At 69.5% G+C, this 100578-nt stretch carries 88 protein-coding genes, 2 tRNA genes and 2 pseudogenes; 51 read left to right on the plus strand and 41 right to left on the minus strand.

The genetic code is table 11. From position 1 onward, the window contains the following. Nucleotides 1–31: 31 nt before the first annotated feature. Nucleotides 32–463 (minus strand): DUF5318 family protein, encoded by a 432-nt coding sequence (locus ACWEN6_RS20030; protein WP_354852098.1) that lies wholly within the window; start codon nucleotides 461–463, stop codon nucleotides 32–34. 146 nt (nucleotides 464–609) lie between these two features. On the opposite strand from ACWEN6_RS20030, the gene ACWEN6_RS20035 reads away from it, so the two are divergent. Beyond that, nucleotides 610–1266, plus strand: coding sequence for a PadR family transcriptional regulator (locus ACWEN6_RS20035; RefSeq protein ID WP_354852100.1), 657 nt, complete (start codon nucleotides 610–612; stop codon nucleotides 1264–1266). A gap of 13 nt (nucleotides 1267–1279) precedes the next feature. After that, complete coding sequence (locus ACWEN6_RS20040; RefSeq protein ID WP_354927622.1) at nucleotides 1280–2359, plus strand: inositol-3-phosphate synthase; 1080 nt, start codon at nucleotides 1280–1282, stop codon at nucleotides 2357–2359. Between the two features lie 144 nt (nucleotides 2360–2503). Here the strand turns inward: ACWEN6_RS20040 and idi are convergent, their stop codons facing one another. Continuing rightward, on the minus strand, nucleotides 2504–3103 hold the full coding sequence (gene idi, locus ACWEN6_RS20045; protein ID WP_452571695.1) for an isopentenyl-diphosphate Delta-isomerase: 600 nt from the start codon (nucleotides 3101–3103) through the stop codon (nucleotides 2504–2506). 327 nt (nucleotides 3104–3430) lie between these two features. Between idi and ACWEN6_RS20050 the strand changes: the two genes are divergently transcribed. Beyond that, nucleotides 3431–4732, plus strand: a complete 1302-nt coding sequence (locus tag ACWEN6_RS20050) for an MFS transporter (protein WP_452571697.1) — start codon at nucleotides 3431–3433, stop codon at nucleotides 4730–4732. A gap of 58 nt (nucleotides 4733–4790) precedes the next feature. On the opposite strand, the gene ACWEN6_RS20055 is transcribed toward ACWEN6_RS20050, so the two are convergent. Then, on the minus strand, nucleotides 4791–6146 hold the full coding sequence (locus tag ACWEN6_RS20055; RefSeq protein ID WP_452571699.1) for an aminotransferase class III-fold pyridoxal phosphate-dependent enzyme: 1356 nt from the start codon (nucleotides 6144–6146) through the stop codon (nucleotides 4791–4793). Between the two features lie 83 nt (nucleotides 6147–6229). After that, on the minus strand, nucleotides 6230–7675 hold the full coding sequence (locus ACWEN6_RS20060) for a CCA tRNA nucleotidyltransferase (protein ID WP_452571701.1): 1446 nt from the start codon (nucleotides 7673–7675) through the stop codon (nucleotides 6230–6232). Between the two features lie 144 nt (nucleotides 7676–7819). Here ACWEN6_RS20060 and ACWEN6_RS20065 point away from each other — a divergent pair, with 144 nt between their 5' ends. From ACWEN6_RS20065 to trxA, 8 genes are all read left to right on the plus strand, one after another. Beyond that, nucleotides 7820–8398, plus strand: a complete 579-nt coding sequence (locus ACWEN6_RS20065) for an aminoacyl-tRNA deacylase (protein ID WP_452571703.1) — start codon at nucleotides 7820–7822, stop codon at nucleotides 8396–8398. A gap of 46 nt (nucleotides 8399–8444) precedes the next feature. Next, nucleotides 8445–10676: a DUF6049 family protein gene (locus ACWEN6_RS20070; protein ID WP_452571705.1), complete on the plus strand. Its 2232-nt coding sequence runs from the start codon at nucleotides 8445–8447 to the stop codon at nucleotides 10674–10676. Continuing rightward, nucleotides 10673–12286 (plus strand): murein biosynthesis integral membrane protein MurJ, encoded by a 1614-nt coding sequence (murJ, locus tag ACWEN6_RS20075; RefSeq protein WP_452571707.1) that lies wholly within the window; start codon nucleotides 10673–10675, stop codon nucleotides 12284–12286. Before ACWEN6_RS20070 ends, murJ begins: the two co-directional genes overlap by 4 nt. A 181-nt stretch (nucleotides 12287–12467) precedes the next feature. Beyond that, nucleotides 12468–13970: a protein kinase family protein gene (locus ACWEN6_RS20080; RefSeq protein ID WP_452571709.1), complete on the plus strand. Its 1503-nt coding sequence runs from the start codon at nucleotides 12468–12470 to the stop codon at nucleotides 13968–13970. 13 nt (nucleotides 13971–13983) lie between these two features. Further along, the gene (gene sigM, locus ACWEN6_RS20085; RefSeq protein ID WP_452571711.1) at nucleotides 13984–14631 is read left to right on the plus strand and encodes an RNA polymerase sigma factor SigM; all 648 of its coding nucleotides are present in this window, start codon (nucleotides 13984–13986) and stop codon (nucleotides 14629–14631) included. Between the two features lie 13 nt (nucleotides 14632–14644). Continuing rightward, the gene (locus tag ACWEN6_RS20090; RefSeq protein WP_452571713.1) at nucleotides 14645–15688 is read left to right on the plus strand and encodes a zf-HC2 domain-containing protein; all 1044 of its coding nucleotides are present in this window, start codon (nucleotides 14645–14647) and stop codon (nucleotides 15686–15688) included. 235 nt (nucleotides 15689–15923) lie between these two features. After that, on the plus strand, nucleotides 15924–16871 hold the full coding sequence (gene trxB, locus ACWEN6_RS20095; protein ID WP_452571715.1) for a thioredoxin-disulfide reductase: 948 nt from the start codon (nucleotides 15924–15926) through the stop codon (nucleotides 16869–16871). 12 nt (nucleotides 16872–16883) lie between these two features. After that, nucleotides 16884–17207, plus strand: a complete 324-nt coding sequence (gene trxA, locus ACWEN6_RS20100; protein WP_354852124.1) for a thioredoxin — start codon at nucleotides 16884–16886, stop codon at nucleotides 17205–17207. A 320-nt stretch (nucleotides 17208–17527) separates the two neighbouring features. Here the strand turns inward: trxA and ACWEN6_RS20105 are convergent, their stop codons facing one another. Beyond that, nucleotides 17528–18130 carry a GNAT family N-acetyltransferase gene (locus tag ACWEN6_RS20105; RefSeq protein ID WP_452571717.1) on the minus strand — a complete coding sequence of 201 codons (603 nt, stop codon included), beginning with the start codon at nucleotides 18128–18130 and terminating at the stop codon, nucleotides 17528–17530. 402 nt (nucleotides 18131–18532) lie between these two features. On the opposite strand from ACWEN6_RS20105, the gene ACWEN6_RS20110 reads away from it, so the two are divergent. From ACWEN6_RS20110 to ACWEN6_RS20120, 3 genes are all read left to right on the plus strand, one after another. Beyond that, the gene (locus ACWEN6_RS20110; RefSeq protein WP_452571719.1) at nucleotides 18533–19894 is read left to right on the plus strand and encodes an aminotransferase-like domain-containing protein; all 1362 of its coding nucleotides are present in this window, start codon (nucleotides 18533–18535) and stop codon (nucleotides 19892–19894) included. Between the two features lie 76 nt (nucleotides 19895–19970). After that, entirely contained in the window at nucleotides 19971–20924 is a 954-nt protein-coding gene (locus tag ACWEN6_RS20115; protein WP_380831083.1) for a D-alanine--D-alanine ligase family protein, read from the plus strand. A gap of 123 nt (nucleotides 20925–21047) precedes the next feature. After that, nucleotides 21048–22103: a threonine aldolase family protein gene (locus ACWEN6_RS20120; RefSeq protein WP_452571721.1), complete on the plus strand. Its 1056-nt coding sequence runs from the start codon at nucleotides 21048–21050 to the stop codon at nucleotides 22101–22103. A 1835-nt stretch (nucleotides 22104–23938) separates the two neighbouring features. Here ACWEN6_RS20120 and ACWEN6_RS20125 read toward each other — a convergent pair. The 8 genes from ACWEN6_RS20125 to rpmH form a co-directional block, all read right to left on the minus strand. Further along, nucleotides 23939–24904, minus strand: coding sequence for a ParB/RepB/Spo0J family partition protein (locus ACWEN6_RS20125; RefSeq protein WP_452571723.1), 966 nt, complete (start codon nucleotides 24902–24904; stop codon nucleotides 23939–23941). Between the two features lie 145 nt (nucleotides 24905–25049). Further along, nucleotides 25050–26015, minus strand: coding sequence for a ParA family protein (locus ACWEN6_RS20130; protein ID WP_380831079.1), 966 nt, complete (start codon nucleotides 26013–26015; stop codon nucleotides 25050–25052). 107 nt (nucleotides 26016–26122) lie between these two features. Continuing rightward, on the minus strand, nucleotides 26123–26812 hold the full coding sequence (gene rsmG / locus ACWEN6_RS20135) for a 16S rRNA (guanine(527)-N(7))-methyltransferase RsmG (protein ID WP_354927650.1): 690 nt from the start codon (nucleotides 26810–26812) through the stop codon (nucleotides 26123–26125). Nucleotides 26813–27198: 386 nt separating this feature from the next. After that, nucleotides 27199–27699 (minus strand): Jag family protein, encoded by a 501-nt coding sequence (locus ACWEN6_RS20140; RefSeq protein WP_354852138.1) that lies wholly within the window; start codon nucleotides 27697–27699, stop codon nucleotides 27199–27201. A 27-nt stretch (nucleotides 27700–27726) separates the two neighbouring features. Next, nucleotides 27727–28689, minus strand: coding sequence for a membrane protein insertase YidC (gene yidC, locus ACWEN6_RS20145; RefSeq protein WP_452571725.1), 963 nt, complete (start codon nucleotides 28687–28689; stop codon nucleotides 27727–27729). A 4-nt stretch (nucleotides 28690–28693) separates the two neighbouring features. Further along, entirely contained in the window at nucleotides 28694–28975 is a 282-nt protein-coding gene (gene yidD, locus ACWEN6_RS20150) for a membrane protein insertion efficiency factor YidD (RefSeq protein ID WP_452571824.1), read from the minus strand. Nucleotides 28976–29043: 68 nt separating this feature from the next. Beyond that, nucleotides 29044–29415: a ribonuclease P protein component gene (rnpA, locus tag ACWEN6_RS20155; RefSeq protein ID WP_380831075.1), complete on the minus strand. Its 372-nt coding sequence runs from the start codon at nucleotides 29413–29415 to the stop codon at nucleotides 29044–29046. A 121-nt stretch (nucleotides 29416–29536) separates the two neighbouring features. After that, nucleotides 29537–29674: a 50S ribosomal protein L34 gene (rpmH, locus tag ACWEN6_RS20160; protein ID WP_010849920.1), complete on the minus strand. Its 138-nt coding sequence runs from the start codon at nucleotides 29672–29674 to the stop codon at nucleotides 29537–29539. A gap of 615 nt (nucleotides 29675–30289) precedes the next feature. On the opposite strand from rpmH, the gene dnaA reads away from it, so the two are divergent. From dnaA to ACWEN6_RS20205, 9 genes are all read left to right on the plus strand, one after another. Then, the gene (gene dnaA / locus ACWEN6_RS20165) at nucleotides 30290–32368 is read left to right on the plus strand and encodes a chromosomal replication initiator protein DnaA (RefSeq protein ID WP_452571727.1); all 2079 of its coding nucleotides are present in this window, start codon (nucleotides 30290–30292) and stop codon (nucleotides 32366–32368) included. Between the two features lie 587 nt (nucleotides 32369–32955). Next, on the plus strand, nucleotides 32956–34092 hold the full coding sequence (dnaN, locus tag ACWEN6_RS20170; RefSeq protein WP_354927657.1) for a DNA polymerase III subunit beta: 1137 nt from the start codon (nucleotides 32956–32958) through the stop codon (nucleotides 34090–34092). Between the two features lie 87 nt (nucleotides 34093–34179). After that, complete coding sequence (gene gnd / locus ACWEN6_RS20175; RefSeq protein WP_380831071.1) at nucleotides 34180–35130, plus strand: phosphogluconate dehydrogenase (NAD(+)-dependent, decarboxylating); 951 nt, start codon at nucleotides 34180–34182, stop codon at nucleotides 35128–35130. A 134-nt stretch (nucleotides 35131–35264) separates the two neighbouring features. Next, nucleotides 35265–36551 (plus strand): DNA replication/repair protein RecF, encoded by a 1287-nt coding sequence (gene recF, locus ACWEN6_RS20180; protein ID WP_452571729.1) that lies wholly within the window; start codon nucleotides 35265–35267, stop codon nucleotides 36549–36551. Further along, nucleotides 36541–37059, plus strand: a complete 519-nt coding sequence (locus ACWEN6_RS20185) for a DUF721 domain-containing protein (RefSeq protein ID WP_354927663.1) — start codon at nucleotides 36541–36543, stop codon at nucleotides 37057–37059. The genes recF and ACWEN6_RS20185 overlap by 11 nt, the downstream gene beginning before the upstream one ends. 346 nt (nucleotides 37060–37405) lie before the next feature. Continuing rightward, nucleotides 37406–39349 carry a DNA topoisomerase (ATP-hydrolyzing) subunit B gene (gene gyrB, locus ACWEN6_RS20190; protein WP_452571731.1) on the plus strand — a complete coding sequence of 648 codons (1944 nt, stop codon included), beginning with the start codon at nucleotides 37406–37408 and terminating at the stop codon, nucleotides 39347–39349. Between the two features lie 42 nt (nucleotides 39350–39391). Further along, nucleotides 39392–41893 (plus strand): DNA gyrase subunit A, encoded by a 2502-nt coding sequence (gene gyrA / locus ACWEN6_RS20195; RefSeq protein WP_452571733.1) that lies wholly within the window; start codon nucleotides 39392–39394, stop codon nucleotides 41891–41893. A 209-nt stretch (nucleotides 41894–42102) separates the two neighbouring features. Further along, complete coding sequence (locus tag ACWEN6_RS20200; RefSeq protein WP_452571735.1) at nucleotides 42103–43005, plus strand: DUF3566 domain-containing protein; 903 nt, start codon at nucleotides 42103–42105, stop codon at nucleotides 43003–43005. Between the two features lie 185 nt (nucleotides 43006–43190). Next, nucleotides 43191–43264: transfer RNA gene (locus tag ACWEN6_RS20205), tRNA-Ile, on the plus strand. Between the two features lie 75 nt (nucleotides 43265–43339). Here the strand turns inward: ACWEN6_RS20205 and ACWEN6_RS20210 are convergent. Beyond that, nucleotides 43340–45277, minus strand: a complete 1938-nt coding sequence (locus ACWEN6_RS20210; RefSeq protein WP_452571737.1) for a primary-amine oxidase — start codon at nucleotides 45275–45277, stop codon at nucleotides 43340–43342. Nucleotides 45278–46685: 1408 nt separating this feature from the next. Between ACWEN6_RS20210 and ACWEN6_RS20215 the strand changes: the two genes are divergently transcribed. The 7 genes from ACWEN6_RS20215 to ACWEN6_RS20245 all read left to right on the plus strand — a co-directional run bounded on the left by ACWEN6_RS20215 (nucleotide 46686) and on the right by ACWEN6_RS20245 (nucleotide 52979). Then, entirely contained in the window at nucleotides 46686–48137 is a 1452-nt protein-coding gene (locus ACWEN6_RS20215) for a pyridoxal phosphate-dependent decarboxylase family protein (protein ID WP_452571739.1), read from the plus strand. Then, the gene (locus ACWEN6_RS20220) at nucleotides 48134–49675 is read left to right on the plus strand and encodes a hypothetical protein (RefSeq protein ID WP_452571741.1); all 1542 of its coding nucleotides are present in this window, start codon (nucleotides 48134–48136) and stop codon (nucleotides 49673–49675) included. Before ACWEN6_RS20215 ends, ACWEN6_RS20220 begins: the two co-directional genes overlap by 4 nt. A 45-nt stretch (nucleotides 49676–49720) precedes the next feature. Further along, entirely contained in the window at nucleotides 49721–50197 is a 477-nt protein-coding gene (locus ACWEN6_RS20225) for a hypothetical protein (RefSeq protein ID WP_452571743.1), read from the plus strand. A 25-nt stretch (nucleotides 50198–50222) separates the two neighbouring features. After that, the gene (locus ACWEN6_RS20230; RefSeq protein ID WP_452571745.1) at nucleotides 50223–51005 is read left to right on the plus strand and encodes a hypothetical protein; all 783 of its coding nucleotides are present in this window, start codon (nucleotides 50223–50225) and stop codon (nucleotides 51003–51005) included. Nucleotides 51006–51137: 132 nt separating this feature from the next. Then, complete coding sequence (locus ACWEN6_RS20235) at nucleotides 51138–51536, plus strand: hypothetical protein (protein WP_452571747.1); 399 nt, start codon at nucleotides 51138–51140, stop codon at nucleotides 51534–51536. Next, nucleotides 51533–52081 carry a hypothetical protein gene (locus tag ACWEN6_RS20240; RefSeq protein ID WP_354927683.1) on the plus strand — a complete coding sequence of 183 codons (549 nt, stop codon included), beginning with the start codon at nucleotides 51533–51535 and terminating at the stop codon, nucleotides 52079–52081. Before ACWEN6_RS20235 ends, ACWEN6_RS20240 begins: the two co-directional genes overlap by 4 nt. A 145-nt stretch (nucleotides 52082–52226) precedes the next feature. Continuing rightward, a complete protein-coding gene (locus ACWEN6_RS20245) occupies nucleotides 52227–52979 on the plus strand; it encodes an MBL fold metallo-hydrolase (RefSeq protein ID WP_452571749.1) in 753 nt (250 codons plus the stop codon). A 126-nt stretch (nucleotides 52980–53105) separates the two neighbouring features. On the opposite strand, the gene ACWEN6_RS20250 is transcribed toward ACWEN6_RS20245, so the two are convergent. Further along, nucleotides 53106–53333 (minus strand): hypothetical protein, encoded by a 228-nt coding sequence (locus ACWEN6_RS20250; protein WP_452571751.1) that lies wholly within the window; start codon nucleotides 53331–53333, stop codon nucleotides 53106–53108. Nucleotides 53334–53735: 402 nt separating this feature from the next. Between ACWEN6_RS20250 and ACWEN6_RS20255 the strand changes: the two genes are divergently transcribed. Then, entirely contained in the window at nucleotides 53736–54530 is a 795-nt protein-coding gene (locus tag ACWEN6_RS20255; RefSeq protein ID WP_452571753.1) for a nucleotidyltransferase domain-containing protein, read from the plus strand. Nucleotides 54531–54782: 252 nt separating this feature from the next. Next, a complete protein-coding gene (locus tag ACWEN6_RS20260; RefSeq protein WP_452571755.1) occupies nucleotides 54783–57137 on the plus strand; it encodes a prolyl oligopeptidase family serine peptidase in 2355 nt (784 codons plus the stop codon). A gap of 74 nt (nucleotides 57138–57211) precedes the next feature. Here the strand turns inward: ACWEN6_RS20260 and ACWEN6_RS20265 are convergent, their stop codons facing one another. The 6 genes from ACWEN6_RS20265 to ACWEN6_RS20290 all read right to left on the minus strand — a co-directional run bounded on the left by ACWEN6_RS20265 (nucleotide 57212) and on the right by ACWEN6_RS20290 (nucleotide 65087). Next, nucleotides 57212–57835 carry a GAF domain-containing protein gene (locus ACWEN6_RS20265; RefSeq protein ID WP_452571757.1) on the minus strand — a complete coding sequence of 208 codons (624 nt, stop codon included), beginning with the start codon at nucleotides 57833–57835 and terminating at the stop codon, nucleotides 57212–57214. Next, entirely contained in the window at nucleotides 57822–58694 is an 873-nt protein-coding gene (locus ACWEN6_RS20270; RefSeq protein WP_452571759.1) for a S8 family serine peptidase, read from the minus strand. Before ACWEN6_RS20270 ends, ACWEN6_RS20265 begins: the two co-directional genes overlap by 14 nt. Next, the gene (locus ACWEN6_RS20275) at nucleotides 58691–61756 is read right to left on the minus strand and encodes an AAA family ATPase (protein WP_452571761.1); all 3066 of its coding nucleotides are present in this window, start codon (nucleotides 61754–61756) and stop codon (nucleotides 58691–58693) included. The genes ACWEN6_RS20270 and ACWEN6_RS20275 overlap by 4 nt, the downstream gene beginning before the upstream one ends. Beyond that, the gene (locus ACWEN6_RS20280) at nucleotides 61753–61965 is read right to left on the minus strand and encodes an aroma-sacti cluster domain-containing protein (RefSeq protein ID WP_354852175.1); all 213 of its coding nucleotides are present in this window, start codon (nucleotides 61963–61965) and stop codon (nucleotides 61753–61755) included. Before ACWEN6_RS20280 ends, ACWEN6_RS20275 begins: the two co-directional genes overlap by 4 nt. A 175-nt stretch (nucleotides 61966–62140) precedes the next feature. After that, complete coding sequence (locus tag ACWEN6_RS20285) at nucleotides 62141–63949, minus strand: BTAD domain-containing putative transcriptional regulator (RefSeq protein ID WP_452571763.1); 1809 nt, start codon at nucleotides 63947–63949, stop codon at nucleotides 62141–62143. A gap of 34 nt (nucleotides 63950–63983) precedes the next feature. Further along, nucleotides 63984–65087: an ATP-grasp domain-containing protein gene (locus ACWEN6_RS20290; protein WP_452571765.1), complete on the minus strand. Its 1104-nt coding sequence runs from the start codon at nucleotides 65085–65087 to the stop codon at nucleotides 63984–63986. 852 nt (nucleotides 65088–65939) lie between these two features. Here ACWEN6_RS20290 and ACWEN6_RS20295 point away from each other — a divergent pair. After that, nucleotides 65940–66995, plus strand: a complete 1056-nt coding sequence (locus tag ACWEN6_RS20295; RefSeq protein WP_452571767.1) for an endo-1,4-beta-xylanase — start codon at nucleotides 65940–65942, stop codon at nucleotides 66993–66995. Between the two features lie 63 nt (nucleotides 66996–67058). On the opposite strand, the gene ACWEN6_RS20300 is transcribed toward ACWEN6_RS20295, so the two are convergent. The 3 genes from ACWEN6_RS20300 to pobA are packed head-to-tail and all read right to left on the minus strand — an operon-like array spanning nucleotide 67059 to nucleotide 70091. Continuing rightward, the gene (locus ACWEN6_RS20300; protein ID WP_452571769.1) at nucleotides 67059–68003 is read right to left on the minus strand and encodes a DUF72 domain-containing protein; all 945 of its coding nucleotides are present in this window, start codon (nucleotides 68001–68003) and stop codon (nucleotides 67059–67061) included. Between the two features lie 4 nt (nucleotides 68004–68007). Beyond that, on the minus strand, nucleotides 68008–68856 hold the full coding sequence (locus tag ACWEN6_RS20305; RefSeq protein WP_354852185.1) for an MBL fold metallo-hydrolase: 849 nt from the start codon (nucleotides 68854–68856) through the stop codon (nucleotides 68008–68010). A gap of 29 nt (nucleotides 68857–68885) precedes the next feature. Further along, complete coding sequence (pobA, locus tag ACWEN6_RS20310; RefSeq protein ID WP_452571770.1) at nucleotides 68886–70091, minus strand: 4-hydroxybenzoate 3-monooxygenase; 1206 nt, start codon at nucleotides 70089–70091, stop codon at nucleotides 68886–68888. Between the two features lie 105 nt (nucleotides 70092–70196). Between pobA and ACWEN6_RS20315 the strand changes: the two genes are divergently transcribed. Beyond that, nucleotides 70197–70991 carry an IclR family transcriptional regulator gene (locus ACWEN6_RS20315; RefSeq protein WP_452571771.1) on the plus strand — a complete coding sequence of 265 codons (795 nt, stop codon included), beginning with the start codon at nucleotides 70197–70199 and terminating at the stop codon, nucleotides 70989–70991. 55 nt (nucleotides 70992–71046) lie between these two features. Here the strand turns inward: ACWEN6_RS20315 and ACWEN6_RS20320 are convergent, their stop codons facing one another. Further along, entirely contained in the window at nucleotides 71047–72024 is a 978-nt protein-coding gene (locus ACWEN6_RS20320; RefSeq protein WP_380831032.1) for an acetylxylan esterase, read from the minus strand. A 227-nt stretch (nucleotides 72025–72251) separates the two neighbouring features. Between ACWEN6_RS20320 and ACWEN6_RS20325 the strand changes: the two genes are divergently transcribed. The 4 genes from ACWEN6_RS20325 to ACWEN6_RS20340 all read left to right on the plus strand — a co-directional run bounded on the left by ACWEN6_RS20325 (nucleotide 72252) and on the right by ACWEN6_RS20340 (nucleotide 73911). After that, nucleotides 72252–72644, plus strand: a complete 393-nt coding sequence (locus ACWEN6_RS20325; protein ID WP_452571772.1) for a DUF3224 domain-containing protein — start codon at nucleotides 72252–72254, stop codon at nucleotides 72642–72644. 276 nt (nucleotides 72645–72920) lie between these two features. Further along, complete coding sequence (locus ACWEN6_RS20330; RefSeq protein WP_211264163.1) at nucleotides 72921–73040, plus strand: DLW-39 family protein; 120 nt, start codon at nucleotides 72921–72923, stop codon at nucleotides 73038–73040. 57 nt (nucleotides 73041–73097) lie between these two features. Beyond that, the gene (locus tag ACWEN6_RS20335; RefSeq protein WP_380831030.1) at nucleotides 73098–73823 is read left to right on the plus strand and encodes an HAD-IA family hydrolase; all 726 of its coding nucleotides are present in this window, start codon (nucleotides 73098–73100) and stop codon (nucleotides 73821–73823) included. Between the two features lie 15 nt (nucleotides 73824–73838). Further along, nucleotides 73839–73911, plus strand: a tRNA-Ala gene (locus ACWEN6_RS20340). On the opposite strand, the gene ACWEN6_RS20345 is transcribed toward ACWEN6_RS20340, so the two are convergent. The 4 genes from ACWEN6_RS20345 to ACWEN6_RS20360 form a co-directional block, all read right to left on the minus strand. Continuing rightward, on the minus strand, nucleotides 73885–74478 hold the full coding sequence (locus ACWEN6_RS20345) for an AbiV family abortive infection protein (RefSeq protein WP_452571773.1): 594 nt from the start codon (nucleotides 74476–74478) through the stop codon (nucleotides 73885–73887). The genes ACWEN6_RS20340 and ACWEN6_RS20345 overlap by 27 nt on opposite strands. 496 nt (nucleotides 74479–74974) lie before the next feature. Continuing rightward, nucleotides 74975–76360 carry a hypothetical protein gene (locus ACWEN6_RS20350; RefSeq protein ID WP_452571774.1) on the minus strand — a complete coding sequence of 462 codons (1386 nt, stop codon included), beginning with the start codon at nucleotides 76358–76360 and terminating at the stop codon, nucleotides 74975–74977. 36 nt (nucleotides 76361–76396) lie between these two features. After that, the gene (locus ACWEN6_RS20355; protein ID WP_452571775.1) at nucleotides 76397–77320 is read right to left on the minus strand and encodes a hypothetical protein; all 924 of its coding nucleotides are present in this window, start codon (nucleotides 77318–77320) and stop codon (nucleotides 76397–76399) included. Continuing rightward, a complete protein-coding gene (locus ACWEN6_RS20360) occupies nucleotides 77317–77856 on the minus strand; it encodes a hypothetical protein (protein WP_452571777.1) in 540 nt (179 codons plus the stop codon). Before ACWEN6_RS20360 ends, ACWEN6_RS20355 begins: the two co-directional genes overlap by 4 nt. A 189-nt stretch (nucleotides 77857–78045) precedes the next feature. On the opposite strand from ACWEN6_RS20360, the gene ACWEN6_RS20365 reads away from it, so the two are divergent. Together ACWEN6_RS20365 and ACWEN6_RS20370 are read left to right on the plus strand one after the other, a co-directional pair. After that, nucleotides 78046–78201, plus strand: a complete 156-nt coding sequence (locus ACWEN6_RS20365) for a hypothetical protein (protein WP_452571826.1) — start codon at nucleotides 78046–78048, stop codon at nucleotides 78199–78201. Nucleotides 78202–78409: 208 nt separating this feature from the next. After that, nucleotides 78410–78943, plus strand: coding sequence for an RICIN domain-containing protein (locus tag ACWEN6_RS20370; RefSeq protein WP_452571779.1), 534 nt, complete (start codon nucleotides 78410–78412; stop codon nucleotides 78941–78943). A 311-nt stretch (nucleotides 78944–79254) separates the two neighbouring features. On the opposite strand, the pseudogene ACWEN6_RS20375 reads toward ACWEN6_RS20370, so the two are convergent. The 3 genes and pseudogenes from ACWEN6_RS20375 to ACWEN6_RS20385 all read right to left on the minus strand — a co-directional run. Next, a pseudogene (locus ACWEN6_RS20375) lies at nucleotides 79255–79770 on the minus strand (site-specific integrase); the annotation flags it as partial. A 165-nt stretch (nucleotides 79771–79935) separates the two neighbouring features. Further along, complete coding sequence (locus ACWEN6_RS20380; RefSeq protein ID WP_452571781.1) at nucleotides 79936–80253, minus strand: tyrosine-type recombinase/integrase; 318 nt, start codon at nucleotides 80251–80253, stop codon at nucleotides 79936–79938. Nucleotides 80254–80302: 49 nt separating this feature from the next. After that, a pseudogene (locus tag ACWEN6_RS20385) lies at nucleotides 80303–80862 on the minus strand (IS5 family transposase); the annotation flags it as partial. Nucleotides 80863–81411: 549 nt separating this feature from the next. Here ACWEN6_RS20385 and ACWEN6_RS20390 point away from each other — a divergent pair. Beyond that, entirely contained in the window at nucleotides 81412–81597 is a 186-nt protein-coding gene (locus ACWEN6_RS20390) for a hypothetical protein (protein ID WP_452571783.1), read from the plus strand. 782 nt (nucleotides 81598–82379) lie between these two features. On the opposite strand, the gene ACWEN6_RS20395 is transcribed toward ACWEN6_RS20390, so the two are convergent. From ACWEN6_RS20395 to ACWEN6_RS20405, 3 genes are all read right to left on the minus strand, one after another. Next, nucleotides 82380–82598 carry a hypothetical protein gene (locus ACWEN6_RS20395; protein WP_452571784.1) on the minus strand — a complete coding sequence of 73 codons (219 nt, stop codon included), beginning with the start codon at nucleotides 82596–82598 and terminating at the stop codon, nucleotides 82380–82382. A gap of 57 nt (nucleotides 82599–82655) precedes the next feature. Then, on the minus strand, nucleotides 82656–83177 hold the full coding sequence (locus ACWEN6_RS20400; protein ID WP_452571786.1) for a hypothetical protein: 522 nt from the start codon (nucleotides 83175–83177) through the stop codon (nucleotides 82656–82658). Nucleotides 83178–83654: 477 nt separating this feature from the next. Beyond that, the gene (locus tag ACWEN6_RS20405) at nucleotides 83655–84872 is read right to left on the minus strand and encodes a hypothetical protein (RefSeq protein WP_452571788.1); all 1218 of its coding nucleotides are present in this window, start codon (nucleotides 84870–84872) and stop codon (nucleotides 83655–83657) included. 219 nt (nucleotides 84873–85091) lie between these two features. Between ACWEN6_RS20405 and ACWEN6_RS20410 the strand changes: the two genes are divergently transcribed. Further along, nucleotides 85092–85427: an IS3 family transposase gene (locus ACWEN6_RS20410; protein WP_452571790.1), complete on the plus strand. Its 336-nt coding sequence runs from the start codon at nucleotides 85092–85094 to the stop codon at nucleotides 85425–85427. Nucleotides 85428–85720: 293 nt separating this feature from the next. Here the strand turns inward: ACWEN6_RS20410 and ACWEN6_RS20415 are convergent, their stop codons facing one another. After that, entirely contained in the window at nucleotides 85721–86401 is a 681-nt protein-coding gene (locus ACWEN6_RS20415) for a FadR/GntR family transcriptional regulator (protein ID WP_452571792.1), read from the minus strand. Nucleotides 86402–86444: 43 nt separating this feature from the next. Here ACWEN6_RS20415 and ACWEN6_RS20420 point away from each other — a divergent pair, with 43 nt between their 5' ends. Beyond that, nucleotides 86445–87698, plus strand: a complete 1254-nt coding sequence (locus ACWEN6_RS20420; RefSeq protein WP_452571794.1) for an MFS transporter — start codon at nucleotides 86445–86447, stop codon at nucleotides 87696–87698. Between the two features lie 179 nt (nucleotides 87699–87877). Continuing rightward, nucleotides 87878–88540, plus strand: coding sequence for a tetratricopeptide repeat protein (locus ACWEN6_RS20425; RefSeq protein ID WP_452571796.1), 663 nt, complete (start codon nucleotides 87878–87880; stop codon nucleotides 88538–88540). Between the two features lie 240 nt (nucleotides 88541–88780). On the opposite strand, the gene ACWEN6_RS20430 is transcribed toward ACWEN6_RS20425, so the two are convergent. Then, nucleotides 88781–89251, minus strand: coding sequence for a lamin tail domain-containing protein (locus ACWEN6_RS20430; RefSeq protein ID WP_452571798.1), 471 nt, complete (start codon nucleotides 89249–89251; stop codon nucleotides 88781–88783). A gap of 483 nt (nucleotides 89252–89734) precedes the next feature. On the opposite strand from ACWEN6_RS20430, the gene ACWEN6_RS20435 reads away from it, so the two are divergent. Continuing rightward, nucleotides 89735–90676: a hypothetical protein gene (locus tag ACWEN6_RS20435; RefSeq protein ID WP_452571800.1), complete on the plus strand. Its 942-nt coding sequence runs from the start codon at nucleotides 89735–89737 to the stop codon at nucleotides 90674–90676. A 134-nt stretch (nucleotides 90677–90810) separates the two neighbouring features. On the opposite strand, the gene ACWEN6_RS20440 is transcribed toward ACWEN6_RS20435, so the two are convergent. Then, nucleotides 90811–91344: an RICIN domain-containing protein gene (locus ACWEN6_RS20440; protein WP_452571802.1), complete on the minus strand. Its 534-nt coding sequence runs from the start codon at nucleotides 91342–91344 to the stop codon at nucleotides 90811–90813. Nucleotides 91345–91552: 208 nt separating this feature from the next. Between ACWEN6_RS20440 and sigJ the strand changes: the two genes are divergently transcribed. After that, complete coding sequence (gene sigJ, locus ACWEN6_RS20445) at nucleotides 91553–92497, plus strand: RNA polymerase sigma factor SigJ (RefSeq protein ID WP_452571804.1); 945 nt, start codon at nucleotides 91553–91555, stop codon at nucleotides 92495–92497. Between the two features lie 93 nt (nucleotides 92498–92590). Then, a complete protein-coding gene (locus tag ACWEN6_RS20450) occupies nucleotides 92591–93796 on the plus strand; it encodes an NAD(P)/FAD-dependent oxidoreductase (protein WP_452571806.1) in 1206 nt (401 codons plus the stop codon). A gap of 249 nt (nucleotides 93797–94045) precedes the next feature. Here ACWEN6_RS20450 and ACWEN6_RS20455 read toward each other — a convergent pair whose 3' ends face one another. After that, complete coding sequence (locus tag ACWEN6_RS20455; protein ID WP_354852226.1) at nucleotides 94046–94639, minus strand: PadR family transcriptional regulator; 594 nt, start codon at nucleotides 94637–94639, stop codon at nucleotides 94046–94048. Nucleotides 94640–94735: 96 nt separating this feature from the next. On the opposite strand from ACWEN6_RS20455, the gene ACWEN6_RS20460 reads away from it, so the two are divergent. Together ACWEN6_RS20460 and ACWEN6_RS20465 are read left to right on the plus strand one after the other, a co-directional pair. Continuing rightward, nucleotides 94736–95632 carry an alpha/beta fold hydrolase gene (locus tag ACWEN6_RS20460; protein ID WP_452571808.1) on the plus strand — a complete coding sequence of 299 codons (897 nt, stop codon included), beginning with the start codon at nucleotides 94736–94738 and terminating at the stop codon, nucleotides 95630–95632. 148 nt (nucleotides 95633–95780) lie between these two features. After that, on the plus strand, nucleotides 95781–96197 hold the full coding sequence (locus tag ACWEN6_RS20465) for a nuclear transport factor 2 family protein (RefSeq protein ID WP_452571810.1): 417 nt from the start codon (nucleotides 95781–95783) through the stop codon (nucleotides 96195–96197). A gap of 62 nt (nucleotides 96198–96259) precedes the next feature. Here the strand turns inward: ACWEN6_RS20465 and ACWEN6_RS20470 are convergent, their stop codons facing one another. Beyond that, on the minus strand, nucleotides 96260–96967 hold the full coding sequence (locus tag ACWEN6_RS20470) for a TetR/AcrR family transcriptional regulator (RefSeq protein WP_452571812.1): 708 nt from the start codon (nucleotides 96965–96967) through the stop codon (nucleotides 96260–96262). Between the two features lie 53 nt (nucleotides 96968–97020). Here ACWEN6_RS20470 and ACWEN6_RS20475 point away from each other — a divergent pair, with 53 nt between their 5' ends. Further along, nucleotides 97021–97467: a VOC family protein gene (locus ACWEN6_RS20475; RefSeq protein WP_452571814.1), complete on the plus strand. Its 447-nt coding sequence runs from the start codon at nucleotides 97021–97023 to the stop codon at nucleotides 97465–97467. After that, nucleotides 97464–98492, plus strand: a complete 1029-nt coding sequence (locus tag ACWEN6_RS20480) for an aldo/keto reductase (RefSeq protein ID WP_452571816.1) — start codon at nucleotides 97464–97466, stop codon at nucleotides 98490–98492. Before ACWEN6_RS20475 ends, ACWEN6_RS20480 begins: the two co-directional genes overlap by 4 nt. 155 nt (nucleotides 98493–98647) lie before the next feature. Here ACWEN6_RS20480 and ACWEN6_RS20485 read toward each other — a convergent pair whose 3' ends face one another. Next, nucleotides 98648–100120 (minus strand): Ig-like domain-containing protein, encoded by a 1473-nt coding sequence (locus ACWEN6_RS20485; protein ID WP_452571818.1) that lies wholly within the window; start codon nucleotides 100118–100120, stop codon nucleotides 98648–98650. Nucleotides 100121–100578: the final 458 nt, after the last annotated feature.

Genomic DNA, 100578 nt, shown 5'->3' on the forward strand with positions numbered 1-100578 from the left:
TGCCTCCCGGGGGGAACTCGACTGCGCATGGCTACGTCTCCGCGGGGTCCCCGCCTGAGTCGGAGTCGATCTGTCGCATGGTGTCCGAGCTGCCCGGTGGCCCGCCATTGCCCAGGACGAAGGAAACCGTCAGGTGATTCCATGAGCAACCTTGGCAGACCTCGACAACGTAGACCCGGAATTCCTCGTATTCGCGGGCCATCTGAACAAGGTCTGACGTGGCCTTTACGCGCCCTGCGCTGCGACCCAGCGCGTCACCGTACACGTATGTGACATGGGTCACGTTCCGGTGCTCACAGATGGGGCAGACGCGCTCCGTCGGCTCACCGTGGTACCGAGCGGCACGCAAGAGGTAGGGATGCGCATCGCACACATCACGCCTGGCCGTGCGGCCGGAGCGAAGCGACAGGATCGTCGCTCGCTTCGCGAGGCCGTAGTCCACGACCCCTCGCTGTGACCACATGAGCGTCAGACTACGACTTTTTTATCTATTCCGCCCAACCGCTTGACGGATTTCTTGATTGCGCAGTATGCCGACGCGACGTATCCTCAGGATGTATCGGCTCGATACATCGACGGGACACATCGTTGCGAGAGGGGGCGGTTCCAGTGGCGGTCGGCAAAGGCGGAGTGCTGGAACTGGCCGTGCTCGGCTCGCTCCACGAGACGCCCTTGCACGGCTACGAGCTGCGCAAACGGCTCAACGCCCTGCTCGGCATGTTCCGTGCGTTCTCCTACGGTTCGCTCTATCCCTGCCTGCGGCAGCTGCTCGCGAACGGGCTGATCGCCGAGGAGACGCCGGAGGAGACCGCCGCCGGCACCGGGTCGCAGACCGCGCTCGACAGCGGCCTGCCGCTCACCGGGCGCCGGTCGAAGATCGTGTACAAGCTGACGGCCGAAGGCAAGGAGCGGCTCCACGAGCTGCTCACCCAGGCGGGCCCGTCCTCCTGGGAGGACGAGAGCTTCGGCGTCCACTTCGCCTTCTTCCGCCACACCGAGGCCGAGGTCCGGCTGCGCATCCTCGAAGGCCGCAGAAGCCGCCTTGAAGAGCGGCTCGACGGAGTGCGCACCGCTCTCGCCCGCACGCGAGAGCGGCTCGACAGTTACACCCTGGAATTACAGCGCCACGGCTTGGAATCGGTCGAGCGCGAGGTGCGCTGGCTGAACGAGTTGATCGATACCGAACGAGCGCAAGCCGTCCGGGCAAGAGCGGACAGGGCACAGGCGCAGGACGCCGAGCCCGTTCCTGATGAGACGAACGAGTAAAGGAGCGAGTGCCATGGGTTCCGTGCGCGTAGCCATCGTCGGTGTCGGCAACTGTGCCGCAGCGCTGGTCCAGGGCGTGCATTACTACCGGGACGCCGATCCCGGCGTCCGGGTGCCCGGTCTGATGCATGTCCAGTTCGGTGACTACCACGTCGGTGACGTCCAGTTCGTGGCCGCCTTCGACGTCGACGCCAAGAAGGTCGGGCGCGACCTGTCCGAGGCGATCGTCGCCTCGGAGAACAACACCATCAAGATCTGCGACGTGCCGCCGACCGGCGTCACCGTGCAGCGTGGCCCCACATATGACGGTCTTGGGGAGTACTACCTCGAGATGATCGAGGAGTCGGACGAGCAGCCGGTCGACGTGGTCGCCGCGCTCAAGGCCGCCAAGGCGGACGTCCTGGTCTCCTATCTCCCCGTGGGCTCGGAGGACGCCGACCGCTACTACGCGCAGTGCGCCATCGACGCGGGCGTCGCCTTCGTCAACGCGCTGCCGGTCTTCATCGCCTCCGACCCGGTCTGGGCGCAGAAGTTCACCGACGCCGGCCTCCCCATCGTCGGCGACGACATCAAGTCCCAGGTCGGCGCCACCATCACCCACCGCGTCATGGCCAAGCTCTTCGAAGACCGCGGGGTCGAGCTGCTGCGCACCTACCAGCTCAACTTCGGCGGCAACATGGACTTCATGAACATGCTGGAGCGCAAGCGCCTCCAGTCCAAGAAGATCTCCAAGACGCAGTCGGTCACCTCGCAGATCCCGCACGAGATGGCGAAGGCCGACGTCCACATCGGCCCCTCCGACCACGTGCCGTGGCTGGACGACCGCAAGTGGGCCTACGTCCGCCTGGAGGGCCGCTCCTTCGGCGACACCCCGCTGAACCTGGAGTACAAGCTCGAGGTGTGGGACTCCCCGAACTCCGCCGGCGTCATCATCGACGCCGTCCGTGCCGCCAAGATCGCCATGGACCGCGGCATCGGCGGCCCCATTCTGTCGGCGTCGTCCTACTTCATGAAGTCGCCGCCGGAGCAGTACTCCGACGACGACGCGCGCGACGCCGTTGAAAAGTTCATCCGCGGCGAAGTCGAGCGCTGACGGCGAAGGCGCCGCTTCCGCCGGACGGACGCGCGCCGGCTCTTCCGGGCCTGGCCCGGCTTCGCCGAAACGGAAGGCGCCCATGGTTCCACGTGAAACCATGGGCGCCTTCCACGTCTTACACGCCTTGGGTGAGCAGGTGCGTCAGGTCCCTGAGGACAGGACGCGGGCGGCGGGCGGCAGTTCGGCGGGGTCGGCCGTGGGCCAGGTATAAGGGTCGGAGCCGAGGGCCGCCAGCAGCGGCACCTGTTCCCCGCACCACGGTGAGATCGCCAGCAGGCCGCACATGACGTCGTCGGTGAACTCCTTCCACGGCATCCAGCGGGCGTCGCCGACCTCCTCGGGGTTCGGAGACGGCTCGGCGGACACCACCGCCCGGTAGACCGGGCACATCTCGTTCTCCACCGTTCCGTCCCGCATCACCGCGCGGTAGGCGAAACCGGGGAGCATCAGCTCGACGTCGTCGGCCTTCAGGCCGAGCTCGTGGGACAGCCTGCGCCCGACCGCCTCGGCCAGCGGCTCCCCGGGCAGCGGGTGTCCGCAACAGCTGTTGGTCCACACTCCGGGCCAGGTGCGCTTGTGCGAAGCGCGCCGGGTGAGCAGGACCCGTCCCTCGCCGTCGAACACATAGCACGAGAACGCCAGATGCAGCGGGGTGTCGGCCCCGTGCACGACCGTCTTGGCGGCGGTGCCGACCGCTTCACCTCGCGCGTTCACAAGCACGACATGTTCGTCATGGGTCACCTGACCGAGGGTACGTGATCATGTCGGGTAGACGGACTGCGCTGAAGTGCTCTCACGGCGGCCGGGCCGGAAAACGGTCACACCCAGGTGATGATTCGTCATTCCCGGTGGGCCAAGCATCTACCTGACGCCAAGCGGATCCGCCTGAAAACCCGCCCTCCACCTCGCACGTGGTACCGGAACCGCGGCCACGGTGGGCCGTCGGCCGAGGAGGCGACGGCACCGGCTCCTGCGGCCGGATCGACCGGGATGGTTCATCACCTGTTGGGGGCGAATCAGGGTTGTTCCCGATGTGTTCCACGACACGTGCCCAGTAGGCTGGCCCGCGTGTCATTCGTCTCCGACCTCCGTGCCGTCCTTCGAGGCCGGGACTTCAGACGTCTCTACGCCACCCGCCTGGTCTCGCAGTTCTCGGACGGCGTCTTCCAGTTCGCCGTGGCCGGCTATGCCTTCTTCACCCCGGAGAAGCAGACGAGCGCCGCCGAGGCCGCCATCGCGTTCGCGGTGCTGCTGCTGCCCTACTCCGTGCTCGGGCCCTTCGCCGGGGTCTTCATCGACCGCTGGTCGCGGCGGCAGATCCTGGTCATCGCCCCGATCGTCCGCGGCGTGCTGCTCCTGGGGGCCGCGCTGCTCGTGGCGTTGGGCACCCCCGACTGGTGCTTCTACGCGGCGGCCCTCGCGGTGCTCGGCGTCAACCGCTTCTTCCTGTCCGCGCTGAGCGCGTCGCTTCCGCACGTGGTCGAGGCGGAGCGCCTGCTGCTGGCCAACGCCGTCACTCCGACGTCGGGCACGGTCGCCACGTTCGTCGGCGCGGGCGCGGGCTATCTGCTCCGGCTGGCCTTCGGCCCCGAGCACAGCGGCACCGCCGGCCTGCTGATCGTCTCGGGGGTGGTGTTCGGAATGAGCGCCCTCATCGCCTCCACCATGCACAGGGAACTGCTCGGCCCCTCGTTCGACCCGAACCTGCCGCAGGCCCGCCAGGCGGTGCGTCACGTCATGAGCGGCCTGATCGACGGTGCGCGCCACGTGGTGCATCTGCGGGCTCCGGCGGCCGCGCTGGGCAGCATGGCCGCCCACCGGTTCCTGTACGGCCTGACGATCGTCATGACCGTGATGCTCTACCGGTACTACTTCACCTCCGACGTCGAGGCAGGCCTGAACGAGGTCACCGGCGTGCTGGCGAGCTCCGGCGCCGGCTTCTTCATGGCCGCGCTCATCACGCCGTGGGCCACCGAGCGCTTCCGCCCCGAGGCATGGATTCCGATCATGCTGGCCACCGGAGGAGTGCTGATGCTGGCGCTCTGCCTGCCGTTCAAGGAGATCGGCTTCGTGGCCATGGGCTTCGTCCTCGGCGTGACGGGGCAGAGCGTGAAGATCTGCACCGACACGATCGTGCAGCGCGACGTCGAGGACGCCTATCTCGGGCGGGTCTTCTCCATCTACGACATGCTCTTCAACGGCATGCTGGTCGCCGCCGCCGCGGCCGCCGCGCTCTTCCTGCCGGCCAACGGCAAGTCGTACACGGTCCTGCTGATCGCCTCCGTCGGGTACGTCGCCAGCGCCGTGGTCTACCGGCTGGTCGTCGGCGTCACCACCCGCCCCGCCCAGCCGCAGCAAGCCGCCCGCTGAACCTCCGTCGCACGCCGGTGCGCTCCGACCCCGATCTTCACGGGCGGCCGAGCGTGGATCAGGGACTCAGCGTGGCCACGGCGGCCGTCATCGCCCCTGTGATCGCGGCGAGGTCGCCGGGGCCGGTGCAGTAGGGCGGCATGGTGTAGAGGAGGCGGCCGAAGGGGCGCAGCCAGACGCCGTGCGCCATCACGACATTCTGCATCTTCTCCACCTCCACCGGCTCGGCCGTCTCGACCACGCCGATCGCCCCCAGGACGCGGACGTCCCGGACGCCGGGAGCGCCCACGGCGGGGGCCAGGCCCTCGGCGAGCGCGGCCTCGATGCGCTTGACCTCCTCCTGCCAGGGCCGTTCGCCCAGCAGGGTGAGGGAGGCGTCGGCGACCGCCGCGGCCAGGGGGTTGGCCATGAAGGTCGGACCGTGCATGAGCACCCCGATGCGCTCGGCCACCTCCTCGGTGCACAGGGCGGCGGCCATGGTCAGGTAGCCGCCGGTCAGGGCCTTGCCCACGCACATGATGTCCGGCCGGACGCCCGCGTGGTCGCAGCCGAACATCTCGCCCGTGCGCCCGAAGGCGGTCGCGATCTCGTCGGCGATGAGCAGGATGCCGTGCTCGTCGGCCAGTTCCCGCAGCCTGCGCAGGTAGGCGGGATGGTAGAACCGCATGCCGCCCGCGCCCTGCACCACCGGCTCGACGATGATCGCCGCCAGCTCACCGGCGTGCCGTGCGACCATCACGTCGAGATGGCGAAGATATGCCTCGTCGGGGATAACCGGTTCAGCCGAGCCGCCGGGGGGTGCCGGCTCCGACGATCCGCCGGAGACCGCCGGCCCGGCCGGCGGGCGGCGAGGCGCCGAGGTCGAGGGGGCTCCGGGGCGCAGGCCGTAGTCGGCGGGGGGACGATCGGCGAAGACGTGGGCGGGAAGGACGCCGCCGAACAAGTGGTGCATGCCGTTCACCGGATCGCAGACCGACATCGCCCCGAAGGTGTCGCCGTGGTACCCGCCCCTCACGGTGAGCAGGCGGCCCTTACCGGTGGCCTGCACGGCCATCTTGATCGCGACCTCGACGGCCACCGACCCGGAGTCGGCGAGGAAGACCTTGGGGAGGCCGGTCATCTCGGCCAGGCGCCGCGCCAGGCGGACGGCCGGCTCGTGGGTGAGGCCGCCGAACATCACATGCGCCATATCGCCGAGCTGGTCGCGTACCGCCGCGTCCAGCCGAGGGTGCCCGTACCCGTGGATCGCCGACCACCAGGAGGACATCCCGTCGATGAGCTCACGGCCGTCGGCGAGCGTCAGCCGGACGCCCTCGGCCCTGGTCACCGGGTGCGCCGCCACCGCCGCGGCCGCGGCGGTGTACGGGTGCCACAGGTGCCTGCGGTCGAGCTCGCGCAGCTTCTCGGCGTCCATCCCGCCACCCTAGTCCGGGCCCGCCTCCGCCCCTCAACCGTCCACCGGGGCCGGCGGGCAACGGCCAGGCCCTCCCAGGGCGGTCAGGCGGAGCCGGGGAGGAGGTCCTGGTCGCGGGCCCAGGCCAGGAGGGCTTCGCGGGCGGCGTCCTTGCCGACGATCCCCTGGTCGAGGCGCATGTCCAGCAGGAACTTGTACGCCTTGCCGACCACAGGGCCCGGGCCGACGCCGAGGACCTGCTGGATCTCGTTGCCGTCCAGCTCGGGCCGCATCTTGGCCAGCTCCTCCTCGTCGGCGAGGCGGGCTATGCGCACTTCCAGGTCGTCGTAGGTGCGCGACAGGGCTTGCGCCTTGCGCTTGTTGCGGGTGGTGCAGTCGGCGCGGGTGAGCTTGTGCAGCCGCTCCAGCAGGTGTCCGGCGTCGCGGACGTACCGGCGCACGGCGGAGTCGGTCCACTCGCCGGTGCCGTAGCCGTGGAAGCGCAGGTGCAGTTCGACCAGTTGGGCGACGTCGGCGACGACGTCCTTGGGGAAGCGCAGCTCGCCGAGGCGCTTCTTGGCCATCTGCGCGCCGACGACCTCGTGGTGGTGGAAGGAGACCCGCCCGGCCTCCTCGTACCGCCGCGTCTTGGGCTTGCCGATGTCGTGCAGCAGGGCCGCCCACCGCAGGACGCGGTCGGGCCCGGCGGTCTCCAGGGCGATGGCCTGCTCGAGGACGATGAGGGTGTGCTCGTAGACGTCCTTGTGGCGGTGGTGCTCGTCGATCTCGAGCCGCAGCTTGGGCAGCTCGGGCAGGACGTGGGCGGCCAGGCCGGTGTCGACCAGGAGCCCGAGGCCGGATCGCGGGTCGTCGCCGCAGAGCAGCTTGTCGAGCTCGTCGCGGATGCGCTCGGCGGACACGATCTCGATGCGGTCGGCCATCGAGGTCATGGCGGCGACCACGGCGGGGTCGACGGTGAAGCCGAGCTGGGAGGCGAAGCGGGCGGCCCTGAGCATCCTCAGCGGATCGTCGTCGAAGGACTGCTCGGGCGTGCCCGGGGTGCGCATCACCTTGGCGGACAGGTCGGACAGGCCGCCGTACGGGTCGACGAACTCGTGCCCGGGGAGCCGCACGGCCATGGCGTTGACCGCGAAGTCACGGCGCTCGAGGTCGGCTTCGAGGGTGTCGCCGTAGACGACCTCGGGCTTGCGCGACTTGGGGTCGTAGGACTCGCTGCGGTAGGTCGTGATCTCCAGGACCCAGGCGCCCTTGCGGACGCCGACCGTGCCGAAGTCGATGCCGATGGTCCAGATGGAGTCGGCCCAGTCTTTGACGATTTCCAGCACCCGCTCTGGGCGCGCGTCGGTGGTCAGGTCGAGGTCGTTGCCGATGCGGCCGAGGAAGACGTCGCGAACCGAGCCGCCGACGACGGCGAGCTCGTGCCGGTGCGCGGCGAACAGGTCGCCGAGCTCATCGGCGATCGGGGCGATCCGCCGAAACAGGTCGATCACGGCCCTCTGCTGACTAACGCTCAGATTTGAGACGGACAAGCTGGGTAGGTCCTTCGGTTACGGAAGCAGATCTCCGAGCTAGCCCTGGTGTAACCCACCCGGGGATACACCCCGAGCGATCACCAGGTTACGGTCGGTCGTAGGTCTGTCGGGGGCACCCGGACAAGACAAGGAGCACGAGAGATGAAAGACGCCCTCGCGATCCACCGCCGGCTCCTGTCCCACCAGATCCACCATGAGATCGTACGGCTTCCCCGCGCCTTGACATGCGCCGACGACCTCCCCGCCATTCTCCACGTCGAGCCCGCTTCGTGCATTCGGGTAACGGTCTACGAGGTCACCACCCGTAACCAGCGCGAGCCCGTGGCCGTGGTCACCACGGTCGCCTCGCCTCCGCGGCCGGGAGCCGTCGGGGCCCTGCTCGGCGCCCGCCGGGTGCGTCCCGCGCCCGCCTTCCTGGTGAACTCCGCCACCGACTACGCCGCCACAAGCGTGTCACCCCTGCTGCTTCCGGACGACCTCACCGTGCTGATCGACGAGCGCCTGGCCGAGCACGGCGACCCCGACGCCCTGGTCTACACCCCGACCGGCGAACGGCGCACGGCACTGCGTCTGAGGGTTCTTGACCTGCTGTCTCTCACCCGCGGCAAGCACGTCGACCTGGAGTCCCCCCGGCACAGGACGGTGCGCATGCCGGGCACGCGCGAGGTGCGGCCGGTGAGGGGCGCCCCTCGCTGCGAATCGCCGCCCGCTCTGCTTTAGGCCATACCATTCTGGGCGTGCGCCCAACTCCACCCCTGGCCGGCACGTGACCCGCGGAGCCGCCCTGATCGTCGCGCTGACCGCCGCGTTCCTCACGCCGGCGGCCGTCGCCGGTGCCTCGGCCGGTCCGGCCGGGGCGGGAGCCGCACAGGTCGCCGCCGCGCAGGCACGCCCCGCCCACGCCGGAACCGCGCCCCGGGGCCTTGCGGCCGACGCGCAGACCACGGCCCGGGTCCGCCAGGCTCACGCCTCGACGTCGGGCCGGCAGGAGACCCAGATCGTGGTCAACTCGATCACGCCCCAGGCGCCCCGCGATTCCACCACCGAACTGAAGATCTCCGGGGCCGTCGCCAACACCGGCGGCACCACCCTCAACTCCCTCACGCTCCAACTGCGCTTCTCCCGCCAGCCGTTCGCCACCCGCGCCGAGATGCAGGCATTCGCCGACGGCGGCCCCATGCTGGACTCCACCCGCGAGTCCCTGGTGGTCGGCCAGCTGGTGGCCTCACAGAAGGTCCCCTTCGAGTTCGCCACCACCCCGGCGAAGCTCGGCATATTCCGCTTCGGCGTCTATCCCCTCACCATCCAGATCATCGACGCGGCCGGGCGGCCGCTCGCCGCGCAGCGCACGTTCCTGCCCTACGCCCCCGCCGGCCAGCAGGTCGCCCGCACGAAGATCTCCTGGGCGCTCCCCCTCGCCGACCAGCCGCACCGCGGCGACGACGCCACCTTCGTGGACGACGCCCTGCACGACGCCGTGGCCGACGACGGCCGCCTGGGCAAGCTCCTCAAGCTGGCCGAGACCTCCGCCAAGGGCGTGACCTGGTTCGTCGACCCGGCGGTGCTCGACGACGCCCAGGCCATGGCCAAGGGGTACACCCTCAAGTCCGGCGACAAGGCCGAGAGCCGGCCGGGCGACCAGACCACATCGCAATGGCTCCAGCGGCTGCGCACCGCCTTGCAGGACGTCCCCGTGTCCGCCCTTCCCTACGCCGATCCGGACATCACCGCGGTCAACCACCACGGAATGGACACCGTCACCGGCACCGCGCTCAAGCAGGGCGCCGCCGTCGCCACCGAGGCGCTCGGCAAGGACGTCACCACCGCCGTGAACTGGCCGGCGGCCGGGGTGATCGACCGCGACGCGCTGGACGTCCTGGCCGTCGGCGACGTGCGCACGGTGCTGCTGAACGCCTCGGCGCTCCCCCCGAGCACCCCCGTCATCTACACCCCCAACTCCGCCGCCACGGTGGACACCGTCAAGCGGCCGGTGCGCGTGCTGCTGGCCGACCCCGTGCTGAGCGAGCTGGTCGCGACGACCGGCACCTCCGGGCCGGGCGTGACGGCCCTCACCACCCAGCGCTTCCTCGCCGAGACCGCGATGATCAGCGCCGAGCGCTCCACCGAGTCGCGCGCGGTCGTCGCGGCGCCGCCGCGCCGGTGGAACCCCGACCCGGCTTTCGTCACGGCGCTGCTCAAGACGGCGTCCTCGGCGCCCTGGCTCAAGCCCGTCTCCCTGGGCTCGGTGAAGCCCTCGGCCGACACCGCGATCCCCCGCACCGACCTCGTCTACACCGACAAGGACCGCCAGGCCGAGCTGAGCCTGGCCTACATCAGCGCGGTCAGGAAGATCAGCAGGCGGGCCGAGCTGACCGCCACGGTAAGCGCCGACCACCGCAGGGTCTTCGACACCGCCGTGCTCCGCGCCGCCTCGACGGCCTGGCGCGGCCGCGCCGGCGCGGCCGCGCCGTTGCTCAAGCAACTCGACGCGGCCGTGACCACCCGCACCGACGCCGTCTCGATCACCGGCCGGGAAGGGCGCACGCTCGCCGGTAAGAACGGCACCGTGCCGATCAGCATCCGCAACGACCTCGGCGACCAGGAGGTCACCGTCGGCGTGCGGATCACCTCCGGTGACCGCAAGCTGCTCACCATCGGCGCCTACGAGTCGCCGGTGACGATCAGTCCCGGCAAGACGCGGCCGATCGACATCCCGATGACCGTCAACGGCAACGGCGGCGACACGACGGTGAAGGTGCAGCTCACCACCGCCGACGGCATCCGCTACGGCGCTCCGGTCGAGGTCTCGGTGCGCACCACGGGGTACGCCGCCATCGCGCTGGTGATCGTGGGCGCGGCCGTGGCCGTGATGCTCGCCGCAGTGCTGCTGCGCGTCCTGCGGCGCCGCTCACGCAAGGCGGCCAGGACGCGGGGCGCCATACGCGGCCGGCCCCAATCCGTACCCGAACCGGCACAGCAGCGAGAGGGGCCTTCATGAGCCGGATGTTGCGCGCCAGCGCGATCATGGCCGCGGGCACCATGGTGTCCCGCCTGACCGGCTTCGTGCGCACGGCGGTGCTCGCCTCGGCCATCGGCGTCGCCGCCCTGGGCGACGCCTACAACATCGCGTACACGATCCCGTTCATCCTGTTCGACCTGCTCATCGGCGGCGTGCTCAGCAGCGTCATCGTCCCTATGATCGTCAAGGCGCAGAAGCACGACGCCGACGGCGGGCGCGCCTACGAGCAGCGGCTGATGACCGTGGCCACGCTCGCCCTGGTCGTGATCGCGGTGGTGGGCGTGCTGTGCGCGCCGCTGCTGATCGAGCTGCTGACCACCGACCTGCCGCCGCTCGACGCCGAGGTCGCCACCACGCTGGCGCGCTACATCCTGCCGCAGATCGCCTTCTTCGGCATCGGCGCGATCGCCGGCGCCATCCTGAACACCCGCGACCGGTTCGCGGCGCCCATGTGGGCGCCCGTGCTGAACAACGTCGTGGTCATCGGGGTCGGCCTGCTCTACCACTTCGTGAGCCGCGCGGGCGGGAACCTCCACGCGGTGACCGGCTCCGACCTGGCCCTTCTCGGGCTCGGCACCACGGCGGGCATCGTCATCCAGTCGATCGTCCTGGTGATCTCGGTGCACCGCGCCGGGTTCAGGTTCGTGCCCCGGTTCGACCTGCGCAACGCCAGGCTGGGCGAGATGGGCCGGGCCGGCGTGTGGACGCTCGCGTTCGTCCTGCTCAACCAGGTCTCCTACATCGTCACGACCAACCTGGCCACCGGCGCCACGGCCAAGGCAGGGAAAGAGCACGTCGCCGGCATCGCCTCCTACAGCTACGCCTTCCAGCTCTTCCAGCTGCCCTACGGCATCATCGCGGTCTCGGTGATCACCGCGATGCTCCCGCGTATGAGCCGGTACGTGCACGAGGGCGAGTACGGCGCCATCCGCGAGGAGTTCGCCTCCGGCGTGCGCCTGGTGTCGTGCGTGATCGTGCCGTGCGGGCTGCTGCTGATGGTCCTCGGCCCGGCGGTGACGGTGCTGATCTTCGGGCACGGCAGCACCTCGGTCGACGACGCGGTGAACATGGGCAACGTTCTGCAGGTCTTCGGGCTCGCGCTGGTGCCGTTCTCGATCTACCAGCTGCTGCTGCGGGTGTTCTACAGCTTCGGCGACACCCGCACCCCGGCGCTCGTCGCCGCCGGCAACCTGGCGGTCAACGCGACGGTGAGCTACATCCTGTACCTCACGCTGCCGCCGCGGCTGATCGTCATGGGGCTCGCCGCCTCCTTCACCGCGGCGTACGTGGTCGGCGGGACGGTCGCCTGGACGCTCGCGAGCCGGAAGGTCGGCGGCGGGCTGGGCGGGCGCCTCGTCGCCTCCGGGCTCTCGCGGATGTACACCGCCGCCATCCCCGCGGCGGTCGTCGCGCTGGCCGCGTTGTGGGCGATCACGGAGTTCGCCGGCGTCACGCCGCTCAGCTCGGCCATCATGCTGGTGGCGGGGGGTGGGCTCGGCGGGGCGCTCTACCTGGTGACGTCGCATCGCATGCGCATCGCCGAGATCAGCTCGATCATTGGACTTGTGGCGGGGCGGGTAGGCCGCTAGTCATAGGTAACCCGGAAGTCCGGTTCGCCCGTGTTCAAAGGGCAACACGGACGAGACCCGCGCCGGACTACGATGGTGCCCGGCGCACCGTGACGATCGTGCGCCGCCGGCTGACGAGGAGCAGGAGGGGCGTGGGGGCATTCGCACGGACATCGCCCGCGACCAGGGAGAGGATCACCTCATGAGCGCCCCGGCCGTGGAGCCCGGCGGCCGACTGGCCGACCGGTTCCGCCTGGAAGACCGCGTCAGCGAGTCGGGTGGCGCCACGTTGTGGAAGGCCATCGACGAGGTGCTCGCGCGGCCCGTCTGCGTCCTCACGCTGGACCCCGACTTCGACCGCGTGTCCGAGGTCGTCACCGCGGCCCGCAGGGCCAGCCGCCTGACCGACCCCCGGCTGACGCAGGTCTTCGACGCCGCCGAGGAGAACGGCCAGGCGTACGTGGTGAGCGAGTGGGTCACCGGCGAGTCCCTGACCGACATGGTGTCCTCCGGGCCCATGGCGCCCGAGCGGGCCGCCGCGCTGGTGGCCGAGGCCGCCGAGGCGGTCGCGCACGCCCACGAGTCGGGCCTGGCCCACCTGTGCCTGACCCCCGACCGCCTCATCTGGACGGCCGGCAGCACGGTCAAGCTGCTCGGACTGGCCGTCGACGCCTCCCTCAGCGACATCGAGAGCGACAGCGCCGCCCGCGAGGACGCCCAGGGGCTCGGCCGCCTGCTGTACACCGCGCTGACGGGAACCTGGCCGGGTGACGGCGACGTCGACCTGCCGCCCGCGCCGATGGACGACGGCAAGGTCTGCACGCCGCGCCAGGTCACGGCCGGCGTCCCCGGCTTCCTCGACGCGATCACCTGCCGCGCCCTGATGCAGGAGCCGCGGCGGGGGCTGCCCGCGCTGGCGACCCCGGCCCAGGTGGCCGAGGCGCTCGCCGAGGTGCCGCGGCCCGCGCCCGTGCCGGTCTCGTCGACGCCTCCCGCGGTGACCCTGCGCTCGGAGGCCCCGCCCGACACCGAGCCGCCCCGCCAGTCGCACACCACCGCCCACCAGCGCCCGCCCATGGCACCCATGCCCCGCCGCTCCGGCGGGGTCGCGGGGCGCGTCGTGATCACGGTCGTGGTCCTGCTGGTCATCGTGGCCGTCGGCGTCGGCGCGTGGACCTTGGGGCAGAGCCTCGGCAAGCGCCCTCTGGCGCCCTCCGCGTCCGCCTCTCCCTCGCAGGCGTCCCAGCCTAAGATCACAACGGTGCGGCCGGCGAGCGCGAACGGGTTCGACCCGCTGGGCAGCGACCGTTCCGAGCATCCCGAGTGGGCCCCTCTGGCCATCGACGGCAAACCGTCGACCGAGTGGCACACCGACAAGTACAACAGCGCCGACCTCGGCGGGCTGAAGAAGGGCGTCGGCCTCCTCGTCGAGCTGGGCAAGCCGACGCCGATCGCCGATGTGGTCGTCTCACTGGGCGACACGCCCGGGTCCAGCATCGAGCTGCGGGTGGGCGACTCGGCCGACCTCGGGGCGTTGAAAACAGCCGCCAAGCAGGAGAACGTCTCCGGCACGGTGACCCTCACACCGGAGAAGGCGGCCACCGGCCGGTACGTTTTGATCTGGTTTACGCGCCTTCCGGCCTTTGAGGGGAAGTTTCGTGGCACCATCTATGACGTAGTGGTGCACTCTCCCGGATCGGCATAACAGGACACGCGTTGTGAACCCTCCTCCCGATAGCCCGCCGGCGGCTACTCAGCACGCCGCACGGTCCGCGTTGTCCGACGCCGACCTGCTGACGAGCCATATCGGCGGCGATCCACACGCCTTCAGCGAGATCGTCCGGCGCCATCGCGACCGCATGTGGGCGGTCGCCCTGCGTACGCTCGGTGACCCCGACGAGGCCGCCGACGCCGTGCAGGACGCCTTCGTCTCCGCCTACCGCAAGGCCGACAGCTTCCGCGGCGAAGCGGCCGTGACCACCTGGCTCCACCGCATCGTCGTGAACGCCTGCCTCGACCGCATGCGCCGCAAGTCCATCCGGCCGGTCGCCGACGACGAGCTCGTCGAGGCGGCCGAGCGGGACACTCCGATGCCCGACCAGACAGGTGATCGCGACGTCTCCATGGAGGTCACGGCCGCGCTCAAGCTCCTGCCGGCCGACCAGCGCGCGGCGCTGGTGCTGGTCGACATGATGGGGTACTCGGTCGATGACGCCGCCCAGGTGCTGGGCGTGCCGACCGGCACCGTCAAGAGCCGCTGCGCGCGGGGCCGTGCCAAACTTGCCCCGATTCTTTCCCATCTGCGGAACCGATCGGACCTAACCCGCGTCTCATCCGCGAAGGGAGCAGAACTTCGTGACGGGTGATACGCACTACGATATGGAGATCCTCGCAGAGCTTGCAGAGGGTCTTCTCGACGGCGCCACGGCCGCGCGGGTCCGCGAGCATCTCGCGGTATGCGATCCCTGTGGGGAGAGCCTCGCCGACCTGGCGGCGGTCCGCGAAATGCTCGCGGGAGTGCCGGTGCCCGCGATGCCCATGGGCGTCGCGCTCCGCATCGACAAGGCACTAGGCGCCGAAGCCGAGACCAGGCGGTCCGGTGGCGGGCTCAAGCTCGACGAGGCGCCCGACTGGGATCGCATCATGGCCGACTCCCCCTGGGAGGCCATGCCGGATTCCCCATGGGAGACCGCGCCGGAGCCGCCCTTGACGGTCGGCGAACCGCCGTTGCGGGCCGTGCCCGCGGTGGCCGCCGTGGAGGAGCCGCCAAGGCCCTCGGCGCCGGAGGTTCCAGAGCCGCAGGAGGTCGTGCGCCTCGGCGTCGTGGCCGACGACGGCACGGTAGTCCCCGCCAGGCGCCGCAAGGCGTCCCGGCGGCGTTCCTGGCAACTGCCCGCGGTGGCGAGCGCGGCGGCCGCGGTCGTCATCGGCGTCGCCGGGGTGTCGGCGGGCCTGCTGTCGGCCACGGGCACCGAGGGAGGGGCCGGGAAGGACTCCTACGCCCTGCCGGTTCCCACGACCACCGCACCGGGCGCGGAGCCGTCGAAGGACGTCCCGACCACGGGCCCGGCCCATCCCGGCCGGAAGTACGTGATCGCCAGCAGCGACTTCAACTACTCCGACACGGTGCTCAGGGGGCCGCTGAACACCTACGTCGGCGCCTACGGCCCCGGCTCGACCGGCGACGAGTCGAGCGATCCTGCGGTGATGCGGTGCATCACCCGCATCTCCGAGCAGGTGGGCGACCAGCTCGGCCTGCGCAAGAATCCCAACCCGATCGGCGTCGACCAGGCCTTCTATGAGGGCAGCGAAGCCACGGTGATGGCCTTCTGGAAGAACCGCCTGCACAACGCCGTCTGGGTGTACGTCGTGGACGACAACTGCCGCAACATGCGGCCACCGTCAGTGAGCCGCTGGCAGTAGGGCCGCTCGCGAGCGGGCGCCCGCCTGCTCGTGATCCGGAGTCGTAAGAAGTCCTCCGCGGGTTCCGCGGAGGACTTCTTCTTGTGGAAGGCGCGGCTTTCCTGGGACGGGAATCCCGGACGCCTAGGATCTGTTGACGCCACTGCATCCACCAACGGGTAACCAGAGCCGGGCAGCGTGCGGCGACGCACACCGGCGACGCGCCGGGACCACCATGCGCAGAAAGGCGAGAGGCGTGAGCGACGTCCGTAACGTCATCATCATCGGGTCGGGCCCGGCCGGCTACACGGCCGCGGTCTACGCGGCACGCGCGGATCTCAACCCCCTCGTGTTCGAGGGCTCGGTCACCGCTGGTGGCGCGCTCATGAACACCACCGAGGTGGAGAACTTCCCGGGCTTCCCGGACGGCATCCTCGGCCCGGACCTGATGGACAACTTCCGCAAGCAGGCCGAGCGCTTCGGCGCCGAGCTGGTCGCGGACGACGTCGTCGAGGTCGATCTGACCCAGACGCCCAAGGTGGTCAAGACGCCCACCGAGACCTACCTGGCCAAGACCGTCATCGTCGCCACCGGTTCGGGCTACCGCGAGCTGGGCCTGCCCAACGAGAAGCGGCTGTCCGGGCGCGGCGTCTCCTGGTGTGCCACCTGTGACGGCTTCTTCTTCCGCGACCAGGACATCGTGGTCGTGGGCGGCGGCGACACCGCCATGGAGGAGGCCACCTTCCTCAGCCGGTTCGCCCGGACGGTCACGGTGATCCACCGCCGTTCCGAGCTGCGCGCCAGCAAGATCATGCAGGACCGCGCCTTCGCGAACGAGAAGATCCGCTTCCTCTGGGACAGCCAGGTCGTCGACATCATCGGCGAGAACCGGGTCAGCGGCGTCGTCGTCCGCAACGTGAACACCGGCGAGCAGACCGAGCTGGCCGTCGGCGGCCTGTTCGTCGCCATCGGGCACGACCCGCGCAGCGCCCTGTTCAAGGACCAGCTCAAACTGGACGACGAGGGCTACATCAAGGTCGAGGGGCAGAGCACCAGGACCAACCTGGACGGCGTCTTCGCCTGCGGCGACGTCGTCGACCACACCTACCGCCAGGCCATCACCGCCGCGGGCACCGGCTGTTCGGCGGCGATCGACGCCGAACGCTGGCTCGCGGACAACGCAACCGCCACCGCCACCAGTTAAGGGGAGAACACCGTGGGCGACATCAAGTCCGTAACCGACGCCACCTTCGAGGCCGAGGTGCTCAAGAGCGACAAGCCGGTGCTCGTGGACTTCTGGGCCGAATGGTGTGCCCCGTGCCGCCAGGTCGCGCCCGTCCTCCAGGAGATCGCCGCCGAGCACGCCGACAAGCTGACCATCGTCAAGATCAACATTGACGAGAACCCGGCGACTCCGCGCGACTACGGCGTACTCCAGATCCCGACGCTGAACGTCTACAAGGGTGGAGAGGTCGTGAAGCAGATCATCGGCGCCAAGCCGAAGGCCATGCTGCTCCGCGAGCTCGACGGCGTCATCTAGGCGCCCCTGCGGCTCGTGCCGTCCGCAACCGTGCGAGCCGTACCACCCCGCCGCTTCCTTCCGGGCGGCACCCCACCCAGCAGAGCCCTCCTCGCCCATCGGCGCGGGGGGCTCTGTTCGTGCCGCAAGCTCCGTACGGCCGTGGGGTCCGTCTATGCCGGTGACTCTTGTTGTGCGCAGGGCCCGGGGGTGCGGTCGGGCCGGTGGTGCGCAGGGAGCGGTGGTGCGCAGGGAGCCGGGGTGCGTGGGAGCCGGGGTGCGTGGGAGCCGGGGTGCGTGGGAGCCGTGGTTGCGTGGGGCGGCGCGGGGCTCAGATCGCCTCAGACGGGGCGTAGCGCCCGTTCAGGAGTCATGGACCCCAGGAGACGCTCCAGTGCCACCTCGACGTCCTCACGCCACGACGCCGCGGTCTTGAGCTCCAGTCGCAGCCGCGGGAAGCGCAGATGCGGCCGGACGGTCTTGAACCCGACCGCGAGCAGGTAATCGGCGGGCATGACGCAGCCGGGCTGTTCCCATTTGAGGTCGCCGAAGGCCTCGATCGCCCGGACGCCGCGCCGCGTCAGGTCCTTGGCCACGCCCTGGATCAGCATGCGGCCGAGCCCACCCCCGGAGAACTCGGGGATGATGTGCGCGGTCATCAGCAGGACGGCGTCCGCGCTGACCGGCGAGGTGGGGAAGGCCACCGAGCGAGGGACGTAGAGCGGGGGCGCGTAGAGCACGAAACCGGCCGGCACGCCGTCGACGTAGCAGATCTTGCCGCAGCTGCCCCACTCGAGCAGGGTCGCGGAGATCCACGCCTCCTTCTCCAGCCCCGGATCGCCGGCCAGCTGGGCCCGCTCGCCGCTGACCGGGTCGAGCTCCCAGAAGACACACCGTCGGCAGCGGCGCGGCAGATCATCAAGGTTGTCCAGCGTGACGTTCACCAGCCGACGCGACACCTCGAGGCCCCCAATCGTTGCGAGACGACGCGAGTGTGGGCGGAAATGCGCACGAATTTACGGCGTCTCCAAAGTGGCATGGTAGCCGAGTGAAAGCGGGATACGCCGGTCCTGCGAGCCGGGCCCGCGCGGCCTGTCGCCGCCGCGGGACGCCGAGCAGGGCGGACGCCGTCCCCGGGCGCCGCGAAAGCTCCGCGGACCGCCGCGCGCGTTTCCTCCGGCCCCTCGGCGGAGGGCGCCAGGGGTGCGCGGGACGACGACACGGCGACCTACTCCGCGGCCTCAATGTCCACCCCAGAAATCGGAGGAGAAATGTCCGTAGTGCCGGTGAAGTGAAGAAATACGGAAGGGTTTCGAGGATGCCTGCCGTAGGCTGGTCACTCCGCAATGAACCTAGCTCGGCTATGCCCTAGGAGGTGGACCGTGACGGAAGAGCAGGATCACGGTCGGAGGACCGCGGCCCACGGGTCGCGCATCGACGCCTACATCGATCGGTACGCCGCACGGGCTACCGGCATGGTGGCCTCCGAGATCCGAGCTCTTTTCGCCGTCGCATCGAGGCCCGAGGTGGTCTCGCTGGCCGGCGGCATGCCGTACGTCACGGCCCTCCCCCTCGACACCGTCGGCGAGATCGTCGCCGACCTGGTGGCCCACCGCGGCACCGTGGCCCTGCAGTACGGCTCCGGCCAGGGAGACCCGCACCTGCGCGAGCAGATCTGCGAGGTCATGCGCCTTGAGGGCATCGAGGCCGGCCCGGACGACGTCGTCGTCACCGTCGGCTCCCAGCAGGCCCTTGACCTGATCACCAGGATCTTCATCGACCCGGGCGACGTGGTCCTCGCCGAAGGGCCCTCCTACGTGGGAGCGCTCGGCACGTTCGCCGCCTACCAGGCCTCCGTGGTGCACATCGCCATGGACGACCAGGGGCTCATCCCCGAGGCGCTCGCCGCGGCCATCGACACGCTGGGCCGCGAGGGCCGCCGGATCAAGTTCCTCTACACCGTGCCGAACTTCCAGAACCCGGCCGGCGTCACGCTCAGCGCGTCCCGTCGCCGCCAGGTCATGGAGATCTGCCGGCGCGCCGACGTGCTCGTCGTGGAGGACAACCCCTACGGCCTGCTCGGCTTCGACGGCGACCCGATGCGGGCGTTGCGGGCCGACGACCCGGACGGCGTGGTCTACCTCGGCTCCTTCTCCAAGACCCTGGCCCCCGGCTTCCGCGTCGGCTGGGCCCTCGCCCCGCACGCCGTCCGCGACAAGCTGGTGCTGGCCATGGAGTCCGCCGTCCTGTCCCACTCGAGCTTCTCCCAGCTCGCCGTGGGGCAGTACCTGGCGACCCAGCCGTGGCGCGAGCAGATCAAGGCGTTCCGCGAGCTGTACCGCGAGCGGCGCGACGCCCTGCTCGGCGCGATGGACGCCCTGATGCCCCCCGGCTGCGTGTGGACGCGGCCCGCCGGCGGGTTCTTCGTCTGGATGACCCTCCCCGAAGGGCTCGACTCCAAGGCCATCCTGCCCCGCGCCGTCGCCGAGCGGGTGGCGTTCGTGCCCGGCACGGGGTTCTACTCCGACGGCTCCGGCTCGCGGAACATGCGCCTGTCGTACTGCTACCCCGAGCCCGACCGCATCCGCGAGGGCGTCCGCAGGCTCGCAGGCGTGATCCAGCAGGAACTGCTCATGCGCGACACGTTCGGCACCGGCTCCGCTCCCGTCCACGGTGGGGTCGACACCCCCGGGCCCGACCTAGCCTGAAGATGACGTGCGGCAGGCGCCGGCTCCCCCGGCGGCGCCTGCCCCTGGAAAGAGCAAGCGGTAAGAAAGGTCCTTGATGAGCGATCTCGGCCATGTGCTGGTGCTGGCAGGCGGGCTGTCCTACGAGCGCGAGGTCTCGCTGCGCTCGGGCCGCCGCGTGAGCGAGGTGCTTCGTGCGACCGGGGTCGACGTCGAGACACGGGACACCGACGCGAGCCTGGTGCCCTCCGTCCTGGCCGATCCGCCCGACGTGGTCTTCGTGACGCTCCACGGCGGGAGCGGGGAGGACGGCGCCATCCGGTCGGTGCTCGAACTGCTCGACCTGCCCTACGTCGGCGCCGGGCCGCAGGCCTGCCGCATCGCCTTCGACAAGCCCACGGCCAAGACGATGGTCCGCTCGGTCGGCGTCCGCACGCCCGACGCGGTCGTGCTCCCCAAGGAGACCTTCCACGACCTGGGCGCCTCGGCCGTGCTCGGGCGCATCATCGAACGGCTCGGGCTGCCGCTGTTCGTCAAGCCGTCGCACGGCGGGTCGGCGCTGGGCGGCTCCATCGTCCGCAAGGCCGACGAGCTGCCCGCGGCCATGGTGGGCTGCTTCGCCTACGGCGACACCGCGCTCATCGAGCAGTACATCGAGGGGGTCGAGGTCGCGGTCTCGGTGGTCGACCTCGGCGACGGGCCCACCGCCCTGCCGCCGGTGGAGATCGTCGCCGACGAGGGCGTGTACGACTATTCAGCGCGTTACACGGCCGGGCGCACCGAGTTCTTCGCCCCCGCGCGGCTCCGGCCGGAGGTCGCCGAGGCGTGCGCCCAACTGGCCGTCACCGCGCACACCGCCCTCGGGCTGCGCGACCTGTCCCGCACCGACCTCATCGTCGACGCGACCGGGCAGCCGCACTTCCTCGAGGTCAACGTCGCCCCCGGGATGACGGAGACCTCCCTGCTGCCGATGGCCGTGGAAGCCGCCGGCCAGGACCTCAGCGCCATCTGCCACGGTCTCCTCCAGGCAGCCATCCGACGAGCCCGCTGAGCGGGTTCAGACGGGCACTACCGGTTTGCAGGCGAGCGGAGCGGTGGCGCACAGGCGGCCACGCCCCCCTCTGGTGGCGTACCGGTCCGCAGGTCAGCGGGGCGCGGGCGTAGCCTTGCGGGCGTGATCGAACAGCTTCACTCCAAGAGCTTCGCGAGCGACAACCACGCCGGGGCGCACCCGGCCGTCCTCGCGGCCGTGGCCGCCGCCAACGCCGGCGACGCCCCCGCGTACGGCGACGACGACTGGACCGCCTCCCTGGCCGGGCAGGTGCGCTCCGAATTCGGCGAGCAGGCCACCAGCCTCGTCGTGCTGAACGGCACCGGGGCCAACATGCTGTCGCTGAGCATGATGCTGGGACGCCGGTACGAGGCGATCGTCTGCCCCGAGACCGCGCACATCGCCACCCACGAGACGGGGGCGAGCGAGCGGGTGCTCGGGGTGAAGCTCGTCACCGTCCCGACACGCGACGGGAAGCTGACTCCGGGAGACATCACCGCCCGACTCGGCGGCCGGGGCAACATCAGCGAGGTCCAGCCGAGCGTGGTGTCCATCTCCCAGGTGACCGAGCTCGGCACCTGCTACACCATCGACGAAGTCGCGGCGATCGCCGCGACGGCCCACGACAACGGCATGCTGCTCCACATGGACGGCGCCCGCCTGGCCAACGCCGCCGCCCACCTCGGCTGTTCACTGCGGGCGCTCACCACCGACGCCGGGGTAGACGTCGTCAGCTTCGGCGCCAGCAAGAACGGCGCCCTCGTGGGCGAAGCCGTGATCGTCCTGCGTCCCGACCTCGCGGAGGCAGGGCCGTACCTGCGGCGGCAGACGCTCCAGCTCGCCTCCAAGATGCGCTTCGTCTCCGCCCAGGTCTCCGCGCTGCTGACCGAGGAGCTGTGGCGGCGCAATGCCGAGCACGCCAACGCGATGGCGCGCCGGTTGGCCGATGGTGTCGCCGGCCTCCCCGGCTTGGACATCACGTGGCCGGTCGAGTCCAACGCCGTCTTCGCCGCCCTGCCGACCGAGGCCATCGCCGAACTCCAGGCGCGATACCTGTTCCACGTGTGGGACGCCTCGCTCGGAATCGTGCGCTGGATGACGGCCTTCGACACCTCCGCCGAAGATGTCGACACCTTCGTGGCCGACATCCGGCTGACCCTCAAGTCCATGACGTCCTGATCCCTGTCCTTCCGATCCACTTCCCTGCCGCCGCCCGCGCCGTTTCACGTGAAACATGGCTCAGCGAAGCGTGTGACGAGCCGACCCGCCACCACAAGTTCCGGCTCCTGCCGCTGCCGCGTGTCGGTGACTGACGGCCGGTGACTGACGGCCGGTGACTGACGGCCGGTGACTGACGGCCGGTGACTGACGGCCGGTGACTGACGGATCGGGCGGCCAGGCGTGCTGGACGCCTGCCCGCTTCCCCTGAGGACTCCGTTATGGCCAGGTGCCGTGAGAGGACGGGCGTAGTGGGGACCGCGCGAAGATCCGCACCGAGACGTACGTCGCCACCGCACTGGGCCGTTGACACCGAAGGGCCGACGGAGACGAAGCCACCGCAAACCGGCTGAGCCGTCAACAGAGCATTTGGTGGGTCCACCTCGCCAGCCGGTGGGCGAGCCGGACAAACCTGCCCACCCTGTCGTATGTCACCGGCACCAGGTGATGGTGGGCGATCGTGCGGAGGTCCGTGGCGTGGTCCATCTCGGCATACATGCGCGTTGGTGGACCGGCACGGCTGCCCACCAGGTCGATCCACCGACAGTGGAGTGACGACTGGGCGTGTGAAGCGCGGGCCGGCCAACCACCACCGACATGGGGTGGCGACGGGCAAGTGGCGCCGGAGTCCGCGCCCGGGATGAGTGCTGCAACGACGGCCGCGAGGCAGCGAAGCCCGAACGGCACGAACACAACACGGCGATCACTCAATTCGGCTGACCCCGTCACCTGAGGACCCGCCAGACCCACACCGCAGACCGGCAGGTGGACCGACAGCTACACGCCGTTTTCCGTTGCCGCGTCGCCGGCGCATGCCCGGTCGCTGCTCCCGGGCTTTGCTCGATCGTCATTCCGTGTCGGCGCTGGATGATGTGGGTGGGCAGGCATGCCGGTCCACCCACCTGCATGCCGGGGTGGGCTCATCCGTACTGCCGGTCGCGGCTGGGCCCATGAGGTTGTACGCCGTCCGGTGCCGGGCTCGTCCGCTGCTGCAGGGTCCGGCGGGATCACGGGACATGCCCGGCCGCCTTCTCCCCTACCGGCAGCCGTCTCGCGGCTGACGACCGGGGTGGACAGCCATGTCCGCCCGATCAGCTGCATGCGGGGGCGGGCCTATCCGGCGCCGATGACAGCTGCACTCGATCACCTGTCGCGCCGTCCATCTCGGGCTAACCCACCGCTTCCCAAGCCGGCCGGATCACCGGTGCAACGGCCGGCCACCGCTCCGTACCTATCCCCTACCGCTAGATGGTGATGAGAGATCGGATGGGCGCCATACCGGTCCACCTACCCGCTTGCCGGGTGAGTGGGTCCGCTCGCTCCTGCGGTCGCGGAGCGGTTCCTGGCTTGATAAGCCCTCAGCAGGAACACGTGGGATGGAAGCAGGGGACGTCGGCTAGGTAGAGGTCCTGGTCGGCCGCAGGGCGGGCACCATCGGCGCCGAGCCAACCAGAGTCGCACACATCGGCGCCGACAGGCGAGTTGACGGGGCCATATCACCCGAACGCTCCGCGTCAGAGGTGTCCGGCACCCATCGTCCCCACGGCCGACGAGGATGGGAATCCCGCCCGGACGATACACGGTTTCACGTGAAACACCAGTTGGCCACGGATAGGCACTGAACGAGGAACACGCGAGCCTGGCGAAGAGATCCCGCCGTTTCACGTGAAACCACGCCCACCGAAATAGACTGCGCCTCCTGGCGGCATCCAGGAGGGCAGGCAGGATCATCGAGCCGGTTCGGGACGCACGGTCATGGTGGGAGCCAGGCGTGAGACGGGTTACTCCTCGCAGGGTCAGTCTTCGGCGGCGTGGATGGCGGTGGCGGCTTCCGGGACCATGGCGCCGATGATGCGTTCGAGGTCGTCCATGGTGGCGAACTCGACGACGATGCGCCCCTTGTGCCGGCCGAGGTCGACCTTGACGCGGGTCTCGAAGTGATCGGAGAGCCGGTGGGCGAGGTTGGTGAGGACGGGCTCGGGGGCGTCCTTGACCCGGCGGGCACGGGGAGCCGGAGCAGCGGTCGCCTCCCCCATCGAGACGATCTCCTCCACGGTCCGCACGGAGAGCCCTTCGGCGACGATGCGGCCGGCCAGGTGCTCCTGCGCCGCCGGATCGCTGAGGGTGAGCAGCGCCCGCGCGTGCCCCGCGCTGATCGTCCCGGCGGCCACCCGCTTCTGCACGTTGGCGGGCAGGTTCATCAGGCGCAGGGTGTTGGTGATGTGCGATCGAGAGCGCCCGACCCGCTGTGCGAGCTGCTCGTGGGTGGCGCCGAAGTCGTCCAGCAACTGGCGGTACGCGGCGGCCTCCTCCAGCGCGTTGAGCTGCTCCCGCTGGAGGTTCTCGATGAGCGCCTCGCGGAGCATCTCGTCGTCCTGGGTGCTTCGGACGATCGCCGGGATCTCCGTCATCCCCAGCAGCTTGGAGGCGCGCCACCGTCGCTCGCCCATGATGAGCTCGTAGCGATCGTCATCCGCCGCGCGCACCACGATGGGCTGGAGCAGCCCGACCTCGCCGATGGAGTCGGCCAGCTCGCGCAGAGCCTCGTCGTCGAAGATGTCCCTGGGCTGCCGGGCGTTCGGGATGATCGACTTGACCGGGATCTCCAGGAAGTACGCGCCCGCGACCGGCTTCGGCCCGTCATCGGCCGGACGGGGCTCCGCGGGCGCGGCCGTCGGTTGGCTCGGCGCCTCGACGATCGGCCCGGTGGGGATCAGGGCCCCGAGTCCCTTCCCCAGTCCACCACGCTTCTGCTGAGCCACGAATCCTCCTCGCCCAACGCCACGCCCGCGCGGAGACGGTCACCACCGGCACCGCCTCTGTCGCCGCGTATTCCACTCGATCTCGGCCGAACCACCGGAACCCGGCGCAGGACACTCCACAGGAGGGTACCGCTGCCGGACGGGGTCAGCTTCCCGCCAACGCCGCGGCGCGGAAGGCGATCTCCCGCGCCGCTTCCATATACGCCATGGCACCGCTGGAGCCGGCGTCGTAGGTGAGCACGGACTGGCCGTAGCTGGGCGCCTCGGACACCCGGACGCTCCGGGGGATGACCGTGTTGAGCACCGTGTCCCCGAAATGGGACCGCACCTCGTCGGCCACCTGGGACGCCAGCCGCGTACGGCCGTCGTACATCGTGAGCAGGATGGTGGAGACCTTGAGCTTCTGGTTCAGGTGCACCCGGACGAGTTCGACGTTCTGCAGCAGCTGGCTGACGCCTTCCAGCGCGTAGTACTCACACTGGATGGGGATCATGACCTCCTCGGCGGCCACCATGGCGTTCACGGTGAGCAGGCCGAGGGACGGCGGGCAGTCGATGAAGATGTAGTCCAGGTCGACGGCGTCGAACGCCTCCAGCGCGCGCTTGAGCCGCGCCTCCCGGGCGACCAGCGAGACCAGCTCGATCTCGGCGCCGGCCAGGCCGATGGTGGCCGGCGCGCAGTACAGGTTGGGCATGTCGGGCACCGGGCTGACGATCTCGGCCAGCGGCAGATCCTCGACCAGCACCTGGTAGACCGACGGAATGTCGCCGCGGTGCTCGACGGACAGCGCGGTGGAGGCGTTGCCCTGGGGGTCGAGGTCGACGACGAGCACGCGCTGGCCGTGCATCGACAGCCCGGCCGCCAGGTTGACGGCGGTCGTGGTCTTACCGACGCCGCCCTTCTGGTTGGCGATGGTGATGATCCGCGGCTTCGGGGGTCGGGGCCAGTCGCCCTCCTGCAAGGAGGACGAGTAGCCGATCGAAGCGGCGGCCACGGGAGCGGATGGTGCTGTTTCACGTGAAACCACTGAGCTGAGCGCCTCTCGGACCAGCGGCGAATCGCCGGGGTTAAGGGGGGGCTGAGACACGGTCGTCGTCCTTTCAACCGGCATGGCGGCATCAGGGGAAGTCGGCCAGCCGAGCCCCGTGGGCCTTCCGCCCGTGGCGGAGACATGACCAGCGGGCCATCCAAGGCCGCCTGCCGTATCCGGCATAACCGTCACCTCTTCCGTCGGCGCCGCGCACCCTGTGCACTTCGTGCTGGCGAGCGTCCGGCGACCACCCGGACAAGAGTCGCGGGCGGATCGACCTTACCGCGCCCGACTGTGACAAGCTCGGCGGAATGCACGCCATAGGCCTGCAATTGCTGTGCCGCGGCGTCGAGTTCCTCGGCGGCCCGTTCCCCCTTCATCGCCAGGAGCTGTCCGCCCTCGCGCAGCAGGGGCAGCGACCAGGCGAGCAGGCGGTCGAGCGGCGCGACGGCGCGGGCGGAGGCCACGTCGAAGTCCCGCTTGCCCGCGAGTTCCTCGGCACGCCCGCGCACTACTTCCACATTGTCCAGCTTCAGCCCCTCCACGCACTCCTCCAGGAACGTCGTCCTGCGCAGGAGCGGTTCCAGGAGCGTCACCGTCACGTCGGGACGCACGATCGCCAGCACGATGCCGGGCAGCCCGGCGCCGGAGCCGATGTCGACCAGGCGGGCGTCCTCGGGCACGGCCTCGGCCACCACGGCGCAGTTGAGCAGGTGCCGGTCCCAGATGCGCGGGACCTCTCTGGGGCCGAGCAGCCCTCGCACGACGCCGGGGCCGGCCAGCATCTCCGCGAACGCCCGGGCCCGGGGCCACGCTTCACCGGTGAAGACCGCGCGCGCAGCATCGGGCGCGTCGGGCAGTTCTTCGCTTTCCGCCATCACTCACTCAACTAGAACGGTCACCATATCTTCGCGTAAGGGTAGCCCTCCCCGCCGTCCCCGACGGCTCGACGCGTCCGATCGGTGGGTTCGCGGGCCCGATCGGCGGGCTCGACGTGTCCGATCGGCGGAGCCGGACAGGACGGGGAAAAGCTCCGGGCGGCCGCGGTACAAGTTCGCGTATGGATTCGGCAGGCGGGCCGGGCGGGGGAGCGGCGCGACCGCCGCCGGCGATACAACTTGAGCGACGCATCGGGTTGCCCGGCTCCCGCGGGCAAGCGGGGTCCGGACAGCCCAAGGGCCGCCGATCCGCAAGATCGGCGGCCCTCTTCCGGGATGCCCCGGTCGGTCCGCTGCGCCCGCTCAGGCGCGGGCGCCCTCCGCCGTCAGGCGGGCAGGACGACGACGTAGCGCTCGGGCTCCTCGCCCTCGGACTCGCTCCGCAGGCCGGCCGCGGCGACGGCGTCGTGCACGATCTTGCGCTCGAAGGGCGTCATCGGCTGCAGGGACTTGGCCTCGCCGGAGCGCTTGACGTCCTCGGCGGCCTTGGCGCCCAGCTTGGTCAGCTCGGCGCGCTTGCCCTGCCGATAGCCGGCGACGTCGAGCATCAGGCGCGAGCGCTCGCCCGTGCGGCGGTGCACCGCGAGACGGGTGAGCTCCTGCAGCGCTTCCAGCACCTCGCCGTTGGCGCCGACGAGGTCGTTGCCCTTGATGTCAACGATCGACACGAGGGCACGGTCGCCTTCGACGTCCATGTCGATGTCGCCGTCGAGGTCGGCGATGTCCAGCAGACCTTCGAGGTAGTCGGCCGCGATCTCGCCCTCCTGCTCGAGGGCGGCGATGTCGGGCGCGGCCTTCGGGGCCTGCTCCTCGTTGACTTCGGTCACGTCCGGACTCTCCTTCAACACAACCGGCTACGGCTTCTTGCTACCTGTGCGCTTGCTGCGCGGCTGCCGCGTGGGCTGCTGGCGAATGACCTTCTGTTCGGGAGCGGGCGGCGGCGCGTCGGCGGGCTCCTTGGCGTCGGCCTTCCCCGGAAGGATCTTACTCAGCAGGCCCGGCTTGGGCTCGGGTGTCACCATGTTGCCCTTGGCGTCCACCACCGGCATCGGGTGCCGGCTGTAGAACCAGTGTTGCTGACCGAGCGTCCACAGGTTGGTGGTGACCCAGTAAAGGATAAGGCCGAGAGCGAAGTTGAGGCTGAAGATCGCGAACAGCGGCGAGATGTACATCAGGATCTTCTGCTGCTGCGCCATGGGGTTGTCGGGCATCTGCGCCATGGACCGCGTGACGCTCTGCCGCACCGTGAGGAAGGTCGTGGTGGAGCTGATCGCGACGAAAATGCCCAAAATAATCTTCGTGATGATCGGGTCGGCGCCCAGGGCGTGGATCTCCGCGCCGCTGGTGAAGAAGGTCGCCGGGATGGGCGCGCCGAAGATGTGGGCCGATCGGGCGGAGTCGACCATCTGCTGCGACATGCCGTGGGCGGCCTTGTCCTCCGCGATCGACCGCAGCACGGTGAACACCGAGATGAAGATCGGGAACTGGGCCACCACGGGCAGGCAGCCGCCCAGCGGGTTGGCGCCGGCCTCCTGGTAGACCTTCATGACCTCCTGGTTCATGCGCTGCTTGTCGTTCTTGTACCGCTTGCGCAGCTCTTGCACCTTGGGGGCGAGTTCCTGCATCTTCTTCGACGAGCGCATCTGCTTGAGGAAGAGCGGGAAGATCAGCAGACGCATCAGCACGGTGAGCGTGATGATGGTCAGTGCCCAGTTCAGCCCGTTGTCGGGGGGAATGATGACGCTGTACGCCGCGTGAATCCACGCGATCACCGTCGCTACGGCGGTGTACAGCGGTTCCAGGAATGTCAGCTCCACCGAGCTAGCTCCCTTGCGTTTCGTCGTGGGACCGGACCGGGCGCGGGGGCACCGGGTCGTAACCTCCCGGGTGGAAGGGGTGGCAACGCCCGATTCGCCTGGCGGTCAGCCACAGCCCGCGCAACGCGCCGTGTACGGCGATCGCCTCGAGGCCATAGGCACTGCAGGACGGTTCGAAGCGGCATCGCGGCCCAAGGAGGGGGCTTATGAAGGCTCGATAGAACCGGATCGGGGCGATGAGGACACGGGCGCCCGCCGAGATCGCGGGAGGACGCCCCGCGTCCACGGTCGCGGTCTGCGCGGGGATCGCCTGCACGCCCGCGTCCCGCTCTCTCGCCTCTGGATCTCCGTTGGTCATGCCTGTCCATCCGTCGCGGCCGGGCGATCGGACCGTCGCCCCGACGCCCGCCGTCCGATCAACCGGTCCAGCGCGACGTCGAGCTCGGCGGCGAGGTGCTCGCTTCGCGCGGACGCCGCCTGTGGATTGGCGCGTACAACAAGCAGGCTACCTCGCGGCAGCGTGTGCAGGCGGTCGCGCATCAGGTGCCTCAGCCGGCGCTTGACCTGGTTGCGGACCACCGCGCCACCGACGGCCTTGCTGACCACGAAGCCGACCAGGGGAGGATCGCGGGGATCGCCCCGGTCGCTGAAGTGGGCGACCAGGGTGGGGCGCCCGGCGCGCCTGCCCTTCCGGATGGCGCTCGCGAACTCCTCGCCCCGGCGCATTCGAAAAGCGGACGGCAACACGGATGGACCTGCTCTCAGACCGACAGGTGCCCGGGCACGGCTATCGCCCGCCGGTCAGTTCCGACGGGCGAGACGAGCACGCACCGGGCGCTCCGCGCTGTCAGGCGGACAGCTCCGCGCGGCCCTTGCGGCGGCGGGCGGCGAGGATGGCGCGACCGGCCCGCGTGCGCATGCGCAGCCGGAAGCCGTGGGTCTTCGCGCGGCGACGGTTGTTCGGCTGGAAAGTACGCTTGCTCACGAGTGGGCTCCAGGCTTGAGTTCACCCGCACACGGTGCGAGCGATTGACACACAGGGCTTGGGCCTGCCGAATGCGTGGGCACGCCAAAGTGCCGTCGCGCGACAAGCCGACCGTCGTACGTTACGGGCCCGGGAGCCCGGAGGTCAAACCGGAACGGCGCGCGCGTGTCTCACGAAGCGGACGGCCGACCCGGCCGGAGGACCCCGCGCCGGAGGACCCGTCCCAGGTTATCCACTATTCCACAGGGCGGATTTCCACCGCCGCCGCGTCATCCACAGTATGTGCACCATCTCGCCCCCAGCCTGCCACTAGGCTGTGGACAACGTCTTGAACAGGGATGTGCACAACGCTACTGTCGGCCCTCCGGACCTTCCCTCCAACTCACCGATGTGCGCGGAAGCGCACCTGGAAGGTTGTGGACCACGAGTGACCCCTGTGGACACTCTGTGGACTGCATGTGGACCCGTTGTGGACCACCGGAGGCAGCCTGCGGATAAAGCTGTGGGGACAGCCGCGAGGCCCGGCGCCGACGGAGCGTGCTCCGGCAGGCGTCCATGTGGAAAACAGATCGCGGCGAGCGTGCGGGGGCCGCGTTAGGGAGGAGGGGCCGGACAATGGATGGCGTCGACCTCGGCCCATTGTGGGCCCGGGCGCTGGAGAGCTTCGCCGAGGGCAGCGTTCCGCCCCAGCAGCGCGCGTGGCTGAACATGACCCGGCCGTTCGGGCTCGTGAACGACACGATCATCCTCGCCGCCCCCAACGACTTCGCCAAGGACGTCCTTGAGACCAAGCTGCGGCCGCTGATCGCGCAGGCGCTCTCACAGGAGTTCGGCCGGCCGATGCGGGTGGCCGTCATGGTCGACCCCGTGGCCGTCGCCGGCGACCCGCAGGGCCCCGGGCCCGAGGGATATCCCCAGGCTCCCTCGCCGGGTTATCCCCATGGTGGACAACCTCAGCAGGGGTACGGACAGCCTGGCAGGCCGGGTTCCATGGGCCAGCAGTCCTTCCCCGACCAGGGCTCGTCCACCGACTATCCACAGGGCAGGCCACAGGCGCAGCCGTACTCCTATCCCTATGGGGGAAACTCCGACGAGCCTTATGGAGGCGGCCCGGTGGGGTCGTCCCAGGCTTACCGCCAGGACAGCTACCAGGGTGCGGCCGAGGGCTTCCCCGGCCGGCCGGCCCAACCCGGCCAGCCGGGCCAGGAGAAGGGGCATCCCTCCCAGCAGGATGCCCCCGCCTCCCAGCCGTATCCTCGCGGCGACGGGGCGCAGCCCTTCCAGCACGGCGAGCCCGGGCAGTCCTACTCCGGCGCCGACGGCCAGCAGGCGTTCCCACGCGGAGAGTCGTCCCAGCCCTACACCTCGCGCAACGACGGCCAGCAGCCTTACACGCAGGGCGAGGCCGCACAGCCCTACCCGCGCGGCGACGGCGCGCAGCCGTACTCCCGCGGCGAGTCGCCGCAGGCGTATCCCCAGCAGGGCGACGCGTCGCGTCCTTATCCTCCGCATTCTCCACAGGCGGGCGGCTACGGTGGACAACCTCCGTTCGCGGGCGGCTCCGACAGCCGGCCGCCCCGCCCGCGCCAGGAGCCCGAGGCCTATGACCGTCCCGTGCAGAACCGCTGGGACGGCCGGGGCGGCAAGCCGGGGGAGCCGGGCCGCCTGAACCCGAAGTACACCTTCGAGACCTTCGTCATCGGCGCGTCCAACCGCTTCGCGCACGCGGCCGCCGTCGCGGTCGCCGAGGCTCCGGCCAAGGCGTACAACCCGCTGTTCATCTACGGCGACTCCGGCCTCGGCAAGACCCACCTGCTGCACGCCATCGGCCACTACGCGCAGCGGCTGTACGACGGCGCCCGGGTGCGGTACGTGAGCTCGGAGGAGTTCACCAACGACTTCATCAACTCCATCCGCGACCACAAGGCCGACGGGTTCCGGGCGCGTTACCGGGCTGTTGACATCCTGCTCGTGGACGACATCCAGTTCCTGGAGGGCAAGGAACAGACGCAGGAGGAGTTCTTCCACACCTTCAACACCCTGCACAACGCCAACAAGCAGATCGTCATCTCCAGCGACCGGGCGCCCAAGCAGCTGGTGACGCTGGAGGACCGGCTCCGCAACCGCTTCGAGTGGGGCCTGATCACCGACGTCCAGCCTCCGGAGCTGGAGACGCGCATCGCCATCCTCCGCAAGAAGGCGATACAGGAGGGGCTGGCGGCCCCCGGCGACGTGCTCGAGTACATCGCCAGCAAGATCTCCACCAACATCCGCGAGCTGGAAGGCGCGCTCATCCGGGTGACGGCGTTCGCCAGCCTCAACCGGCAGTCCGTCGACCTGCAGCTCGCCGAGGTCGTGCTCAAGGACCTCATCACCGAGGACTCCAGCACCGAGATCACCATCGCGACGATCATGGCGCAGACGGCGGCCTACTTCGGGCTGTCGATCGACGACCTGTGCGGCAGCTCGCGCTCACGCGTGCTGGTGACCGCCCGGCAGATCGCCATGTACCTCGCACGCGAGCTCACCGACCTGTCGCTGCCCAAGATCGGCCAGCAGTTCGGCGGCCGTGACCACACGACGGTCATGCACGCCGAACGCAAGATCCGGTCGCTGATGGCCGAGCGGCGGTCGATGTACAACCAGGTCACAGAGCTCACGAACCGCATCAAGCAGAATTCACGCAACGCGTGATGATCCACAGCCTGTGGATATCTCTGTGGATCAGCGCAAGGTGTCATTGAATGGCCGGAATGCCCGCTCTCGACGGCGAACAAGCAAGCGTCCGGTCGGGAAACTCGAATTCAGAGCCTGGGGACAACTCTGGGGACAACCTGGGGAAGACCTGGGGACTACTCGTGGACGAGCTGGGGACGCCCTGTGGGCGGAGCTCGAAGGCAGGTCCGAGAAGGTCCCTTACCCCGTGGATAACCGGTGGAAACCTCGTGGATGACCGGTGGATGAAGACCCCGGAAACTGGGGACGGCCTGTGTGCAACCTGCGGTCATCCCCAGGCCGGGCGTGACAATGCACCGCCCACCCACAGGCGCGGTGGACAAAAAAGCGGCCCTGAGCTGGGAGGACACCCATCTTCCACAGTATCCACGGCCCCTAAGGTGATTACCTGTATCTCTCTCTACTAAGAACTCAAGACCCATAGAAGGGTTCTCGCGGTCCTCCCGTGCGGGAGGGTGAACACTTGCATCAACGGCGCGGAGCGCTCGAGCCGGGATCAAGACCGCGATCAAGACACAGCCGAGAACGACAGGAGGCGGTTCGACGTGATGTTCCGTGTCGACCGAGACGTACTCGCAGAGGCGGTCGCGTGGACCGCCCGAAGCCTTCCCGCCCGGCCCTCGGTGCCGGTGCTGGCGGGCATGAGGCTGGAGGTCACCGAGGAGCAGCAGCTCAAGCTCTCCGGCTTCGATTACGAAGTCTCCGCCGAGGTGACCCTCGAGCTGCAGACCGGCGACCCCGGCCTGGTGCTCGTCTCCGGCCGCCTGCTCGCCGAGATCACCCGCGCGCTTCCCTCACAGCCTGTGGACTTCGTGGTGGAGGGCGCCAAGGCGGTCGTCACCTGTGGAAGCGCCCGCTTCACCCTGCTGACGATGCCCGCCGAGGACTACCCCTCGCTCCCGGCGATGCCGCCGGCGGCCGGGCGGGTCGGCAGCGACATCTTCTCCTCGGCCGTCGCCCAGGTCGCCGTGGCGGCCGGCAAGGACGACACGCTGCCCATGCTCACCGGCGTGCGCATGGAGATCGAGGGCGACACCGTGACCCTCGCGGCGACCGACCGCTACCGCCTGGCCGTCCGCGAGCTGAAGTGGCAGCCCGACCAGCCCGACTTCTCGGCCATCGCGATGATCCCGGGCAGGACGCTCGCCGACACCGCCAAGTCGCTGACCACGGGCGCCGAGGTCGAGATCGCCCTCAGCTCCTCCGGCGGCACCGGCGAGGGCATGATCGGCTTCTCCAGCGCCGGCCGGCGCACCACGACCCGGCTCCTGGACCCGGAGTTCCCGAAGTACCGCTCCCTGCTGCCGACGGAGTTCTCCGCCCACGCCGACCTCGCCACCTCCGCGTTCGTCGAGGCGGTCAAGCGCGTCGCGCTGGTCGCCGAGCGCAACACCCCGGTGCGCCTGGCCTTCCACGGCGGCGAGGTCGTGCTGGAGGCCGGCAGCGGCGACGAGGCCCAGGCGGTCGAGGTGCTCCCGGTCGACTTCGACGGCGACGAGATCAACATCGCGTTCAACCACCAGTTCCTGCTCGAGGGCCTGGGCGCGATCGACTCCGACGTGGCGCGGCTGCAGTTCACCACCTCCACCAAGCCCGCCATCCTCACTGGTGGCAAGCCTGTGGACGACGGTGCCACCCCCGACTACAGGTACCTCATCATGCCCATCAGACTGTCCAGTTAGGATCCCCCTGGTCCACATCGAATGGACGGGGCGGGGCAGGGTACGGCGCGTGGGACACGTCGTCGATGACGGAGATCTTGGCAAGGGGTGGCTGCGATGCAGATCGGCATGATCGGGCTGGGCAAGATGGGCGGCAACATGGCCGAGCGGCTGCGCCGTGCCGGGCATGACGTGGTCGGCTACGATCGCAACCCCGAGTCCAGCGACGTCTCCAGCCTCGACGAGCTCGTCCAGCGGCTGCAGGCGCCCCGCGTGGTGTGGGTCATGGTCCCGGCCGGCGCGCCGACCAGGGCCACGATCGACCAACTCTGCGAGGCGCTGTCGCCGGGCGACATCGTGGTGGACGGGGGCAACTCCCACTACCTCGACGACAAGAAGCACGCCGACCAGCTCGGCGCCCGCGACATCGGCTTCGTCGACGTGGGCGTCAGCGGCGGGGTGTGGGGCCTGCAGAACGGCTACGCCCTGATGGTCGGCGGCGACGCCGACGCCGTCGGCCGCCTCATGCCGATCTTCGAGTCGCTCAAGCCCGAGGGCGAGGACGGCTTCGTCCACGCCGGCACGGTGGGCGCCGGCCACTTCGCCAAGATGGTCCACAACGGCATCGAGTACGGCATCATGCAGGCGTTCGCCGAGGGCTGGGAGCTGCTGGAGGCCACCGACATCGTCACCGACGTGCCGGGCGCCTTCAAGAGCTGGCGCACCGGCACGGTGATCCGCTCCTGGCTGCTCGACCTGCTGGTGCGCGCCCTGGACCAGGATCCCGACCTGTCGGAGCTCAAGGGCTACGCCGAGGACTCCGGGGAGGGCCGCTGGACGGTCCAGGCCGCCGTCGACCACGCCGTGCCGCTCCCGGCCATCACGGCGGCCCTGTACGCGCGCTTCTCCTCGCGCCAGGAGGACTCCCCGGCCATGAAGATGGTCGCGGCCCTGCGCAACCAGTTCGGCGGCCACGCGGTGGCCTCCGTCGAGGGCCAGCACACCAAAGGCGCCGACGCCCCCGGCGCGGACGTCACCCCCCCGATCGACGGACACTGAGCACCTCGGCCTCGCTCCGCTCGGCGGCTCGGGGCGCCCTTGAGGGGGCGTGCGGTGCCGTCGTGGTGGTGGCGGTGTGAACGGTGTCGGAAGTTGTACTGATGTTGTCGTAGGGGCCCAGTAACCTTCGTGGGGTGCATGTCGCCCACCTGTCGCTGACCGACTTCCGGTCCTACTCCTCCGTGGAGCTGGCCCTGGAGCCGGGGGTGACGGCGTTCGTGGGCCCGAACGGCCAGGGCAAGACCAACCTCGTCGAGGCCCTGGGGTACGTCGCGACACTCGGCAGCTTCCGGGTGGCGACCGACGCGCCGCTGGTCCGTCAGGGCGCCACCCGGGCGATCGTCCGTGCCGTGGTGGTCCGTGACGACCGCCGCGCCCTGGTCGAGCTGGAGATCAACCCAGGCCGGGCCAACCGCGCCCGCCTCAACCGCGCCCCGGTCGCGCGGCCGCGCGAGATCCTCGGCCTGCTGCGCACGGTCCTGTTCGCCCCCGAAGACCTCGCGCTGGTGAAGGGCGACCCGTCCGACCGGCGCAGGTTCCTGGACGACCTGCTGGTCTCCCGGGCGCCCCGCTTCGCCGGGGTGCGGGCCGACTACGAGCGGGTGCTGAAGCAGCGGGGCGCCCTGCTCCGCAGCGCCATGCAGGCGCGTCCTGGCCGCAGGCAGAGCTCGCGCCGGCAGGAGGCCGAGGCGGGGTTCGCCGCGGCCGGCGCCGGGGACGCGCTCAGCACGCTGGAGGTCTGGGACGCCCACCTCGCCCGCCACGGCGCCGAGCTGCTCGCCGCCCGCCTCCAGCTCGTGGCGGCGCTGCGCCCGCTGGTGGCCAAGGCCTACGCGCTGCTCGCCCCGTCGTCCGCCCCCGCCGGCATGGAGTACCGCCACACGTTGTCCACAGCGGTGGACGGCCTGCCGCCGTCTCCGCCCGGCGAAGGCCACACGGCCGCAGGGCCGTCCACAACGCCCGAAGCGGCACTCCCAGGCACCTCGGGCACCCTGGGCCTGGAGGAGGCCCTGCCGGACCGTTCCGCCTTGGAAGAGGCGCTGCGGGCGAGCCTGCTCGCGGTCAGGCAGGCCGAACTCGAACGCGGCGTCACCCTCGTCGGGCCGCACCGCGACGACCTGCTGCTGCGGCTGGGCGACCTGCCCGCGCGCGGCTACGCCAGCCACGGCGAGTCCTGGTCGTTCGCGCTGGCGCTGCGCCTGGCCGCCTACGACCTGCTCAGGGCCGAGGGCGGCGACCCTGTGCTGATCCTCGATGACGTCTTCGCCGAGCTCGACGCGCGCAGGCGGCGCAGCCTGGCCGAGATCGTCGCCTCCGCCGAGCAGGTCCTGATCACCGCGGCGGTGCCCGAGGACGTCCCCGCGCAGCTGTCCGGTGCCCGGTTCGACGTCGCGGAAGGGAGCGTCGCCCGTGTCAGGTGAGACCTCTGGAGTCCAGTCCCCCGACATCGTCGCGGCGCGCGGCGCGGCGCTCGCGCGCGAGAAGCTCGCCCAGGCCAAGGCCGACGCCGCCAAGCGCGGGCAGCTTCCCCGGCGCGAGCCCCGCCGCCGCTCGGCCGCCCGCCGGGACGCCGGCGATCCGCAGCTCTTCGGCCGTGCCATCCGCGATCTGCTGGCCGACCGGGGGTGGGAGGAGCCGCTCGCGGTCGGCGGGGTGTTCGGGCGCTGGCACGAGATCGTCGGGCCCGATCTCGCCGCGCACACCAAGCCGGAGACCTTCTCCGAGGGCGAGGTGCTGGTCGTCGCCGACTCCACCGCCTGGGCCACGCAGGTGCGGCTGCTCGCTTCCACCCTGGTCAGACGGCTGAACGAGGAGCTCGGTGACGGCACGGTCCAGCGGGTGAAGGTCCGCGGGCCGCAGAACGGCCCGAGGCCCTCGGGCGGGCTGCGCGTTACCGGCAGCAGGGGCCCCCGTGACACGTATGGTTGACAAAGGGCTCACAGCGTCGCCCGGCCGGCGACGGAGGGGGCTCTTCCCCGGGGAAACCGATCAGAATCACGGTGGCGGCGGTGACCCCCCTCCCCCGTGGGGGGATGCTCAGTAAGGCATCCAACGCCCGACAGGCCACCACAGCGGCCGTCAATGCCACCTGATGCGCTTCTGACCGGTAGAATGAACTCGGATTCCGGACACGTCCGCATGCGAGTCACCCCCGGCCGCGCGCCGATCTCCCACGGGTGGTCGCATCGAGGCACTCACGACGGTGACGGGCACGGCAGGAGCAGCCGCATCACGGCCTCTCCTGTCGCGTGTCCGCGGCAGGAGGATTTGGCACTTGTCCTACGACGCTAGCTCAATCACCGTTCTCGAAGGGCTTGAGGCGGTTCGTAAGCGCCCTGGCATGTACATCGGCTCGACCGGAGAGCGTGGTCTCCACCACCTGGTCCAGGAGGTTGTGGACAACTCCGTCGACGAGGCACTCGCCGGCTACGCCGACCACATCGAGGTCACTCTCCTCGCGGACAACGGCGTCCGGGTAGTGGACAACGGCCGCGGCATCCCGGTGGGAATCGTCCCCGGCGAGCAGCGGCCCGCCGTCGAGGTCGTCCTCACCGTCCTGCACGCGGGCGGCAAGTTCGACAGCAAGTCCTACGCCGTCTCCGGCGGCCTGCACGGCGTCGGTGTGTCGGTGGTCAACGCCCTATCCACCCGCCTGGAGGTGGAGATCAAGACGGAGGGCCACTACTGGCGGCAGTCGTACGTCGAGAGCAAGCCCACCGGTCCCCTGGTCAAGGGCGAGCCCACCGAGGAGACCGGCACCTCGATCACCTTCTGGGCCGACGGCACCATCTTCGAGACCACCACGTGGAATTTCGAGACCCTGTCGCGCCGGCTCCAGGAGATGGCCTTCCTCAACAAGGGCCTGACGATCGTCATCCGCGACGAGCGGCCCGACCACGTGAACGGCGAGCCGCATGTGGTGACCTACCACTACGAGGGCGGCCTGTCCGACTTCGTCCGGCACATCAACGCCAAGAAGGAACCCGTCCATAACTCGGTCGTCGACTTCGAGTCCGAGGGCGAGGGCATCTCCGTCGAGATCGCCATGCAGTGGAACGGGTCCTACAGCGAGTCGGTCTACACCTTCGCCAACACCATCAACACCGCCGAGGGCGGCACCCATGAGGAAGGCTTCCGCGCGGCGCTGACGACGATCGTCAACCGTTACGCCCGCGAGCAGAAGTTCCTCAAGGAGGGCAAGGACGACAACCTCACCGGTGACGACATCCGTGAGGGCCTCACGGCGATCATCTCGGTGAAGCTCGCCGACCCGCAGTTCGAGGGCCAGACCAAGACCAAGCTCGGCAACACCGAGGCCAAGTCGTTCGTGCAGAAGGCCTGCAACGACTTCCTGCGCGACTGGTTCGAGCGCAACCCGGGCGAGGCCAAGGAGATCATCAACAAGTCGCTGCAGGCGTCCCGCGCCCGCATCGCGGCCCGCCAGGCCCGCGACCTCACCCGGCGCAAGTCGCTGCTGGAGGCCGGTTCGGGGTTGCCGGGCAAGCTCGCCGACTGCCAGTGGACCGAGCCCGAGAAGTGCGAGCTGTACATCGTCGAGGGCGACTCCGCGGGCGGCTCCGCCAAGGGCGGCCGCGACCCGAAGTTCCAGGCCATCTTGCCCATCCGCGGCAAGATCCTGAACGTCGAGAAGGCCCGCATCGACCGCGTGCTCAAGAACAACGAGGTGCAGGCGCTGATCACCGCGCTCGGCACCGGCGTGCACGCCGAGTTCGACATCGCCAAGCTCCGCTACCACAAGCTCATCCTTATGGCGGACGCCGACGTCGACGGTCAGCACATCACCACCCTGCTGCTGACGCTGCTGTTCCGCTTCATGAGGCCGCTCATCGAGGCGGGGCACGTCTACCTCTCCCAGCCCCCGCTCTACAAGATCAAGTGGGACCGGAAGGGTGAGGACGCCAGCTACGCCTACTCCGACCGCGAGCGCGACTCCATCATCGAGGCCGGCATCGCCAACGGCCGGCGCGACCCGCGCATGCACGACGGCGTTCAGCGCTTCAAGGGTCTGGGCGAGATGAACGCCGCCCAGCTCTGGGACACCACGATGAACCCGGCGACCCGGGTCCTCCTTCAGGTCACCCTCGACGACGCCGCCCAGGCCGATGAGATGTTCACCGTGCTGATGGGCGAGGACGTCGAGGCGCGCAGGTCGTTCATCATCAGGAACGCGAGGGATGTCCGGTTCCTTGACGTGTAACGGCTGCCGTACAGACTCATCTCCGAAAAGGACGTACCACCCGTGACGGAAGTCAACACCCCGCCTGGGCCGCCCGCCGACCGCATCGAACCGGTCGACATCCAGTCCGAGATGCAGCGCAGCTACATGGACTACGCGATGTCGGTCATCGTGTCCAGGGCGCTGCCGGACGTGCGGGACGGCCTCAAGCCGGTGCACCGGCGCGTGCTCTACGCCATGTACGACGGCGGATACCGGCCCGACCGCGGATACTTCAAGTGCTCCCGCGTCGTCGGCGACGTGATGGGCTCCTACCACCCGCACGGCGACGCCTCGATCTACGACACGGTCGTGCGGCTCGCGCAGCCGTGGGCACTGCGGTACACGCTGGTCGACGGCCAGGGCAACTTCGGCTCCCCCGGCAACGACCCGGCCGCCGCCATGCGGTACACCGAGTGCCGTCTCGCGCCGATCGCCATGGAGATGCTCCGTGACATCGACAAGGAGACCGTCGACTTCCAGCCCAACTACGACGGCCGTTCGCAGGAGCCGATGGTCCTGCCGTCCAGGTTCCCGAACCTCCTGGTCAACGGCTCGGCGGGCATCGCGGTCGGCATGGCGACCAACATCCCGCCGCACAACCTGCGCGAGGTCGCCTCCGGCGTCCAGTGGTGCCTGGAGAACCCCGAGGCCTCCGAGGAGGAGCTGCTCGAGGCGCTCATCGCGCGCGTCAAGGGCCCCGACTTCCCCACCGGCGCGCTCATCGTCGGCCGGCGCGGCATCGACGACGCCTACCGCACCGGGCGCGGCTCGATCACCATGCGCGCCATCGTCGAGGTCGAGGAGGACCCCAAGGGCCGCCAGTGCCTGGTCGTCACCGAGCTGCCCTACCAGGTCAACCCGGACAACCTCGCGCTGACCATCGCCGAGCTTGTCAAGGACGGCAGGGTCAACGGCATCGCCGACGTGCGCGACGAGACCTCTTCGCGCACCGGCCAGCGCCTGGTGATCGTCCTCAAGCGCGACGCGGTCGCCAAGGTCGTGCTGAACAACCTCTACAAGCACACCCAGCTCCAGACGACCTTCGGCGCCAACATGCTGGCCCTGGTCGACGGTGTGCCGAGGACGCTGCGCATCGACCAGTTCGTCAAGCACTACGTCGAGCACCAGATCGAGGTCGTCGTCCGGCGCACGCGCTACCTACTGCGCAAGGCCGAGGAGCGCGCCCACATCCTGCGCGGCCTGCTCAAGGCGATGGACCGCATGGACGAGGTCATCGCCCTGATCCGCCGCTCCCCCTCGGCGGCGCAGGCGTCCGGCGGCCTGATGGAGCTGCTGGAGATCGACGAGATCCAGGCCCAGGCCATCCTGGACATGCAGCTGCGCAAGCTGGCCGCCCTCGAACGCCAGCAGATCACCGACGAGTACAACGGGCTGATGACGCAGATCGCCGACTACCAGGAGATCCTGGCGTCGCCGAGCCGCCAGCGGCAGATCGTCGGCGACGAGCTCGGCGAGATCGTCAACCGGTACGGCGACGAGCGCAAGACCGAGATCATCGCCTACGACGGCGACATGTCCATCGAGGACCTCATCGCCGAAGAGGACATGGTCGTCACGATCACCCGCGGCGGCTACGCCAAGCGCACCAAGACCGACCTCTACCGCGCCCAGAAGCGCGGAGGCAAGGGCGTGCGCGGCGCGCAGCTGCGCCAGGACGACATCGTCGAGCACTTCTTCGTCACCACCACGCACCACTGGCTGCTGTTCTTCACCAACAAGGGCCGCGTCTACCGCATCAAGGCCTACGAGCTGCCCGACGCCGGCCGCGACGCGCGCGGCCAGCACCTGGCGAACCTTCTGGCCATGCAGCCCGACGAGCACGTCATGGAGGTCCTCGACCTGCGCGACTACCAGGTCTCCCCGTACCTGGTGCTCGCCACCCGCAGCGGCCTGGTGAAGAAGACCCGCCTGTCGGAGTACGACTCCCCCAGGTCCGGCGGTCTGATCGCCATCAACCTCCGCGACGACGACGAGGTGATCGCGGCCCGGCTGGTCTCCGAGGAGGACGACCTGCTGCTGATCTCGCGCGGCGCCAAGTCCATCCGCTTCACCGCCTCCGACGACGCCCTGCGCCCCATGGGCCGGGCCACGAGCGGCGTCATCGGCATGCGCTTCCTCGACGGCGACGAACTGCTGGCCATGAACGTGGTCAGCGACGGCGCCGACGTGCTTATCGCCACCGTAGGTGGGTATGCGAAGCGGACACCCGCGGATCAATATCCTGTCCAAGGAAGAGGCGGGCAAGGTGTACTGACTGCGAAGATTGTGAGTGCCCGTGGCAAGCTGGTCGGAGCAGTCATGGTGAGCCCCGAGGACGAGGTGTTCGCGATCACCTCTGCCGGCGGGGTGATCCGGACCAGTGCGGGTGAGATCAAGCAGTCCGGCCGCCAGACCATGGGAGTGCGCCTGATGAACCTCTCAGAGGGAGACAGCGTGGTTGCCCTCGCCCGCAACGCCGAAGCGCTGGACTCCGAGGACAACGGGGGAGATGACGAGGAATGAGCCCTCAGGCCAACTCCGGTGGTTCCGGCGGGCCCGGTAAACCGACCGGCACCTCGGCGAACCGCAAACGCGCCACGCCAAAGGCCGCCCGTCCGGCGTCCTCGGTGAACTCCTCGACGCGCAATCAGGTGACGGAGAGCGTGAACACCTCGGAAAGTACGGGCAAGGTCCGTTCCCCGGCCGACCAGAGTGATGACAGGGTTGTCGTCGTGTCCAACGACGACGACGCGGCGGCTCCCGCCGCAGGCGGCGAGGGAGCGGACGCGACGCTGCACATCCGCTCCTCCTCGGTGCCCGACAACTCCTGGTCGCCCGCCGCCGACGGCCAGGGCGCCGGCCCCACCAGGCCCTCGCCCAAGCCGCAGACGCCTCCGGCGCCCGGGCCGAACGCCGGTCCGAGCGCGCGTCCCGCGCCCTCCGCCACTCCGCGTCCCACGCCTGCCGCCGCCCCGCGCACCGGCTCGCCGGCACCTGGCACACTGGGCTCCGGCCCGGGACGCCCCGGCTCGCCCGGTACCGCGCCCGGAGGTCCCGGTTCGTCGGGTGCCGTTCCCGGCGGTCCCGGCGCGCCCGGCTCCGGCCGTGGGGGCCCTGGCGCGCCCGGCTCCGGCCCGGGGCCCCGTCCGGGCGCCACGGGCACCCGGCAGGGTTTCGGCGCCGTGTCGGCCCTGGCCACGCCCGACCCCATCGCCAGCGCCCGTCCGGAGCCCCGCGACAAGCCGGCGGCCCCCAAGGCGCCCCGCAAGGCCCATCTGGTGCTGCGCAGGGTTGAGCCCTGGTCGGCGATGAAGTTCAGCTTCGTCGTCTCGCTGGTGTGCTTCGTGGTGCTCTTCGTGGCCGTCGCGGTCCTGTACGGGGTGCTGTCGGCGCTCGGCGTCTTCGACTCCATCGTCAACACCGTGACGCAGCTCACGGTGCCCGACGGCAAGACCAGCGCCGGCATCGACATCAAGTCCTGGTTCGAGCCGGTGCGCATCCTCGGCTACACCGCCCTGCTCGGCGCGGTGAACGTCGTCCTCATCACCGCCCTGTCCACGCTGGGGTCCGTCATCTACAACGTTGCCTCCGACCTGGTCGGCGGCGTCGAGGTGACCTTCAGCGAGGCCGAGTGACCCCACCCGTGGCCCGCGGCCGGGCACACGCCGTCGACGCCCCCGATCGCCCGCGGCTCCACCAGCGCGGGCGATCACCGGCGAAATCCATGGCGCGGACGGGCCCCGGAGCACGGTAAGCTTTTCCCTGTCGGTGAGACCGTTCGCTTCCGCGCCACGGAGGCGATAGTCTTCTCTCCGCCAGCGGGGCTATAGCTCAGACGGTTAGAGCGCTTCCCTGATAAGGAAGAGGTCCCAGGTTCAAGTCCTGGTAGCCCCACCCAGATAAACCGCCCCGAACGGATCTCCGTCCGGGGCTTTTCATTGCGGCCACCACCGCAACGGCGCCGGCGTCTCAGTCGCCGTGATGGTGCTCGCAGTGCCTGGCCTCGTTGGCCGGCACGTTCAGCGTGGGGTTGCGGTCGAAGAACCCGTACGGCGTCAGCGAGAAACCGGCATGGTCCACCGGCATCACCGGCCAGTCCTCGGGCCGCGGGAAGTGGGTCACGCCGAAGGTGTGCCACAGCACGACGTCCTCGCCGTCCAGGGGCCGGTCACCCGCGACGTACGCGGGCAGGCCGTCGCCGCCCGGGTTCTGGTTGACGAACTCGCCGGCCGGGTACCGTTCGTCGGGTGCGTACCGGGTGATCCACAGATCCCGGGTGGTGAAGGCCGCCCGTGCGGCGATCGACGAGGACGGGTCCGCCAGCAGGGTGGGGTTCTGCTGGGCGCGCAGTACGTAGCCGGTCGGCCGGCCGAGCCGGTTGGTGCGCTCGGTGCTCACCACGTGCCAGGTGCGCCCGACCGAGGCGTCCGCACTGCGCACCCCCTCGGCCTCGCTCGCGATGCGGGTGCGGGCGTAGCTGAAGGCGTTGCCGTACGGGTTCTCCGGTGAGACCGGCACCCGGACGGCGTCGACCTCGTCGACCGCGTTGCGCGGGCCGTCGACCATCATGTCGAGGCGAGCGCTGAACAGGTGCTGGTGGAAGGGGGCGCCCAGGCCCGGGGCCACCTCGGCGGCGTAGGGCGACTCTCGCGGCCCGCGGTAGGCCGAGGTGAACAGAATGCCGGTGAGCTTGGCCTCGCACTCGATCCTGCCGTCCAGGTAGAGATACCAGTAGAAGCCGTAGTCGTAGTTGCCGATCGTGGTGAAGAACGAGATCACCAGGCGGCGCTGGCGGCGGACCTCGGCCGAGTTCGGGGTGTAGATGTCGGTGTGCTTCCAGAGCGTGCCGTGGTCCTCCTCGTGCAGGCAGATCGCGTTGGGGATGCGCCGCACGTCGCCGGTCTCGTCGGCCAGGTCGACGTCGACGTAGTGGATCTCGCCGAGGCAGTCGCAGCCGAGGGTGAGCGAGTTCGCGAATCGGCCGAAGAGGTATTCGCCGGTGTCGAAGTAGTTCTGCCAGAACCGGACGGGCGCCGGATCCCCGTACGGCACGACCATCTCGGCGATGGAGGCGCGGTAGACGACCGGCCGGACCTCGCCGTCGTGGTCGGGGTCGGCGTAGGCGAGCCGGTGGAGCACCAGGCCCTCGCGGGCGTCGAACCCGAAGTAGAAGGACCAGTTCGCCCAGGTGACCCGGTCGCCCTCGACCTGGAACGAGGGCCCGTCGGGCTGGGTGATCTCGATGGGTCTCAAGGTCTCCAACGGCGCCGGGCGCCCTCGCGGGAGATGGAAGTCGCTCAGCTCCCGCGGCAGCGGGAAGACACCGATGTCGATGACCTCGGTCGCCTTCCTCTCGACGAGGTCGACGTAGGCGCTCAGCCCGTCCACCGGGTGCGCCCAGACGTGGCCGTCAGGGTCGGACACCGCGAAGCAGAGCACGCGGATGATGCGCCTGCCCTGCTCGCCGGGCAGGTCGAAGGAGCCGGCGGAGAGCGGCGCGCATCTCACCTGCTCCGGGGTCAGGCCGCGCTCGGCCAGCGCGTCCACCCAGGCCGGCTCCTGGGCGAGGATCCCGTCGACCGACATGAACTCCTCGACCAGGATGGGCATCCCGCCGTGGGAGCCGTCGACGTCGGTGATCGCGGCCACCGCGCCGGCGGTGAGGTCGACGGTCACGTCCCGGGCGTCGCCGGTCGCGGTGTCGAGCAGCAGCGCCCGCGCCCGGCGGTCGGGTCTCGGCCCGGTTCCGGCGTGGAACGCGAGCACCTCCTGCTTGTGCGGCTCGAGCAGGCCGACGTAGACGAAGCGGACGCTTTCGCCGGCCAGGCCGGCTTCGCGTACCAGGACGGCGGTCCGCTCGATCTCGGCCGCGGTAAGGCTGGAAACCGGGGTGGTAGGAGTGGTCATGGGATCCTCTCTCGGGTGGGACCGCGTCGAATTCCGGATATGCCGTGCGGGTAATGGGTGGGCACGTTGTGGGACGGGAGCACCGAGGCGTACAGCAGGAAGCCCAGCCGGTGAAAGCAGAGAAGAGCGCGGCGCGATGACCGCGCTGTGGGTGGCCTGCGAGATGGTGTGCCGGAGGTCCTCGGCCTCGTCTCGGAAAACCTCCGTCGACTCGGAGCCGGCGCGGATGAACCTCAACGCCGGTGCGGGGGAGTCGTGACGGAATTCTCTCCCAGAAAGCGACAGCGAGAGGCTCCGGCCGGCGATCAGCGGGGAGAGCGCCGTGTCGGCCAGGATTTCCAATGTGAGCAGGTTGATAGCTCGGCTTGGGTGAGGTTGAGGCGTGCCCGGGGTTTCTTTGAGTCCGATTTGTGGATTTCGTGCCGTGCTGATCGTGTTCTTGAACGCTATCGGCGCCGGTATCTTCGGGCTGCTGTGACGTCGCCGTCCGTTATACCAGATCTCCGGGTACTCGAAAATGGCGTCGGCGAGCTCGATCCGGGTGCTTTATCTTCCTGGCGCGCACAGCTCCCTCTTTCGCCATGACCGAAAAGCGGAGACGTTCTCCTGGACAAGGGGCACTCGCCGGGCGGCGATCATGCGTGCGGGCGACCGGTCGGTGTCCGATGTTCTCCGCCGGCTTCATGACCTGCACACTTCACCATCAGGATCTATGAGAAAAACTCATAAGATGCGATAAACCAGACCTAGCAGAACATGCCCGCACCTCCATCACCATGCGGGACCGTGGCCTGATTCTGACAGCCCATCTCCATCTGAGGCCTTGCGCCGGACTGTCGGCGATGATTAGGTCATCTACATGACGAGCGTGCCGCTGAGTGCGACAGGTGAGAGTAAGGCGGGATTCACCGTGTTCCATCCACGGTGGACCTCCACCAGAATCTGATCATCGACATCATCGCCGCCGAACCGGCTGAGCCACTTGGACGTAGCGTTACCAGAAGGTCAAGAGTCCCTCGCACGCCCTGCCACTGTCATCGACCGGCATTCCGCCTAGGTATTGGACCGATACAACGCGTCAGGTCATGTCCGTAAGGGCATGAATCCACCTCGCGTCCCGGTCGCCGGGAAGCTCTTCCTCTCTCGACGTTCCACCGCAGATCGTCCTTTGTTCTCGAGATCTTTCATGTGATCGCACGGGAATTCAGTTCGTCATGCCCGAATTCCCGGTCGAACGCGATCACATGAGGGTTTCTCGGCTCCGGACCAATTTGGAGTCCTCTCCGTGACGAGTTCGCTTTCCGATGTCCAGAGTTCCTTTCCGCAGCCGGTGACCGGTGAAAGTTCCCATTCGCCCACGCCCGGTCTCACCGCGGCCTTCGACCCCGGACGTTTCCACGACGGCGCCGTGAACATCGTCAGACGCCTGACGACGTATCTGGTCGACCAGTCGGTCCGGGGACTCGACCTCCTGCACCCGGAGGCGCTGCTGAAGGCCGCGCGGGAGCTGATGACCCTCGAACGGCAGGGCATCGCCGACTTCGACGCCGATCGGGTGAACCAGATCGTCGACCTGTACACCGAGACCGGCATCCCGGTCTACTCACCCGGCTACATGGGCCGGCAGTTCTCCGGCGTGGTGCCACTGGCCAGCCTCATCGACCTGGTCGGCTCGGTGGTCAACCAGCCCTCCTCCTTCTATGAGGCCGGGCAGCTCCCGAACGTCGCCGAGCGGCTCATGGCCGAGGAACTCAATCGGTACATCGGCGGGGACCCCGACCGGTTCGCCATGGTGACCACCTCGGGAGGCTCCCTGGCCAACCTGACCGCGTTGCTCGCCGCCCGCAACCGCGCCTTCCCGCAGATCTGGACGGCCGGCGCCGGCGGCACGCCGGGCCGCCCCGCCATCGCGGTCAGCGAGGAGGCGCACTACAGCGTCACGCGCGCGGCGGGCGTGCTCGGCATCGGAGAACGGCAGATCGTCCGGCTCCCCGTCGATCGGGCCGGGCGGATACGTCCCGATCTGGCCGCCCCTGCACTGGACGAAGCGCACCGGCGTGGCCTGCGGCCGTTCTGCCTGGTGGCCACGGCCGGGACCACGTCGATGGGCGCGTTCGACCCGTTGGAGGAGCTCGCGGCCCTGGCGCGCCGGTATGGGCTCTGGCTCCATGTGGACGGGGCGCACGGGGCGAGCCTGCTGCTGTCGGACCGGCACCGGCACAAGCTGCGCGGCATCGAGCGGGCCGACTCCCTGACCTGGGACGCCCACAAGATGCTGTTCATGCCGGCGCCCTGCACGCTGCTCTTCTACCGCGACAAGACGGCGGCGCGCGGCGCGTTCCGGCAGCGTGCCAGCTACGTCTTCGACGAGGAACCGGACGTCTACAGCGCCTACGACAGCGCGGACAAGAACTTCGAGTGCACGAAACGCCCGATGATCATGCCGCTCTGGGCGGTCTGGTCGGTCTACGGGCCGGCGCTGTTCACGCAGAAGATCGACCGGCTGTGCGCGGTGGCCCGGCAGGCGTACCAGATGGTCGCCGCCGAGCCGGACTTCGCCGTGGCGCACGAACCGGAGTCCAACATCCTGTGCTTCCGGTACCGGCCGGACGGGGTGGACCCGGCGACCGTGCACCGGCTGCAGCTGGAGATCCGTAACCGGATCCGGGACGGCGGGCGCTTCTTCATCTCCAAGGTCGACATCGACGGGGTGGCGGCGCTGCGCGTGGTGGTGATGAACCACCTGATCGACGCCGACCACCTGGCCATGCTCATCGCCGAAATCAGGGACATCGGGCAACGAGTGCTGCGCGCGAGCGCCACGGCCCGGCACGACCAGCGCGACGGGAGTCATTCATGACCATGACCGATCTGGACGTCACCGCCTCGGCGGACCTGGCGGCACGACTGATCCCGGAGGAGGAGCTGCGGCCCCGCTCCGTGGACGACGTCACCCGGCTGCCGTCGTTCGGCGAGAAGCTGGAGGAGTGCGGGCGGCTCACCGGGACTCCGTACTGCGAGTCCCCGCTCGGCCTGCAGGACGCGCTGGTGTTCCGCCGGCTGCAGCAGCTCGTCGGCATCGCCCTGCTCAACCCGCTGTGGCGCGAGCGGCTGCACTACTTCGGGATCCGCAGCGCCCCTACCGACATGTCCGAGTGGGAGCGGATCCCGCTCTCGGACAAGATCGTGCAGAGGGACATGTTCATGGGCGCGCGGGCCGGCATGGTCGTGCCGCTCGACCGCGGCGGGTTCGAGGTGGTGGCCAGCGGCGGCACCGGTGACGGCATGCCCCTGGAGATCGTGTACTCCCTGAGGGAGCTGCGCGACACCTACCGCATCGCCGGGGCGTTCATGGGCGCCTACCAGCTCGGCCGCTACCTGAGCGGCCCCGGGCCGCGCTGGCTGTTCACCACCCTGGCCGACTACCAGATGTGGAGCAGCGGCACCATGGTCGGCGGCGTCCTGTCCCAGGTCCCGGGAGTCAACTACATCGGCGCGGGGCCGGTGAGCGCACCGGTGCTCGAGCACATGTTCTCCTATCCCGGTCACAAGGCGCTGATGGGGATCACCGCCGGCATCGCGCTCCTGCCCGAGCTCGGTGCGGGCCTGACGCCGCAGGCCAGGGCGAGCTTCCGGGTCGCCATGTACGGCAGCGGCTCCCTGCCGCAGCGCAAGCGGGACGAGCTGCAGGCGTTCTTCCCCAACGTGTCGATCCTCAGCTACTTCGCCGCGACCCAGGCCGAATGCGTGGGGCTCCAGCTCGACCACACCTCGCCGGCGCTGTCCGCCGTGCCGGGGCTGCACCTGGTGGAGATCGTGGACGAGCATGGCCGTGCCGTCGCCGAAGGGGAGGAGGGCGAGCTGGTCGTCACCCGGCTGCACGCCGACGAGACGCCGCTGCTCCGGCTCAAGCTCGGCGACCGGATGATCCGCCGCCCCGCCCTGGACGGGCCGGGGTTGCGCACCGAGCGATTCGAGTTCGCCGGGCGCACCGCCGATGTGCTGCACCTCAACGACAGCCAGTACTCGGCGACGCTGGCCTACGCCGCCCTGCGCGGGCGGCTGTACATGGCGTCCGGCGTCGACCTGGACCTGGTCGCGCACGAGGTCCAGTTCCACAACCACCGTGAGGACCGGATCCTCACTCTGCTGGCGGCGGTGGACGACGCCGAGGGCACGGCCGCGGCCGTCGAGCACGCCCTCGGCCCGAGCGGGACGCGGCGGCTGTTCACCCAGGCGCTGCCGAGCTCCCTGTCGCTGTTCAACGACCGGGAGGCGAACGCGATGGCCATCGAGCAGACCGGATACGAGTTCCGGCTGGTGTTCGTCCCCCCCTCCTCGCCGCAGATCGAGCGGACCGCCGTCGGCAAGACGCCGCTGGTCAGGGACCGGGGCTGAGCGCGTGACCGCCCGTCAGCCCAGGAAATCCGACAAGGAGGATCGATGAAGGAGAAGGTCAGCATCGTCGTGATGGTCGACGCCGTCGGGGCGTTGTCCGATCGGACGCTGCACAACGGCAACATCTCGCTGGTCGACGACGGCTCGGCGGGGAGCCGGCACCAGGGCACCCCCGACCTCGTCACGGCTGTGGTCCCGGGGCAGGTGGTCCAGTGGACGCCCATCCACGTGGACGTGCAGACCCCGGTCGAGATCCAGGCCATCGAGTTCCTGCCCGGCGCGGCCATCCCGCTTTCGCAGGACCCTGGCGTGCCGCCGTACCCGGTGGAGCCCCCTGCCGTTCCGGTGTCCGACGCCACGGGTTCCGACGGGCAGGAGAACCACGACCTGCTGGTGTGGGAGGGCATCGTTCCCTACACCATGGCGCCCGGTGTGCCCTACCGGTACCGGCTCTCGCTCAAGCTCCACGAAGGGCCCAACAGCGTGCTGCACATCGACTCGCCCGCGCTGCTGCGCGTGTGAGCCACGTTCTGCGAAAGGCGGTTCCATGGCACAGCAACACGGGATCATCGTGCTGTTCGACGTCGAGAACGCGCTTCGGACGCGGTCCCTCGACGGCAACACCTACTGGTTCGACAACATGAAGTTTCTCGGATCGGCCGGAGAGGGCACCGGGGAACTGGTGACGATCGTGCCCGGCACCTATTTCCTCGACGGGTCGCAGGCGACCGAGCAGGTGCTGAACTGGCTGCCCGCGGCGCTCGGGGCGATCCCTCCGACGGTGCCGCGCAACTACCTGGCCGAGCAGGAGCGCGCCCACGACCGGCGCACGCTGGAGCAGCTGGCCGCGCTCGGCGGCGAGGGCCAGGCGAGCGGCGCCGAGCTGGCGCGGCTGCAGCAGAGGGTCGGCAAGCGTCCCCGCAAGCAGGCAGGCGGGCGGGGCATGACCGCGGCCAAGCTGCTGGACGTCACCGGGAAGACCACCGACAGCGCCGCCGCGTACAACTACCCGGCCCCGGTGATCACCGACATCACCGGCCAGGCCGTCAGCGAGAAGATCATGTACCCGGCCCAGTACGGGTCGCCCGACATGGTCTACGACGGTTGGTACTGGGCCGCGACCGTGGACACGAGCCGGCCGGGGGTCTACCCGTACACGGTGCACGTCCAGCTGCACGAGTTGGTCGAGCAGAACGACGAGCTGGTCTGGCAGTCCGTCGACCTGACCTGCGAGTCCAGCCTCAAGATCACCAACGACCCGAAGCGCAACGCCTTCACCGGCGCCGGACTGGGCGTCCTCCCCCTCCCGGCCGTCCCTCCCGCCGTCTGACCCGGCCCGACCCCTTCCGACCCGGTCCGACCCGGTCCGACCCGGAGCATCTTCGCGAACGAAGGAGCCGCATTGCCCCCGAGGAACCGACAGTCCGAACACCGGCCCGCACGGCCTGTGACGATCACCGCGGTGATCGACCCCGTGGCCGCGCTGGCGTCGGAGAACCTGGACGACAACCTCTACCTCTACGACACCAACAAGGCCGCCGGGTCCTCCGGCTTCGGCACCCCGGAGCTGCACAGCCGGGTACGCAAGGGCGACACGCTGCTGTGGAACGTGATCCCGCTGGAGTGCGAGACCTACGTGACCCTCGCCGACATCGAGATCGACCCGCGGATCGCCGAGCCCACGCGCAAGGTGTATCCCGGCACCGACATCGTGTTCTGGACCGCCGAGGTCAAGCAGGACCTCACCAAACCGGTGCCGTACCGGCTCTCCTTCCTGCTCGGCACCGTCGGCACGCCGTTCACTCCCACCGCCCGGCCGGCCTTGACCAGTGCCGCCGGCGAAGGAAAGGAAGGCCGATGACCCAGGCGTACGCGGCCACGGACTTCGCCGATCGCGGCCAGCTCAACTCCGTCCAGCTGAACGTGGTGACCCTCGTCGACATGGAGAAGGCCGCCGCGACGAAGTCCCTGGACGGCTGCCTCTACATGATGGACAACAGCGTCGGCGGCGTGGGGCAGGGCGGCGACCATCTGGAGACCATCTGCAAGCAGGGGCAGGTGATCAACTGGATCGTCCGCCCGATCGACATGCATCGCCGTCCGGACGGCACCTGGCCCCCGATGCCGAAGATCAACAACCTGGTCTTCCTCGACATCGAGAAGGGCGACGAGGACGACGTCGCCGAGCGCCGGATCATGACCGAACTCAAGGTCTACGGCGCTCCCGACCGGATGCGCGACCAGTACACCGCCGTCTACTACTACTGGGCCGGGGCGGTGATGAGCGACGCCAAGCCGGGGGTCTACCGCTATCGGTTCGTTCTGGAGCTGGAGAAGGAACACGGCACCGACAAGGTGTACCTGAACTCGGCCAACTATCCCGCCCTGCGGGTACTGCCGGTCTGAGGTCCCGGGACCGGTGAGCGCGGTGTGGTGAGGAGGGCTCGTCATGGCCGCCCGGCGGCGGCCATGACATGCCGGAGACGGCCCGCGTCCGTTCGGTTAACGTGGTTCGCAGATGACCGGCGGTGCGCGGCGAACGGAGTTGCTCATGACGACCACCATCACCGTGATCGGCGGCCCGACGGCCCTGCTGGAGCTCGGCGGGCTGCGCATCCTCACCGATCCGACCTTCGATCCGCCGGGGGATCACTCCGTCGGGCCGCTCACGCTCACCAAGACCACCGGCCCTGCCCTCTCCTTCGCCGACCTCGGCCCGGTGGACATGGTGTTGCTCAGCCACGACCAGCATCCCGACAACCTGGACAAGCTGGGCCGCGAGGCGATGGCCGCCGCGCCGCTGACCCTGAGCACACCCGACGCCGCCGCGAACACCGGCGTCACTCCGCTGGGACCCTGGGAACACCACGACGTCGGTCCGGTCCGCGTCACCGCCGTTCCCGCCCTGCACGGCCCGCCGGGAAGCGAGCCCATCGTCGGTCAGGTCACCGGCTTCGTGCTCTCCGGCGCCGGGTCGCCCACCGTCTACGTCAGCGGTGACAACGCTTCGCTGGAGTACGTGGAGCTCATCGCCGGGCGGTTCCCGGCCATCGACGTCGCGCTGCTGTTCGGCGGCGCCGTCCGCGTCCCCATGCTCGACGAGCGGCTCACCTTGAACGCCGCCGAGATGGTGGTCGCCGCGCGCCTGCTGAAGGCCCGGCAGGTCGTGCCGCTCCATGTCGAGGGCTGGAGCCACTTCACCGAGGACCAGGCGGACGTGCACACCGCCTTCTCCGAAGCCGGTCTCGACCACCTGCTCGTCTCCCCCGCTCCAGGGCGACCGGTCACTCTGATGTCCGCCTGACGATGCGGAGCGGCGGCTGTAGGTCCGCCGCCACTGAGCGCGGCGGGCCGCCGGGGAAGTGAGTGCGCGGCGCGGGTGGCCCGCGCCGCGCACCGCGTGCTGTTTCGTCAGGTACGCCGGCAGGTGTCAGGCGTAGAGGAAGTACCGGTAGTCGTTGGGGCCGACGCTCTGGTAGGAGCAGTAGTAGGAGGTCCACCAGCCCCACTGGATGCCGAGCTGCCCGCCGTTCACGCAGTCCGAGTACAGGAAGTAGACGTACCTGATGCTTTCGGCTTGGGCGGGCGCCGTGCCGAGCGACAGCGACAGGCCGGCGGCCAGAGCGGCCGAGACGAGTAGGGCTCTGATTTTGCGCATGCGATCCTCCTGCGGCCGGATAAGGGGGACCGCTCGCCCTGTACGCGGACGCTCGCGTCCGGGAGGCGAGTGGCACCCGCACTATCGCATCGCGGATGACGCCCGGCCAGATCGCGCCCACCCGGGCGGATCCGGGCGCGCGTGACCTGGATCGTGGTGCAGAGAAGGGGGAGCGGGCGTGAAAGGTTCACCACGCACGGGCGCCGGGGGCGGGGAAACGGCTCCGAGCATGATCCACCGAGAACGAGGCGTCCACGCGGAGGCGGAGGCACCCTGGGGACAACTCCGTTGCTCCAGGCAGGCGGCGCGAGAGATGATCCGGAGTCACGGCGCGAGAGATGGTCCGGCGATCACGTTGCCAGAGGTGATAGGTCGGCCACGTAGTGAGAGAGGTGGCGTCCGTTGAGCTGGACCAAGCACTCCACCCCCGAGCACGAGGCCATCGCGGGTGCGCTCACCATCCTGCGCTGCCAGGTGGGCTCCGGCGTGCACGGTACGGCCATCGCCGGCACCGACGACCGCGACGAGATGGGCATCTGCCTGGAACCGCCGGACTACGTCATCGGCCTGCGCCACTTCGACCAGTACGTGTACCGCACCCAGCCCGAAGGCGTCCGCTCCGGCCCGGGTGATCTCGACCTGACCGTGTACTCGTTGCGTAAGTGGATGCGCCTGGCCGTGGGCGGCAACCCCACCGTGCTGCTGCCGCTGTTCGTCCCGGAGTCCGAGATCGTGTCGGTCACCGACCTCGGGCGCGACCTGCGCGCGGACCCGGGCCTCGTGCTGTCCCGGCAGGCCGGCCACCGGTTCCTCGGCTACCTGCGCTCGCAGCGCGACCGCATGGTGGACCACTCGCAGGGCAAGCGCACCAACCGGCCCGAACTCATCGCGCGGTACGGATACGACACGAAATACGCCGGGCACATGGTTCGCCTCGGCGTCCAGGGCGTGGAACTCCTCGAGACGGGCCGCATCACCCTGCCCATGCCGGAGCCCTGGCGGTCGCTCATCGTCGGCATGCGGCAGGGCGCGCACACCAGGGAGGAGGCCCTGGCCCTCGCCGCCGACCTGGAGGACAGGCTCGAGCGGCTCATCCCGGTCTGCGACCTGCCCGAGCACCCCGACATGGACCGCGTCAACCGGTGGCTCGTCGCGGCCTACCGCGAGACGTGGGCGTCGGGCGTGCCGTTGTCCTGACCGGTCAATGGACGTCCGGGCGGGTGCGCCGAGGCCGGCCTCTCCGTGATCGTCGCGGCGGCGGAGGGGGCCGGGCGGGCAGGAATGATAGACTTTCTCCCTGTGCAAGGCCGCTTTCCCGGTTCCGGGGGCGGCCATCCTGCTTTTCAGGTGTCCATCGGCGCGCACGCGCCGGTCGCACGGCCGCCGTCGCGCGTCCTGCCCTGAGAGCGGAACGCGGTGCGGTGGCCGGCGTCTCGACGAAGGAGAAGCATGGCCATTTCCCCCGCATCCCCGGCCCCGGCGTCACCCCCACCCGCCGCATCGCCGCCGTTCGCCGCGTCACCGCCGTCCCCGCCGATCTCGCTGCCGCGGCAGCTCGCCCGCACCCGGCGGTTCTCGCTCGGCGTGCCCCGCCATTTCACGGTGTCGCCCGACGGCGGCACGGTCTTCTTCCTGCGCACCAGGGCGGGGGACGACCCGGTCTCCTGCCTGTGGGCGCTGGACGTCGCGACCGGGCGGGAGCGGCTGCTCGTGGACCCGCTGACGCTGCTGCGCGGCGAGGAGGAACGGCTGTCGCCCGAGGAGCGCATCCGCCGTGAGCGCGCCCGCGAGCTGTCGTCCGGCATCGTCGCCTACGCCGCCGACGGCGCCTGCGAGGTGCTGGCCTTCGCGCTGTCCGGCGGCCTGTGGACCTGCCGCACGTCGGACGGGGCGGTGCGCCGCCTGCCGGCCGCCGAACCGGTCGTCGACCCGCGCCCGGACCCGGCGGGGCGGCGCGTCGCCTACGTCGGCGGCGGCGCGCTGCGCGTGGTGGACGCCGACGGCGGCCGGGACCGGGTGGTCGCCGCGCCGGACGGCCCCGAGGTCGTCTTCGGCCTTCCCGAGCACGTGGCGGCCGAGTCGATGGGCCGGCACCGCGGGTACTGGTGGGCGCCGGACGGGCGGCGGGTGCTGGTGGCCAGGGTGGACACCGCCCGGGTCCAGCGCTGGCACATCGCCGACCCCGCCGACCCTTCCCGCCCGCCGGTCTCCTTCCCCTACCCCGCCGCCGGCACGGCCAACGCCGAGGTGAGCCTGTGGATCGCCCACGCGGACGGCGCGGAGGGCGCGAGTCCGACGGCGGTGGACTGGGACGCCGAAGCGCTTGAGTACCTGACCGGGGCCGGCTGGGACGCCTGCGGACCTTACGCGGCCGTGCAGAGCCGCGACCAGCGCCGGGTGCTGGTCCTCGGCGTCGACCCCGCCACCGGCGCGACCGAGGTGCTGGCCGAGCAGCGCGACGACGCCTGGGTGGAGCTGGTGCCGGGCCTGCCGGCGCGCACGGCGCGGGGCGTCCTGCTGACCAGTGCGGACCTGGACGACACGCGCAGGCTGCTCGCGGACGGCCACCCGGTCACTCCCCCGGGACTCCAGCTCGACGCGGTGCTGGCGGTGGACGGCGAGACGGTGCTGTTCGCCGCCGCCGAGGACCCGACGTGCGTAGATCTGTGGGTGTACGACCCGGTTTCGGGGCCGCGGCGGGTCAGCCGGGAGCCGGGCGTGCACGCCGGCACGCACCGGGCGGGCACGACCGTGCTGGTCTCCCGCACCCTCGACCGCTCGGGCACCCGCGCGGTCGTGCTCCGCGACGCCGCGTCCAGCGCGGACGGCGGACCGTCCGCGCGGGCCACGCAGGCACGCGAGGCGGTCCAGCGGTCGGCGGAGCAGGCCGCGCAGGCACGTGAGGCGGTCCAGCGGTCGGCGGAGCAGGCCGCGCAGGCACGTGAGGCGGTCCAGGGGTCGGCGGAGCAGGCCGCGCAGGCGCGTGAGGCGGTCGGGGTGGAGATCGTCTCGGCGGCCGAGCGGCCGGTGCTGGAGCCGCGGGTCGAGATGCTGGTGCTCGGCCCTCGCGAGCTGCGCGCCGCGCTGTTCCTGCCCTCCTGGCACCGTGACGGCCCGCTGCCGGTGCTCATGGACCCCTACGGCGGGCCCGCGATGCGGAAGGTGACCGCCGAGCGGGCCTGGTGGGCCTACGTGTCGCAGTGGTTCGCCGAACAGGGGTTCGCGGTGCTCGTGGTGGACGGGCGCGGCACGCCCGGGCGGGGCCCGGCGTGGGAGCGGGCCGTCCACCTGGACCTCGCGGGCCCGGTACTGGAGGACCAGGTCACGGCGCTGCGGGAGGCGGCGCGGCTGCGTCCGGCGCTGGACCTCGGCCGGGTCGCCGTCCGGGGCTGGTCCTTCGGCGGGTACCTCGCGGCCCTGGCGGTGCTGCGGCGCCCGGACGTCTTCCACGCCGCCGTCGCCGGCGCCCCGGTCACCGACCAGCGGTTGTACGACACGCACTGGCGCGAGCGGCACCTCGGCCACCCCGCCGAGCACCCGGAGGCCTACGACCGCTGCTCGCCGATCCTTGAAGCGTCCTCACTGAGCCGTCCGTTGCTGATGGTGCACGGGCTGGCGGACGACAACGTGGTGGCGGCGCACACCCTGCGGTTCTCGGCCGCGCTGCTGGCGGCGGGACGGCCGCACGAGGTGCTGCCGCTCCCCCGCGCGACGCATCTGCCCTCCGAGGAGTCGGTGCAGGAGAACCTGCTGCTCCACCAGCTGGACTTCCTGCGGCGCGCGCTGAACCTGTCATCGGGCTGATCGAGGCGAGGCGGGTCCCGCCGGCCGTCCCGGTGGCGCCGCGTCGCGGGGGAACGGGGCCGGGCGGCGGGAGGTCACAGCAGCTCCTCGGCCACCGCGAGGAGCTTCAGGGCGGTCGGGTGGGTCGTCCCGGCTCCCCGGGGGACCCGCGCCGAGATGCGCTGGAGCAGCACGTGCACGTCGTCGCCGGGGGAGGCGGCGGCGCTCGCGGACCGCAGCCGCAGCAGCAGCTCCAGCCCGTACGCCGCCTGGGTCGCGAGCAGGCCGAGGAGGTTCACCTCGGCCAGCTCACCCCGTGACCCGCCGCTCGCCCGGTCGAGCACCTCAAGGACGCCGATGCAGCGTTCGTGCCGGACGAGCGGCGCGGCCATGATGCTGCTGGGGACGTATCCGGTCGATTCGGCCGCGTCCTTGGCGAACTGCGGCGTATCGGCCACGTCGTCGGCGATCATCGGCTGGCCGCTCGCCGCGACCCAGCCCGCGATGCCCGTGCCCGCGGGGAACCGCGTCCCCAGCAGGTGCTCCTCCCCTTCGCCCGACACCGCCTCGAAGACCAGCTCGCCGGTGTCGGGGTCCACGAGGAACACCGACGACGCCGCCGCGTCGAACACCTCGCGAGCCACCTCCACGATGGACTGCAGCAACCTGCGTTCGGTGATCTCGGCGTCATCGGGGGACGGGTGGTCATAGAGGTACATGGGCGTCTCCGTTGCGTGCGACGACGTTGGCAGCGGCCAGGTAGAGCACCGACTTGAGCTGGAAGGGCGTCATCCACGGGTGCTTGCCGAGGATGAGCGCGCAGATGCCGGTGATGTGCGGCGCGGCGAAGCTGTTGCCGCTGCTGCGGATCATTCGGCCGCCCGGCCAGGCCACCGGGACGCGCACGCCGCGCGCGTAGAACTCGGCCGGAGGGGTGGGGTTGTAGTAGTAGGTCATCGGGTTCGGCTCGTCGTGGCTGGCCACGGAGATGACCGAGGAGAAGGTCCACGGGAAGCTCAGCACCGGCATGTTGTGCGCGGCGGCGACGAGCAGGCACCGCCGGAAGTAGGCGCGGTCGGCCAGATCGTGCAGCGTCGGCAGGAACTCGCTCCTGGTGGTCGACAGGCTGAGGTTGATGAGGTCGTACCCCTCGTCGACGGCCCAGCGGAGCCCGGCCAGCAGGGCGGCGCCGCTGCCGGAGCGCCCGTCGGTCAGCACCCGCACCGACGTGAGGCTCACCGCGGGGGCGATCGACCGGATCACCCCCGCGCACGCCGTGCCGTGGCCGGCCGGGTCGACCGGCGCGCAGTCGGTGATGGTCAGCTCGTCGCCGTCGTGGGCGACCATGAGCGATCGTTCGAGCGCGCCGACCATCGGGTGCGCGCCGTCCACGCCGGTGTCCAGCACGCAGACGCGCACCCCGGCGCCCAGGCCGCCGCCCCACGCCCACTGCTGGGTGACCTCCTCGTGGCGGATGACCCCGAAGTCGTCCAGGGCCAGCCGGGAGGTGGCGGCGCTCCAGGCGGGCAGGCCGGGGAAGTGCGCGCGGCGTTCGCGGCGCCAGGGCGGCTGGGTCACCGGGGTCCCTCCTGTTCGGCGATCCACGCGCGGACCCGCCCCGCGGGCAGGCCGGCGCCTTTGGCCAGGTAGCTGTGCAAGGCGCGCTCCGCGGCGTCGCCCGCCTCGGCGGCGTGCCCGGCCGCGCTGTAGGCGCGGGCGAGCTCGGTCAGCACGTCGCCGCGCAGGCACGGGTCGTCGGTGCGGTCCAGCGCCTCCCGCGCCCGGGCGGCGAAGGCGAGCGCGGCGCCGTGGTCGCCGCCGAGGGAGGCGATCCGGGCGCGCGCGGCGAGCACGACCAGCTCGCCGCGGACCTGCGGGCGTCCGGCCTCGGCCTCCAGCCGGTCCAGCGCCTCCCCGGCCTCGGAGACCAGCCCTTGGCGCAGCAGCTCGCGCGCCGCGTACGCCTCCAGCGTCCTGCCCGGCGAGGTGTGACCGGCGCGGCGCAGCGCCGACGCGCACCGCCGGAACAGGGTCTCGGCCTCCGCGTGCCGGCCGACGAGCGACTCGACCAGCCCGCGGACCTGGTTCACGGCGGTCGCCGCCATGTCCAGGTGCAGGTCGCCGGCGTGCCGCCCGGCGGTGGCGAGCACGGCCCGGGCGGCGGTGACCTCGCCGGACAGGGCCAGCAGGCGCGCCTTGGTGAGCAGCACGGGGACCAGCAGGGCGCGGTCGCCGCCGAACCTGGCCGACAGCTCGTCACACAGCGCGAGGCTCTCCCGCAGCGGCGTGGGGGACCACTGCGCCAGCTCGCACAGCCCGCTGAGCAGCCGGTCCTCCTCGTATCGGTCGCCGAGCGACCGCGCGCGGACCAGGCCCTCGCGCAGGGCGTCCTCTGCGGCTCCGGAGCGCCCCTCGATGGCGCGGGCGAGCGCTTCGAGCTGGTGGAACCGGCACCAGCCCAGGTCGTCTTCGGGGTCGGCCGCCAGCATCTCGCGCAGCGCTCCGTGGTCCACGGGGCGGGTTCCGAAGCGCACCGCGAGCGTCTCGCGCTGGATCGCGCAGGTGAGCCGGGTCCGCCGGTCGTCGGGCAGCATCCGCTCGGCGGTGTCCAGCGCGGCGAAGGCCCGGTCGCCGTCGCCGCGGGCCACCCCGGCGTCGCAGATGCGCACCGCGAGGGGACGGTGCTCGGGGGCGCCCGCGGGCAGCAGGTCGCGCCCGCGTTCGAGCAGGCCGACGGCGGCGGGCAGATCGTTGCGGTGCAGCGCCTGGGTGCCCTCGTCGATGAGGGCGCGGGCGGCCCGTTCGGTGAGCGCCGGCAGGGACGGGTCGTCGGGGCGGACGTCGCGGGTGAGGTGGCAGGCGGCCTCCAGGTGGTGGGTCAGGTCACTGTGGGAGGACTCCTCGTAGGAGCCGCCGGGGTGCGGCCGGCCAGACCCGGTCAGCCGGTCGGCCAGGGCCAGATGCCAGCTCGCCCGCAGTTCCTTGCGGGTCATGGCGTAGACGGTGTCCCGGGTGAGGGTCTGGGTGAACTGGAAGGAGCCGGGCGCCTCCCTCCGCCGGATCATGCGGTGCCGCAGCAGGCGCCGCAGCGACTCGCCCATGTCCTGCTCGTCCAGGCCGTCTCGCCACAGCAGGCCGAGCTGGTCGGCGGTGAAGACGTGGCCGATCGCCGCGGCCCGCTCCAGCACCTCGCGCTCCCCTTCGCCGAGCCGGTCCAGGCGGGCGCCGAGCAGGGCCTGGATCGTGGGCGGCAGAGGCGCGTCCTCCCCGTCCTCGACCAGCGTCTCCAGCATCAGCTCGGCGAACAGCGGGTTTCCGTCGGAGCCGTCGGCGACCCGCACGCACAGGGCGTCCACGCCGTGGGCGACCACCTCGGGCTCCGGCGCCCGCCCGGCCGAGAGCGCGGCGACCAGCAGCCGCATCTGGTCCTGGTCGAGCGCGCCGAGCTCCAGCGAGGACGAGCACGCCATCCCCCCGCCCCAAGTCGGGCGCGCGTCCAGCAGCTCGGGCCTGGCCACGCAGACCAGCAGGACCGCCACGTCCAGTAGCCACGTCGCCACATCGTCGATCAGATCGAGCAGCGTCGGCTCTGCCCAGTGGAGGTCCTCCCAGACCACCACGAGCGGCCGGTGCCGCGCGAGCGCCTCGAACAGGGTGCGCACCGCCCGTGAGATCTCCTCCACGCCGGCCTCCTCGCCGCCGCGCGGGGAGCGGGAGGCGTCGGCGGTCACCAGGCCGCGCAGCGCGGGCGTGCTCGACGGCTCCATCAGGGGGGCGATGTCGGTCCAGGAGCCGTTGAGGGCTTCCAGCATCTCGGCCACCGGGCGGTAGGTGATGCCCGCCCCGTACGAGCGGCACCGTCCGACGAGCACGGTCACCTCCTCCGGCAGGGTGTGGACGAAGTCGCGCACGAGCCGCGACTTGCCGATGCCGGGGGTGCCGAGCAGCGTGACCACGCAGCACCGCCGGCCCCGGGAGGAGCGCCGGTACGCCTGGCGCAGCTGGTCCATCTCGTCGTCGCGGCCGACGAGCGGGACGGCGCCCTCGTCGCGTCCCCCGGTCTCCGGTTCCAGCGACACCACCCGCCACGCCCGCACGGGGTTGCTCTTGCCCTTCAGCGTGAGCGGCGGCATCGAGACCAGCCGCGCCTGCGCGCGGACCATGCGCCCGACCTCGTCGCCGACGAGGATCTCCCCGGCGCCCGCGGCCGACTGCAGCCGGGCCGCGGTGTTGACGGTGTCGCCGATGACGCGCAGGTCCGAGCCGGGCGTGTCGATGACCACCGCCTCGCCCGCGGAGACGCCGCAGTGCACCTCCAGCCGGATCCCGTGCGTGGGCGCGAGTCCGTCGCTCAGTTCACGCACCCGCGCGAGGGCGGTGTGCGCGGCGCGGACGGCGCGCAGGGCGTCGTCCTCGCTGCTGATGGGGATGCCGAACACGGCCATGATGGCGTCGCCGATGAACTTCTCGACCACGCCGCCGTGTTCGCCGATGCCCGAGGCGCACGCCTGGTAGTACCGGTCCAGGATGTGCCGGAGGAGCTCGGGGTCGAGCCGTTCCGCGAGCTCGGTGGAACCGACCAGGTCGATGAACAGGACGACGACGTTGCGGCGCGCGGGGCGGGGCGCCGGGGCCGTCATACGAGCTTGACTTCGTGACCCTCGACCTCGCCCGCCACGGCGTCAAGGCGGGTCTTGATGGAGTTCAGCAGCTCGACCTCCGGCCGGCTCAACTCCGCGAACACCTGCCGCTGCCGCTCGCTGAGCAGGTCGATCGGATGACCGGCCTCGCGCAGGGTCCCCAACGCGTCGAACGTCGTCGGCCCGGTCCGAATCTCGCGGCTGTCCATCGGCCACCTCCTGGTCGCGCCCGCCGCGGCCTGCCGGCCACTGCTGATCCACACGCTAGTGAGGCAGGGTTTGGCGGCAGTATGGCGCCGCCATGCCACCGCCATACTGGTCCCGAACTGGGCCGAAACTGGCCGTGTGGGTCACCACCCGGACGAGGCGGGTTCCGCAGGCGGCTCAGCGTCCATGGTGGCGGCGCAGTTCGGTCGCGAAACGGTGGGCGAGCGGCGACATGGTGTAGGCCATCGAGTGGGCCACCACCTCGGCCTCGTCTGCCGTCTTCTGGGGCACCGACAGGATGTTGGCCTCCAGCAGCGACTCGATGGCCCGCTCCGCCGAGGTCACGATGCCCTCCAGCGCGGCGACCAGCTCGTCGTGGCCGAACGGCGGCCCAGGTAGCGCGCCGAGGGCCAGGAACGCCGGCCGGTGCGCCCAGGAAGGCTGGTTGTAGCATTCCTCGAACCGGTCGCGCAGCGAGGTCTCTCCCGCGACGAACTCGTCCAGGATGTTCTCCGAGCGGTACAGCCGTTCCGCGAGATGAGCCAGGGGCACGTGACGCAGCCCGGACAGCCTGCCGCCGAGCAGGCGCAGCGCCAGGGGGGACACCCCGTACTGCTCGAAGATCGCCGTGACGGCGGGCAGGTCGCCGAACACCCGGTCGTGGCCGATCAGCCTGCCCATGAACTCCAGGCCCTCGGCCGCCGACAGCTCCTCCAGGCCGACCCGGGTCACCGACTCCAGCCCGCTGAGCCTGCTGCGGCTGGTCACCAGCACCTTGCTCGCCGTGGTGCCGGGGAGCAGCATGCGGACGCTGGCCTCGTCGGGGGAGTCGTCCAGGACCAGCAGGATCTTGCGGTTGGCGAGCCAGGACCGCCAGACCGAGGCCAGCACGTCGTCGTCGCGGATGCCCGCGACGTTCAGCCCGACGCCCTCCAGGAGCTCCCGCTGGAGGTCCACGGTGCCGCGGGTGTCGCCGCAGTGGCGGCGCAGCGCGACGACGAGCGCGCCGTCCGGGAAGCCGGGGGCCAGCATGTGCGCGACGTGCACGGCCAGGGCGGTCTTGCCGATGCCAGGCCCGCCGGTGATGAGGGTGACGGCGGCCGCCTCGTCGACGATGCGCCGCACCTCCCGCTCCCGGCCGACGAAGTCGGCGATGTCGCGCGGTAGCTGGTTGGCCAGGGTCTGGATGGGGCGCGGGCGACCGGCGCCGGCGTGGCCCGCCCCGTCCGCCGTCCGCCGTCCCTCGCCGCGCAGGATCTCCTGGTAGAGGTTCCTGAGCACGGGGCTCGGGTCCAGGCCGATCTCGGCGGCCAGATGGCGGCGCAGGCCCTCGAAGTGCGACAGGGCCTCCGAGGCGCGCCCGCAGCGGTACAGAGCGGTCATCCGCGCCGCGGCGATGCGCTCGCGCGCGGGGAAGCGCGGGGCGAGAAGGTCCAGGGAGGCCAGGGCCTCGACGTGGTGGCTCAGTTCGATCTCCAGCTCCACCCAGTCCTCGTACACCGACAGGAACAGGTCGGTGGAGCGTGCCAGCTCTCCGGCGACCAGGGGCACGTGGGAGAACTCGGCCAGCGGGGGATCGTGCCACATGCGCACGGCCTCCCCCAGCAACTCGGCCGCGACCGCGAGGTCCCCGGCGCGGACGGCGGCGCGGCCCGATCTGGCCAGCTCCACGAACCGCAGCAGGTCCAGCTCTTCGTGCCCGGCGAACAGCCGGTAGCCCCAGCCTTCGAAGCTGAGCCGGTCACCGAAGATCTTCCGCAGTCCCGAGACGTACACCTGCAGGTTCTTGCGGGCGGTCCGGGGCGGGCGCTCCCCCCACAGCGCGTCGATGAGCTGGTCGGACGGGATGACGGCGTTGGCGTGGCAGAGCAGGATCGCCAGCAGCAGCCGCTGCTTGGGCGCGCCGATGACCGCCGTGTAGTCGTCCACCCGGACCTCGAGCGGGCCGAGTATCGAGCAGTGAAGGCGAAAAGCCGCGTTACCCATAGCTGTCCTTGATTTCGCGCCGTCGCTGTGACGGTCACCGCGCCCCACCGGCCATCGGCGTGCCCAGGAGCAGGAAGTCGACGATCTCGATCGGAGGGGGAGCGTCGGCGCTCCGCAGCGCGTCCAGATGGCGCTTTCTGATCATGAGCGCGACGGCGTTCGAGACGGCGGTCCCGCCGGCTCTGGACTCGAACCAGCGCCAGTCGCCGTCCACGTTGACCTCCAGGAACACCACCTCCGTCCCGGCCAGGAGCAGATCGAAGGCGCCGTAGGCCAGCCCCCACAGCCGGGCGAGCCGGCGGACGGCCGCGGCCGCCGCAGGGGGGACGGCCGTCGGCGTGACCGGCACCCTGGCATCCTCGCGCCACGGCGAGTCGGGCGAAGGCTTGTCGACCGCGTAGGCGTGGACGGCGCCGTCCAGGTAGTAGACCCGCAGCTCCGCGTCGTGCTCGACGTGCTCCTGCACCATCACGGGGAAGTCCGGCGCCGGCAGGCGCGCCAGCGCCTCGCGCTCCAGAACCTGCGGGAAAACCCCGAGCAGCAGCCCCGGTGCCGTCTCGATGAAGTGCTCGTCCACCACCTTGACCACGAACCGGCGGGCCGCCGAGCGCGCGGGAACCGCCGCGGGGTCGGTGGTGACGACCGTCTCGGGAACGCGGACGCCGGCCCGCGCGGCGCCGGCGAGCTGTTCGAGGTGGCCGGGATGCCCTCCGGGCAGGCTCGACGGCGCCAGCGAGGCGAGCTGCCGCACCAGGGCCGTCCACGAGTCGGCGCGCACCATGGCCGCGGCCGGGTCGCCCGTGCGGGGCATCGCCCGCGGTGAGAAGTGCCGCGCCCAGACGACGGTCGGGGCGACGCGGCGGCCGTCCAGGGTGAGGAAGCCGTCGTCCAGGGTGAGGGAGCCGCCGTCGAGCCGGAACGACAGGTCCAACGCCGACACGCCCTCGGCGTCGATCCGCACGCTCGGCACGCCGAGACGGCACAACAGGGTCTGCAGGAGGAGGAACTCGCCGCACCCGGCCCGGTCGGCCAGGACGACGCACGGAGTCGCGGTCAGGGGGTCGTACGGCTCCGGTGGCGACCATGTCACGGTGCCGCGCGACGAGCGCAGGTCCACGGTGACCGGGGGCATGGGCACGCGGCCGGAAAGATCATATGCCGAACCACCGACAGGCCCTAACAATGTCCATCCGCGGCCGTGCGCGGGCGGAAAGCGTCATCCATCGACGCTTCACGCGAAATCACCATGCTGTTCACGAACGCACCTCCATCAGTCAGGATGTCGGCTGTTTATCGACAAGATGAGGCGTAGATGCATAAAGGACGGCTTTGACCTGCTATGTGGGGAGTTCGTGACTCAATAAGAGCACGAGTCAGCATGCTCTGCAAGCGGTGTTTCCGCAGGTAGACAAATCCGGTAGGGGAGGCTCCGCGCGCTTCTCCCTCGAGTGCCGATGCGGACGCCGCCCTATTTTGGGACGGCGCGCCATGACCGAAAACAAGGCGCCGCACCATGTCATTCGCCGGCTCGTGCGCATTTCACCATTGCGGCCACCGAAGGGTGATACGCCCGGCCGATCATCCACAAGATCTGAGACTGAATCATGTTCGTGCAGGCAGCGCCGGACGGGCGCGCGCGTTCGCCGGCCGCCTCGCGTGGCGTCCGCCGCGGTCCCTCGCGGGCGGGCGCGGACGCCGGTGGCGGCGACCTCCGCGCGCGGCGACCGCCCTGGGAAGCGGGTCCGAAAGCCCTCCGGCATTTCGGACGCCATCCCGGAAGAGGGCCGCGAAAGTTTCACGCCCGCGCCCCTCGGATCGCTCCACCGGTCTCCGTCCGTGCCCCGCCCGTTGACGATCGCCTGCGTTACATCTACGTTGCAGGGCACCGCACGAAACATCTCGGGAATGGTCCGAAACTTTCGGAACGCCGGGACCATGACCTGCCGTCGGGGGCTACGAAGTCGTCATCGAACATCACGAGCGAGGATCCATGAAACGTCTCATGCTGGGACTGATCGCCATCGCGCTCGCGCTGGCCGTACCCTCGCCGGCGAACGCCGGCACGGGCGGCGGCAGGGCGCCGGACGACCTGCGCGAGCTGGCGCACAAGCTGAAGGTGTACATCGGCTCGGCCGTCGACGTCACCGCCCTGGCCGACGAGGCCGATTACCGCCAACTGCTCAACCGCGAGTTCACCCACGTCACCGCCGAGAACGCGATGAAGTGGGAGTCGGTGGAGCCCCAGCGCGGCGTCTACACCTGGGAGGGCGCCGACGCGCTGGTCAGGAACGCCCAGCGCAACGGCCAGCACGTGCGCGGGCACAACCTCATCTGGCACAACCAGATTCCCGCCTGGCTCACCGAAGGCGTCGCCGACGGCGGCATCGACGCCAAGGAGTTGCGCAGGATCCTCCGCGACCACATCTTCACCGAGGTGGGCCGCTACCGCGGGAAGATCCGCGCCTGGGACGTGGTGAACGAGGTGGTGGACGACGAGGGCAACCTGCGCCAGAGCATCTGGCTGACCACCCTCGGCCCCGGCTACATCGCCGACGCCTTCCGCTGGGCGCACCAGGCCGACCCGCACGCCAAGCTCTACATCAACGACTACAACCTCGAGTGGAACACCGCCAAGATCACCCAGACGCTGAACATCGTCAAGGACCTCAAGTCCAAGCGCGTGCAGATCGACGGCATCGGCTTCCAGGGGCACCTGGGCATCCAGTACGACTACCCCGGCGACTTCCCTGCCGTCATGCGCCAGTTCACCGACCTCGGCCTGGAGGCCGCGATCACCGAGGCGGACGTGCGCATGGTCCTGCCGGTCACGCCGGAGAAGCTCGCCACCCAGGCCGACTACTACCGGCGCATGCTGTCCACCTGCGCCGCCAACCGGCGCTGCGTCGAGTTCACCGTCTGGGGCTTCACCGACCGCCACTCGTGGGTCCCCGGCGTCTTCACCGGTGAGGGCGCAGCCTGCATCACGGACGAGAACCTGGCGCACAAGCCCGCCTACGACGCCCTCCTCGGCGTCCGCAGGGCCTGAGCCCGAAGACCGGCTCCGGCGGCCGTCCAACGGGCGGCCGCCGGAGCCGGGCCCGGGGAAGGTTCACTCGGACGGCGCGGGCGCGGGACGTACCGGGACGTCCGCCGCGTCCCGCAGCAGAGCGGCCAGTTGCCCGGCGTTGGTCTGGGCGTAGTCGCGGTAGCAGTTGTTCAGCAGGACGTGCGTGGTGTCGGCCTCGCCCGCCAGTTCGCGCAGCCGCGGCGACCACTCCCGCAGTTCCTCCGGCGAGTACAGGTAGCCGAACTTCTCGTGGATGTCGTGGCTGGTCCACTTCGCGCTGTGGCCGTGGAACCGCACCACCGCGAGGCCGGAGGTCGCCGCGACCACCGGCGGCACCGAGCACGGGTGTCCCTGCGGCATGTCCACGCACACGTACGGGATGGCGTACGAACGCAGGAAGTCCAGCGTCTCGGCGCGGTTCTCCGCGGACATCCACGTCCGGTTGCGGAACTCCACCGAGATGGGCAGCGGCTCGCAGCGGCGCTTGCATTCCAGGATGTACCGCTTGTTGCGCCCGCCGATGGGGAACCAGCGGGGGAACTGGAACAGCACCGCCCCGAGCCTGCCCGCCTCCTGCAGCGGCAGCAGCGCGGACACGAACGCCTCCCACACCTGGTCCACGACGTCCGGCGGAAGGTCGGCCGCGTACAGGTTCTTCTTCCCCGCGCCGTCCCCGCCGGCCGCCGGTTCCGCGTCGCCGCCCGGCCGCAGCCGCCGCGGCAGCGCCGCCGGACGGGTGGGATGGCCGGTGAGCAGCGAGAACGCCTTGACGTCGAAGACGAACCCCGGCCGGGTCCGTTCGGCCCACAACCGCGCGGTTTCCTGCGAGGGCGGCGCGTAGTAGGTCGAGTCGACCTCGACGAGCGGGAAGTGGCCCGCGTAGAACCGCAGCCGCTCCTCGGCCGTCGTGACCTGCGGCGGGTACCAGCCCGACGCCAGCAGCGTCTTGTCCGTCCACGACGCCGTGCCGACGAGGACCTCGCCCATCGCGTCAGTGGCTCTCGCGCCCGGCCCGTCCGGCCCGTCCGGTCCTGCGGCCGAGGACGTGGTAGGTCTCGCCGCGGGCGACATAGTGCACCCGGTCCGCGAGCCCGAGGCGGTTGACGTGCCGGCGGAAGTCGTCCAGCCCCGAGCTGAAGGCCTCGTAGTCGTCGTAGTGGACGGGCACGGTGTGGTCGGCGCCGATCAGCTCGACCCACTGGGCGCCCTGCATCCCGTCCATGGTGACCAGCAGAGTGCCGAGCAGCTTGGTGCCGCCCAGGTGCACGATGGCGACGTCGATGTCGGGGAAACGCCGGGGGATCGCGTTCAGGCGATCGTCCAGCAGCGTGTCCCCGCTGATGTGCAGGCGCAGGTCGACCTTGCCGTCCTCCCCGCCGAACTCCAGCATGCCGCCCATGACCGGCGGCAGCAGACGCTCGGCCGGTCCGGGCGCGTGCCGCGCCGGCAGCGCGGTGATCTTCAGGCGGCGGCCGTCCCGGAGCATCACCCGGTCCTGCCAGGTCGAAAGGCCGATCGCGTTGCCGAACCCCTGACGCCTGAGCCGCTCGGCGGCGTGCGGGGTGGTGAAGATCGGCAGACGCCGGTCCAGGCCCTGGCGGGCGACCCGGTCCCAGTGGTCGCCGTGCATGTGGGACAGCACGACGGCGTCGATGGCCGGCAGCCGCCCGATCTCCATCGCCGGATCGGTGCGGCGGCGCGTGCTGATGCCCCAGCCGAGGTACGCGCGCTGCCCCCGGTGCAGGAAGTTCGGATCGGTCAGCAGCGTGAAGCCCTGACAGCGGATCAGCGTCGTGGCGTTGCCGATGAAGTACACGCTCGCTTCGGTCGGATCAGACATTTCGACCCCCCGTTCCCTGATATTTCAGGCTATGCAAAGTGGTCGGGAGGGAGCCCTCCGGGGGTCGGGGACTGCTCGAAGGGCAGCCCCACGTAGTTCTCCGCCAGCGTCGTCGCCGCCGCCTCCGACGAGGTCACGTAGTCCAGGTAGGACAGCTGGAGGCGCCGGCCGTAGGGGTCCTCGGAGTCGAAGGTGTGCAGCAGCGTCGTCATCCACCAGGAGAAGTGCTGGGCCCGCCACACCCTGCTCAGGCACGTCCGCGAGTAGCCGTCCAGCGCGTCGCGCGAGCCGGTCGCGTACCACAGGGCCAGCGCCTCGGTCAGCACGCGCACGTCCGCCACCGCCAGGTTGAGGCCCTTGGCGCCGGTCGGCGGGACGATGTGCGCGGCGTCCCCGGCCAGGAATAGCCGCCCGTACTGCATGGGCTCGGCCACGAAGCTCCGCATTGGGGTCACGCTCTTCTCCAGGATCTCCCCGGTGGCCAGGACGAAGCCGGGGACGGTCTCCAGGCGGGCCTTCAGCTCCGCCCACACGCGCTCGTCGGGCCAGGCCGCGACGTCCTCGTCCGGGGCCACCTGCAGGTAGAAGCGGCTGACCTCCGGGGAGCGCATGCTGTGCAGGGCGAAGCCCCGGTCCGTGCGCGCGTAGATCAGCTCCTCCGCCGACGGCCGCACCCTGGCCAGGATGCCGAGCCAGGCGAAGGGGTACTCCCGCTCGTACTCCGTCAGCGCGCCCGCCGGGATCGACGGGCGCGAGACCCCGTGGAAGCCGTCGCACCCGGCGACGAAGTCACAGTCGAGCCGCTCACCGCCGAAGGTGAGATACGGCCGGTCGGTGCCGAGATCGTGCGGGATCACATCGTCGACCTCGAACCGGACGTCCCCGCCGTCGGCGAGTCGCGCGGCGATCAGGTCCTTGACGACCTCCTGCTGACCGTAGACGGTGATCGACCGCCCCGGGACGAGCTTCTCGAACGCGATGCGGTGCCCCGCGCCGCCGTACCTCAGCTCGATGCCCTGGTGCGGCAGGCCCTCACGGCGGAGCCGGTCGCCCACGCCGGCGGCCACGAGGGTGTCGACCGTGCCCTGCTCCAGGACGCCGGCCCGCACCCGGCGTTCCACGTGGTCGCGGCTGTGACGCTCCAGCACCACCGAGGAGATGCCCCTACGGTGGAGGAGATGGGAAAGCAGGAGGCCCGCGGGGCCTGCTCCGATGATGCCGACCTGAGTGCGCATACGACGAAGCATCCTGCGCCGTGGGGCGGGGACACGAGAGGGCGCTTCCACTCAGCGGAAAAGTGGCACAATATCCACAGCCTGTGGACGATCAGGGGAGGGTGGATGGCCGGAGGATCCCGCGAACCCGGCCGATCGGTGACCTCCCGCCTGCTGGCCGTCCTCGCCGCCTTCGACGCCGACCACAGCGCGCTCACCCTCACCGACGTCTCGCGGCGCAGCGGCGTGGCCCTGACCACCGTCCACCGGCTCGCCCGCGAGCTGGAGGCCGCCCGGATGCTCGGCCGCGACGACCGCGGGCGCTACCACATCGGGCACCGGCTCTGGGAGCTCGGCCAGCTCGCGCCGCGCCGCCTGCTGGAGGTGGCCCACCCCTGGATCCAGGACCTGTACGCCGACACCGGCGAGAACGTCCATCTGGCGGTGCGTGACGGAATGGAGGTGCTCTACGTCCACAAGGTGTACGGGCGCCGCGCCGTGCCGATCGTCTCCCGCACGGGCGGGCGCCTGCCCATGCACCCCACCGGCGTCGGCAAGGTGCTCCTCGCCTACGAGTCCGAGTGGTTCGTCACGTCCTATCTCGCCCGCACGCTCGAAAGGCCCACCCCGCACACCGTCACCGAGCCGGGACGGCTCGCGCGCGAGCTGGCCTCCGTGCGCGCCCAGGGGTACGCCTTCACCTACGAGGAGATGACGCCCGGCTCCTGCTCGGTCGCGGCCCCGATCCACCGGGACCGCGGTGATGGTGAGGGTGGCGGCGGCGACGGTGTGCCCATCGCCGCCCTCGGCGTCGTCGTCTCCTCCCGCAGGGCCCGGGAGCTGCCCCGGCTGGTCGAGCCGCTGCTGGCCACGGCGCGCGAGATCGCCCGCGCGTACGCGGCGTCTCCGCCGGCGAGCTGAGCCGGCGAGCCGAGCCGGGCGACGACCCGGCTCGCCTCGCGGAGAGCGTCCTGCGTCAGCCGATGGAGAAGAGCTCCCGCAGGTAGCGCAGCTGCTCGTCGCGCTGCCGGCTGCCCCCGCCCTCGTGGCCGTTCCACGGGTACACCGAGATGTCCTTGCGCCCGGCCCAGTGGTTGTAGGCGCCGAAGACCGTGGACGGCGGGCAGATGAGGTCCATCAGCGCCACCGAGTACAGGGCCGGCACCCGGCCGCGGGCGGCGAAGTTCAGCCCGTCGAAGTACGACAGCGTGCGGAACACCCGCTCCTCGCTGTCGCGCAGGGACGACATGAACTGCACGAGCTCCTGGTAGGGGAAGCTGTCGGTGATCTCCACCGCCCTGCGGAAGTGCGTCAGGAACGGCACGTCGATCAGCGCGGCCTTGACCTTCGGCTGCAACGCCGCGGTGGCCTGCGCGATGCCGCCGCCCTGGCTGATGCCGGCCACCGCGATGCGCTCGGGGTCCACGGCGGGGTGGGAGGCGGCCACGTCCACCGCGCGCACGGCGTCGGTGAAGACGCGGCGGTAGTAGTACTGCTCGGGGTCGAGCACACCCCTGGTCATCATGCCGGGCGCCTGGGGGTGGTCGCCGCCGTGCGGGTCGCCGGTCGAACCGGGGTGGTAGATGTTGGCGCCGCCCTGGCCGCGCGTGTCCACCACCAGCACCGCGAGGCCGGCGGCCGGCCACACCGTGTGGTCGACGGGCAGCCCGCGCCCGCCGGAGTAGCCGATGTACTGGACGACGCACGGCACCCGGCCGGCGCCCTCCGGCACCAGCATCCACGCCTTGATCGGGTCGCCGCCCCAACCGGCGAAGGTGGTGTCCTGCACCCGCACCCCGGTGAGCGGGGCGTCGAAGTCGGCGAAGTCGGGCGCGAGGTCGTGGCCGGCGGCCTCGTCGAGGGTCTTCTTCCAGAACGCGTCGAAGTCCGCAGGCTCGTCGCGCTCCGGACGGTACTCGCGCAGTTCCGACAACGGCAGGTCGAACAGGGCCATATACCTCTCCCAGGGTGAATGAGGTCACCGACCGCTCGATGGCGCCCCGGTGACGTGCGCGCGCCGCGGTTCGCATGCTATCGGCGGGGTGATGTGCCGGTCGATGTCCGGAGATATGCGTATTCGGGCGATTCGATGGGCGGACGGAACCTGCCAGGAGCTGACAGCCATGCGCGGCAGAGTTACCCCATCACCACCGCATCACCATCACGAGCAGGGAGGCCGCTGTGCCACGAGCGAACGGCGCGTTCGACATCGAGGGCTGGGAGCCCGAGACCTACGACGAGCGCGAGGGCGCGACGCTGTCGCGCGTCCACATCACCAAGACCTTCCGCGGCGACCTGGAGGGCGGCAGCACCACCGACATCCTCACCGCCATGACCCAGGTCGAGGGCTCGGCCGCCTACGTGGGCCTCGAACGCTTCACCGGCACGCTCCACGGCCGCAAGGGCACCTTCGTCCTGCACCACAGCGCCACAGGATCGGCCGGCGAACAGTCGCTGAGCTGGACCGTCGTCCCCGACTCCGGCACCGGCGAACTCCTCGGCATCCGCGGCGGAGGCCAGATCACCAACGACGACGGCGCCCACACCTACACCCTCGACTACGACCTGGCCTGACCCGGTCGAAAACGGGCCTGGACACCGGGCGCGCACCGGAGCATCCTGACCTTGTACGGAGTAGCCCCTGATCAAGCCGTTGGTCGGCTCTTACCTGAAGGGCCGATACTCGTAACGGATGCCGCGAAGCGGGTTCCGTATCAGAAGATTGTGGACAACCGCTTCTCCGCCGAACAAGGGAGGAAGCCGATCCCTTGCTAGGCTGCAAGCATCTGTTAGGAACCCGGCGTCGTCCCATCCCTGGCTGATGGGACCGTTGAGAAGTGGGGTCACACCGTGAAGAAGCTGCTCGTTCTCGCGCTCGTCGCCCTTGGGGGGCTGCTGGTCTGGCGCAAGGTTCAGGCCGATCGCGCCGAGCTCGACCTGTGGACTGAGGCCACCGGCAGCGAGAACTGACCACCCGGGCAGCCGAGCGGGTGCGTGATGGCTCTGGATCAAGGCGGAGGTGACGGCATGACCGACGCCTCACCCATCAAGCTCGCCTGCCTCGATCTGGCCGGCACCACGATCGGTGACATCGCCATGGTGGAGCGGGCGTTCGCCGAGGCGATCGCGACGCAGGGCATAGTCCCCGGGACCGGGGCATATGCGCGCGCCATGGTGCACGTGCATCGGTCCCGGGGATGCCCCAAGATCGAGGTCTTCCGCGGCATCTTCCCCACCAACGAGGCCCAGGCCCAGGCGGCCAACCTCACCTTCGAGCGCTCCTACGAGGACGCCATCGACCGCGCCGGCCTGTTCCCCGTCCCCGGCACCGTCGAGGCCCTGGAGAAGCTCCGCGCCGCCGACGTGAAGATCTGCGTCATCACCGGTTTCAGCCGCCGCACCCTCGGCCGCGTCCTCGGAGTCGTCGGCTGGATGGACAAGATCGACCTCGCCCTCTGCCCCGAGGACGCCGGCCGCGGCCGCCCCTGGCCCGACATGGTCCTCACGGCCCTGCTGCGCCTGCGCGTCGACGACGTCCGCCAGGTCGCCGTCGTGGGCGACTCCGAGAGCGACATGCTCTGCGGCAGCCGAGCGGGCGCCTCCGTCGTGGCCGGGGTCCTGTCCGGCGTCCACAGCCGCGAACGCCTCCTCCGCGGCGGCGCCACCACGATCATCGACTCCATCGCCGACTTCCCCGCCCTCGTCCTCGACGGCGACCCCGCCAACGCACCAGTAGCCACCTCCTCCCGGTAAGCTGTCCACCGACAAGGGGCCTTAGCTCAGTTGGCAGAGCGCCTGCTTTGCAAGCAGGATGTCAGGAGTTCGAATCTCCTAGGCTCCACCCCAGCTCAAAGGCCACCTCCCATGATCGGGAAGTGGCCTCTTTCGATGCGTACAGCAGCGAAATACAGCAACGGACATGCCTTAGCCGTTCACCTGTCTCCCATCTCCGAGGCTTCGCGGGATCCTGGTGCCCCCCAACCTGGTTGGGCGTGACAGCCTCTACGGCAGCCCTGACCTTCACGAGGACCAAGGCCGCCCTCTCGGAAGTGATCACCACGGACGGTTTCTTCACGATGCCATCCTCGATATCCACGTAAAGCCCATCCTGTTTCGCCTGGTTAAGATCCTTGGCGAGGTCCTCCACCTCCCATTCCGAATCTTCGTCCAGGAGAGCTGCGTAGATCGCTGATCTGAAGTTGAGAACGAGCTCCAAGACGTACCTGACTTGGTCAAGCTTGGGCGTGTGAGACTTAAGCGCCCTCTTTAGGAGTGCTTCAAGATCTGCCCGCTCTTCCGCTTCGGCAAGCGTGCCCGGCTGCGGCTCTTCGGCCGGTCCGGGCACGCACCGCCCCGCGCGCCCGAGGGCCGACAGAAGCCGCCAGTAAGACGGTGGAAGGCGCTCCATTCGGCCCTCGTCATGCTCGACTGGGCGCCGGCTACCTGCTTCCTGTCCCGCCGGCCACCGTCACGGAGACCGCTCGACTACGGCACGTCGATAACATCCCCCTGCTCGGATGGCACCTCATTAAGATCCCGTTGTCGTGGCTGAGCTAGGGGTGGGCCATCACACCGATACAGGTTGCGATCGCGCTGTGGCTGGTCACCGCGCGGGTTGAGGGCGATCGAAGGTCCGGGGTTCGTCCCTCACCCCGGCCCACCGCGCGACCACGGCTGACGTCCGCATTTCGCTTGCGCCAGCGGCCAAGCCCGATTGGATGCGCGGCTGTGCAACGGCTCGCGCACGCATGCTCTGGACCGTACGAACAGCGAAACAGCCAGCCCAGACTGTGATTGGAGAGGTTTTCCTAGCTCCCAGGGGATGCGAGAGAGACCTTGCCTGCATGGGAAGTGCCCTGCAAATGCTGCAGGGCACTTCTTCTATTCTTGCTGCCAATCCCCCATCAGTCGCCGTTGGTGCGCGGGCGGGGCGCGGACGGCCAGGAGGCCAGGCGGAGCGTGCGATTGGTGCCGGCGGGGGTGGTGGCGCCGACGGGGGTGGAGGCGGTGGGGCGGTCAGACTGGCACCGCTGCTTCTCCGAGGCGGTCATCGGGCCGGTGCGCTGGTAGACGCGGTCGGAGAGTTCGGTGGCGGGGTAGTCGAGGACGGTGTACAGGCGCCAGTCGGTGTTGGGGTCGGCGGGAGTGGGGTTGGACTTAAACCAGCCCTCGGTACGCCGGCGGCCGGCCTGGGTCTCGATCCAGGAGGCTTCCGAGGGTTGGAGGATCTCGGTGATGTTGCCTGTGGCGGAGGTCGTCCAGGGAGGGGTCGCGGTTCCGGCGGCGAATTGCTGAGACATGTTGCTCGTCGTGGTGCCGCCGTTCGACGTGGCACCGGGCAGTGCCGCCGCGGTGGGCAGGTCACCGTAGGAACGTCCAGTGAAGGGGACCGGTCGGGTGCGGGTGAGGGCGTTGCGGGTGCAGTTGATGTAGGTGTCGCCGTTGAGCTGGGCAGGCTCGTAGTAGGCGTAGGAGTAGGCCTTGTCTGGGGTGAAAGTGCATTTGTCCGGGGTGCTGTTGCAGTAGTTGACGGCCTCGGTGACCGGCCTGTTGTCGTTGCCGTAGAAGGCCTGGGAGGGCGGCAGGGCGGTCTTGGAGATGGTCTTGTCGACCGGCGGAGGGACCTGCACCGCCCGCACGTTGGCGATCATCGGTCCGCAGTTGCCGTTGGCGTTGGCGGAGTTCGGTACCTGGGAGGTGAAGGTGAGCAGTGGTTCGTGCTCGGAGGCGGTGAAGGTGAAGGTCTGCCCGAGGCGCCAGACGCCCTTGCCCAGGGTGTTGAGCTTCTTGTCCGGGTCGGGGGCGGTGGTTCGCTCGCTGGGCTGTCCGCCGGCTCCTTCGATGGTGTAAGGCTGTCCTTGGGCGACAGCGGCAGGGGTGCACGCGGCGGCGATACCGGGACTGTCGTCGAAGGTGACGGTGACCTGGGCGCCGGCGCGTACGCCGCGCAGTCGTTGCTTGAACCCGTAGTTGGCTGTGGGGAAGCGCAGCATGACGGCGACCTGGCCGTCCGGGTGCCCCGACTGGGTGCCGGCGTATCGTCCGACGCCGGACGCCGTGCCGGATCCGGAGGTCGAACCGACGGACCAACCCTGGACCGCGGCCCAGTTCACGTTGCCCCCAGGGAAGGCGGGAAGGGTGAAGTCGCCGTTGATGACCCCGACGGGCTGAGTGCCTGCTGTGTCAGCGTGGGAGGTGTGAGCTGTGGCGGACACAGCAAGGGACAGGGTTACCGCGACACCGGCGGCCCGGACCATGCCGAGCGCGACACGTGGGTGTGTGACGTTCACGATGATCTCCACGGGATGAGTGCTCAGACAGGACGGTTAGAAACGCCGGACGGGGAGCACGATGCGTTCCTTCAGTCGCGAATCCGGTGGCAGCGCGGGAACGGGCGTCAGCAGGTCGACCAGGCGAGGAGGGGGCGAGTTGGTGTTGTCGTCCACGGCGGTCTTGGCATGAGGATGCACCTGCTCGCAGGAGTTGCCGGGCATGACGAAGGTTTCGGCGTAGAAGGTGCTGGTGTTGACGCTGGACGGCCCGGTGACCACGATGTTGCGCAGGTTCAGCCCTCCACCAGCGCTGATCGTCCCGGCGATGCGCTGCATGGCGGCGCTGGCCGCGAAGGTCAGCGCGTCACCTGGGCGCACCTTGGCCTTGTAGGTCGTCGACTCGGTGTGCTCGCTGGTCCAGCCATGCTGATACTGGAGCTTGAAGGCACCTTGGAAGGCGCCCTTGAGACCGAGCGAGCCGGCCAGTTTGCCGCTGCCGTTGGCGCCAGCCTTGGCTCCGACGGTGGCACTGGGGCCCTGCTGCTTGTTCGGGGTGTCGAAGCTGCCGCTGCCTTCGGCGTTCACTCCAGCCGACACCTCGCCGGAGGCGTTGATCTGTCCCTCGACCGAGATGTTGCCGGTGATCTCGCCGCCCAGATTGTCACTGCTACCGGTCTTCAGCGTGATTACCCGCTCCACGTTGATGTCGTCATCGGTGCAGTTGATGGCCGCGTTACCCAGCGACTTGATGGCGCTGTAGAAATCCCCGGACGACGCTGTGTCGATGTTGAACCGGCACCCGCCGGGGTGGGTCGCGCAGTAGTTGGTCACCGGGCGCGCCGACGGTAGAGGCTTGTCGCCGGCGAAGGCCTGGACGGTGGGGATGCGCGGTTCAGGTCCGGCGAACGCGGCCACCGGCATGAGCGCGATCAGGGCGGTCGTGGGGAGTGTCCGAGTCAGGCTCTTGACCGTGATCACTGGTTCATCAACTCGCAGACACCGGTCAGCTCGCCGGTGGTGTCGGAGGCTTTCAGAGCCGGAGGCAGGTCGGCGGCGAACGCCGCGCAGGCGGAGTGCATCACCGCTCCGGCGTTGTCAGATGGACCGGGCCGGAAGGTGTCCAACTCGTGCCGGACGTTGTCCATGCCCGCATGCTCGTCGGCGCCCGCACCGATGAGGTTCGCCATGCACTGCTTACCCTGCGCCGATCCAGGGGCACACTGCTTGACCTGCTCCTTGGCCTCGGCGATGTCCTTCTTTGCCTCGGCGGCGTCCTTCTTGGCGTCCTCACGCCCGGACTCGACACCGCCCCGTTCCTGAGATGACGCGCCACACGGCTTCGGCTCGCCGCCGGGGCAGGGCTCTTCCTTCGGCGGCGGATCCGACTGGGCTGCCGAGGTATGGGGTGTAGGGAACGTTGTCGCGGTGGCTGCGGGGGTGAGAGCGCAGGTGGCCGCGATCAACGCGGCCGACGCGAGCATGGCAAGAGAGCCAGGTAGGCGAATGCTGTACATGTCCTTCTTCCCGCGATCGAGCGGATGATCTCGTACTACGAGATGCAGACGGTAGCGGAACGCGTACCAAAAGTAAGATCACCACGCCTGACGTGTTCACCGATTCATCGGCTTAGGGCGCGTATCGGGTTGTGATCAATTCTTGGCCTTCGCCCTTGCGGCAGGGCCTGATCCGGTAGGTCGTCGTGTGTGACGCGGAACACCGTCAAACGCCTGATCAACAAGCTGAAGGCCTGGCGAGGCATCGCCACCCGCTACGACAAGACCCCTGCGAGCTACCTCGCAGGCCTCCACCTCCGCGCCGCGATGATCTGGATCAAAGACCTCACCAGAACCACCCCTTGATCACAACCAAATACGCGCCCTAGCCCGCACCCCCCTTGGACCAGCAGTCAAGATCCTTCGACCTGGTCTTTCACACGGCTTTATGCCTGGTGGCCCAACTCGGATTCATGATCCAGGTTGACTACGTGCAGCCACATACTTCAGCCCGGTCCCTACAGGACCTGAAGAAAGCGAGAGCTTGCCCATGCCGAGCATCAGGCGCTGCGCTGTGCTGTCCTCGACTGCGATCACCATCGCCCTCGTCACGTTCCCGCCTGCCGCCCATGCCGACACCACGACCTTCAACTCACGCATCAATAACCGGATGGACGGTAGCCACCTTGCGCTCTCGGGCGACGCGGTAGCCGAAGCGACGCGGGCCTTCACGGTACGGTCTCCAGCCCTGCAGCAGTACAGGACAGCCCGCTGGACGATCATCGAGAAGGCCAACGGTTTCTACATCTTCAAGAACGAAGTGGCCGGCAAGTGCCTCCAGCCTGCCAGCGGTGCTCCAGTGGCAGGAGACACCGTGGTCGTCAAGACCTGTGACGACTCGCCCCTGCAAGACTGGTCTCGCCGGGACGAGGTGGCCGAAACCAACGTCAACACCGAGTGGGGCAGTCTCCGTCCACGCACCAACCCCGCGCTTGCGATAACGCTCCAGAGCTACGAGGCCTCCACCACCTGGGACCACATCTATCTCGACCTGGACCAGAACTCCGCCGACAGACTGTGGCACTTCACTCTGTCCAACGCCATCTAGGCGTGATCGCCCCATCCCTTACGACTGCTGGTGCCACTGGTCCTGTACGCATGTCCGTCCAGTGCAGGACCATCACGGCAAGATCCCCATACCGGCCTCCGGCCGGGTGCGCGTACAGCAGCGGGATACAGCAACGCCGTCTCACATGACCACACGCCACCGGTCCGCAACTACCACTTGAGCAGCGCGAGAAGCCCTCTACGTCGTGACTGGCTCCCGTTTGCAAGCAGGATGTCAGGAGTTCGAATCTCCTAGGCTCCACCCAAAGAAAACCCAGGTCAGGATGTATATCCCGACCTGGGTTTCGCATTTCATCCACCCTGTTTCGACTTCCGTGCCCGCTGCGTGCCCGATGGTTTCGTGAGCTGGTCCTTAGCGAGGCCGTCGAGCTTGCTCGCCACCTCGCGCTGACGCTCGTGTGAGCCGTGCTCGTAGACCATCGCCGCCCGGGTGCTGGAGTGCCCCATCCGGTCCATCAGCTCTCGAATGGACGCGCCGGCGTTCGCGGCGAACGTGTTGCCGGTATGCCGAAGGTCGTGGAAATGGATCTTCGGCAATCCGGCCTTGGCGAGCGCCTTGCCCCAGAACCGCCGATTGAAGTTGCTGTTCCACAGCGGCCCGTCATCCGGCCCGGCGAAGATCAGCCCATCGTCGCCGTCCTGCGCGAAGTCTCTTAGATGGGCATTCAAGTCTGCGATGATCAGCGCCGGGATCGCGATCGTCCGCTTCCCCGCCGCCGACTTGGGTTCGGTGAAGACCAGGCCCTTGCCCGTGATGTGGATGAGTTGCCGCTCCACCCGCACGGTTCCGGCCTCCAGGTCGAGGTCTCGCCGGCGAAGCCCGGGTCAGCTCACCCCATCGCAGACTGCCGAAAGTCGCGAGGAGCACCAGCGCCCGATAGCGCGGCTCGATCGCGTCCGCGAGCGCTGGTAGACCTGCGCGACCGTGAGCACCGGCCGTTCGGCTGATTTCTCCTGTCCAGCCCCCTTGATTCAGCACGGGTTGCGTCGGATGAGCTGATCATCCACGGCCGTCGTCAGAACCGCCTTAAGAAGCCGGTACGCCTTGGCCACGGTGACCGCGCTCACGCCCGCGTCGAGGAGGCTCTTGCGCCACCGCCGGATATGCGGGTCCTTGATCTCGCTCAGCGTCTTGTCTCCGAACGTCGGCTGAAGATGGACACGGAGCAGGTAGTCGTACAGCTCTACCGTTCGGGGTCGCAGGTTCGGCCGCTCCTCGATCCAGTCCCCCGCGTACTTCCCGAACTTGATCTTCCCTGCGTCAGGGTCAAGCCAATCGCCGTTGAGCATTTCCGCCTCTTGCTTGGTCAGCCAGATATCGGCCTCACGCTTAGAGGTCCTAACGCAGTGAAGTGAGGCGGCGCCAGCAGATGAGGGCGCAGGCCAGGCTGAGGAAGGCTTGGTGGATGTCGGCTCGGATCTCCCAGCGGATGCGCAGGCGGCGGAAGGCGTGCAGCAGGGCGAAGGTCTGCTCGACGACGTAGCGGTGTTTGCCCAGGCCGGAGCCGTGCTCGGTGCCGCGGCGGGCGATCAAAGGCCGGATCTGCAACTCCCGGACCAACCGGCGGTACTTGTCATGGTCGTAGCCGCGATCGGCCAGCACCACATCGGGGCGCTGGCGGGGACGACCGCGCTTGCCGCGAACCTTGGGAATCGCGTGCAACAGCGGCACAAGCTGGGTGACGTCGTTGCGGTTGGCGCCCGTGAGGATGACCGCGAGCGGGATGCCGGTGGCGTCGGTGATCAGGTGGTGCTTGCTGCCGGCCCGTCCTCGATCGACCGGCGACGGGCCGGTCTGCGCCCCCCTTTTAGAGCTCTGATCTGGGAGGAGTCCACTGCGGCCCGGGAGAGGTCGAGTGCATCGGCGGCGCGGAGCCGATCCAGCAGCACTTGGTGCAAGATCATTCTGTTAGGACTTCTAAGCGCCGCTCAACGACCGCTGTACAGATCCGATCGGCTTCCTCACGGCTGCTGGTCGTGACATGCACCTCAACGCAGTCCGACATCGGCCCTCCACCTGAGACGATAGCGCCACCGGCCCCGCAGCGGCATGACGACACGGCCGAGCATAGATCACTGCCGAATTTCGCTCTTAGGTATCAAGGCGACGGCGCCCCGCGCCGCCGCACGGCCCGCCGCCCGCTCCGCCCGGCCGGGCGTGCGGCGTGGGCGCCGATCCCGGCCGGCGGCGGGAACGCGGGCCGCCCACCGCACGGATCATCCGCCGCACCAAACCGCACCCGCCGACCAGGCACGCGCCGCCGCCGCACCCATCTAGCACGACGATCGCCATGCTATGGCCGGCCACCACACGGGGCCGGGGGCGATCGAAGGTCCGGGACTTCGTACCTCAGCCCCGGCCCACCGAGCACGGCCGTTAAAGGGGGCTCACGTCAGGGGTCAAGCGAAATGGTCTTATATGACAGAATCCTCGACATGCTTAATACGATGAGCACCAATGATCTTGCGGGCGTTTTCTACTTTACTCTCTCCCTGGTCAACGCTGGTTTGGCGCAGAGCAAGTGGCGTTCGGGCTTCGGTTGGTGGTTGCTTTCTCTCTTTCTCGGGCCAATCGCAACTCTGCTTATAGTGGTTCTCCCACGCCCGAAGCCCTACCGCACCAATGACGAGTGACGGCCCTGGGTGAGGACCTCAGGACATCGCGGGTTGCGGTTTGGGTTGCAGTTCAGGGTGATTCAGACCGTTCAGGATGGACCGCGCCTACCCCCTGACCTGCATTTAACTGTCTGGAACCATGATCGTCCGAGCTTTTAATCCGCAGGTTTCCGAGTCGGGTGGCTCCCTGTTACGCAGGAGTGAGGACGGTCTCCGGTGCTATCCAGCCTCCCGACGTCGTGCCCGAGCGCCTACGGTCTGGCGGACCAAGCCGTACCCCTGCGGGGAGGGGCGGCGCAATGCCGGAGACTGTCCTTGATTAGGGTACCGCCGTGCCCGTCGCGTGCCCGATGGGGCGGAGAACAAGGGGAAACAGCGGAGAGTCGCGGGGACTGCGATCAGTGCTGTGAGCTGCGTCGTCGCAGGTAGGACAAGATCGGCGTACGTCTTTGCAAGCAGGATGTCAGGAGTTCGAATCTCCTAGGCTCCACCCAAAGAAAAGCCAGGTCAGGGTATATATCCCGACCTGGGTTTCGCGTTTGATCCGGCCTGTTCCGACTTCCGTGCCCGCTGCCTTGGTTGAGCTGGTCTTTGGCGACACTGTCGAGCTTGCTCGCCACCCCGCGTTGACGCTCATGCGAGCCGTGGAGCACCACGAAGGCACTCGCCGTCGTCTGACCGCACGGCCCGAGGAGAGGCCAGAACTGCCGCACGAACCAGCCATGCCAGCAAGCGCCTGGCCTCGGCGACTCACTGCGGAAGAGCTACACCCATGGGCAATGGGGCTCGCCCTCCAGCTCTCAGAGGTCCTTTCCCGGGCTGGTGATGACCCACATGAGAACATGTTGACCGATGGTAATACCGGCGAGGGCGATCGGCGTGAAGAAGAGCACGATGACGGGAATGCCGAGCAGGTCCAGAATTGTTACCTGCTCCTTTTCGGAAGTGACCGAGATGGCCAGGGCAACAGATATCCCGAAGCTGATTATCAGCCTGATGATCCAGACGGCCTTTCCCATGGGTGGGCCTCCTTGTCTTGTTTTCGTGCAGCCGGGAGCTGACTAGGCTGCGACGATCTAGCTATTTCGCTCAGCAACCTCAGGAAACTCGATCGCGGGACGATGGATCTGCCGTGTGAATGACGCCAGTGGCAGTACCAGGCAAGTTCGGGCAGCCTGCTGGAAAGAGTCCAAAGCCGGGGTGTAGGCATCCAAGCCTAGCTGCCATTCCTCCATCGAGCCGTTGATGGCCTCCCGCGCTATCCACTCCAGCCGCCAAACAGCCTTGTTAAGAATGTCGGCGGCATCTATGCAATCCTGGCTGGCGAGCATGACCAGACGTTCATACGCAGCTGTGCGAGAGCTCTCGAACCGATCCATCGCGGCGAGTCCGGCTTCGCGGTCGACCGGACACGCGATCTTGTCCCAACCGCGCCCCTGAGTGAGCTGGCCGGCCACCCGGGCCATCTGGGTGACCGCACCGATATAGTCCGCAAACGCCTCATATCTGCGAACATCCCAGCGGATGAGCATCTCTCTTTGGGTGCGTGCCTTCTCAGTACGTGATGTGAAGACGAAGGACACGCTCGCGCCGATCACGACTCCTGCGAGAGTCAATATCTGAGCCCACACCGCCGGCCCTCCTTAATGCTGGCATGACAACAGTGTGAGCTCATCCCCTCAGGCCTGCAAGGCAAGCCACTTTATCCTGATATGCGTCCTTCATTCCCATTTTGTCGCTCTCAAGGCGATCTCGGCGGTGCCCGCAGCACCGGGAGCAGACGCCATAACCGCCCAAAACGTGACAATTTCATGATCAAACAAGGATTGCCAGATTTGTATGCGTACTTTTACGCATTGCAGCTCCAGTGTGGGCAAGCATTGCGAACACAGGAAACCCTGGGAATGTTGACCGAAATCGGCATCGAACTCTCCAGCGGCGAGCGAGTTGCTCCTACGCGGTCTCTCAGCCGAGACGATGGCACCTCCCAAGGCCCACCGGCCAGCGTCCGAGTTCACGAGCAGGACGTGCTGCCCGAGAGGCGGCAACAAGCGGCAGGGCACACGACCAAAGCTTCAATGCCGGCCTCGGTTGACCTCGCTGGCCACTACCTGCGCGACAGCCTGCGCCACGTCGTCCTGGGTGCGGTGAAGCCCGACGAACTGGGCGTAACGAGCCAGGGCCGGAGCCATCGCATCACGACGCTCGGCGAAGGCCCTCATCTCCTGGCGCATCTCGGCGGAGACGGTAAGGTCGCCGAGTAACTCGGCGCCCTGCTCGGCGCTATCGAACCGGAACTCTGGCAGCGCGCTGAAGGAGCTGTCGTAGGCAGTGGACATGAGCACCGGCGTGCCGGCGCTGTTGGCGATCGCACGGCCTTGACCGTACGACTCGGCGTCCCGGGATTCCAGCTGGTTCTCCAGCCGTACTGGACTGACGCAGACATCCATCGCACCGTACAGCTCGGTAGCTTGGGCGCCGGTCAACTCGCCATGGATGCGCACGCAACCGGCGAGATTGTTTCGCGCCACGAAGGCGCGCATCTGATTCAGGTAAGGCTCCTCGGCGGAGTCTGACCGGCTCGGCAACTGCCACCCAGGCCCGCCGGCGAGCACCAGATCGTGCGTGCGCCACAGCCCCGAGTCGAGGAAGATCTGGAGTGTGGTCAGCATGGCCTTGTTCGCATGGAAGTAGTCAATCTGACCAACCAGTGGACGCTCAGCGCGGAGCTGCAGACCGGCATATGCGGGGTCACTGGATAGTCGCTTCCGCGTCAGCGCGGGGTCTGCGGAGAATGGCACCGCCGCAACCGGAATGCCGTCCGTCACGACCTCCATCCGCTGCGCCAGCGCGCCGAAAGAAGAGCGCTGAGCCTCACAGAGGCAGAAGAGCGTGACATCGGCGGCGGCGAGCAATGGCATTGTGTCGACGTTGTCAGCCGGACCATTGTGCAGGACTGCGGCCGCCCGGGAGTCGGCCGCTCGGGCGGCGGTCAATGTCTCCCGCAGGACCGGAAGGCTGGGGCCCAGCATCAGAACCGCGTCCGCCCGTTCCGCCTCGACAACTTGTCGCACGTGGTGACCGAAGTGGTCGAGCAGCGCCGTCGTGTCCTCGGCGTAGACCTGGGGCGTCCGATCCGGCCGACACCAGGAGGGAACCGGTGACAATCCGCGCGTGGTGACAGAGGAGCCGAAGTCGCTGTCGGCGGAGGCAATGGGCACCACGTCACAGCCGAGCGCTGTCAACATCCGCACCAAACGCCAGGCGACCCTTTCGACGCCGCCATATCGCATTTCCGCAGGATTTTCGCATGCGACCGCAGGTGGAGCCACCACGATTACTTTCGCTGTACTCACCATGTCTCCTCGGGAGAAGGTCACCGTATTGCACAAAGATAGACAGTGCTGGTCCCGCGCCGGCGCATGACTGTGCTCAGCTGCCAGTTTCAGATCGACCAGCGACCTGACCGCCCCCTCAGAGCACAGCTATATCGCTCCGGGTCTGATGGAGGCTTGGAGCAGATCAGCAGGGTCCACCACGACAACTGGGGTGTCTACGGAGTGCGGAAAATCTGTCGGCAACTGCACCGTGAGGGCATCGTGGTGGCACGTCGCACAGTCGCCAGGCTGATGCGCAAGCTGGGAGTTCACGGCACCCGCCGTGGCACGAAGATTCGCACCACGATCCGCGACGAGGGCCACGAGCGGGCTGATGACCTGCTGAAGCGAGACTTCACCGGGGTGCGGCCCAACCAGCGGTGGTCGCTGATTCATACACGTGATGACCTGGGCCGGGGGGTCTGCGTTGCGTTTGTCGTCGACGTCCAGTCCCGGGCGATCGTCGGCTAGGCGGCTCGACCAGCGCTGATGGAGCCTGCCGGACCAAGGAGATGATCGCCCGGGCCGGGTCCGCGGGTGGGCAGAAGACCTGACGCTGTGAAGTAAGACTACGGGGCGGACGTCGGGGGGTGCTGCGTACAGCAGCGGGTACAGCAACGCCGCCTTACGTGATCGCACGTCTCCTGTGAGCGTCGGCCGCTTGAGCAGGGCGGGGAGCCCTCTACGTCGTGACTGGCGTTCGTTCGCGAGCAGGAAGTCAGGGTTCGAGACGCCTCGCCCGAGCGGGGAGGCGATCGCGTGGTTCAGCGCATGAAGGGTTTGAAGATGGAGACCACCTTCGTGGCAGCACGGTCGGCGTTCCCGTCCGCGATCGCCTCGACCAGCTCGTGGTGGTGGCGGTGTGCCGCGTCGTCGTCCTCGCCCTTTTCGTCGCGCATGTGGGCAGCGAAGATGTCGAGCATGCTGGAGTACAGCTTGACGTAGAGAGGGTTGTGCGTCGCCACTACGATCGCGCGGTGCAGGGCGAGGTCCGCGCTCGCTCGCAGGTCGAGATCATCGGTCGACCAGCTCGCTTCTCGACGGTCGCGCAGCTCACGCAGCAGTTCGACGTCGGCATCTGAGCGGTTCAACGCGGCCAGTGACGCTGCAGCGCTGTCAAGGGCAAGGCGTAGTTCCAGGTAGTGGCGACGGGTGCCACCGGCGAGCTGACGTTCAAGAGTGCCTGTCAGCTCAGAGTTGGAGATGACGAAGGTGCCGCGGCCCTGCTCGCGGCGCAGTAGTCCTGCGTGCACCAGCGACTGCAGCGCCTCGCGCACCGTGTTCCGGCCGATCCCGAACTCCGACACCAGCGCGGCCTCGGTCGGTATCCGCTCACCGACCGGCCAGCGTCCAGAGACCACCTCCTGGCGGAAGTGCTCGGCAGCCTGGTCGATGAGTCCCACTCGACGCATCGGCTGTCGCGTGCCAGACTCTTCGGAACTCATCCCATAATCCCATCATCTGCTGACCTTGCATCGGGAGTATAACGTGACATCGCTGTCCTCATCGCTCGTTCCCTTGCACCGTAAGCGCCTGATTTTGTGGGCCTGGCTCGCCATCGCCTTGACAGCGATCAACCTGCGAACGGCCGTGACCGGGTTCACCCCGCTCCTGGAGATCATCGGCTCCGATCTCGGCTTCGGGGTGACGCTGTCCGGCCTGCTCGGCACTGTGCCGGCGGCGTCCTTCGGCATCTTCGGGTTTCTCGCCCCAGCGGTGACGAGGAAGTTCGGACTCGAGCGCACGGCCACTGTGGCGCTGTTCCTGACGGCTCTGTCGCTCCTGATGCGCGCCTTGTCTCCAACGCCCTCGTTGCTGGTGCTTTCGACCGTGCTGGCCCTGGCCGGAATCGGAGCCGCGAACGTCGTCATCGTCCCGTTGGTGAAGGCCTGGTTCGCCGATCGACTGGCCCTGGGGACCTCGCTTTACCTGATCCTCCTGCAGACGGGTCAGTTCATCGCCCCGCTCCTCGCGGTCCCGGTAGCGGAAGCGGCGACGTGGCGGCTCTCGGTAGGTATCTGGGCGGGACCGGCTGCTGTGGCCGGTGTGGTCTGGCTCGTCCTGGCAGTCAGGCTGCCTGCCGATCACCACGCGCCCGCGGCCGTGACGGCGACCGATGCGGGCCCGAGGATCAGCCGATCATCAACCGTCTGGGGCCTGGTGATCCTCTTCGCGATGCTGTCGCTGTCCAACTACGGGATCATCACCTGGGTCCCGGCAGTGCTCACCGACGCAGGAGGCGGCGCGGCACTGGGCGGCTCCATGGTCGCGCTCTACTCGGCATGGGGCATGCTCGCGGCCTTGGTGGTTCCGCACCTGGCCACGCGCATGACGAATCCGTTCATCGTGGTCGTCGGGTGCGCGATCTTCCTGGTAGCGGGATACCTGGGCCTGCTCCTGTCCCCGCTTGACGGCACTCTGCTGTGGATGTGCGCGCTCGGAATCGGGGTGAGCACCTTCCCGCTCTGCATGACCCTCATCAACCGTCGCACCAAGAGCCCGCAGACAGCCTCTGCCGTGTCGGGCTTCGTTCAAGGCATCGGCTACGGGCTGGCGTGCTTCGGCCCGATCGGGTTGGGCGTTCTGCGCGAAGCGACCGGATCATGGTCGATCCCGCTCCTGGTGCTCGCTGTGACCGCCATCCCAGGGGTGATCGCCGGCTGGTTCGCTTGCCGTCCTCGCTTCGTGGAGGACTCCGCGCCACAGCCGACGAAGCGCGACGCCGACCAGCAGCGCCCCTGACCGCCAGGCCGGCCCACGACGTGTGCCCGTCGCCGCCCCTATGCCGGCGACGGGCAGGGCGTGTTCTGTGCGGCCCGGACCGGCCAGACTCACTCGTCGCCAACCGTCCATGACGGTCCTGAGCCGGATACCCTGCTGCTGATCTGACAGGTGATGGCGTTGCCAGGGCGGGGGCGGCGATGAGCGCCGAAGACCGGGTCGAACGAGCCAAGACGCTTTATGAACGGGCGGTTCTCAGCGGCGACGCCAGCGTGCTGACCAGTGCCGAACGGGGCTTGGACGCGTTGGAGGCCGACGCCGCACTGGCCCGTGGGCGGATCCTGCATGCGCGGTTTCTCAACGAGCGCGCCAGCGCCGGCTCCTCACCCGTCGAGGACCCGGCCGAGCTTCCGTTGTTCGAGCGCGCGATCGAGTCATACCGGGCGCTGGGCGACACGCGCGGTGAGGCCGAGGCGTTGTTCTGGATCGGCTGTCTACATCAGGTCATCAGGCGTGACAACGTGACCGCGGTTCCCTACCTGCAGCAGTCCTGTCGGATGGCGGCGCAGGTCGGCGACAAGCCGACCCAGTCCGAGGCCCTGCGGCACTTGGGCATCGCGGCGCACATGGCCGGTCGGCTTGATGAAGCACGCGAGCGACTGGAGGAGTCGTCGCGGCTGGGCCGGGAGATCGGGGCCCTGCCGGTCGTTGCCGCCAACATGGTCGGGCTGGCCTACATCGCCGCCGCCCAGGGCCGCCGGGCGGACGCGCTCGCGGCACTCGACGAGGCGCACGCCATCGCGCAGGCGCATGGTGCCCATGCCATCGTGCGGCAGATCGAGCAGGCGAGAACGAAGATCTAGGCGTGGCGGCCTTCATCCGCCTCCCAGAAGACCGGCCATGACGTCCAGCAGGTCCACGAAACGCCTGTCCAAGGTGTGCCGGCAAACCGTGGATGATCCGACCTGGGCGGAGCGCGACAACGAGGGAAGCCAACAGCCTGCCGAAAACTGAGCTGCGGCGTGCGGCGTGGGCGCCGGTCCCGGCCGGCGGCGGGTCGGCTCCTCTTCGGAGGTGAGCGGGTGCTCCTTATGTCCAGGCGGTCAGCAGACCTTGTAGGCGACTCGTGTGGAGTTGTACGAGCAGGAGTCGACAAGCGTCCCCGAGGCGTTGCGCAGGTAGGCGGTGTCCTTGCCCTGGTTCCAGATGTAGGCAAAAGTCCCCCCGCTCCTGCCCCAGTAGCGGGTGGTGGCGGTGTTCCTGCCCTTGCCGGTCCGCACGGTGACCGTCTTTCCCGTACCGAGCGTGAACGCGCCGAACGTGTAGACGTGGTCCGCCCGGCTCGTCTCGTCTCGGAGCGTCCACCCCTTGAGGCTGACCGCCTTCCGGGTCGTGTTCCTGATCTGGACGTACTCGCCGTTCAGGCTGCTGTTCGCGCCGAAGTCCGGCGAACCGGGCGAGTCGTAATAGACCTTGGTGATCTGAACGGCCGGGCTCGCCGCGTGAGCAGGCTGGGAGACGACGACCACACTGGCGGCCAGCGCAGCACCTATCAGCAGAGAACGGGTACGCACAGTGGTGCTCCATGGGCCGGGGAAATGGGCGCGAGGCGATCATAGTGGTGGGAATAGATGCAGATAGACCGTTCTAGCCTCGGTTTGATATCTCTGGAACTTTTGGGGGCGGGGGCCGGGGACTACGGTGCTCGGGTCGGGGTCGACGTCCTCGCCTCGTACCTCGGCCGGCCGGACTCAACGGCTCGCGTCACCGTCGCCTCGATTCGCTCAGCCCCTACTCGCGTGCTCAGCGCATCGGCGATCTTCTGATCGGCGTCGCGCCTGGCATGCTGGTAGGTCGGCGCCGCCCGGTGGCTGTCGTGACCGCTTCGCGCCCTGAGCTCGGCGAGGCTCGCTCCGACTGCGCGGCGAGCGTGGTGCCCGTGTGGTGAAGGTACTCAAAGCCCCTCTGACATGGTCACCAACGTCGCCTGATTCTGGACGGGTTACGTCGCGAGGGTTGGGTGGAACGTCTGGAGTGTCTCGTTCGTCGCCTGAAGTGTGACGAGCTCACCAGAACTCGACGAGCGGCTGCGTGTCGCGGCCACCCGAAAGCACCGGGCCGACCACCTGCGGCGGCTGCGGAAAGCCACCGAAGAGCAGATCCGGGAAGCGCGGCACACTCTGGCGGGCCTGGAGCTGAAGTTGTCCCAGGAGGAGAACGACGTCACCCGCTTGGAAAGCGGGGTGTCCGCCATCCTGGCTCGCCTGCTGGGCGTCCGCGAGGAGCATCTGGCTCGCGAGCGCGCCGAGGTGGCCGTCGCCAGGCAGCGCGTCGATGGCCATCGGGCCCGACTGGCCCAGCTTGAGGCGGATGCGCGTGTGGCCGAGGCGGAGCTGGCCGGGCTCGCGACGGCTCGACATGAATACGCGGAGTTGCTGGCCGAGAAGGAACGACAGCTCATCGGCAGTGGTGATGCCCGCGCCAGAGAGTTGGCCGACCTCGGCGCCGCCCTGGACCGCGTGACGGCGCAAGAGCGTGAGCACGAGCAGGCCCACTACGCCGGGCAGACCGCTCATGACGCCATCGGTGAGGTGCTGCACCATCTGAACTCGGCCAGGCGCGCGTCCACCTGGGATGTTCTCGGCGGCGGTCTGATCGCCGATTCCATCGAGCACAACCGGCTGCGCACCGCCGACCAGGTGGCCTGGCGAGCCCAGTGGGCGCTGGACGTCTTCTCCCGTGAACTGGCGGACGTCGGCATCTCCGCACATGCTCGCATGCCCAAGGTGGACACGCGGTGGTTCGCTGACGTCTTCTTCGACAACATCATCACCGATGTGATCAAGCACCATCGGATTGAGAACACCCGGGCTGAGGTCATGAAGACGGCCGGATGGGTCCGGAACATGAACGCGCGTGTGCAGGCCCGCCACAGCGCTCTGTCCGCTGAGCGTGCGCGGCTGCTGGCCAGGCGAGAGAAGCTACTGCGCGATAGATGACCGGGCCGGCCGGATGTGCGGCCCGGTGCTGGAAATAGGCGTCCTGCCCGATTCGTCGGCCTGCCCACCGCGTGCCGTTTGCTTGGTGAGCTGGTCACGGACGGTACGGGCAAAGGTCTCGGGGAGACCGGGGATCAGAGCAAGGTGTCCTTGATCGCGATTTGGCCGTTGTTGATGACGAACTTCTGGTTGGTGTTGGCGCTACCGCACTGCCACAGGTACACCTGGGTGCCGTTGCCGCGGTTGTTGGTGGCGTCCAGGCACAGGGGGTTGCCCGAGGACAGGGTGGACCTGAGGATGATCGCGCCTCTCTGGACGATCCAGAGCTGGTTGGGGTTACCCAGGCACTGCCACTGGTAGACCCGGGTGCCGTTGGTGCGGCCGTTGGAGGAGTCAAGACACATGACCTGGCCCGTGCCGATGGTGTCCTCCACCTTGATGAGGCCGTTGTCGATGACGAACCTCTGGTTGGTGTTGTTGCCGTCGCACTGCCACTGGTACATCAGGGTGCCGTTGCCCCGGTTGTTGCTGACGTCGACGCACATGGGAGGCCAGGCCAGGGCGGTGTGACCGGCGGGCCGGCGAGTGGAGGCGGTGGCGGGCAGAGTGGTCACCCCTCCCACGCTGGTGGAGATGACGACGACGGCGAGCAGACGGCGAGCAAGCATGATGGGCCCCCATGAGAGTCGGTCAGGACTCGAGCACCATGTCATAACCGAAAGTCCTTGATCAATTACTGTCCGTGCGTGTATTTCGCGTGTCGAGGGTCGGACAGACCGGAGCCGGGTGTCCGGTCGTTCGCCGGGTCCTCCCGGCTCATGTGATCGGCGCGATCCGGGAGGCGGAAGACGGGTGTCGCGGGGTTAGGCTCGGGCCATGCCCTTGACCGTGGAGGATGTCGACCGGTTCGAGGCCGCCAGGCCGCGGCTGGAGGCCATCGCATACCGTCTTCTCGGTTCCGCCGGGGAGGCCGAGGACGCCGTGCAGGAGACGTTCCTGCGCTGGCAGGCCGCCGATGTCCACCGCGTCGAGGTTCCCGAGGCCTGGCTGACGAAGGTGCTCACCAACTTGTGCCTCAACCAGCTCACCTCCGCTCGGGCGCGCCGCGAGACCTACGTGGGCCAGTGGCTTCCCGAGCCGCTGCTCGCCGGAGACCCGATGCTCGGCCCGGCCGACACCGCCGAGCAGCGCGAATCGGTCTCGTACGCGGTCCTCACCCTCATGGAGCGCCTGTCCCCCAACGAGCGGGCGGTGTACGTGCTGCGTGAGGCGTTCGACTACTCGCACCGCGAGATCGCCGCGATCCTCGACCTCTCCGAGGCCGCCAGCCAGCAGATCTTCCACCGTGCCAAGAAGCACGTCGCGGACGGCAAGGTCCGCGGCGAGGTCGACGAGGCCGCCGCCCGGCGGATCGTCGAGGAGTTCCTGGCGGCCGCCTGCAGCGGCCGGACCGAGCCGCTCGTGCGCCTGCTCACCGCGGACGCCATCGCGATCGGCGACGGTGGCGGGAAGATCCCGGCTCGCGTCAAGGCGTTCGAGGGTGCCGTCGCGGTCGCGAAGTTCCTGCGGGGCCTGTTCCGCCCGGGCGAGGCCAAGCGCTCCATCGCCGGCGGCACGGCCGGGCTGTACGCCTCGATCGTCAACGGTGATCCCTCGGTCGTGGCCGTCGTGAACGGCCGGGTGGTCGGCGTCATGTGCCTGGAGGTGACCGCGGACGGCATCGTCGCGGTCCGCAACCAGGTCAACCCCGACAAGCTCGAACGCGCCACCGAGCGGTGGGCCGCGGCCGACCACGGGGAGCCGCTGTTCACCGCCTTCTGAGCCCTATGTGAGGTGCTTCACATCGCGTTCCTGTCAGGAAACGGCGAGCCATCCGGTTCAAGGGGCAAAACCGCGCAAGACAGGAGCATGGAGATGCAGCACCGCATCATCGTCCTCGGAGCCGGATACACCGGAGCGATCGCCGCCGGCCGCCTCGCCAAGCGGCTCCGCCGCCAGGATGTCACCATCACCCTCGTCAACGCCGAGCCCGACTTCGTCGAACGCGTCCGCATGCACCAAGTGGCGACCGGCCAGGACCTCAAGCCCCGGCCGTTCAGTGAGATGCTCGCGGGCACCGGCGTCGAACTGAGGCTCGCGAAGGTCACCGGCGTCGACGTCGGCCGCAGGACCGTCACCGTCGCCGACGGGAACGACGGGAACGGCGCCGCGGAACTCTCCTACGACACGCTCGTCTACGCCCTCGGCAGTGGCTGGAACGCCCAGGGCGTCCCCGGGACCGCCGAGTACGCCTATGAGATCGCCAGCCGCCCCGGAGCACTGCGGCTGCGCGAGCGCCTGGCCCGCCTCGACGCCGGGCAGACCGTGGTCGTCGTCGGCGGCGGCCTCACCGGCGTGGAGGCCGCGACCGAGATCGCCGAGTCCCGCCCGGACCTCGACGTCGCCCTCGCCGCCCGAGGCGGCCTCGGTGACTGGCTCTCCCCGAAGGGCCGTGCGCACCTGCGGAGGGTCTTCGCCAAGCTCGGGATCACCGTGCATGAGCACGCCGCCGTCACCGGCGTCGAGGCGGACCGGATCGTCACCGCGGGCGGCACGGTCATCCCGGCCGCGGTCACCGTGTGGACCGCCGGCTTCGCGGTCCACCCGATCGCTGAGGCGACCGACCTTGAGGTGGCCGGCACCGGCCAGATCGTGGTCGACAGGACCATGCGCTCGGTTTCGCACCCGGATGTGTACGCGATCGGAGACGCGGCCATGGCGATGGGGCTTGGGAACAAGCCGCTGCGGATGTCGTGCGCCTCGGGGACTCCGGCCGCGTGGCGGGCCGCCGACGCGATTGCGGCGCGCCTGACCGGCGGCAAGCTCTCGAACGCGCCGATCCGCTACTTCAACCAGTGCATCTCCCTGGGTCGCAAGGAGGGGTTGATCCAGTACGTCACCGCCGACGACCGCGCTGTGAGCGCGGTGCTGACCGGACGGCTCGCGGCCCTGTACAAGGAACTGGTCTGCAAGGGCGCGGCCTGGGGCGTCGCCAACCCGACCCTCGGACTGCCGACCCGGCCCCGCCCTGTCACGCGGGAGCAGGTCGCGGACAGCTCGACCGTCCAGGCGACGGCGTAGACCACGGAGCGAGGCGGGCGCCCTCGTTCGGAGGGAGCCCGCTCGTAAGGGGGCGGGGAGGCGGGGACGCTCCCGGTCCCCGTGCGCGCCGCCCGGAATCCCGCACTCGCCACCGCGGGAGACGACCCGGCCGGCGCGCGATCACTGGGCCGGAGCCCCCGGTTCTGCGTGCAGGCGCTGCTCCTCGCTCTGGCTCATCGCGGCGCCCGATGGGTCCGACGGCCTTGGCCGATCGTTCGCCGTGGAGCCTCACTCGGGGGTCTCGGCGAATGCCAGCATCTCCTCGGGGGACCACGCCAGGGCGCCGCTGCGCAGGTCGTCGGACACTGAGCGGAGCCACTGCAGTTCGGCCGCGATGACGACGCGCATGTACTCGGCCTCGAGCATGGCGATGCGAGGGATGCCGTATCCGGTTTCGGCGCCGAGGTCGGTGTCCAGCGCGGCCAGCGTCTCGTCGAGCGTTCGCACGCGCCGATCGAGGGCGTCGCGTATCTCCTGGGGGGCGAGCATCAGCAGGTGGGACAGCGCCGCGGGGAACTCGGGGAACTCCGCTTTGGGCGTGGCCAGCATGTCGAGCAGCCATTCGCGGGCCACGGCGCGTCCCGCGTCGGTGATCCCGTAGACCGTCCTCTCGGGATACGCCTGGTCGCGCCCGGTCTCTCGCACCTCGATCAGGCCGGCCGCGGTGAGGCGGTCGATGGTCCGGTAGAGGCTCGTCCGCTGGCCGACGTTGACGACCTTGTCCTTGCCCCACTGCTTGATCAGCCGCTGGATGCCGTACGGGTGCAGCGGCTTGTACTGCAGCAGAGCCATGACGGTCAGAGCGAGCGGTGAGCGGGTCATGCCTCGATATTAGCGCCAGTGCTACTAGTTGACGAGATACTAGTTGCTCTGACACTATTCGAATGTCGATCAAACGGCGCACCAAAGGACATGGCGATGACCACTCATGAACTGCCTCGGACCGCTGACCTCACCACCGATTTCGTCATCTCGGACGACGGCACCCGCATCGCCTACCACTCGATCGGCCATGGCCCCGGCATCGTGCTGCTGCACGGCTCCATGGAGACGGCCGGCAGCCACCTGGCCATGGCCGAAGCGCTGGCCGACGCCTTCACCGTCCACCTGCCCGACCGCCGCGGCCGCGGCCAGAGCGGGCCGTACGGGGACGACTACGGCGTGCGGAAGGAGGTCGAAGACCTCGACGCGGTGCTGCGGAAGACGAATGCCCACTGTGTCTTCGGTGTCAGCGCGAGCGGGGTCGCGGTGCTCGAGGCGGCGCGTACCCTGCCGGCGATCCACAAGGTCGCCGTCTACGAGCCGGCCCTGCTTCTGGAGGACGTCCCCCGGCTGACCGGGTGGATCGGCCGCTTCGACCGGGAGATGGCCGAGGGCAAGGTGGCGGCCGCGCTGGTGACGAGCATGCTCGGGCTCCGGCTCGGGCCGCCGATCATGAAGGTCATGCCGCGAGGTCTGCTGACCTGGACGACCGGCCTGCTGATGAAAAGCGAGGACAAGCACGCCAAGCCGGGTGACGCGACCATGCGTACCCTCGCCCCGACTCTGCATTACGAGGGCGTGCTGCTGGCCGAGATGGCCAACACCTTGGACCGTTTCGCCGACGTACGCGCCGACGTGCTCCTCCTCGGCGGAAGCAAGGGGCTGCCCTTTCTCAAGCCCGCGCTGTCCGGGCTGGAGAAGACCGTGCCCAACGTCGAGCGGGTCGAGTTCCCCGGCCTCGACCACGACGCGTCCGGAGATGTCGGCAAGCGGAACCCGGCCGGCCGCCCGGAGGTCGTGGCCGCCGAACTCAGGCGGTTCTTCACCGCCTGACCGGGGCACACAGTCGTCGTCGCGATGGCGGGACCCTCGACCGTAGTGCTGGACGCGCCGGTTGTGGTCCCACGCCGCACGGGAACCACTCGGTACCGTCTGTCGTGAAAGTCGGCGACATTCTTTCTGGGAATGAGGGACTGACGGGGTGAACGGCGCGATCGGTCCCGAAGCCGATTTCCAGGCTCGGCTTCGGGAGCACTGGGAGGCCTCCGAACGTGGGGACCTCGACGCTGAGCACGCGATTTACGCCGCGGACGCGATCCTGGACTACCCACAGTCGGGCGAGCGCTTCACAGGGCGGTCAAGGATCCAGGCGCAACGCGGCGGGCACCCGGCCGAACGCCACTTCGCCGTCCGCCGGATCTTGGGGAGCGGCGACCTCTGGGTGAGCGAGTGCGTGATCACCTATGACGGTGTGCCCACATACTCGCTCAGCGTCATGGAGATCACCGATGGTCTCGTCACGCACGAGACCCAGTACTTCGCCGACCCCTTCCCCGCCCCTCCCGGGCGCGCCGCGCCGGCCGAGCCGATTCCGCTCCGCGACCAACAAGCCGGTTGAGCCCTTGCCGATCGAAGCCGCAGGTCTATTCGGGATGCGATGACGGCGGCTGTCGCGAGCGATCACGTACCTGCCGTCGGCTCGGCCGATGAGGCCGGCGGGGTTCCCGGGTCGGTGGCGGTGTGGCCGTACAGGAGGGAGGTCCAGGCGTTGATGAGGACGTCGATGAGCACCTCCTCGTCGTCGAAGGGAGGGACTCCGGCCGCGGCGAGGTAGTAGAGCCGCTCCCCGAGCCAGGTGAGCGAGGCGGCGACGGTGCGGATGTCCTGGCCGGCGAGTCGCCGGCGGGCGTGCGGGTCGGATTCGACGCGTGCCGCGGCGGCGTCGGTGAACAGGTCCATCTGTTCGAGCCACAGGGCTCGCAGGTCCTCGTCCGAGGCCCAGTTCTCCACGATCGCCATGAGGACGCCCGCGTTGGCGCGCCACAGGCGGGCGCCGTCCGTCACCCCCGCCCGGAGGGCGGTCACCGGATCTTGCTGCCCGTCGATCCAGGGTTGTGCCGCCTGTTGCCCCTGCGCCACGGCTTGGCGTACCAGCTCGGCCAGCACGGCCTGTTTGCTCGGGAAGTAGAAGTAGAAGCTCGCCCGGGAGACCTCGGCGGCGGTCAGGATGTCGGCCACGCTGAGGGCGTCGAAGCGGTGTTGCCGCAGAAGCTCGCGCGTCGCGGACAGGATGCGCTCTCGCAGCTCGGCGGAAGCGGGCGCCGTGCCGGATCGGCGGGCGGAGGGCGCCGTGCGCTTGGAGGGCATGCCGTCAGTATACGACAGCATGTCCGGACAGTAAGTATGTACGTATTGTCCATACGGTGTGTATGGTCAGGATCATGACGCGAATCGCGATCCACTTGGTGGTCGGCGACCCCGACCACGCCGCCCGTTGGTACGCCGAAGCCCTGGGCGCCCAGGAGACAGGCCGCATCACCCTTCCCGACGGCCGCACGCTGACCGTGGAGCTCCTGCTCGGCGGCACCGTGCTGGCGGTGGCCGGCGAGATGCCCGCGCTGGGCATGCGCTCACCGGCGAGCCTCGGCGGAACTCCCGCCGCCCTGCACCTGCCGGTCCCGGACGCCGACGCGGCCTGGGAACGGGCGATGAAGGCGGGGGGCACGGTCTTCGAGCCGGTGCACGACGCCTTCTGGGGCGACCGCACCGGTCAGCTGCTGGACCCGTTCGGGCACCGCTGGGCGTTGGACGAGCACGTGCGAGACGTGCCGCACGACGAGATCGTCTCGCGGGCCGCGGAGCTGTTCAGCGGATCGGCGACCGCATGAGGTACCGCACGTTGGGCGCGAGCGGGTTGCGCGTCTCCGAGCTGATCCTGGGCGCGATGACCTTCGGCGAGCAGGGCGGGGTCGGCGCACCGCTGCCGGAGTGCCGGCTGATGCTCGATCTGTACGCCGAGGCCGGCGGCAACATGATCGACACCGCCGTCAACTACCGCGACGGGGCCAGCGAGGAGTTCCTCGGCGAGCTGTTGAAGGGCCGGCGGGAGTCGTTCGTGCTGGGCACGAAGTACACCGTGTCCCGGGCCCGCACCGATCCGAACGCCGCCGGGAACCATCGCAAGAACCTGCGGGCGTCGCTGGAGACCAGCCTGCGCCGGCTGCGTACCGACTATCTGGACCTGTACTGGGTGCACATGTGGGACCGGCACACGCCGATCGAGGAGACCATGCGCGCGCTGGACGATGCGGTCCAGGCCGGCAAGGTGCTGTACGTGGGGATCTCCGACGCCCCCGCCTGGGTCGTGTCCCGTGCCAACACGCTGGCGCAATGGCACGGCTGGAGCCCGTTCATCGGCCTGCAGGTGCCCTACAGCCTGCTGCAGCGCGACATCGAACGTGAGCTGCTGCCGATGGCCGAGTCCCTCAACCTGGGCGTCACCGCGTGGAGCCCGCTGGCCGGCGGGGTGCTGTCCGGCAAGTACACCCGCCCGGACGGCCCCGCGGCCGGCGGCAGGCTGGCCGCCGAGTCGCTCTCGGACCGGGACCACGCCGTCGCCCGGGTCGTCCAGGAGGTGGCCGACGACCTGGGGGCCACGCCTTCACAGGTGGCGATCGCCTGGACGATGAGCCGCTCCCGCGCCGTCCACCCGATCATCGGGGCGCGCCGCGCCGACCAGCTCCGCGACAATCTCGCCGCGATCGACCTCGTCCTGCCGCCCGAGAGCGTCGCCCGCCTGGAAGAGGCGTCCGGGTTCACGCTCGGATTCCCGGGGGACTTCATCGCCCAGACCTCTCCATGGGTCTTCGGCTCGGCGCTCATCGACCCGCATCCGGCCACGACCACGCGGTGACGGCCAGGCGGTGACGACCGCGTACCTGAACGACTCCACGCCTGCCTCGACGGCCCACCCGCGGTCGGTGCTCGATCGAGCATCAGACCGCGGGTGAGACCTGCGGCTCCGGCGCTAACCGGACCCATCCGGTGGTGAGGATGTATCCCGTGATGTCATCGGATCCGAGACGCTCCCCGGGATCCGGCCGTCCTCAGTGTGCTCGTGGTCATGGAGAGGCAGGGCGGTGACTGGAAGGTCACGCCGTCCAGGAAGTTGCCGGCCGTCGGGGTGCCGCCCGCGGCGGACACCGACTCGAAGGCGAATCGTGTGGTGGTCTGTCCCGGAGGCACCACGTACACCCCGGTGTAGTAGCGCCAGGCGGTGTTGTCGTCGGAGATGTCCGGCGAGGAGGCCCCGGACGGGATCTGGGCCACGGTCGCGCCCGGAGCGCCGATGAGCACCCGCATCACGTCGGTGCCGAGGCGGCCTCGGTGGTACACCCCCCAGGTCATCGGCGTTCCCGGGACGGTGGGCAGGTCCTGGTAGAGCGTGGAGACCTGGTTGGCGTTGAGTTCGGCGAACTGCTGCCCGTCGGCCGCCGGGATCCCGGTCGCGCTTCCCCGCCAGAACTCCAGCTTGTTGTCGGTGGCGGTGGTGTGCCAGCCGACGCCCGGGTTGGTGGAGGCGTCGGGGATGGACCAGTCGGCCGTGGCGACGGCCGGTGCCTCGAAGCTGCCGTTGACCAGGTTGACCGGTTGGTAGGCACAGGTGACGACGACGGTGACCGTGGCGGTGCTGGTCCCGCAGGGGGTGGCGATGGTGTAAGTGAAGGTGTCGGTGCCGCTCAGGCCCGCGGCGGGCGTGTAGACCACGTTGCCGCCGGAGATGGTCGCGGTGCCGTTGGCGGGCTTGGTGACGCTGGTGATCGTCGGTGAGGCGGCGGTGTCGTTGGCCAGGACGGGGACGCTGACGGCCGTGTCCTGCTTGGTGGTGATGGTGTCGTCGGTGGCCTTGGTGGGCGATATGGACTGCCCGCCGACGATCTGGATCGGGGGCGCCGGGGTGTTGTTGCCGAGCTCGCCCGGAGCGGCGATGACGCTGCTGATCCCGGTCGGCCGGATGGTCATGCTGCGCCCGATGGTCCCCTGCTTCACCTGGAAGGTGATGACCTTCGGGGGCGGGTCGGTCTTGCTGCCCGGCGAGGTGATCGTCAGGGTGGTGCCGTTGATGGCGCCGGTCCCCGACTGGCCGACGACATCGGCGTTCGCCAGCAGCGACGACAGGTCCCACATGGTGGTGTAGGTCCTCACCAGTAGCGGCCACTGGCTCGTGCGGTGCGTCAGCGAGAGGGTGAAGGTGCCGCCCGGTGCGATCTGCCCGCCCCACAGGGACGGCGAGGTGTCGACCGAGACCGACCCGGCGCCCAGCCTCATGCCGAGCGCGTTCTTCCAGTAGTAGCCGACGGGGTAGGTCGCCTGGCCCTGCCGGACACACGGCGTGGTGACGACGCGCGGGACCGGCCGCCGTACGCCGGCGGCGGCATGCGCGGCGGTACCGGCCGCCGCCTGCGTCCCCGAGGCGGCCAGTAGCGCCAGCAGCACGCCGGCCAGTGCGGTGCGCGCGGACCTGGGATGTTGTGACTTCAACGCCGAACTCCACTCCGTCGTGAGGTACTCCTAGATCGACTTCACGGCGGACGTTACTCTATGTGATCAAGAAGTCGCGCCAGGTGTCAGAGGCGTGCGATCTCCGTGTCGTACTTGGGCCACGCCGTCGATCCGCACCTGTGTCCGGCGCCGGCCTGCCCGGTGTCGGGGAACCTCGCCCCTCCTCGCGTACCCGCACGACCAGGACGACCAGGACGACAGGCGGGACGGGAGGTTCGGCCATCCGATGCCGACATGACGAGAGCGGGCGCTCCCTGGGGAGCGCCCGCTCACTTGTCTTCCGCCTCCGGTCACTCTGGCCGGGTATCGGCAGGGTCCTTCCGTGCGGCGGTATCGGGTCGTTTAGAAGAAGTTGCGGTACTGGCCCCAGTCGTAGTGGCCGCGGTAGCCCTCGCCGACGCGGATGCGGAAGTCGTCGAAGCTTCCCTTGCGGAACT

The organism is Sphaerisporangium sp. NPDC004334, from assembly GCF_053602655.1.

Bases quoted from the DNA above. Each gene is read 5' to 3' on its own strand.
- ACWEN6_RS20030 (WP_354852098.1), bottom strand. From the start codon at position 463: ATGTGGTCACAGCGAGGGGTCGTGGACTACGGCCTCGCGAAGCGAGCG.
- ACWEN6_RS20040 (WP_354927622.1), top strand. From the start codon at position 1,280: ATGGGTTCCGTGCGCGTAGCCATCGTCGGTGTCGGCAACTGTGCCGCA.
- ACWEN6_RS20055 (WP_452571699.1), bottom strand. From the start codon at position 6,146: ATGGACGCCGAGAAGCTGCGCGAGCTCGACCGCAGGCACCTGTGGCAC.
- ACWEN6_RS20065 (WP_452571703.1), top strand. From the start codon at position 7,820: ATGAAAGACGCCCTCGCGATCCACCGCCGGCTCCTGTCCCACCAGATC.
- murJ (WP_452571707.1), top strand. From the start codon at position 10,673: ATGAGCCGGATGTTGCGCGCCAGCGCGATCATGGCCGCGGGCACCATG.
- ACWEN6_RS20080 (WP_452571709.1), top strand. From the start codon at position 12,468: ATGAGCGCCCCGGCCGTGGAGCCCGGCGGCCGACTGGCCGACCGGTTC.
- ACWEN6_RS20090 (WP_452571713.1), top strand. From the start codon at position 14,645: ATGGAGATCCTCGCAGAGCTTGCAGAGGGTCTTCTCGACGGCGCCACG.
- ACWEN6_RS20110 (WP_452571719.1), top strand. From the start codon at position 18,533: ATGAACCTAGCTCGGCTATGCCCTAGGAGGTGGACCGTGACGGAAGAG.
- ACWEN6_RS20115 (WP_380831083.1), top strand. From the start codon at position 19,971: ATGAGCGATCTCGGCCATGTGCTGGTGCTGGCAGGCGGGCTGTCCTAC.
- ACWEN6_RS20130 (WP_380831079.1), bottom strand. From the start codon at position 26,015: ATGCCGGTTGAAAGGACGACGACCGTGTCTCAGCCCCCCCTTAACCCC.
- rsmG (WP_354927650.1), bottom strand. From the start codon at position 26,812: ATGGCGGAAAGCGAAGAACTGCCCGACGCGCCCGATGCTGCGCGCGCG.
- rnpA (WP_380831075.1), bottom strand. From the start codon at position 29,415: ATGCGCCGGGGCGAGGAGTTCGCGAGCGCCATCCGGAAGGGCAGGCGC.
- dnaA (WP_452571727.1), top strand. From the start codon at position 30,290: ATGGATGGCGTCGACCTCGGCCCATTGTGGGCCCGGGCGCTGGAGAGC.
- ACWEN6_RS20210 (WP_452571737.1), bottom strand. From the start codon at position 45,277: ATGACCACTCCTACCACCCCGGTTTCCAGCCTTACCGCGGCCGAGATC.
- ACWEN6_RS20220 (WP_452571741.1), top strand. From the start codon at position 48,134: ATGACCATGACCGATCTGGACGTCACCGCCTCGGCGGACCTGGCGGCA.
- ACWEN6_RS20225 (WP_452571743.1), top strand. From the start codon at position 49,721: ATGAAGGAGAAGGTCAGCATCGTCGTGATGGTCGACGCCGTCGGGGCG.
- ACWEN6_RS20230 (WP_452571745.1), top strand. From the start codon at position 50,223: ATGGCACAGCAACACGGGATCATCGTGCTGTTCGACGTCGAGAACGCG.
- ACWEN6_RS20240 (WP_354927683.1), top strand. From the start codon at position 51,533: ATGACCCAGGCGTACGCGGCCACGGACTTCGCCGATCGCGGCCAGCTC.
- ACWEN6_RS20245 (WP_452571749.1), top strand. From the start codon at position 52,227: ATGACGACCACCATCACCGTGATCGGCGGCCCGACGGCCCTGCTGGAG.
- ACWEN6_RS20250 (WP_452571751.1), bottom strand. From the start codon at position 53,333: ATGCGCAAAATCAGAGCCCTACTCGTCTCGGCCGCTCTGGCCGCCGGC.
- ACWEN6_RS20260 (WP_452571755.1), top strand. From the start codon at position 54,783: ATGGCCATTTCCCCCGCATCCCCGGCCCCGGCGTCACCCCCACCCGCC.
- ACWEN6_RS20265 (WP_452571757.1), bottom strand. From the start codon at position 57,835: ATGTACCTCTATGACCACCCGTCCCCCGATGACGCCGAGATCACCGAA.
- ACWEN6_RS20275 (WP_452571761.1), bottom strand. From the start codon at position 61,756: ATGACGGCCCCGGCGCCCCGCCCCGCGCGCCGCAACGTCGTCGTCCTG.
- ACWEN6_RS20280 (WP_354852175.1), bottom strand. From the start codon at position 61,965: ATGGACAGCCGCGAGATTCGGACCGGGCCGACGACGTTCGACGCGTTG.
- ACWEN6_RS20285 (WP_452571763.1), bottom strand. From the start codon at position 63,949: ATGGGTAACGCGGCTTTTCGCCTTCACTGCTCGATACTCGGCCCGCTC.
- ACWEN6_RS20295 (WP_452571767.1), top strand. From the start codon at position 65,940: ATGAAACGTCTCATGCTGGGACTGATCGCCATCGCGCTCGCGCTGGCC.
- ACWEN6_RS20300 (WP_452571769.1), bottom strand. From the start codon at position 68,003: ATGGGCGAGGTCCTCGTCGGCACGGCGTCGTGGACGGACAAGACGCTG.
- ACWEN6_RS20305 (WP_354852185.1), bottom strand. From the start codon at position 68,856: ATGTCTGATCCGACCGAAGCGAGCGTGTACTTCATCGGCAACGCCACG.
- pobA (WP_452571770.1), bottom strand. From the start codon at position 70,091: ATGCGCACTCAGGTCGGCATCATCGGAGCAGGCCCCGCGGGCCTCCTG.
- ACWEN6_RS20315 (WP_452571771.1), top strand. From the start codon at position 70,197: ATGGCCGGAGGATCCCGCGAACCCGGCCGATCGGTGACCTCCCGCCTG.
- ACWEN6_RS20320 (WP_380831032.1), bottom strand. From the start codon at position 72,024: ATGGCCCTGTTCGACCTGCCGTTGTCGGAACTGCGCGAGTACCGTCCG.
- ACWEN6_RS20335 (WP_380831030.1), top strand. From the start codon at position 73,098: ATGACCGACGCCTCACCCATCAAGCTCGCCTGCCTCGATCTGGCCGGC.
- ACWEN6_RS20345 (WP_452571773.1), bottom strand. From the start codon at position 74,478: ATGGAGCGCCTTCCACCGTCTTACTGGCGGCTTCTGTCGGCCCTCGGG.
- ACWEN6_RS20360 (WP_452571777.1), bottom strand. From the start codon at position 77,856: ATGTACAGCATTCGCCTACCTGGCTCTCTTGCCATGCTCGCGTCGGCC.
- ACWEN6_RS20380 (WP_452571781.1), bottom strand. From the start codon at position 80,253: ATGCTCAACGGCGATTGGCTTGACCCTGACGCAGGGAAGATCAAGTTC.
- ACWEN6_RS20390 (WP_452571783.1), top strand. From the start codon at position 81,412: ATGAGCACCAATGATCTTGCGGGCGTTTTCTACTTTACTCTCTCCCTG.
- ACWEN6_RS20395 (WP_452571784.1), bottom strand. From the start codon at position 82,598: ATGGGAAAGGCCGTCTGGATCATCAGGCTGATAATCAGCTTCGGGATA.
- ACWEN6_RS20405 (WP_452571788.1), bottom strand. From the start codon at position 84,872: ATGCGATATGGCGGCGTCGAAAGGGTCGCCTGGCGTTTGGTGCGGATG.
- ACWEN6_RS20415 (WP_452571792.1), bottom strand. From the start codon at position 86,401: ATGAGTTCCGAAGAGTCTGGCACGCGACAGCCGATGCGTCGAGTGGGA.
- ACWEN6_RS20425 (WP_452571796.1), top strand. From the start codon at position 87,878: ATGAGCGCCGAAGACCGGGTCGAACGAGCCAAGACGCTTTATGAACGG.
- ACWEN6_RS20440 (WP_452571802.1), bottom strand. From the start codon at position 91,344: ATGCTTGCTCGCCGTCTGCTCGCCGTCGTCGTCATCTCCACCAGCGTG.
- sigJ (WP_452571804.1), top strand. From the start codon at position 91,553: ATGCCCTTGACCGTGGAGGATGTCGACCGGTTCGAGGCCGCCAGGCCG.
- ACWEN6_RS20450 (WP_452571806.1), top strand. From the start codon at position 92,591: ATGCAGCACCGCATCATCGTCCTCGGAGCCGGATACACCGGAGCGATC.
- ACWEN6_RS20455 (WP_354852226.1), bottom strand. From the start codon at position 94,639: ATGACCCGCTCACCGCTCGCTCTGACCGTCATGGCTCTGCTGCAGTAC.
- ACWEN6_RS20460 (WP_452571808.1), top strand. From the start codon at position 94,736: ATGACCACTCATGAACTGCCTCGGACCGCTGACCTCACCACCGATTTC.
- ACWEN6_RS20470 (WP_452571812.1), bottom strand. From the start codon at position 96,967: ATGCTGTCGTATACTGACGGCATGCCCTCCAAGCGCACGGCGCCCTCC.
- ACWEN6_RS20475 (WP_452571814.1), top strand. From the start codon at position 97,021: ATGACGCGAATCGCGATCCACTTGGTGGTCGGCGACCCCGACCACGCC.
- ACWEN6_RS20480 (WP_452571816.1), top strand. From the start codon at position 97,464: ATGAGGTACCGCACGTTGGGCGCGAGCGGGTTGCGCGTCTCCGAGCTG.